Consider the following 96,100-nt stretch of genomic DNA (forward strand, 5'->3'; position numbering starts at 1 on the left):
CTCTACTGTAATGATTCTGGTTTTATTATAAGTGATCATCCGAACATGATATAACTGATTTTTAAAATTGATGATTAAAGCGATCGCCTCTCTCCAATCAAAGGGGCGATCGCTTTTGGCCATGTCCAGAATTAATCAAAACAACCTATAAGTAATCTTACTTATCTTAATTTATCCTCATTTTCAATTATTTTTCTTTAAGAAGTTAAGAAATAGAAATTTTTATTCGCAAATAGCCTGATTTAGTAACTATTTCAGATTTCTGTATCAATGAATACTTAAAATCTAGGGGGTAGTTGTGACATTATTAATAATAATTCTCAAGAAATTATAGAGACATTTGCCTGAGTCTGAGAGAAGTTAGTCATATTATGGAGTATAAGCATGGTTCACTTATCAACAATTACTAGCAAAAAAAATCGCCCCAACATACATACATGGTACAAACCTACCTTTTCTCCAGAACAGGGAGTTTTACTGATATTAGGTGGTTCTTTTCTCACAGGAGCAGCTTTAGCCCAAGAATGGACAAGTTCAACAACTTTAGCTCTCATCTGTGCTTTTTTCGCCTTACAAGCAGAACATCCCTTAGTAGTGCAAATCAAACAGCGAAGCAGTTGGAAACCTCGCTTTTTAATCTGGGGTAGTTTGTATGGAAGTATTGCAATAGCGATCGCTGGGTGGCTTTACCTCCAAACTCCATGTTTACTATGGATTTATGGAATAGCGATAATAGCTTTAGTTGCGGATACTATTGCTGTTTTAAAACGCAAACAAAAATCTATATTAAACGAAATGATTGGATTTTTAGCTATCTGTCTCTCAGCACCCCTAGCATATACAGCTACAACAGGCAATATTTCTCTAACTGCCCTAGCAATGTGGATACTTAATGTCTTATTTTTTAGTAGTGCTATATTTACACTCAAGTTACGCAAACAAAAGACTAGTTCCCCTATACCCGGAATTATTTATCATAGCACTGCAACCCTGATTATACTTTGTATTTACTGGTGCAATTACTTAAATTTAATAACAGCTTTATCTTACGGTGTGGCCTTAGTTAAGTTAGTTGCGATCGCCTTTAGATTAGATTGGTATCGCACAACAAAATTTTATTTTGTCGCAATATTTGAAACCCGTTTCGCCCTAATCTACATTGCTATTGCTGCCATAAGCGTTCTTCCCGCTCACCTACCTAATGCTTAATTTTTTTGGTAGTGGTAAAGAAGTAATGATAAGTATAGCGCTACGCACAAGCCAAGAGTAATTTATGACTGAGTTTTCGATGCCTCTATGTTTCCCTGTAGGATCCTGTGCATTCATGTCGCGTAGCGTTTCATTTCGGCGACAGCCGTTTTGCTTCGCACAAGGCACGTTAACGCTTAGCGACATATAAAGCGTTTGCAAAGCTTTCCTTCGGAATGCTCCGCGCCAGCAAAAACGCAAACAGGATTTACCAATGTCAAACATCTAAATGCCCAGTGCTATATAGGAAAAACGCCTAATTACTGAATACTTCTAATATCCTTTATCCTGACTATATTTAGGACTACCAATTTTTCCAATCAAAAAAATTAGAGTGAATTGACAATAGCAACCCTACCATATCTAGGATCAATCTCAATTCCCATCACCTCAAAAGAGCTAAAATAACTACCATCAGGGGCAAAAATTGAGTAAGTTTTTGTTGTACCTGCTGGTAAGGATAAACATTGATTAAAAATTTCTTGCCTATGCTCTAGAGGTAAAAAATTATGTTCTCCAATTCTTAATGCTGCTTGATTATAAAAAGAAAATTGACCTTGGAAGTTAAGGATACCAGCAGGAGCTGGAAATTGTTCACACCACCTCAAGGCCAAAAACCATTTAGCTTCTGAAAGTCTTTGATATTCTCGGTTTGGGTTAGGGTGTTGTAAGACTTTGTATCCCCCTTCACTGGCGAAAATTGTTCCACCTAAAAACCCAAACATTATGCCAATGGTATTACCCATGTTGAACTAGCTCCATCCATAATGTGAGAGATATTGACTTTGATCGTGCTAATTTTTATTAGCTATGTAGTTCCTCCCTGGAGAGTAACTGTTGAACCAAATTAAGAGTCAAAAGTCAAAAGTTAGATATTATAGTCCCTGTTTGAATCTAGAAAATTTAAACAGGGGCAATTTTTTTTTGATTGACCTAGTTTAATTCAGGGACTTGTGACCTAACTCTAATATGGTGATAACTTATGTATGATAAGTTTTATACCTTATCAGTATCTTATCGGCTCTTAAACAGATACTCTATTATTTTCAGCATATATTTATGATTCATTTGATGGCTTGTTTTCTAATTAACTTTTGTGTACTTACTAGAGCGCTGTTTAACTCATAACTACGTCGCTGAGGATTTTTTAGATAAGCTTGTTGTTCTTCTTCTATCATTTCTACATCTTGCTGCACTAAACCATCCAGTAGTTTTTGAGCTGAACCAAATAAACTTTTTTTGACAAATCGTCTAAACCATTCTGGTAGTTTATGTAAACGCCAAAAGGCGTGAAGTGATGTAAAGTGAATTAGATAAGCTTGGGTTTCTATTTCATTAATAGGTAATAAAAGACAGTAAATTTTAAAATCTTTCCCCAGGTTAGAAACCCAATTTGGATAGATATAACTTACATTTAATGGTTCGGGATGGAGTTGTCGCAAAACAGGAAATAATAATTGAGATATTGACCAAATTTTGTCAATTTTATAATAGCTTTGAGCCTGATAATAAGCATCTACTCTATAGTCATTTTCAGATAAGTCTATTAATTCTGCTGCTGCCCAAGCTTGCCAATTTTGATGTAAATGTCCGTGGTGCATATCCATTAAATTTTCTACCAAATAAGAATAATGAGCGCGACATTTTATCACTGAAATTGTAGCAATATAATTGAGATGTTCCCACTCAGGAATTTCTAGAGGAGAAATTAAATTTGCCAATGATTTATCTCCAGGAAATACCCAGATAAAACCGTTTATTTCTTGGACTGGAAAAGTCTGAATTTGACAAGTAGGTAATTTTTGATTACTTGCTAAATAGGGTACATGAGAACATTTACCACTTGACTCAAAACGCCATCCATGATATGAACATTCTAATTCATCCGCGATCGCACGACCATAACTAAGTTTAACAAAACGATGAGGGCAAAGGTCTTCTAGAGCATGGACTTTTCCATTGTAACCCCGGTAAAGAACGATGGATTGATGCCAAAGTGTAATGTTTAAAGGGTGAGATTTAAGCTCTATACTGCGAGCAACAGCATACCAGTGATTTTGGTTAATTCCCAAGTTACGGATATCATGGTAGAAAGTAGTTTGAGGAGAAGACATAGGACTTATATATAATCCGAGTAATTAATTATCTTATGACAAATAAAGTCAAAAGTTAAAAGTAGTTTGACCCCGCGTCGGCGTAAGACGCAAGGAAATTCGCACCAAGAGAGTCAAAAGTCAAAAGTAGGAAAAAAAGGAAGGATTTAAGCAAGGAAATTGTTTAATATCATGTCCGGGTTAAGAGCGTGATAAAAAAACTTTCTCCCTTCTAGCCTTTTCTTTCCTTTTGCCTTTTGCCTTCTGCTTACGGACAATATTTAAGAATTAATAACTAATTTAGTAGTTTTGCAGGAAAATTTAACAATGATTAATATTCCAGGTTACCAAATTATTGCAAAAATTTATGAGGGTACTAATTCCATAGTTTATAGAGCCAAGCAAGAGCCAGATAATCAGCCTGTTGTACTTAAACTTAGCAAAGGAAATTATGCAGCAGAAACTGAAAGTAATCGGTATAGAAAAGAATATGAAATTCTCAAGTCTTTAAATCTTTCTGGAGTAACTAAAGCTTACGGATTAGAAAAATACGAGAATAGTCTAGTAATAATTTTAGAAGATTTTGGTGGTGCATCTCTCAAAACATTAATTGCCTCAGAGAAATTTACTATTTTAGGTTTTTTAAGGTTAGCTATAAAAGTAGCTGAAAGTTTAGGTGAGATTCATAGTGCTAATATTATTCATAAAGATATTAATCCATCTAATATAATTTTTAACCAGACAACAGGGGAGTTAAAAATTATAGATTTTAGTATCTCTTCTGTATTAACTCGCGATCGCCATCAACTAGAAAATTCTAAGATTTTAGAAGGTACTCTGGCGTATATATCTCCCGAACAAACTGGCAGGATGAATTCTCCTATAGATTATCGTACAGATTTTTATTCTCTGGGTGTTACTTTTTATGAACTATTAACTCAGAAACTACCTTTTACTAACACCGATCCTATGGAATTAGTTCATGCCCACATTGCCAAACAACCAAAACCTCCCCATGAAATTAATCCAGAAATTCCACAGATTTTATCAAATATTATCATCAAATTATTAGCCAAAACTACAACAGAAAGATACCAAAGTGCTTGGGGTTTAATTGCTGATTTAGATGAATGTTTAAATCAACTACAAATTACAGAAACAATAGTGGATTTTCCTCTTGCTAGTCAAGATATTTCTGATAAATTTCAAATACCACCAAAACTATATGGCAGACAATCAGAAATTGAAGCACTAATGGGAGCTTTTGAGCGTGTGCGTAACGGTACAAAAGAAATGATGTTAGTAACTGGTTATTCTGGTATAGGTAAATCAGCTTTGGTACAAGCAATTGCTCAACCAATTATTCGTCAAGCTGGGTATTTTATCTGGGGAAAATTCGATCAATTTCAACATAATATTCCCTACTCAGCAATTGTCAGTGCATTTTCTGAATTAGTCAGAATTATTTTAAGTGAAAGTGAAGCTAAATTACATGAATGGAGAAATAAACTTTTAGCAGCTTTTGGTACCAATGGGCAAATTATTATTGATGTAATTCCCGAATTAGAGTTAATTGTTGGACCCCAATCAAAAATCCAAGAATTAGGAACAAATGAAACTCAAAATCGCTTTAATATCATCTTTCAAAACTTTATTGGTTTATTTTGTAAACCAGAGCATCCCCTAGTTATTTTTCTTGATGATTTACAATGGGCAGACTCTGCTACACTCAAGTTAATTAAATTAATGATGGCAGATGAAGAAATACAGCATCTGTTGATAATTGGGTCTTATCGGGATAATGAAGTTAATTCAACTCATCGTTTATTGATGACTTTAAATGCTATTCGTTCTCAATCTGGGAATATAAATCATGGTCAGATAAATCAAATAGACTTGACTCCTTTAAACTTTGAAAATATTACTCAATTAATTGCCGAAACATTACACAATGACAGATATTCTGTCAAAGAATTAGCAGAGTTAGTAGAAACAAAAACAGGTGGAAATCCTTTCTTTGTGAATGAATTTATGAAAACTCTCTATCAGGAAAATTTGCTAAAATTTGATTCGGAAAAGATTCGGTGGGAGTGGGATATGGAAAAAATTACAGCACTTGATATTACTGATAATGTAGTGGAGTTAATGATTGGAAAATTAGAGAAATTACCAACATTAACTCAGAAAGTTTTAAGTTTAGTTGCTTGTGTAGGCAATCAATTTGATTTGAATACTCTAGCATTAATTTATGAAAAAGAATCTTATGCAACTTTTCAAGATTTATTACCCGCTATTCAGGAAGGATTAATTCTACCCGTTTCAGAAACAGAAGCCAAAAATGTAGAATTGAACTTATATCCATTTTTAATTCTGAATTATAAGTTTTTGCATGACCGAGTACAACAAGCAGCTTATACTTTAATAGATGAATCTCAAAAACAGGCTGTACATCTGAGAATTGGACGTTTATTGTTAGAAAATACTCCTCCAGAATATCGTGGAGAACGAGTTTTTGATTTAGTAGATCATCTGAATATAGGTAGAAATTTAATTACAGATAAAGTAGAAAAAATTGAACTAGCAAAACTCAATTTAGAAGCTGCTAAAAAAGCGAAAGATGCCACAGCTTATGTAGCTGCTAAAGAATATATCACATCAGGCATATCTCTGTTGGATTGGGATTCTTGGAATCAAGATTATGATCTAACTTTTGCATTATATAAAGAAGGAGCAATAGTAGAGTCTTTAAACAGTAACTTCTCAGAAAGTGAAGCATTAATTAACATAATATTAGAGCATTCAAAATCAATTTTTGAGAACATAGAAGTTTATAATTTATTGGTGATTCAATATACTTTACGCGGTCAATATGAACAAGCAATTACCGCAGGAAAAAAATCTCTAGCATTACTAGGAATAGATATTCCAGAAACAGATTTACAGATAACAATTAATCAGGAATTTGCCAAAGTCAAAGAAAATTTAGGCGAACAAGAAATTGCCAAACTAATTAATGAAAAAGATCGGCAGACATCAAAGTATAAAATAGCTTTAGAGCTATTAACAAATTTGATGGCATCTGCTTATTTAACAAATCCAGAATTATGGACAGTAATGGTACTCAAAGGTGTCAATATTTCCCTAGAATATGGTTCCGTTGCTGAATCATGTCTCTGTTATACTAACTATGGAATGATTCTTAATAGTTATTTCGGAGATTATCACTCTGCATATCAGTTTGGTCTGTTAGCATTAAAACTAACTGATAAATGGGAAATTTCGCGATTAAAATGTAAAGCTTGTGCTGGATTTGCTAATTCATTAAGTTTTTGGTTTAAGCACATTAAAGAATCTAATGTAATTAACCATGAAGGATATGGAGCTGCTTTAGAATCAGGGGATTTAGAATACGCAGGTTATCTTCTACATAACACATCTCTTAATTCATTATTTCAAGGTCAACCTATCCCAGAAATATTAACAGAAATTAATCGCTACTTACAATTTACTCAAAAAACTAAAAATCAACTTTCGACAGATACTTTAATCGGAATTAAAAATATTCTAGAAAACTTGGTAGCAAAACCTGAAAACCAGGATAGTAACTCTCTGATCAAAGAACAAATTGATTTAGATTTTAACACAGATAAAGAAGCAGAATATTTAGATAGTTGTCAACAACATCAAAACTTTTACTCCTTGTGTATATATCTTATTTACAAATCGTATCTTTTCTATTTGTATGGAAACTTAGATGTAGCACTGGATAGCATTTTGTCAGCTAAAAAATATCTCGGATTTATTACAGGTGCTCTACCTATTACAGAATTCAATTTTTACTATTCACTAATTTTAACTACCCTTTACCCAAATGTTTCTGAAGTTAAGCAAAAAGAATATTGGCAGCAACTAGAAAAAAATCAACAGCAGATGAAAGTTTGGGCAGATAACTGTCAAGAAAACTTTGAACATAAGTATTTATTAGTAGCAGCAGAAATTGCAAGTATTTCCGGACAAAATACAGCAGCAATAGACTTATATAATCAAGCTATAGAATCTGCTAGTAAAAATGAATTTATTCAATATGAAGCATTAGGTAATGAATTAGCAGTAAAATGTTGGTTAAATCAAGATAAACCTAAGTATGCAAAAGTTCATTTACATGATGCTTACTATGGTTATCACAATTGGGGGGTAAATAGAAAAATCAAAGATTTAGAAAATCAACATCCAGAATTAAAAAATCTATTAACAGTTAAAAACCATATGATTGATCCTCAAACCACAGCAATTTCTAGTGAAACAGGTAGTAATAGTCAGTCCTTAGATCTAGCCACAGTTATTAAAGCATCTCAAGCAATTTCTAGTGAGATTGTATTAGATAAATTACTATCTAAATTAATGAAAATTCTCATGGAAAATGCTGGTGCAGAAAAAGGTGTACTCCTGTTACCCACAGAAGGCCAACTAATGAATAAAGCCGAAGCCACCTTAGATTCTGAAGAAGTGGTAGTTCAAGAAACACAAATTAATGAATCTGAAGATTTACCACTAACAATAATTAATTATGTAGAACGAACACACCAAGATGTTGTTTTAAGTAATGCTTTTGCTGAAGATCGTTTCACAACTGACCCTTATGTTGCCAAAATTCAACTTAAATCTGTTTTATGTACTCCTATTATTAATGGAGGCAAACTTATCGGAGTTTTGTATTTGGAAAATAATCTAACTACAGGTGCATTTACTCCAGAACGTTTGGAAATATTAAGACTTTTATCATCTCAAGCAGCAGTTTCCTTAGAAAATGCAATGTTGTACACTTCAGTAGAACAAAAAATTCAAGAAAGAACCCAGGAATTAAACGAAAAAAATCTCCGACTAGAGCAAACATTGCACGAGCTACAACGCACTCAATCTCAACTGATTCAAAGTGAAAAAATGTCAAGTTTAGGGCAGTTAGTTGCTGGAGTAGCTCACGAAATAAATAACCCTGTCGGCTTTATTTATGGTAATCTTTCCCCTGCCAATGAATATATTTCTGACTTACTGAATTTAATTGATTTATATCAAGAACATTATCCTGAACCTGTAGAGGAAATTCAAGATGAAATTGAGGATCTGGACTTAGAATTTCTCATACAAGACTTACAAAAACTTTTGAATTCTATCAAAGTTGGAGCCGAACGTATCCGAGATATTGTCATTTCCCTCCGCAACTTCTCCCGGTTAGATGAAGCTGAAATGAAACCTGTAAATATCCACGAAGGTATCGATAGTACCCTACTAATTTTACATACTCGTATTAAAGAAAAGTCAGATAATCATGAAATTGAAATAGTCAGAAACTATGGTAATTTGCCACAGGTTATCTGTTACGTTTCCCAAATCAATCAGGTATTTATGAATTTATTGGCTAATGGAATTGATGCTTTAGAAAATCGACGAGATAAACAACAAGAATTTGATCGTAAACCGACTATTACAATTTCTACTGAAGTAACAGATTCGGCAACAGTAAAAATAAAAATTGCTGACAATGGCAGTGGTATTGATTCTCAAGCATTGTCTAAAATATTCGATCCATTTTTTACAACTAAACCAGTTGGTGTAGGTACAGGTTTAGGATTATCAATTAGCTATTCAATTGTAGTAGAAAAACACGGAGGTGATTTGAGCTGTATTTCTGAAGTGGGAAAAGGTACAGAGTTCATAATTGAAATTCCTATTAAACCAGCAACTGGTAATTATAGTTAGAAGGAAGAAGTTAGAAGGAAGAAGGAAGAAGGTAGGAAGGGAAAAGGAATAAGGAAGAAGTTAGAGAGAAAAAGGAATTAGACCACTTTGAAAAAAGAATGCTACAAAAAGGTACATCTTACTCAGATATGCTGAAAAATCACTGCTCCAGTTCATTTTAGATAGTTATTTTCCTTTTTTTTCAATATTTATCCTTTCTCTCCTAGATAATTGCTTTCTTCCTTCCCACCCTTTTTTCTCTTCTTACCTTCTTCCTTCTTCCCTCTTCCCTCTAAATCTCAAATTTTTAGAATACCTTCTGGGTTTACTGATAGTAATTTTCGTCTTTGTAAACCCTCTCTATTAATAATCTCATTTGCTGCTAATAATCCACTACTAATAGCTCTTTCCATTAAACCACAGGGAAATGGCATCTTTACCCAATCTCCAGCAAACATTAAATTAGAAATACCACTATTAGTTTCCGGACGTTGTTGATAACTACCTGGAGGATAAGCGGAAAAATTTTTCTGATTTACTAATTCTCGATGCAGCAAATTAGCATCTTTTAATTCCGGTACAATTTCGTATAATTCCTGTGCAAAAGTTGTCAGTAAATTTTCCTGAGTGGGAAATTGTTTTTCTTTATAACAATAAGCGTGTAATTCCACAACACTACCACCTGTTTTTTCATGCCATTGAATAAATTGTTCTTGAATGCGATGATAGAGAGTAATACTATCAGTTAATTCATAGCCAGATAGAGAAGTAAAATTGCTATGTTGCCAGTCAAAGTCTCGGTCAAACCAAAAACGACAGACTGCAAATGGATCGGCTATATTTAATTTTTGTATCTGGGATTTTAGATTTTGATTTACTTCTCCTTCCATCACATTAAATAAGTGTTGAACTCCCGGAACATCCGTAGCAAAAACATAATAATCTGCTTGAATTTCTGTAGAGATAATTTCTGATTTATTTTCCATTATACCAACTAATTGCACTTTACTTTCTCTAGTTTGATTAATTTTGTAGCGGGATAAATTTCGTTTTGTCGGACCTGCTAATACTTTTCCTTTTCTATCATAAACTGCACCGTGACAAGGACAGTAAAAATTTCCATCTTCTGCTAATTCAACAGTACAACCTTGATGAGTACAAGTCAAAGAAATAGCCTCATCTGAATTAGCTTTAACAGCAAAGAGGCGATCGCTCGAACCAAAATAATTAACTTCCTCTTTGTCAATTTCCAAATTACGTTCTACCCAAAAAGGAATCAAACTTTTTAACTCTCCTAACTGATAACTAATTGAATTAATCTTATTGTCTTGCCAATTAATTTTACTAACCCCAACATCAGTAAAAATTTTACCTCCCTTACTTTCAATTTCTTGAGCAATTGGTTGTACTAAACTTGTACCCATATCTTGTCTTGTACCATTAAAAGCTAAACCTTCTGGATTACCAAAAAAATAGAAGTGAAAAAACTGCATTAACTCCGCAACACTCAATTTATCTGGAGCATTAAGACTTGATTTAGCAAAAGGCAAAAAATACAAATCGTACAATCCTTGAGGAAAATCTTTTTCCACCCATTCAGTAACAGATAAATTGTCAAGTTGCTGATAAGTTTTCTCTACTTGAAAGCCACCTATGGCACGAAAAACTTCCCAATGTTTAGGTTTTACTAAATTAATTCCCCATCTAAGTCTATTGGGAGAAGAAATTGCTAAATCTACAATATTCCAAGGAAAAGCCGAACTACTAGGACGAAAAACTTCTGGGTCATATTTTCCTTCTCGAAACACCATAGAATAGAACTCTAAAGACTGAAAATTATCATTAATATTCAGTTCTTCTACCAAACTATTCAGATTGTAATATTGAGGAAAAAAACCATGAAAACCATGTTCCATCATAAACTTTTCCCCCCCTACATCAACAGACCAACTAGCAATTTTTCCTCCTAGTTGTGGGGATTTTTCTAATAAAGTAACCCTGAAACCTCGCTGACTAAGTTCATAAGCACAAGCTAATCCTGCCAATCCACCACCAACTACTATCACACTTTTAGAATTGTTTAAATATAGTGGTAAATCTAGATTATCTTGTACAAAAACTGTTGGTTTGGGTTTCGAGAATCGAGTATAACCCAGTAAACCAGTGGTAGCTCCAATAGTTAATAATTTGAGTATTGTACGTCGCGAAACTGATGGAAATGATTTGAGATTAGTTAATTGATTCATCAGCAATAATTTGATTATTGTTGGAAATTTTAATTTGGCCGATTAACGCCCTGGTATATTGTAATTTAGTGCCGAATTTTTGCCTATAAAAATATATAATGCTTAAGGTTTTCTAAAGTTTTTTGGCAATCAAGTGTTTGAGGATATAGTCTAGCTAAACAATCTTTATTGTAGGTTTATGATAACTTTTAAATGAAACAAAAATTAAGGCAACTTCCTTTAGGAATAACTCTGACAACTTTGTTGATAGGTTTAATTGCCTGTCAATCAACTTCCCCTGTGAAAAAAACTAGAGTTCGTGCTGCCCATAGTAATTGGGTTGAGGAACATTTCCAAACCGAAATTGTGAATATTGGTCTGGAAAAACTTGGTTATCAGATTGAAAAACCAAAAGAAATTGACTATCCTGCTATTTATTTGTCTGTTGCTAATGGAGACCTAGATTATAGTGTTATCAATGGTGAAAAATTACACCAAGAATTTTTTAATAATGCTGGAGGTGAAAGAAAGTTAGAGCAAGTTGGAGTTTTAACTCATAATTTAGTACAAGGCTATCAAATTGATAAAAAAACTGCTGATCGATATAAAATTACTAACCTCGGACAACTTAAAGATCCAAAAATTGCTCAACTATTTGATTCCGATGGTAACGGTAAAGCTAATTTAGTCGGTTGTAATCCTGGTTGGTTTTGTGAACGAATAATCGATCATCAAATTAAAGCTTATGGACTAGAAGATACAGTCGAACACAATAGAGGACAATATCTTATTTTACTTGCAGATGTTATTACTCGCTACGAGCAAGGGAAAAGTGTTCTCTACTATGCTTTTAATCCTCACTGGATATCTACAGTCTTAAAACCAGATAAAGACATAATTTGGTTGGAAGTTCCCTTTACTTCCCTTCCAGAATCTCAGAAAAATCTAACAGAAAAAGACACTATTATAGAAGGTAAAAATCTGGGATTTGCTGTAGATCGGCAGCGAATTTTTGCCAATAAAAAATTTTTAGCAGTTAACCCAATTGCCAAACGTTGGTTTGAACTGGTTCAAATTCCGGCTGAGGATATGAATGTTGAAAGTCTATATATTAAAGATGGTGAAAATTCTCCAGAGGATATCCGTCGCCATGCCAAAGAGTGGGTTGAAAAGAATCAAGAGTTGTTTGATAGTTGGTTAGAAGAAGCAAAAAAAGGGGCAGATATTTGACAATGAAACAAAAATTGAGGCAACTAGCTTTAGGAATGACTTTGACAACTTTGTTGATAGGTTTAATTGCCTGTCAATCAACTTCGTCCATTAAAAAAACTAAAGTTCGTGCTGCCCATAGTAATTGGGTTGAGGAACATTTCGCAACCGAAATTGTAAATATTGGTCTGGAAAAACTTGGTTATCAGATTGAAAAACCGAAAGAAATTGACTACCCTGCTATTTATTTGTCTGTTGCTAATGGTGACTTAGATTATAGTACGATCGGTGGCGAAAAAGCACATCAAGCATATTTTAATAATGCTGGGGGTAAAAAAAAGTTAGAGCGAGTTGGAGTTATAGTTCCTAATATAGTACAAGGCTATCAAATTGATAAAAAAACTGCTGATAAATATAAAATTACTAACCTAGGACAACTTAAAGACCCAAAAATTGCTCAACTATTTGATTCCGATGGTAACGGTAAAGCTAATTTAGTCGGTTGTAATCCTGGTTGGTTTTGTGAACGAATAATCGATCATCAAATTAAAGCTTATGGACTAGAAGATACAGTCGAACACAATAGAGGACAATATCTTATTTTACTTGCAGATGTTATTACTCGCTACGAGCAAGGGAAAAGTGTTCTCTACTATGCTTTTAATCCTCACTGGATATCTACAGTCTTAAAACCAGATAAAGACATAATTTGGTTGGAAGTTCCCTTTACTTCCCTTCCAGAATCTCAGAAAAATCTAACAGAAAAAGACACTATTATAGAAGGTAAAAATCTGGGATTTGCTGTAGATCGGCAGCGAATTTTTGCTAACAAAGAGTTTTTAGCAACTAACCCAGTTGCCAAACGTTGGTTTGAATTAGTTCAAATTTCTACTGAGGATATAAATGTTGAAAGTCTATATATTAAAAATGGTGAAGATTCTCCAGAAGATATCCGTCGCCATGCTAAGGAGTGGGTTGAAAATAATCAGGAATTGTTTGATAGTTGGTTAGAAGAAGCAAAAAAAGTGGCAGATATTTGACTTAGAATCTAGTAGTTACTTTCTATAGTTTTTTTATATCTTGATGATAATTAATTTATAAATATTTGATAATTATAGCAACTGTTTTATCTAAAAAACTTTAGAGAGTAAATATATCACTAAATCTAAAAAAAGGTATGGGAGTTAGGAGTTGGCACTTGGTGGCCAGAAAACACTTTGGAGTACTTTACAAACTGTCTCAAAATTGCTGGATTAATTCTTTTAAAAAACGATTGACCAGCTTTTTCTAAATCGGAGTCAAGAGCAAATGTCAAACTACGCAATCTTACTTCACTATCACCAACTAATTGATTGATAGGATTGGTTAATTTATGAGGATAAATCAAAATAGCTTCGTGACATTTTTTGTAAGTTGCATAAGCCACCACTTGATGAATATCATCTGGCAATAGTCTGCTATTTAACTTATATTTAGTATCAAGAATATAAACAACCTGACGAATTTTTACTTCATAAATAACTAAATCAATTTGAAACTTGGTATAATCTCAATAATTTTATCTGCTGGAACATTACCAAGCTCTCTAGGTTCTAACTTATGTAAACCACCCCCATAAACTCGGCCTTCACTTATCAATATATCTAACGAAATTTGATTCAAAATCTGCCAAACTTTTCTGAGTATATCCGGCTTTTTCTTAAAAATACTCTCTAGCTCAAATTTCGGATACAAAATCAAATAAACATTTGTTGCTGTTGCCTGAGAATGATTCAAAATAAATCTAAATGGTGTTATTTTTAAGGCATCTTGACGCCCCATATAAGTACAAACTAACGCCGAAGATTTGCGAGATTCCTGTTGATACCATAGTCGCCTATGTTTACACAAATAACGATTACTAATTCCTTTTTTGATTCCCATCTGAAGATACTGCCAAAGTGAAGGATATTGAAATTGAATTTCATTCTTTGATAGATCGCATGAAAGCAGGAATAACTGACGTTCTAAAATAGGATTACCTAAAGCATCAGCTTCAATTTCATTAACTGAAAAATATCGCGGACTAGGTAAAATAGGAGTTAAAAATTCTGGAGGAAGTTGATATTTGGATATTTGTTCTGGCGTTAAAATAAAAAAATCGTTTGCTCCAGTTGCTAAACCACGTTTGATTGTAAATAATTCTGATAATTTTATTCCCTGACTATCAATGTTTATATTGCTATCTAATTTAGAAATATTTTTCCATTTATTAACATTTTTTAGTGCTTTAACAGATATCAATTGAGATTTTTTGGGCTTAGTTAAGCTCCCACTATATGTAAACTCAACTTGATGATTATCTGATGGGATTTTATTTCTAAACCAAACTACTGAAGAAGAGACAAGAGCATTTTTAAACTGCACATCTTTTGGCTCAAAGGAATGAACTCGCAATAATGTTACTTGAGTTAATAAATAATCTCTAATTTGCTGTCCATAATTCACATCCATAAACCCACTAGGAATTAACCATGCAGCCAAACAATTTTTAGCCATCCAGCCATGAGATATAAGTAGAAAATGACAATAAATTCCTGCTAATTTACTGAGCTTTATTCCAGTTATCTTTTCTGTTGAATTTTGCAATCTTAGTTTTTCATCTTTAGTTAAATGATGATGTCTAATATAGGGAGGATTACAGATTATTAAATTAGCTTTAGCTGTATCAAATTCTGGTGGAATACAAGTTGTAAAATCAGCAATATTTAATTTTAATCTTGTTTTACTCCAAAGCTGACTCGCTTCTTGACCACAATGAAGATCTATTTCATATCCAATAGCTTCATCAATCTCTGATATAGGAAATAAGTTTAATAACGCAGAATAAAAAGCACCTGTTCCAAAAGCAGGATCGAGAAAGCGAATTTTGTTTTTAGGTAAAATATTTATACAATATTTAAGGATATCTTTTGCTAATTCTGTTGGTGTAGCAAACTGACCAAGTTTATTTTTTTCAGCTTGAGTTTTACTAGCATCAAGTTTGTTTTGTAACTTGATTCTGGCTAATTCTTGAGTTTTATTTACTATCATCATTTACACCCCAAATAATTCTAAATCATCTATGCGATGTTCCCATATCCAGTCTATACCTTCGGCAGCTTCATAACCTAAATATCCACTATCAAAGTAGCCACATAAAAATAAAATAAAATTGACACTTTGGCCGTAAGTATTTCTTAGTTGATTAATTTTAATAGCTTCCTCTTTACGCCTTTTATTTGTATTTGTATAATCGCCTGCTGACTTCGCTTCAATTAACAGTGGCAAGTCACCAACTTGAGAATTAAACGGCATAATAATAGTATCAATAGGAATATTAATCTGTTTGTTACCTTTGGGTTGTTTTACTGATATATTCATCCGAAATGAAAAACTACCTGGATTGAGTTGATCAAACTGTAAACCACTGCCAGTTTCAATATAAGAATAACCTCTGTTTTCTAACCAATTTCTTATAGTAGAAAGTTGCCTTTGTTCTTGAGCATTACGAATAATAGGGTCAGCTACATTACCACATAAACGGTCAGCAACAATTGTCGCACCTCTACTAACTTCTATATCGGTTGGTTGTCTATCATTTTTGAGCCAAGGAGAAATATCTTTATCTAGTAATCTAATAATAATTAGGCAAATTTTATCAAGTTCAGAATTAATTTATTCTGGATTCATTCGTGGCGGTATTCGTAGTTTTTCTTCCATATTCTTAACAAGGTTAGGTCGTACATCAGCAAGTCCAATAAGTCGATCGCGAGCAATAGGTGGCGCTGTTGCCATCCGTAATATAGGCAAGATAAATGGGTGCTGATACAGTACCTCTCGTGAGATATTTGTGAAATTAGCTGTCAAAATTAATGTGGACTCAACCTGTTGAGTGGTACTAAGGCGAGTTTCTTTGTATGTTATCGGGGCAAACTCAAGAAACCAATTATTGTAGAAATCTACTGACTGAGTAATATCTTTTTTCCACAGATGGGGTTTATCTGCATTTACTGGCATTACTAAAATTTTTAAGCTCCTCAAATAATAACTTTAACTACAAGCGGAATGTAGGTTGAAACAACTTATCAACAGGCAACAACTAACAAAGTAGGGACGTTGCATAACAAAAATGCGTTTCATGTCACGCAGTGAAACGTCCCTACAGGGTTATCATTTTTAGGACTTATGCAAAGTCTAATAATTTGATTGTTTCATTCATATTTTCACTTTCAATAATTATAGCTGTAAATTCATTCAATCCCATTCAATTTCTTTTCCATACTTGAGGAAGTAGTAAAGTTCTAGTCTTTCCTGCCTATCACAACTAAGATCGCTCGTACCATTAGTTATATCTGGAAAGTATAGTATAAACTCATTTTCTTTTTTAAATAATTTAACTGTGTCATCATTAACTTTTCCCTGCTTGAGTAAATTAGCATCATCACAAGGTTGAGAAGGTTTGGTAACAAATTGCAATGCCATTTTATATGGTTTGGGAAATGGATACTTATTTCTCAATTCTTGGGATGACCAACTATAGTAATTATCAAATGATAAGGGTATATAATTATCAGCAGCATATCTAAATTCTGAGGAAGTTGAACGAGGATCGGAAGCTATTTTTACATACATTCCCATATTAACTAGACTTTCAACAACTGGTTTAAAATCTCGATCGCCAGCAATTAAAACTGCATTGGTCATGTTATTACGAATCGTGTGATTCATCATATCTACTGTTAATAAAACATCCACTTCTTTTTGACGTTTATTGTTTGGAGTACCTACTAAACTTCCTAACTTAACGTGATATCCTTCCAGAGAACGGATTTGATTAAAATCATCCTTTTGTTTAGATTTACGAGCTTCAAAATCTTCATCTTTCTCATTTTTATTCTGAATTTCATCAAGGCAGTCATAATAGAAAACTTTTTTAGCTTTAAAATGGCTTTTGATTGCAGCAAAGTTAATATTTCTCACATCTACAATGTCATTGTTAAACCATTTAGAAGTAGCTTTTTCGTACTTGTCTCTCAAATAACCTCCATCAATAAATAGATAGGTTATTTCTGGAGGTTGATTAATGAAAGAATAGTCTACTGATTGATAACCCCGCATTTGTAATAAATCTAATTTCTTACTTCAATTTGTAATTTTTATACTACAATAAATAAAAGCCACCTGCAAATGTTGACCAAATTTTTTTGTTGATAGATCGACTCTTTTAACAAAATTCAGATAAACAGGCAGTTATGCAGATAAGATTAAACACAACTAACACCATAGACAATGGATGATACAAAGAAATAAGTCTAAAATTTCTCAATATACTAACAGAAAAATCTAAAATCTAAATGGTTGAAGCAAAATCCTATAAAGACACCGTAAACCTGCCCCAAACTAACTTTAATATGAGGGCAAACTCAGTCACCCGTGAACCAGAGCTACAAAAGTTTTGGGCAGAATCACAAATCTATGAACGTCTCTCAGAGACCAACCCAGGGGAAATCTTTACCCTACATGATGGCCCGCCTTATGCTAATGGCAACCTACATATTGGCCATGCCATGAATAAAATTCTTAAAGATATTATTAATCGCTATCAAATTCTTCAAGGGCGAAAAGTGCGTTATGTTCCTGGTTGGGATTGCCATGGTTTACCTATTGAATTAAAAGTTATTCAAAATCTTAAATCAGCAGAAAGGGCAAAACTCACACCTATAGAATTACGTCAAAAAGCTAGAGATTTTGCTCTGGAAACTGTTGATAAACAACGGGAGTCATTCAAACGTTATGGAGTTTGGGGAGACTGGGAAGATCCCTACATGACTCTGACTCCAGAATATGAAGCTGCTCAAATTGGAGTATTTGGCAAAATGGTTTTGAAAGGCTACATTTATCGTGGTCTTAAACCTGTACATTGGAGTCCGAGTTCTAAGACTGCTCTTGCGGAAGCAGAACTGGAATATCCTGAAGGTCACACATCTCAGAGTATTTATGCTGCTTTTAAAATCATGAAACTAGCAGCAGCAGTTGAAAAGTCTCTCAAACCTTATCTGGAAAAACTCTGGGTTGCCATCTGGACGACAACACCTTGGACGATACCTGGAAATTTGGCAGTCAGTGTTAACCCAGAACTTGATTATGCTATTGTCAAACCCGATGCTGACTATGCAATGGGAAAAGACAAATTATTCATAGTTGCAGCAGAAGCAGTCGAACGTTTGTCGGCAACTCTTGGCACAACTTTAACACCTGTAGCGACAGTTAAAGGTGAAGACTTAGAAAATTGCACTTACCAACACCCACTATTTGAGCGGGAAAGTAAAATTCTCATTGGTGGCGACTACGTTACTACCGACTCAGGTACAGGTTTAGTTCACACTGCTCCCGGTCATGGTCAGGAAGACTACATCGTAGGGCAGCGTTATAGTTTACCAATTTTGTCACCTGTGGATGGCAATGGAAAATTTACTGCTGAAGCAGGAGAGTTTTCCGGGTTAAATGTATTAAAAGAGGGAAATGTTGCCATCATTGAGGCACTGCAAAATGTTAACTCTCTCTTGAAAGAGGAACCCTACGAACACAAATATCCCTACGACTGGCGCACCAAAAAACCAACTATTTTCCGAGCAACCGAACAATGGTTTGCTTCTGTTGAGGGTTTCCGGGATGAAGCAGTCAAGGCGATCGCTGATGTTAACTGGATACCCGCTCAAGGAGAAAACCGCATTACCCCAATGGTGAGCGATCGCTCTGACTGGTGTATTTCTCGACAAAGAAGTTGGGGCGTTCCTATTCCGGTATTTTATGATGAAAAGACTGGGGAACCTTTGCTGACTGAGGAGACGATCGCTCATGTGCAAGGAATTATTGCTGAAAAAGGTTCTGACGCTTGGTGGGAAATGTCCGTAGAGGAGCTTTTACCGGAAAAATACCGTAAAGATGCTGATAAGTATCAGAAAGGTACAGATACAATGGATGTTTGGTTTGACTCCGGTTCATCTTGGGCAGCAGTCGCTCAACAACGGGAAGGGTTAAAATATCCAGTTGATATATATTTGGAAGGTTCCGACCAACATCGCGGTTGGTTTCAGTCAAGTTTGCTAACCAGTATTGCTACTAACGGTGTTGCACCATATAAAACTGTTTTGACTCACGGTTTTGTGCTAGATGAAAACGGGCGCAAAATGAGTAAGTCTCTGGGAAATGTGGTCGATCCGGCAATGGTTATCGAAGGTGGTAAAAATAAAAAACAAGAACCTCCTTATGGTGCAGATATTTTGCGTTTGTGGGTTTCGTCCGTAGACTATTCTTCTGATGTACCCCTTGGTAAAAATATTCTCAAGCAAACAGCAGATATTTATCGCAAAATTAGAAACACGGCGCGGTTTTTGTTGGGCAATATCCATGATTTCGATCCGGCAAAAGATTCTGTTGCTTACGAGGAAATGCCAGAGTTAGACCGTTATATGTTACACCGGATGACAGAGGTGTTTGCCGAAGTCAAGGATGGTTTTGATAAATTTCAGTATTTCCGCTTTTTCCAAACAGTTCAAAATTTCTGTGTTGTTGACTTATCTAACTTTTATTTAGATATTGCTAAAGACCGACTTTATATTAGTGCGACGCATGCTTTCAGACGGCGCAGTTGTCAGACAGTCATAGCTGTAGCTGTAGAAAATTTAGCAAAAGCGATCGCTCCAGTTTTACCCCACATGGCAGAAGATATTTGGCAAAACCTTCCTTATCCGACTCCCTACAAATCTGTATTTGAGTCTGGGTGGGTGAAATTAGAGTCAAAATGGCATAACCCAGAATTAGTCAAATCATGGGAAGAGTTACGAAAAACTCGCACTGAAGTTAACAAAGTGTTGGAAAAAGCAAGGGGAGAAAAAGCAATTGGTGCGCCCCTAGAAGCAAAGGTATTGTTGTATGTAAAAGATGCAGAATTAAGGGAGAAAATGCAAGGGTTTAACCCTGCTGCTCAACCAGAAAAAACTCAGTCAGAATTTCTCGAAGCTAAAATAGAAACTGAGCAAGAAACAATAGAAAATACAACTCCTAATAATCCGCCAAAATCTACTGCTAATTTTGCTCAAACCCAGAATTTTTTATCAGATTTACCTGATATTTTGAGCAAACTATTTAGTGCATATCAAAAAGCATTAGGAGGAATATTTTTCCTGATTATATTTCTGTTATTAATCAGAGTAACAGTAACAGTAGTAGCAACAATAAACCAAATCCCTGTAGTAAATTCCATATTAGAATTAGTGGGAATTATCTACACAATTCGCTTTGTTACTCACAATTTGTTGTTGACTAAAACTCGGCAAAGTTTGTCCGAAAAAATTAAATTGACTGCGGAGGATATATTAGGTAAAGGAGCCTTGTCACCCAAACCTAAAAAATCAACAGACAATACAGTTAAACAATCAGCAACTTTAGTATCTCCAGAAGGAGTTATTGTACCTCCTAAAAAAGTGGATTTACCCCCTGTTCCACAAGTAGTAGAAACAGAAACTTTACCTCAGCAACCCAAAAATATTAAAGCCATGATGACTGGTAATGGAGTTGATGAATTACGTTATCTGTTTATTACTTCCCAAGTAGAATTATTAGAATCTCCAGAAGCTCTAGAAAATCTTGAATATAAATCTATATCAGATTCTTTAGGCGTAGGAGTAGTCAAAGCAGATGGGCATAAATGCGATCGCTGTTGGAATTATTCTACTCATGTCGGTGTTTCCTCAGAAGACCCCACTATTTGCGAACGTTGTGTTGCTGCCTTAGCAGGAGAATTTTAACTATAGCTTGTAGTCCAGTAGGGTGCGTTAATGAAATGTAACGCACCGCCTACCCCGTGATGTTTCGATGCATTATACCAAATTAAAAAAAGAGATATTGTTGGGTTTCGGGTTCCTCAACCCAACCTACGCCTGATAAATGTTTCTGAAAAAACTTATTACTGATAAATGTTTCGGTGCGTTACGCTTCGCTAACACACCCTACAAAATCTACAATTTTTAACTTCTTACTTCTTACTTCTTACTTCTTACTTCTTACTTCTTACTTCTTACTTCTTTCTTCTTCCTTCTTCCTTCTTCCTTCAATTGCCAATTAAAACCAAAGGCGACCAATAAAACGGACTCACATACTCCCTAACATAACTTAACTTTGCCTGACGTAATGCCTCCACCTTCGTCATTCCTTGTTGCAAATTCTCATAAAATTTCACCATAATATCCTTCGTTGTCTCATCCTCCGCATTCCATAAACTCGCAATCACAGCATCGGCACCCGCACGCTCAAATAAATAGGCAACTCCCGCTATTTCTTCACCGTTGGAGTCTGCTTTCATGGCAGTTTGGCAAGCACTCAAAACGATTAGATCCGTATTTTCTAATCCTAAAAGTGCAGCATCTCTAATATGAAAAGTTTCTCCGTTGGCAAACAAAATAGTATTTGCTTCTAAACCCACACCAGGGCAACCATCCTTTTGAAAGCAACCGTGGGTAGCGAGATGCACTAAGGGAAAACTGAGGGATTCATTTTTGAAACGAGCGAGGGTTGCCTCTTCTCGAATGTAATATTTGCTTGATAACTTTTCCGCAATAATTTTGGCTTCTGCTTCTGCACCAGGGAGGTCTACTTTTGTGGGAGTGGGATTGCCAAATGCTAATACTTTCATGGGTTTAGTGTTTTTTTGCTGCTGTTTTCTGCTGCCAGAAATGCGGGTGAGGTAGTGGATGGGATATTTTTCAAGTAAATATTGGTCTGTTTGATTATCAAATAGGGTTTCAAAAGGAATATAACGCAATTTCCCTGTGGGAATGATAGCTACTTGTTTGGGGGAATAAGCTGCTATTTCTGCTTCCATCGGGCGAATGAGATAGTCATAGAGTTTTTCTTGGTTAACGTCGTAGTCGTCGGAGTTGGGGTTTTCTAGTTGGTCGCGATATTCCGTGAGGATGTCATCAAATTCTTTGCGATCTATGGGAATTTTTTTAACTACAGTGGGTTTGTCTCTGGTGACAAGGAATATGGCGATGCTATTGGGAACATTTTTAATACCAGTTAAAAGAGCAGGTTGAATAACAACGGTATCCGGTGCAATATTAGCTTTGAGTTTGTCGATGTCTTCGGGTTTGAATTCAAAAAGCTCCGCAACTTCTGGGTATTTCTCGGTAATGTCGGCAGCGAGTTGGTTAGTTTCTGCTTGTAACTGGTTAATTTGTCGGGAAAGTTGGGGACTCCATTCATCTTCTATTTTGCCATAGAGAATTTGTAATTGTTGATTATTTTGTTGCCATTGGTTAATCAGTTTTTGAGTTTCTGGGTTTTTGACTTTAGCATCAATAAGGCGAGTGTAGTCAGCGAGGTCGAAAGTAGTAGCTAGGTTATACCATTTTAAGGCTTCATTGGGTTGGTTTTGGTCAATGAGGAGATCGATCAGGGCGATCGGTGTGTAGTCATTACCTTCTAAAAAAGTCTTGCGATTTTCTTTTTTTAACCCCGCACGCATTTCTAGGATGATTATTGCTGATTCTTCCCAGTGGTTTATAGCTTTTTCTGGTTGGCTGCTATTTCGGTAAACTAAACCAATATTGCTGAGAGTAGAAGCTTTTTCAAAGCGAGATCCCACTTCTTGCATGATGGGTAAAGCTTGCTCCAAGTATTCTAATGCCTTTTGGGGTTTATCTATACTGTAGTAAACTGCACCAATATTATTGAGAGAAGTGGCTTCTCCAAAGCGATCCCCCACTTCCCGACTGATGGGTAAAGCTTGCTGGTAATATTCTAATGCTTTTTGGAGTTTACCTATACTGCTGTAAACTCTACCAATATCATTGAGAGAAGTGGCTTCTCCAGAGCGATCTCCCACTTCCCGTCTGATGGGTAAAGCTTGCTGGTAGTATTCTAATGCTTTTTGGGGTTGACTTATACTGTCGTAAACTCCACCAATACTATTGAGAGTAGTAGCTTCTCCAGAGCGATCCCCCACTTCCCGCCTGATGGGTAAAGCTTGCTGGTAGTATTCTAATGCTTTTTGGGGTTGACTTATACTGTCGTAAACTCCACCAATACTATTGAGAGTAGTAGCTTCTCCAGAGCGATCCCCCACTTCCCGCCTGATGGGTAAAGCTTGCTGGTAGTATTCTAATGCTTTTTGGGGTTGGCCTATACTGATGTAAACTAGACCAATATTATTGAGAGTAGTAGCAACACCAGAGCGATTGCCCACTTCCCGCATGATGAGTAAAGCTTGCTGGTAGTATTCTAATGCTTTTTGGGGTGGACCTGTCTTGCGGTAAACTTCACCAATATTATTGAGAGTAGTAGCAACACCAGAGCGATCGCCCACTTCCCGCATGATGGGTAAAGCTTGCTCGAAGTTTTCTAATGCTTTTTGGGGTGGACCTGTCTTGCGGTAAACTTCACCAATATTATTTAGAGTAATAGCAACACCAGAGCGATCGCCCACTTCCCGCATGATGGGTAAAGCTTGCTGGTAGTATTCTAATACTTTTTGGGGTTGATCTATACTATGGTAAACTACACCAATATTATTGAGAGTAGTAGCAACACCAGAGCGATCGCCCACTTCCCGCCTGATGGGTAAAGCTTGCTGGTAGTATTCTAATGCTTTTTGAGGTTGACCTATATTGTTGTAAACTAGACCAATATTATTGAGAGTAGTGGCAACACCAGAGCGATCGCCCACTTCCCGCATGATGGATAAAGCTTGCTCGAAGTTTTCTAATGCCTTTTGGGGTTGACCTATATTGTTGTAAACTAGACCAATATTATTGAGAGTAGTAGCAACACCAGAGCGATTGCCCACTTCCCGAAAAATCATCAAAGCTTCCTTGTAAAAGTTTAATGCTTCTTGTGGCTTGCCTATACTACTATAGTTTGAGCCAATACCAAGGTTTGCTACTGCCTCTATTGCTGGGGATTTGATTTTTCTAGCAATAGCTAATACTTGTTGAAGCGTTTCTATAGACTCCTGATATTGGTATTGCCCTCTTTGTTGCAATGCTGTTTTTATTAGCTGATCTAATTTTATTAGCTGCTCTAACTGTTGCTCTAACTTTTCTGCCTGAGAATCAGAAGTTTGGGTGTAACTCTCTTGTAGAAATAGTGGCAATATCAGGAGAGTTGTAGTCAGGGTTGTTATTCCTATTAGAGAGGTAATAATAATTCGTTTCATAGTCTTATTTTCCTCAAATAAATAATTAAATATGTATATCTTACGTCAAACAAAACGGCGTGTCATTGCGAGTGACAGCGTTTGCGGAGCATTCCGTCAGGAAAGCAATCTCGTTATTTAACTTCTGGGCAGAAGATTGCCACGGGGGGCGTAACTATTAAACACAAAACTTAACTCTTAACCCTCCCCCTCGCAATGACACCCGCCGACTTTCTAATGTCATTGCGAGGCGGTTGGTAAACTCCTCATGTTGTTCACAAAAGCGTTAAGTTAGCCGAAGCAATCTCGTTATTTAACTTTTGGGCAGAAGATTGCCACGGGGGGCGTAACTATTAAACACAAAACTTAACTGTTAATCCTCCCCCTCGCAATGACAAAACGGCGTGTCATTATTCCTCTAGCAACTGTTTATAGTTTAGACTTTCTTTTAACATGGAATTGTCGCCATATTGCTAACCATGACATCCAGAGAAAACTATCTGAAATTAGCACTAACTTTGGCTATCAATTACCAATACTTTGTACACTCTATCAATTAGCACAAAAAAACAATGATGTTACCTGATTAAATTTTAGAAGAAATTTACAAAATTCGAGAAGAAAACGCCAAACCTTTTAACTAAGATCCGGAATTAATATTAGCTGACTGGTTAGAAAGACAAAAACAATTTGAGAAAAAATGCAAAGGAAAAATCAAAATTATTAAAACTTTTTATTATTATCCTAAAGATTATGAACATTAAAATTGTAGAAAGCATGGTAGGCAAATTTTGTTGGGTTACTCCTGGGGAGAAGCAAGCTACGTTCCTCAACCAAACCTACAAAATACTATTCCTTTTTTGACTGTAATGTAGCAGTAATAATCCAAATTTGTTGCTCGGGTTCAAACTCCATCTCACTCACAACATAACGACTCTTCCCAACGTTCCACATACTTCTCCGAATATCCTCTCGATCATCTACCCGAATCACACTTTCTGGTTTAATCTCAATAGCATTCTCCTCTACATTTTCCCATACTAACCCATCCACTAGAACTTCAAAACGTCGGATATCTCCTATTTTGTCTACTTGACCCCCACGAATAATTATTATCCCATCAGAAGTTGGCCACCAAAAACCTTCTCTCTCATCAAACTCAATCCGGGTCACATTAGCAGTATCTTCTTTCCCACTACCCTGACCTCTTTTTATCGTTATATCTTGAGAATTAATACCTACTACTGAACCAGTTTGGCGATCGCCATCTTTTAGTTTTACTATGGCAATAATAGGTAATGAAACTGGAATAGGTTTTGCTTTTTCAATTTTAGTTTCAGTTGTCACAAGTAGGTTAGGGTTGGCGATCGTCTGTTTGATGTTTCCTACCACTACTGTCAGGCAAGCTACCAGAAAAATAATTGTAATTTGAGTTATCTTCACAGTTAGTACCAAATAGAAATATTAATTACCACTAATATCTTTAAACCACTATGTTAGTGAAATTTTCCGAAGATAGCCGATAACCAAAATTTGTAGGGTGCGTTAGACGGCTAAAATTTAGACTTTGAAACGCATTTAACAATCCGTCGTAACGCACCATTGCATAAAGTCAAAAGTCAAAAGTTGTTAGTATAAAATTATCAAAAATCAGAATATATAGAAAATGTTTGGTAGAATTGCCAGTTTATTAACTGTATTAGGAGTCGGCTTATATTTCACAGGTTGGATTTATCGTTGGGCTTATTATAGTTATTTTCAACTAGAAGTAACGACTCTAGATTTACCTGTAGAATCATTTTTAATTGCACCAATACAGGTATTTTTTGGCAATTTATCTGGTGGAGATTTTTCAACTTTTTTCCGTACTATAAGAATAGCGATCGCTTCTTTTATTATTTTTCCAAATATTTTCAATCTCATCAAACTTTTTACTCAAAAATTAGATAAAATTCTTAATCAATGGCGTTTAAAATTATTGAGATGGAGCTTAAAAAATAAACACCCTAAAATAACTCGTTATCTTCAATCATTTCTTTATTTTAAACAGTTTAACTATCAAAAATATGACAAAGCTTTAATTGATGAAATAGTCGTAACCTTCTGGTTATTAACAATCCTATTTTTTCTCGGAAAAACTCAAGGAAATCTTGATGCGGTACGAGACTCTCGTAGCGACACATCATTATTGCCAACAGTGACTTTAATAATCCCAGAAAACCAACTACCATTAGGCAGAAAAATTGATAAATATAAATTGACAGACGATCCCAATATTAACAATTTTCGTATTATTGGAGATATAGAATTATATGAACAGTTACTACTACGAGATTACAACAACAAAACTGATCCCAATTTTCCCCAAGTTATCTGGCGACTGCTGTTTGATACAGAAGGTCAATATTATATATTCCCCTCTCCACTAAAAAAAGATGTGCCATCAAATTTTCGCCCTCCCGTTGTAGTCATTCAGCAGAGCGATCGCGGAGAATATATCGTTATTCTCAGCCCGGAAGCACCACCTAAACCTTAGATTGATTTTGGGATGGGGAGATAGGGAGATTCGTATCAGTAAATTGCCTCGCTTCTATTTTGCGACACAAACATTAGGCACCGATCACAAACTACCGTTAAGCTATCAAACATTACATTGCGCCATAACGCACTGTTCAGTAATTTGTAGTGAAGCAACACATATTCAATAGTGGACTGTTTCATTTTAAATGTTGCAATAAATTTAGGTTGGGTTGAGTAACGTAGCTTGCTTCCCGTAAGGGTAACCCAACAAAAATCTTTCTTCCCTACTCCCCTACTCCCCTACTCCCTACTCCCTATTCCCTACTCCCTAATTATTCAGTAATGATTCAAAAGATTGCCGTAAAGATTTAATATCTCCCACTCTTGCTACTAAAAGGTTATTTTCTCCAGCATCTTTTAAGCGAGAATTCCAATACTGAACGCTATCAGCGTTATTCATCCAAAAATTAATCACCGTTTCTACAACTTTATCTACTCTCCAACTACGATAAGCAGAAATAGTTTCTACAGATTTGAGAAACACATCTAGGGAACACTTATGATGTCCTAAATATTCTACATTTAAGTTATTTTCTACTTGTAATTTTTGTTGCTGATTAAAAAAATGTAGGACTGGAGAAATACCTAAAAGTTCAAAACTATATCCCATTTACCCTTTTCCTCCTCAGAATTTGTGATATTATATATAGCAATCTCTTTTAGTTGTGAGATATTGCATCCTTTAAATAAATAGGAAGAAGTCAAATTCTCATAACTGATTTACGATTACTATAGTGGTATTAAAATTAGCACTCACCTTAAAAGACTGCTAATTTATCCAACTCTATAAACTAGATGCAAAACTTTTATTTATTGTTTGATAAATCGTCAAAGTTTAATGGCTTATCTTTAGCAATCTTCGATGATGAGTGCTAATAGTTTATCCGATAAAATTTTGCGGTTTAAGAGCTTGTATTATGATTTAGATAATACTAATTTAGTTAACCAGTTTTTGTCAAATTATTTACATTCAAGACAGTATATTTTTTACATAACTTTACAAATGATGATTTTGACTCTTTTTGATATGTATTAAATACTCCTAATTTCGGTCGTGTAAAAAATTTTGGGGAATTAACAAGCAAGAACACAGTGATAATATAGTTTTAAGCATTTCCCTACTGGAATCCTCTGTAAACAACTAGCCTCCTAGGTTGTAACTGCGTTTTTTTTAGGTCATGCTCCGCAAACATATCGGGAACGCATTTGACTACCGAATATCAAAAACAGAGTTGTGCGGTAGCTAAACAGCTCTAGTAGCGCTATGCGGAAGTTAAAAGCGAGTGCGTAATTCTGAGGTCTCCTACGGGGCGCCTACTGTGTGGAAGTAATTCCGCATACAGCCCCTCCAGAATGTAAGACGCACTCAAGACAGTCAAAAGTATTGGTTAGTAAAGTTTTTGGGATTTTATAACTGGTTACCTATTTCGCCATCCTGCACTAGTCAAAACTTTGTAGGTAAAAGATTTCAATTTTATTAATTTTGTAGTGCTATAGTTTGTAGGCATTTCCATACCGGAATGCTCCGCAAACAGCTATTAGCTGTCAGCTTGCCTCCTGCGGAGGAACTGCGTTAACAGCAATAAAACCCCGCTTTTGTAGTAACATTTAACTCTGTCTCAATTAATCAAACTTTTATCGCCATAGCTGACTGGTAAGTGCTGGATTTCCTGTTGCTTTTTCCTCAAAAATATTGTCAAAACTTAAATAGAAATGCTATATTAATAGATTGTGATTTATAAATATTTAGGGTTTGCGCTCAAAAGTCTTATAGTTGAGGGTAGGAGTCAGGAGACAACCCACCCCTAACCCCTCCCTGGAGGGGAAGACAGGAGACAGGAGGAGTCAGGAATTTAGAGAAGGCAGGAAGAAGAATTATCCCTCAATTTCTCCGTCCAAATCTTGCTGTTAATACTGACTTTTTGAGGCTTTTCAACTCAAATCAGCGCACTTTTTCAAGACTTAAAAATGCCCAAAGCAATATCAGTAAACACTTTCATATTTATTCAGCAAACCCTATTTATAATTTTTCTATCACAACAAGATTTCTGACTAAACTGGGCCTTATAGATGATTTTGATTAAATCCGGTGACATGATTACGACAAAAGAAGTTAGGAGAAAGAAAGCATCTTCTAAAGTTACCTTGACCTTTATCTACTTCCAATAAGTAAATGAAGAGAGATGTACCTCAAAGATGTAGGATAAAGATTAGAAAACTTAATCTTTCTCCACTATAAGTAGTCAATATATAGAGAGGAATCACCTTGACTAAGCATCCAAATGGTATACCAGCACACGGTGGCCATCTGATTAATCGGATTGCCACACCAGCAGAACGACAAGAATTCATGGAAAAAGCTGAAAGCTTGCCAAAGGTACAATTAGACAAGCGGGCTCTTTCAGACTTAGAAATGATAGCTATAGGAGGCTTTAGCCCTCTCAATGGCTTTATGGAAGCAGATGACTATGAAAGCGTAGTCACTGATATGCGTCTTAAAAATGGACTACCTTGGAGTATACCTGTAACATTATCAGTATCAGAAGAAGTAGCAGATTCAATCAAAGAAGGAAGTTGGGTGCGTCTAGATTCTCCAGAAGGAGAATTTGCAGGAGTTTTAGAATTAACTCAAAAGTTCCGCTACAATAAAGCCCATGAAGTAACCAATGTTTATCGCACAGATGAAGAAAAACATCCAGGAGTGAAAGTTGTTTATGATGCTGGCCCAGTCAACTTAGCAGGTCCAGTCTGGTTATTAGAGCGTCATCCTCACCCATTATTTCCCAAATATCAAATAGATCCAGCAGAGTCCAGAAAACTCTTTCTCGAAAAAGGTTGGAATACAGTAGTTGGTTTCCAAACCCGTAACCCCATCCACCGTGCCCACGAATATATTCAAAAATGTGCTTTAGAAACGGTAGATGGTTTATTTCTACATCCTTTGGTGGGTGCTACCAAATCAGATGACATTCCTGCTGATGTGAGGATGCGTTGCTACGAGATTATGTTAGAAAAATACTTTCCTCAAGACCGGGTAATGATGGCCATTAATCCCTCGGCTATGCGTTATGCTGGCCCACGGGAAGCAATTTTTCATGCTTTGGTGCGGAAAAATTATGGTTGTACCCACTTCATTGTTGGTCGAGATCATGCTGGGGTAGGGGATTATTATGGAACTTATGATGCTCAATATATCTTCGATGAGTTTGAACCAGGAGAGTTAGGTATCGTTCCGATGAAGTTTGAACACGCTTTCTACTGTACTCGTACCAAAGGTATGGCCACGAGCAAAACAAGTCCAAGTATCAAAGAAGAACGAATTCATTTATCAGGGACAAAAGTACGAGAAATGTTACGTCGGGGTGAGTTACCACCACCAGAATTTTCACGACCAGAAGTAGCAGCAGAGTTGGCTAAAGCAATGCAAGCATCTAATGGAAATTAACTAACAGAAATTTTTCTGGTATAGTCCTCAAGTGTGAGGCATAATTATATATAGTGGAGGCGGGTTATAAAAGCTATACATTACTCCAAGGTAAGCTTTCAACCCGCCTCTAACAGTTAGGTGAAGAAACTCTGATTTTGGTACAAAGTCAGTTAAAAAGGGTGATTAATTTATATGAATAAATTAACTATTGAATATTACTCTAATTGTTCTATACAATTGGCTCAGTTAATATATTGTAACTGTTTAGATGGACGGTGACTCGGATGAGAGACCTAAGCAGGCATTTTGCCACAAGCATTAAGTTATCTCTAAGAGTTGCTGGAAATGGATAGCTGGTTAAGAGCTAACCAGAAAGACGCAGAAAACTAAACTCGTGAATGTTTAAAATTTGCCACGATCGCTCTTATTGATTAACGGCAGAATGTGTCAATTATATAGAAAATTAATAATAACGTTGTTACATAAAGTTCTTACTTGAAGGTAGGACATTAAGGAAGAAGAATGGGATTAAAGCGGCGGGAATTTCTGCAAAGGGCTAGCTTGGCCCTAGGAGCATTGGGAATAAATGAAGCAGGGTGGTGGCGTCTCCAAAGTCATTACTCAGAAGCCTTAGCTCAAACTACAGGACGTAAATTAGCATTTTTAGTAGGTATTAATGAATATCCAGATGCACCTCTGTCTGGCTGTGTTACAGATCTAGAGATGCAACGGGAATTGCTAGTTCATCGATTTGGTTTTTTACCTGCTGATATTCTTACTCTCACAAATAAACAAGCTACTAGGGAAAATATAGAAACAGCTTTTATTAGTCATTTAACTAACCAAGCTAAACCAGATGACTTAGTTTTATTTCACTTTAGTGGTTATGGTAGTCGTGTGAGTAAGATGATTGATGAGGATGAAAAGAATGAGTTAAATGCCTCAAATTTAACATTTCAAAATACTCTAGTACCAATAGATGGGATACCTCCAAATGATGATGGTAGAGCAATAAATGATGTTCTAGAAGAGACTCTATGGTTATTATTGCGATCGCTTGCCACCACAAAAGTAGTAACTGTATTAGATACTAGCTATGTATATCCTGGTAAAAATTTGCAAGGTGCTCTAAGAATTCGCTCTCGGCCTAGTTCGACTACAGAGCAAATTAATATTAAAGAGAAAGCAATGCAAACGCAACTCCGCAATCAACAAAATCTTCTAGGAGAACAGCAAATTTATGAAAGCCAACTGCCAGGAGTAATTCTTAATGCTAGTCAAGAGAGCCAATTTGCTACTGAAACTGACTGGAATGGTTTTAGCTCTGGTCTATTTACTTATGCTCTTACCCAAACTTTATGGTCTATAACCCCTGCAACCAGACTACAAATTGCTTTTTCACGAGCTGCTAGCTCGGTAGAACAAGTAACTGGAGCTAATCAGCAGCCAGAGTTTAAAGAAGCAAAACAACAGAACATTGCTGAATCCACAAAAGTAGCTACTATAACTCCAGTAGCTATGGGTTATCAAAGTTTCTTGAGTCCTTTATTACCACCTGCCAGTGGTGTAGTCACTTCAGTAGAAGATAACGGCAAAACAGGAAATCTATGGTTAGGAGGATTGCCAATTAGTATTCTTGATGCGGTTACATCTAATTCCCTCTTCACAACCCTACCTGATTCAGATTTAGACTTAAACTTTCAATTACAAATTCGGACTCGAACTGGCTTAAAGGCTAAAGCTTCTGTCATCATTGAAACTAATAGCCCACAACAATCATTAGAAAAGCAGCAACAACAGTTTCAGAGCGAGGAAAATGCGAACAACCCAACAAAAAAATCTCCTCCTAATCCTCAAATTTTGCCAGGATCGCTGGTGCGAGAAAAGATTAGAGTTTTGCCTCGATCTATAGATTTGATGATAGCTTTAGACCCTGAAATGTCAAGAATTGAGCGGGTGGATGCTACCAGTGGGTTTTCAGCAATACCTCAAGTTACTGTAGTGGCAAATACACAGGCAGCAGATTATGTATTTAGTCGAGTTCGGGAAACAAATATTGCTCAAAGTCCTTCTGCTCCTCTACCGTCAATGTATCAGGGTCGTTATGCTCTATTTTCTCTAGGTCAAGTGCGAATACCCAATAGTTTAGGAGAAGGGGGAGAAGCAGTCAAGATAGCAGTACAAAGATTAAATTCCCAATTGAAAACTTTGCTAGCAGCTAAGATATTACGCTTAACTATCAATGAAGGCTCTACTAAAATTAAAATCAGAGCCAACTTAGCTACTGTTACTCCAGAAGCAAAGAGCATTGTGCGCCGAGAAACTTTCGGGATTAGCGATGGGGCAAAATTTAAAACTAATATAGAAGAAGATGTAGGCAGTTTTGGAGTTTCTGATGGATTAGCAACTTTACCCATTGGTAGTCGAATTCAATGTCGGTTATATAATGATGGCGATCGCCCAGTCTATTTTATGTTATTGACTTTAGACAGTAGTGGGCGCATTCTTGTTCTAGATCCAACTATATCTAATCAACTTGGGAATAATAGTAAACTTTCACAAACAGGTCTCGTTATTTCTCCTGGAGATAGTGTAAATATGCCTCCGGTAATTAGCAAGTCTCCTAGAGATACAGAATCTTTTGGATGGAGGGTAATAGGTCCGGAAGGATTAGCAGAAAGTCTGATTCTCTTTAGCCATCAACCATTCAAGGAAGCAATTGCAACTCTTGATGGGGAAGTGCGTCAGGTTAGAGACGATCGGCTAATTAAAGAAGTATTGAATCCTTTAGCAGTAGCACAAGCAATGTTACGAGATTTACATAGTGCAAGTCAATCAACTATTCAATCTAGTGGGTTATCAACTGATGATTATGCTCTAAATATTAATAGTTGGGCAACTTTAAGTTTTGTCTATCAAGTTGTTTAAAAAAAATCTTTTACTAGAAAATAGTAATACTAGGGGCTAATGAAGCCCTTTTTTATTCTCTGTCGAAATCACAAGCAGAACAATTACAGCAGATTCTGTACTAATGAGGTACAACTAATTTTATGCTTCCATGCGTGTTTCCTCCATACCTGTTCCCTGTTTCCTAAAACCCTAAATATATGTACTTCATAACAATAGAACATCTGAGTAATTTGGTGATTACTGTATAACCAGATTTTATATCATTACTTATTTACCACTACCGTATTTGATACTCTGTGGTTTGTTTAGTTGAAAATCGCTATAAATTTATTAAAGCTATACAAAAAACAGAAACTCCTTTAACCTACATTCCGCTTCGCGATCGCGTAACTAGATTACCCATCTTAATCAACACAGTTTTATAACATTATTTGATAAAATTGACATAACACATATTGGTATGAATGTCAAAGTAAATTTTGTCGTATTAACACTCTTGATCGAGTTCTGCCAAATTAGTTACGATAAGAAAAGATTATTATATTAAGGAAATAACTGAATGGTTGCAACACCAGTCCAAATTAAACACGAAGTTAAAGATGAGTCCTTGGCCTCTCTAGGAAAGCAAAGAATTGAGTGGGCAGGTAGAGAAATGCCTGTTCTACGCCAAATTCAAGAACGTTTTGCCAAAGAAAAGCCATTAAGCGGAATTAAATTAGCAGCTTGCTGTCACGTTACAACCGAAACTGCTCATTTAGCGATCGCTCTGAAAAATGCTGGAGCTGATGCTGTATTAATTGCTAGTAATCCTCTATCTACTCAAGACGATGTAGCTGCGAGTCTAGTGGTCGATTATGGTATTTCTGTATTTGCCATTAAAGGAGAGGACGATGAAACTTATCTGCGCCACGTTGAAATTGCTTTAGACCACAGACCTAATATTATTATTGATGATGGTAGTGATGTTGTTGCAACTCTAGTAAAAAATAGACAAGATCAACTTCCTGAACTGATTGGTACCACTGAAGAAACTACTACAGGTATTGTTCGTCTGCGAGCAATGTTTAACGATGGGGTATTGACTTTCCCCGCAATGAATGTTAATGATGCGGACACTAAACACTTCTTCGATAACCGCTATGGTACAGGTCAATCTACTTTAGATGGTATTATCCGCGCTACTAATGTTTTATTAGCAGGTAAAACTGTAGTTGTTGTAGGTTACGGATGGTGTGGTAAAGGTGCTGCTCTCCGCGCTAGAGGTTTAGGTGCAAATGTAGTTGTAACTGAAATCGATCCAGTTCGCGCTATTGAAGCTATCATGGATGGTTTCCGGGTGATGCCAATGTCAGAAGCAGCTCCTATAGGCGATCTATTCATTACTGTTACTGGTAATAAGCACGTTATTCGTGGCGAACATTTCGATGTGATGAAGGATGGAGCGATCGTTTGTAACTCCGGTCACTTTGATATTGAAATTGACCTGAAGACTTTGGGTGAAAAAGCTGATGAAGTGAAGACAGTTCGACCTTTCACTGAACAGTATAAACTCAAGAATGGTAAGTCTGTAATTGTATTGGGTGAAGGACGGTTAGTTAACTTAGCTGCAGCAGAAGGTCATCCTAGTGCAGTTATGGATATGAGTTTTGCGAACCAAGCATTAGCTTGTGAATATTTAGTTACAAATAAAGGTAAATTAGAGCCTGGTTTACATTCAATTCCTGTGGAAGTTGATAAGGAAATTGCTCGTTTGAAATTACAGGCAATGGGTATTGGTATTGATACTTTGACTGCTGAACAAGTTGAGTACATGAATTCCTGGACTGTTGGAACCTAATAATAAGTAGCACTCAGCTATCAGCTATCAGCATTTTAGTTGAGTTTTAACCAGTAATTTCTTCCGTAGGGGTTTGGAGACCAAACCCCTATATTAATTTATTCAAAATTTATTATTAAATAAAATCATATAAATTCAGTGGCTAAATTATCTGTAGAATTACAACGATATTTTTTTGATGAAGAAGCTCCTAATACAGTTACTTTGGGAGATATTATTGATTTGGCAGGAGAGAGAATTTTTGGTTTTTTATTCGTGATTTTATCTCTCCCTTCTGCTTTGCCTGTTCCTGCTCCTGGTTACTCTATTCCTTTTGGTATTTTATTACTTTTATTGGCAGTTCAACTAATAATTGGTTCTAAAACTCCTTGGTTGCCTAAAAGTTGGTTAAATAATTCAATTTCTATTGAGAAAGTACAAGGTGTTTTGAAAAAAGGCATTCCTTGGTTACAGAAAATTGAGTTGATATCTCGTCCTCGGTTAAGTTATATTTGCACGAGTTTTGTAGGTAGAATTATTATTGGTTGCGCGATCGCTCTGATGGCTATTTCGATGATGATTCCCATTCCGGGTACTAATACTTTACCAGCGATCGGGATTTTTGTTACTGGTTTTGGTTTGTTGGATGATGATGGTGCTATTAGTTTGGGTGGGTTGGTGCTTTGTGTAATGGGGGCGACTTTAAGTGGTCTAATTGTGGTTTTTGGTTATGAAGTTGTCAAAGGTGGAATTGAGTTAATTAAAAATTCTCTGACTGGAGGTTAGAAAAATTTAAGAGTCAAAAGTTAAATTTATCTACAGCAGATTCGGTAGTATATGAGGTACAAATAACGTTTAAACCTTTATACTGCAAGCATTTTGCCCGCTAGTAGTGTACCTGACTAAGATTAAATTCGCTATATCTTCAAAATAGTTGATTTAAAATTTATTTGTGCTATTCATATAGTGGGGAATACTGGCTCTTATGTATTGGATGTCCAATCTCATAATTTTCACTTCACTAGATAAAATCTCCCTAATTATAGCTTGCTAATTAACTTTCAAAGCATTGACAGATAAAGGTTTTAGTCTTTGTTTGGTTGAAAAAAGTTCAAAAATTTAGCATTTTGGGCAGACAACGGCAGAAAAATAAAGAGACAATTCTTCCTACTACCTCCTCTATAATTCCCATTTCTCCTGACTCCTACCCTTACCAAAAGACTCTTTCCGCAAACCCTAACTATAGGTGCTTCAATAATTAAATTAACAAAACTCTTCCCTTAATTGTATTTTAATAATTCAACCCTTCCGTAAAGTGCTCAGACAAAGTTGGATAATATCCTAGGAGTTTATATTTCAACATCCTGAAAAAATATTTATAGCGACTATATTTAGGAGAAAATCGTGAGTGTGAGACGGGATATAAGAATTGCAGCAATAGGAGGAGTAGTAGGTCTGACAATTCCTATAATTTCATTATTAATGGATGTGGGCAGTTTAGGTATTGAGATTGTTCAAAGTTGGTCGCCTTTGTTAGTGAAAAAAACTGACCGCTTTTACTGCGAACTAAGAGAAGATACTAATATAAATGGACAAGTTTGGACGGTCATGTATGACAATGGTAAAAATAGACAACCCTGGTTAGGTATGCTGAGAGCTATGGATGGAAACTGGAAACCACTTGAACGATGTGAAAGAGTAGCAGGACGGTTAAATAGTTTTCGGGAAGATGGTTTAGTTGCTCTGGAATATCGTGATGATCCTAAAACTCCAAACCAAGAGGTTATTTGTGCAAAAACTAAGTTAAGTGGTGATGGTTGTCCGTTATTGTTGACTTTGGATGTAGGGGTGGATGGTTATCACGCGTTGCGAGATATAATTGAAGCGTTACAAAATGGTACGACTGTTTATCAGAATAGTGAAGGAATATTGGCAAAGTCTAATTTTTCTGGAGAGTAACCTGTGTTTTGTTTGGAGCCTTTTTTAGCGAAAAAAGATCGGTTGATGGGAAGGTAGAAGGTAAGCTGTTATCATATATCATACTTAGAATATACATTTTTTTCTTCTCAAGCATTTTTTTGAGAATATAGTTTTGTATAGTATTGGATTGACTGCCTCAAAGACTAATGAATTGACAGTAAGTCAAAATGCTCAGTAATTCAAGCCAAAAACAACAAACAAATGGACAAGAGGTTGGCCAAACTGATAGCGGTTATGTTTCAGCACCTCAAGTTTCCCTTCCCAAAGGCGGAGGGGCAATTAAAGGGATGGGTGAGAAATTTGCAACTAACCCAGTGACAGGTACAGGTTCGATGTCCGTGCTGATCGCAACTAGCCCTGGACGTTCAGGATTTGGGCCACAACTCTCTTTGTCCTACGACTCCGGTGCAGGAAATAGCATTTTTGGCTTTGGTTGGAATTTGTCTATTCCCTCCATCACTCGTAAAACAGATAAAGGATTACCTCGCTATTTTGATGCTGAAGAATCTGATGTCTTCATTCTTTCAGGGGCGGAAGACCTTGTACCTGTATTGGTGCAAGATGGTGAAGATAAATGGGTGCGAGAAACCCTACCCGCAAGAAATATTAACGGCACAAATTACCGCATCCAACGCTATCGGCCTCGAATTGAAGGATTATTTGCCCGGATTGAACGCTGGACAAATTTAGAGTCGGGTGAGACACATTGGCTATCGCTCTCTAAAGACAATATCACAACACTTTATGGTAAAACTGCTGAAAGTAGAATTCTCGCTCCAAATGATTCTACTCGTATCTTTAGCTGGCTAATTTGCGAAAGTTACGACGATAAAGGGAATGCAATTCGTTACGAATATAAGCCAGAGAATTCAGATGGAATTGATACTGCCCAAGTCCACGAACGGAACCGCAACGATAACATCCGCTCCACAAATCGTTATCTCAAACGCATAAAATACGGCAACTTAACAGCCAGACAACCTGATGAAGATTTAAGTTTACGAACGGATTGGATGTTTGAGACGGTTTTTGACTATGGAGAACATGACTCAGAAAATCCCATGCCCAATGATGTAGGAATCTGGTCAGTTCGTAACGATCCTTTTTCTTCCTATCGAGCAGGTTTTGAAGTTCGTACTTATCGCCTCTGTCAGCGAGTGTTAATGTTTCATCATTTCCCAGAAGAGGAAGGAATTGGACAGAATTGCCTGGTGCGTTCAACAAACTTTACATATTCCTATGAGGAAAATCTAACAGATTCTCGAAATCCGATTTATTCTAAACTCATTTCGGTTACTCAAACAGGATACAAACGCAATTCAGAAGGGGGCTACATTCAGAAATCTTTACCCCCACTAGAGTTTACTTACAGTGAACCGGAGATTGATGAAACGGTGCGGGATGTTGACCCTGAAAGTTTAGAAAATTTGCCTCAAGGCTTGGATGGTACAAACTATCAGTGGGTGGATTTAGATGGGGAAGGTTTATCCGGAATTCTCACTGAACAGGGAGGTAGCTGGTTCTACAAACGTAATATCAGCCCTATTTATACGGCTCAGGAAGACGGTCAAAACACAATTACTGCCAAATTTGCTCCGATTGAATTAATAGCCAGTCAGCCTGCAACAGCTTTAGCTAACGGTGCCCAATTTCTGGATTTAGCCGGAGATGGACAATTGGATCTGGTTACGCTTCGCAGTTTAACACCCGGATTTTATGAACGGACTTCAACAGAAGGATGGGAATCTTTTATCCCGTTTAAATCTCTACCTGTATTAGATTGGAATAATCCGAATTTAAAGTTTATTGACTTAAATGGAGATGGCCATAGCGATATTCTAATTACCGAAGATGAATGTTTTGTTTGGCATCCTTCCCTAGCTGAAGATGGGTTTGGTACAGCAGAGCGATGGCCTCAACCTTGGGATGAAGAACAAGGGCCACGTGTGGTATTTGCTGATAGTACCCAGTCCATTTATCTGGCTGATTTTTCAGGTGATGGATTAACAGATATTGTGCGAATTCGCAATGGGGAAGTTTGTTATTGGCCGAATTTGGGTTATGGACAGTTTGGGTCAAAGGTGACAATGGATAATTCGCCCTGGTTTGATACGCCAGATATTTTTAATCAACGTCGGATTGTTTTGGCAGATATTGATGGTTCTGGGACTACGGACATTCTCTACTTAAGCAGTAAAGGGGTTCAGGTTTATTTTAATCAGTCGGGGAACAGTTGGTCAGCAAAGCAGGTAATACGGAGTTTTCCGGCGATGGATAGCGTGGCATCGGTCACTGCTATCGACTTGTTGGGTAATGGCACTGCCTGTCTAGTATGGTCTTCACCTCTACCGAGTAATGCTTCGGGGACAATACGATATATCGATTTGATGGGTGGGCAAAAGCCCCATCTATTAACCAAAACGGTGAACAATTTAGGTGCAGAGACTATTGTTCATTATGTGCCTTCTACAAAGTTTTATTTACAAGATAAGTTTGCAGGTCAACCCTGGATTACAAAGCTACCATTTCTAGTGCATGTGGTGGAGCGAGTAGAAACCTACGATCGCATCAGCCAAAACCGATTTGTCACACGCTACGCCTACCATCATGGCTACTTTGATGGGGTAGAGCGGGAATTCCGTGGTTTTGGCATGGTGGAGCAATGGGATACAGAGGAATTTGTGGTTCTGAGTGATAGTAGTGAATTTCCCGTCGGTGAAAATATTGATATTACTTCCCATATACCTCCTGTACACACAAAGACTTGGTTTCACACGGGAGTTTATGTGGGACGTAATGGCATTTCTAACTATTTTGCAGGTTTGCTCAATGAGCAAGATACAGGGGAATATTATCGAGACCCAGGTCTCACAGATGACCAAGCAAGACAGTTGCTCTTAGATGACACGGTGTTGCCTGATGGCTTAACTGTAGAGGAAGAGCGAGAAGCTTGCCGCGCTCTCAAAGGCTCGATGTTACGCCAGGAAGTTTATGCTTTAGATGGAACGGAACAGGCGGAGCATCCTTATACTGTTACGGAGCAGAATTTTACAATTCGGATACTGCAACATCGCGGTGATAACTCCCATGGGGTGTTTTTCACCCATGCTCGTGAAGCCATTAACTATTACTATGAGCGCAATCCTGAAGATCCACGCATTGCCCATCAAATGACCCTAGAGGTAGATGAGTTTGGCAATGTCACCAAATCTATGGCGATCGCCTATCCCCGGAGAACTGAATTTGTCCCCAATCATCCCCAAATTCAAGCGGCTCAAAGCCAAACTTTGATTACCTTTACCGAAGTCGATGTTATTAACCGTCCCGAAGAGTTGACCTATTATCGGCTGGGAGTTCCAGTTGAAACGCGGGTTTATGAACTGACGGGATTAACGGCTGCTGAGGAAACTTTGTTTTCAATGGCTGAACTTCTGGAAGCAAGTCAAAGTGCAACGGAAATTGCCTATGAAGAAATACCAACTCAAGGAGTGTTACAAAAACGGTTAATCGAACGCGATCGCATCCTCTATGCAAGTAATAGTCTGATTGATGGTCGAACTCAAGCTTTACCTTTGGGAGAACTGGAGTCCCTTGCACTGCCCCACGAGAGTTATCGGATGGCATTTACCGCAGGATTGCTGGAATCAGTTTATGGCGATCGCATTAACGATCAACTTCTGCTCGAAGAAGGTCGCTATGTCCTACAAGATGGGGTATGGTGGATTCCATCGGGACAGCAAGTGTTTGATGCCCAACAGTTTTATCTCCCCGTGGAAGTTATCGATCCTTTTGGTCATAGTTATCGCACCACCTATGATGACTATGGGTTACTAGCAGAACAAACACTAGACCCCCTCAATAATACAGTCAATGTGGTGAATGACTACCGCCTCTTGCAACCTTGGCAAATTACTGACCCCAATGGCAATCGGACTCAGGTTGCTTTTGATGTGTTGGGAATGGTGGTGGGAACTGCTGTTATGGGAAAAATCTCGGAAAGTGTGGGGGATTCATTATCTGAATTTGAAGCTGATTTGGATGAAGCCACCTTAACTGCCCATATCAATAGTCCTCTAGATAATCCCCAGGAGATTTTAGGCACAGCCACAACTCGATTGTTATATGACCTCTGGCGTTATTTTCGAGAAGGGCAACCGCCTGTTGTCTATACTTTGGCGCGAGAAACCCACGAGTCCGAGCTTGCAGCGGGGCAAGTTACCCAAATTCAGCATAGTTTCCTCTACTCCGATGGTTTGGGTAGGGAGTTGATGACCAAGATTCAAGCAGAGCCAGGACTGGCACCCAGTCGCGATTCAGAAACTGGTGAACTGGTATTAGTTGATGGTGCAGTGCAGTTAAGCGATAGTAATCCCCGTTGGGTGGGGACAGGACGCACTATTTATGACAACAAGGGCAATCCAGTTAAGCAGTATGAACCCTTTTTTAGTCAAACTCATACCTACGAATCTGAACTGGAAGTAGTGGAATGGGGTGTAACACCAATTCTGCATTACGACCCGTTAGGGCGCAATATTCGTACTGACTTGCCTAATGGGACTTTGACTCGTGTAGCTTTCAATCCCTGGAAACAGCAAAGTTGGGACCAGAACGATACCGTATTAGAAAGTGAGTGGTACGAAGAGCGACAGGAATTAACATCGAGTAATCCCGAACAGCGTGCTGGTAATTTGGCAGTTGCTCATGCAGATACTCCTGGAATCGTACATCTGGATGTTTTAGGACGGACTTTTCTGGGGATTGAGGATAACGGCAATGCGGGACAATATGAAACCCATACCCAGTTGGATATTGAAGGTAATCCTCTGGTAATAACAGACGCTCGGAATAACCCAGTCATGAGTAGTCGCTTTGACCTATCCGGTAATGAAATTTACTCCCATAGTATGGATGCAGGAGAACGCTGGGGACTGAATAATGTTGCGGGAAACCCGATTCGGGGATGGAATAGCAGAGAGTATCAATTACGATATGTGTACGATGCTTTACAAAGACCCATTTGTGTGCTAAAGGAACAGGGAGAGCAAACGGAAATTTTGACAGAGTTGATGGTATATGGAGAAAATCATCCCAATGCCACAGCCTTGAATTTACGGGGAAAAGTTTTCCAAGCCTATGACAGTTCTGGGGTAGTCACCAGTGAAGGTTATGACTTTAAGGGTAATACCCTGAGTACTCAAAGGCAAATAACCAGAGAATACCGCCAAACTATGGACTGGTCTGCTCTTGCTAATGAAACTGGAGTTTTAGAAATTGCAGCCAGTGCCCAACCGTTTTTGGAACCAGAGGTGTTCACAGCAAGTACCACCTATGATGCTCTTAATCGTCCCATTAGCTCAATTGGACCAGATAATAGCGAAGCTCGACCTACCTATAACGAAGCAAATTTATTGGAGCGGTTAGAAGTGCGATTACGGGGAGAGGCACAGTGGACAACCTTTGTCGAGAATATTGACTACAACGAAAAGGGACAACGTACCAGAATTGACTATGGCAATGGGGTACTGACAGAGTACAGTTATAATCCCTTGACCTTTCGCCTGAGCCAAATGCGTACCACTCGCGGGGAAGATAATGCCCGTTTACAAGATTTGCGGTACACCTATGACCCAGTGGGGAATATTACAGCAATTCGGGATGAGGCGCAACAGACGATTTTCTTTGATAATGCAGTGATTTCTCCTAGTAGCCGTTATGAATATGATGCTCTTTATCGGTTGATTCGTGCTGAAGGACGAGAACATATTGGTCAAACTACCAACAATTTGCCAGAACATCGCAGCGACCTCAAACCCCACTTCGACTTTAATGATATAACCCGTCGTAATTTAGCCCATCCCCACAACGGACAAGCGATGCGGAATTATGTCGAGGAGTATGAGTATGATGCAGTGGGGAATATTATGGTAATGCAGCATCAAGCTAATGGGGGTAATTGGACAAGAAAGTATGACTATGAGACGGACAGCAACCGTTTGCGAAGTACCAGTTTACCCAGCGATCTAGAAGATGCAGCATTACCGGAGCGTTATTTATACGATGCTCACGGTAATATGACCCAGATGCCCCACTTACCTTTGATGCAGTGGGATTTTAAAGACCAACTGCAAGCTTCATCTAAGCAGGTGGTTAATAATGGGGGGACACCAGAGATTACTTACTATGTCTATGATTCAGGAGGTCAACGAGTGCGGAAAGTAACCGAACGTCAAGCAGCAGAAGGCGTAACACCTACCCGAATGAAGGAGCGACTTTATTTAGGTGGTTTTGAAATTTATCGGGAGTATGCAGGGGATGGGACTACAGTAACCCTGGAGCGGGAAACACTACATGTGATGGATGACCAGCAGCGGATTTCTTTGGTGGAAACTAAGACAGTGGATGTTGAAGATGGGAGTGGTTTGTTAACTCCGGTTATTCGTTATCAATTGGGTAATCATTTAGGTTCTGCCAGTTTGGAGTTGGATGGGGATGGGGCGGTGATTTCTTATGAGGAATATCATCCCTATGGGACAACGGCGTATCAGGCAGGGCGTAGTGTAGCTGAGGCGAGTTTGAAGCGGTATCGGTATACAGGGATGGAGAAGGATGAGGAGACGGGACTGGGGTATCACGGGGCGAGGTATTATGCAACATGGTTAGGCCGTTGGATGGCTGTGGATCCTGCTGGTTTTGTAGATGGAATAAATTTATATATCTATGTTGAAAATAACCCCATAATGTTTTTTGACTCTTCTGGTAATGGGAGAGAAGAGCAACGTTTAGGTAAACGAAATGAGAAGTTATGGAAAAAGCACCAAAAAAAAGCAAATAAGCGACGGCGTCAAAAAGGACTTAAGAAAATAAAATCAAAACGTCAAAAACCTGTTGGCAAGAGAGGAGAAGGGCAACTAATACCTGATGATGTTAAGAATAAAAGAACTACGGTTGAACTTAAGGCTAGAAATGCCAAGTCTGAGCGTAATCAACTCGAGACAAGTAGACGTAGAGATATAAGAGACAGCTTAGAGCAAAATAAAAAACAGCTACAAGCTTTGGAATCTGAAGGTAAAATTGGTCCCGATGCTAAAGGTAAAACTGTATTTACCATTTATAATGGCGATGAAGAATTCAAGGGTAAATTCAAAGCAGAGGCTAGAGAAGTTCGTGCTGAATGGATTGCTGAAGCTGCTGATGATCCTATAGAACAAGGTTTTCGTAAACGTATCAACCCAGTAGTAACAACAGCTGATAGACTTACAAAGTCTACTAAAGCATTGAAAAAGAGTATAGCCGAAGGTGCAGGCAAACTTTTACCAGGTGTTGGTACTGGTGTAGGACTTGGTCTTGCACTGAAAGCGTTTGAAGAAGGGCGTTATTTAGAGGGCGCGCTCGATGCTGTGGGTGTAATTCCAGTCATAGGCGATATAGTAGATATTGGAGTGACTTCATACGAAGTTACTCAAGCACTTGACAACTATTTTGGCATAACAGATAGTGTAGGATTTACTGAAGAAGTAGAGGCACTGCCTGAAGCCTACAGAAAAAAAGTAGAAAGAGGTTCGCCTGGCTTCTTAAAGCCAAAGTCAAAGCCAAAGTCCAAGACTAAGTACATCAACTTTGAAGAGGATACTTTAGTCAATCCTTATGAAGATTTTGAAGTTCCCTATGAGGGCTTTGAAGGTCCTCCTTTGCCCGAACATTTGGATAAAAGAAATGCAAGAATTTCCTAGTGTAATCGCAGATATAACAATTACGAGCACTTGATTTCGTTGGTTGAGTTAAGGCAACAAAACCCAACATTATCTAACTATTAGGAGAACAACCCATGATAACCACAAAAACCAGAAACAAAAACAACTTTCCTGGAATGACGAACATAGGCAGCAAATTAACATAGGTTTGTCTGCAAAATGCAAACTCACCTGAGTATCGATCAAATTACAACTAACCAAAAAGGAGAACCCTAATGGAAACTAACCAAAGAAACCGCAACCAAATCCCCTGGGAACAAGAAATCTGGGATCGCATTGATACTGCCGTCCATGACGAATGCAAACGTACTAAAATCGCTGCCAAATTTCTTCCCATCCACGTTACTTCCTCCAACGAACTCACTATTCCTTCTGATACCGTAATAGTTAGCAATGGACGAGGCGACCAAAAATTATCCGTTGACGAAGTTGCTATCAATCCCCTACTCGAACTTGTCGTTGAATTCAAACTCACTGTTCAACAGGTGGAGCGAGAAGCAGAACTAGGAACCGCCGTTACCCTTGCCACTAGGGCAGCCAACCTAATTTCTCAAGCTGAAGATATTGCCATATTTCAAGGTGATGCAGCAGTGAGGACTGGCAACCCACAGCATCCCTTATTCCGAGAAAACAAAGTAACTGTCAAATCCGGATCTGCTGGTATCGGGCTGCTCAATGCTCCAGAAGCTGATGGTTCTAACCCAATAATCCAGATAGTGACCGTCCCAAATTCCGACCCCACCGCAACACCTCCCAGGTGGGGAGAAAACAGCTTTGGTGGCGTTTCTACTTCCTATTCTCGCCTTCAGAGCGGTGAGGGACTTGCCCAGGCGCACTACGGTCCCTATGTCTGTGTCTTTAATTTTGAACCCTACGCCGATAGCTATGCCCCTTTACCCACTACCTTGATCATCCCAGCCGACCGAATCAAGCCCTTGGTGACAGAAATGCCTTCTAACAAAGAGATGCAGATGCAGAGCGAAGATATGTATGTTCATGGGTACTATCCCCGATACTACGGCACAGGTACATTACCCAAGTCTCGCGGCTTATTCCTCTCTCTAGGGGGCAACACTATGGATTTAGTCGTTGGTGTCGATGCCAAAACAGAATATACCAATCAAGATAAGGATGGGAACTATTGCTTCCGGGTATACGAACGTTTTGCCCTGCGTTTAAAGGATAAAACCTCAGTCATCCGATTGGAATTTCAAGAGCCAACCCCACCTGCTGGTTGACAAACAAGATAACCAAGAATATCAAATGGATATATCAGGACTTACGCATGAAGTAGGAAAAACTAGGGTTTGAGATTGCTTCCCTATCGGTCGCAATGACGAAAATACGTTGTACTGCGTAAGTCCTGTAAACTTTGGTTGTGATTATTCAATTGGGTTAATCTCCAGTGTCCCTCTTTATAGCTGAGTAAAACCAAGGATAAGATATATCCTGCCATTCGGCACTGTAAGTAAGTTTTATGGAGCAGACAAACTATGCGTATCGAGTATGAAGGCATTTCCTTGTGGTATGGAAGTCCGGATGCCCCTGCACCCCAGGATAATATTTCAGCAGGGAAGCAAATTTCAGTAACTGTGGGTGTTTCCCCCGCAGATGCCAGTAACAAGATAGAAATTCGTTACCAAGTCAATCAGGGTGAAACTCAGGTTATTACGGCTCAATATGTCCCCCATAAGGGCGATCGCCGAGTTCAATACTTTCGAGTTTCTCTTCCTGCTTTCAATCCTGGTGATGTAGTGGAGTATACACCAGTTTGTCGCTGTGCTGGTCGGCAGGTTCCTCCTAGAGATGGGCTTGAGGGGTTTACATCCTCCTTTGTTATGGAAGCGGGAATCGAAAGAGAAAACGATGAACCCGGCTTAAAGAAGGATAAACCGACACCATCCAAAGACCAAATTACTGAGAACATTACTAATTCTCAGAGCGAAGACATCCAAGAACCTGTCCCCTCCGACCAAAGCAGCCCATCCCGGCTTTCATCTCGCAAGAAAATGCGCCTTAAAAACTTGACTTTAGGCATGGCTGAGGGAAAGCACAAGGCAAAATTAGAACAAATGTTCGCAGAGACGGAAGGAGAATTTAAGCAACTAAAAACTCGTCTGGAAGAAAGTGAAGAATTCGACCAAGAAAGCATCCAACGGCTGACATTTAACGATGACTTAGCCGAAGTCATGGAGGATCGAGAAGATTTAGTCGCAGCATTCGTTCATAACGATCAAACTAATAGCTTGCGCGAAATTGCCCTGAATATTAAAAAAGAAGACCTCAAAGTATTAATCAAAAGTACCAGCAACGAAGAAGAAAAAGAAACAATAGCAACCAGATTACAGGATAGGTTGTTCCGCAAAGCACCAACTGCCGTTATTCACCGCATGGTTCGCGATCGCGAATTGGAAGAAGAAGAAAATGTTTGCCAAGGTTTATTGAAGTTCTTTGAAACCAACCCCGATCTGGATTTCCAAAAGACTTCTGTACTTAATGTCCTCAAACAACCAGAAGTACTCAAGGAAGTAGCACCAGAAGACAGAGTAAAAGTCGTTAATCGCCTCAAAAGTATGCAGCGACTTTCCGCCATAAGTCCTAAAGCTGAAGCTTTACCCAAGTTAATGAAAGTGGGATTAGATTCCGCTTATGCGATTAACGAAGTTCCCTTAGAACGTTTTGTAAATCTATATAGCGAGCAATTAGGTGGAGTAGATGTCGCCAAAAGCATTCATGCCAAAGCTCAAGATATATCAGTAAGAAACGAACATAGTTATGTTGCTTTGCGCCAAGCAGTGACAGGTGTATCAGTCAATATGATAGATGGGGGACAATCTGTAAATCTCCGTCAATCTCTTGCTTTGCAAATAGCTAGTGAGAAAAATATTCCCATCAATTTTGAAACACTTTTTGGTAGCGTTGACTTATGCGAATGTCAACATTGTAATTCAGTTTACAGTCCAGCAGCTTATCTAGTTGAATTATTTCAATATCTACGCAACAATAACCTCGATCCTGAAAATAATAAAACTGGAAAAGACAGAATTAAGAATACGCCACTAAAAAAATTCTTCCGCCGTCGTCCCGATTTAGGTAAACTACAACTTACTTGTGAGAATACTAATACACTCATTCCCTACATTGATTTAGTGAATGAAGTCATGGAAAGTTTTGTGGTGAACTTAGAAGATTATGAAGATGATAACCACAAACCCAAACAAGCAAAAATTGCAGTTCATAATGTTATTGACGAAAGCAGTGGGGAATTATTAGCCGAACCCCAACACACAAATTATAGAGCATACAGAATTCTCAAGAATGCGGTTTATCCAGTTTGTAAACTCCCTTATCATCAACCCATTGACGCTACCCGCCAATACCTAAACTTCTTGGGGACAAGTCGTGTTGAGCTTTTTGAAACATTTAGAGCGGATATTGATTACAAGCCGGAAGAAAATGCCAGTGATACGGAAATCGAACGTTTAACTAGGATGAAAGAGTTAAAAATTCAGTCCGTAGATCGAGGAATTGCTGCGGAATTTCTCCATCTTGTAGAGGAAGAATATATCATCCTTACTAAAGAAGGTTTTCACACTAAGGAATGGTATGAACTTGACGAAGAAACAAGTTTAAGCCAATCACAATACGAGCAAAAAATTGGTTTAAAAAATACCTGGGACTACTATGGCATCGATAATGAAAATCAGATGCTAGGAGAACTAAAGTGGGTTAAGCCTGCTCAAGATAGCGGTATGCTTGGTTTTCTGCGTCGGGTTAATATGCAGTATGTCGATCTAATTGAACTATTAAAAACTCGTTACATTAATCCTAATTATTTGTCAGGTAAAGCACTGGCATATATGAATAGTATTAGATATAGTTACCGTTATTTGCAAACTCTAGTTGATAACAAACAAACTGATTTAAAGGCAAAATACCAAAAGTTAGTTAAACTTTTACAAGCAGATTTAGTATCTGATTCCACTAATCGATTTGATAAAGCTTATGTAGAATGTTGGGTGTATAAATATTTTGCCAAAATTGGGAAGCTAATTGTATTAGAAGATGCTTCTTCATGTAATTGTATTGAGGGAACTATACGTTTATTAGTAATATATAAGGGTGATGATGCTGGTTCTTACAGAGACTTAACTATTAATAAAAAATGTCAAATATATATAGCTAAATCTAATCCTAAAAAGTTCGTTGGACATTTAGATACCAACTCAGGAAAATTAATATTAGATGAAGCTTTTACAGATGAATTTTCAGCCATAGCAGATAGAGGAGAATTCTCAGGCAAAAATGGAGAAACTGGACAAATTAAAGATTTAACCTTATTTTTTAGACGCGAACCCTTTATTTGTAGTAACTATCAAGAAAGCTGTGATATTTCTCAAACTCAACTCAAGCATCTGGATGGGACAGATTTAGTAACATCTGAATACGATAGAATGCACCGTTTTATTCGGCTATGGTGCAAACTAGACTGGACAATAGCGGAAGTAGATCAAGCAATAACTGGAGTTGGTGAAACAGTTAAGAATCCACCTAAAGGAATATCTAATTTTACAGCCAGCAATAATTTTGTTAGTTTCTCACCGAAATCGCTTCCAGAAGATCAAGAAGATGAAAGAGAAAAAAACATAAGATTTATTACATCTAATAAAAAGCAATTAAAACCCCTCAGAACTGATGAAGATATTACTCGTTCCCCAAATACTCTTATAAAGGATTTTGCACCTAACCCCCCAGGAATCGATGATGATAATCGCTTATTTCCTCGTACTACTGTAGATGACTTCAAAGCTAAGATACCAGATGTTAATCCTGAAGATTGCAAACCAGAACCCATTTCTCAAGTATTACAAGACATCACACCTTACTTGATTGAACAATTAGTTGCAGTCAAAAAATTACAAGAAATTACAGGACTCGAACTTGCTAAACTCTTAACTTATTGGACATCTATTGGAACAGAGGGAGAAAATTCTCTTTACGAACAATTATTCCTCAAATACAACTTAATAGCAGTAGATCCTGTCTTTCAGGAAGAAGAATTCGGTACTTATTTGACCCAAGGAGAAACTTTCAGCGATCATCTACCTGTACTGATGTCTGCATTGAAAGCAAGTAGTGCCATGCTAGAAAAAATCGTGGCTTATGCTGGAATCGCAGATGAATTGACTCTAGAAAACGTTTCTCACCTATATAGGCATATATTGCTTGCCAAATCATTAGGTATACGAGTAGAGCAGTTACCATCAGTATTAGAGCTAATTAAGAATCAAGCTCATCCCTTTGGTAAACCGACTAACACTCTAGATTTTTACCAGTTGTTTTTCCGTATAGAAAATTCGAGTTTTAATGTCAGAGAACTCAATTACATCATTAGAAATGAAGACGATTTAAATAGACCCCTTCGTCCTGATATTGGTGAGCTATTCCAATTGGCAATAAATTTGCGCCACACCCTCTTGCAAATTGAAATAGATCATCCTGATATTAATGATGATGAGGAAGCAACTGAAGAATTGTTAAGAAATAAGTTAAGTTTACTATTTGATGATAATTTTGTTGAGCAAACTGTTGGTCTTGTTCAAGGAACAACTGTATATGAAGATAATACCCGGAGAAAATATAGTACCAAGTTAAGTGAAAGCGATCGCAATAAAATTACTGATTTTTTACAAGCAGAAAGGAAAAAAGAAGAAGAAGAAGCAGGTGGAGAATTTCAAACCTTTTTAGCAAGGGTACAATTTAGCAATACTAAAGGACTGCAAGTTACGGGAATCCTCAGTGAAAGTGATAGGGAACGACTTATTTCTTTAGCAGATAATATTGAAAACGATGATGACCGAGAAAAATTCATCATCGTAATAAATAAAATTCTGGCACAGCCAATACTGTTTTTTAAAGATACTTTTTCATCTATTTTTGTTGAAGATGCAGAAAATGCCCAAGCAGTTCTGTTAGCAGAAGATACTATTGCTAGCGAAGGTCAAGAAGATAGCTCAATAGAAAAGCGTGCTTTTCTGATGCGTGCTTTTTTACCTTATTTACGAGAACAACTGCGCCAGCGTCAGGTAACTCAAATATTGACTTCCGCTTTAGGACTAGATCAAGACATAACTGAAAAATTGGTGATGGAAGTCATCAAAACGGACAATGATGAGGTCTTATACCAAGAAATCATTCGTCTCAAAGAGCAAAAAGATTCTTTAGAAGAAGAAGAAACATTAGTTTGGCAAGGATATTTTGTCCCAGAAAAAGAAGGAAAATATACGTTTTTATTAGAAGCAGAAGGAGAAGCAACACTAACCTTCAGAAATCAACCTCTTTGGTCTGAACCTGAGCGAACTGATGACGAACAAATCAATTATTACCGCAGCCAAGAAATATTTCTCAAAGCAGGTATTGCCTATCCTTTTGTTTTGCAAGGCTATGACGAAGATGAAACAGGAAAGATTATTGGTTTATTGATGAAATTCAATGACCAACCACAAACCAACATCTCAGATAAGGTTCTTTTCCCAGCATTAAGAACAGAAGCCTTCAACAAAGCATATATAAAACTGCACAAAGTTGCCATACTCCTAACTAGTTTTGACATGACTTTGGAAGAACTAGAATTCTTGTTGGAATTTAGTGATAATTTTGCACAATTAGATTTTAATACTTTCAGTTTTCCGCAGTGGTTACGATTAGAAGCTTTCTATCGCCTGCACAAAAGCTTAAATACCAAAGAATTAAGTTTGCTCGAATTTATTCGCTGGACACATCAAAAAGAGGAATCAGAAACAGAACCATCAATCGCTTCCCAAATTAGTACTTTAACAGGCTGGGAACTAACTGATGTTGAAAAGTTAATCCAACCAGAGCATTTCAACTTATCCCATCCTCAGCATTTTCGAGACGAAACAAATCTACTGAAACTGCAAGCTACTTTAGACATTTATCATAAAATTGGTGTCGATCTTTGTCTTTTATTTCAATGGGGTAAACCTACTTCTAACTTTAACTCAAACCGTAAAATTTCAGGTAGCATTCGAGAAGCCATTCGCGCACGATACACCCAAACAGAATGGGAAGAAGCTATTAAGCCCGTACACGATCAATTGCGCGAAAATCAAAAACAAGCTCTTATAGCGTACTTATTAGCCCAACCTGTGCTTTTGGATTGGGGTGTAAGAGATGCAGACAGTTTATTTGAATTCTTTTTGATTGATGTGCAAATGGATGCCTGTATGGAAACCTCACGGATAAAACAGGCGATCTCATCGGTACAGCTTTATGTACAGCGATGCTTCTTGGGATTAGAAGCAAAACATGGGGTGGGTTCAAAAATTCTCGATCGCCAACGTTGGGAGTGGATGTCCCGCTATCGAGTTTGGGAAGCCAACCGTAAGGTATTTCTTTATCCTGAAAACTGGATACGACCAGAATTACGGGATGTTAAAAGTCCATTCTTTGAGGAATTGGAATCTGAATTACTGCAAAATGATGTGAGTCAGGATACCGTTAAAAGTGCTTTGACTAAATATATCGTTCAAGTTGATGAAGTTGCTAATTTAGAAGTAGTCGGACAATTCATAGAAGGGGAGGGTAATGCACGAAAACTCCATGTTATAGGCAGAACTCGTAATGCACCTTATTTCTTTTATTATCGCTATTATGAATTTTATGATAAGTATTGGTATCCTTGGGAAAAAATAGAAGTTGATATTCCTAGTATTGACATTGAAGACGACAAGGGAAGTTTAAAAGATAATGGAACTTTTGTAATGCCAGTAGTATGGAAGGATCGTTTATTTATTTTCTTTCCAGAATTTATGAAAAAAAACTGGAATAGTCCATTAAAAGAAAAACAAAAAATTGCTGATGGAGCAGAAAGAAATAAGCTTAGTGATACTTTACCTTTATTTTATTGGGAGATAAAAATTGCTTGGAGTGAACGTAAAGAAGGTAAGTGGACTCCAAAACAGTTATCTAAAAGAGCTATTAATACTATAGTATTTAGAGATGACGTGGGCGACAGATATAAATTTGATTTGTTATTAGAGCAAGATAAATTTATATTCGCTCCATTTGTAAAAAGTAATAGCATTAACATCCAGCCATATTATTTGGGGAGAACCTCGAAAGTATGTGAAGAAGTATTTAATCCTGACAGTTATCAATACTTCAAAAGATATATTGACTACCCAACAGAAAGAAGAAGTTTAAATAGGTCTTTTAGGTTTGATGGAACACAAATAAGAATCGGAGAAAGGACTTCAAATACAATACCCGACCTTTGGGGGAATATTTATCGGTTTCACGCCTTGATTCAGGATAACTCTCCATTTTTATTTCCAATTCAAGCCACTAATAATGAGAGCAACCCAGGCAATGAGCTTGAACCATTTTTCTGGGAAAAAGACGGTGACTCACAAATACTAGCTTCTGGCATCTTAAATTATAGGTTTCATCATCCAAAGACTAAAAGACTATTAGGTCACTTAAGAAAAGATTGGTTAAATAAGATATTTGACAGCTTTATTCCACTGAATCACAATAACTACGGCTCTAATGATGGCATCCAATACCATGAACTAAAACGTCCCTATGCTATTTACAATTGGGAAATTCTGTTTCATTCCGTTGCTTTATTAGCTGATAATTTATCCAAATCTCAACGCTTTGAAGAAGCGATGAACTGGTGGCATTATATTTTCGCTCCCATTAATGTAAAAGGAAATATTAGAAAAGTCTGGAAATTCCGACCGTTTAGAGCTACAGATAGCAAAAATGTGTTGCAGAAAATATTCGATCGCCTCGATCCCAATACTCCAGATGATGAAATTACGGAATGGCGTGAAAAACCATTCCAACCCCATGTTATTGCCAGATCGCGCCCAACTGCCTACATGAAGTGGGTAGTAATGAAATATATTGACAACCTTATCGCTTGGGGTGATTCCTTATTCCGTCAAGATACGATTGAGTCTATTAACCAAGCTACTCAACTGTATATTTTAGCAGGTCATATCCTAGGTCCTCGCCCTGAGATAATTCCTAAACGTGGTAACATCCAGCCAAAATCATATTTAGATTTAGTAGATGAATGGGATGCCTTTTCTAACGCGATGGTTGATTTGGAATTAATCTTTCCCTTTAGTAATCAAATTGAAGCACCAACTATTCCTGATGGTGAACCACACTATATAAATATCTATGGATTTGCTACCACATTGTATTTTTGTATTCCAGATAATCCCAAATTATTGGAATATTGGGACACCGTTGCCGATCGCCTTTTCAAAATTCGTCACTGTCTCAATATTGAAGGCATTTTCAGAAAACTTAACTTATTTGAGCCACCCATCGATCCAGCTTTATTAGTACAAGCTGCGGCACAAGGACTAAGTATTGGTAGTGTACTTAATGACCTCAGTACACCAATGCCCAATTACCGTTTTAATTATTTGCTAGCCAGAGCTTTAGAAGTAACTTCCGAAGTCAAATCCTTGGGAAGTGCCCTGCTATCTGCATTAGAAAAGAAAGATGGGGAAAGTCTTTCCTTGTTGCGATCGCGCCATGATACCAATATTCAAACATTGATGATGGAAGTGAGAAACAAGCAACTGGAGGAAGCCGAAAAAAGCCTTGATAGTCTGGAGCAAAACCGCAAAGCCCCTGAGTATAGACTTCAACATTATCAGCAACTCATTGACGAAGAAGTAAGTGTACCGGCAGTAGATGCAGAATTTACTGAAGTGGAAAATCAGATAGAGGTGAAAGACGAAGGTGGATTAAAGTTGCTCCCACCGGAAGCAGAAGAAATGAAAAAAGCTAAACTCTCAGCAGACTTACAAACTGCTGTAGGGGCTGTAGAGGCTTTAGCTGGTATTTTAAGTCTTATACCAAATAATCAGTTTAATTTTCAGCCATTTGGGGTTGGAGCCAGTATCATATGGGGAGGACAAGATTTAAATAACGCAACACGAGCTATTGCTAGGGGTCTGCAAATTGGAGTAAATCGTACCTCTTTTCAATCTTCCGCTGCTTCTCGAAAAGCAGGTTATACACGTCAACACCAAGACCGCATCTTCCAAGCTAACCTTGCTGGTCATGAACTAATGCAAATTGATAAACAAATTACCGCTCAGAAAATCAGGAAGGAAATCGCACAACTAGAAATTGATAATCACCAAGTACAAATCGATCAAACAAAAGAAGTCGAAGAATTCATCCGCACAAAATTTTCCAACGAACAACTTTATCAATGGATGAGCGACCAAATTCGAGACTTGTATTATCAAGCTTACTCCTTTGCTTATGACTTAGCTAAGAAAGCAGAAAAAGTTTATCGCTTTGAGATGGGACTTTCAACTTCAGATTTTGTTAAATTTGGCTATTGGAATAGTGCTAAAGAAGGATTCTTGGCTGGTGAGCAGCTCTATTTAGCTTTGAAACAGCTAGAAAATGCTTACATCGAAGCCAAGCCACATGATTATGAAATCACTAAACACATTTCCCTTCAACAACTCAATCCCTTGGCTTTGATTCAATTGAAAGAAGAGGGTGTATGTGAGTTTAATCTACCAGAAGAAATTTTTGATTTGGACTACTCAGGACATTATAAGCGACGAATTAAAACTGTTTCTGTTTCAATTCCTTGCGTTGTTGGTCCATATACAAGTCTCAATAGTACTTTACGCTTACTTAAGCACGAATACCGTAATAGTAAGATCGCAACCAATTATCCGAAAAAATTAGATGAGGCAGATGAACGTTTTATTACCAACCCAATTCCCATCACGGCGATCGCCGTTAGTCAGGGACAAAATGATAGCGGTACTTTTGAACTAAATTTTCGGGACGAACGCTATTTACCTTTTGAAGGTGCAGGAGCTATTAGCAGTTGGCGTTTAGAGCTACCGCAAGAATTTCATCAGTTTGATTATCAAACTATCACAGATGTGGTGATTCATTTACGTTACACTGCCTGTGAAGGAGGGACTACACTCAAAACTGCTGCCATAGAAAATTTGAATGAGTATGTTAAAAATGCCTCCGAATTAAGCAAACGAGAGGGACTATTTCGTATGTTTAGCTTGAAGCATGAATTTCCCAGTGAATGGTATCGTTTTCTAAATCCCCAACCTGAAACCGAAAGCCAAATTCTTATTCTTGGTAATCTTAGAGAGCGTCTTCCTTTCTTTGCCAATAGCCAAAAAGTGAGTAATGTTACTATCCAGAGTATTATGCTCTTCGTTCCACCCATTGATAATGAACTAACTGTATCCCTACTTCGGTTTGATCGAGCAGAAAATGTTGATGTTGAGAATACAGATCCAACTATTACTTTAGGAACTGGGGCAAATATTGGTCAACTCAAACAATATACAGCAACCGATCTAGAAGAGAATATCAATGGATTCTGGGTACTTTCAGTCAATGAATCGGAGTCTATTACGGCAGATGTTCTCAGCGATGCTTGGCTGGTTATTAAATATCAGCTCAAGGGGTGACAAGCAAGCCTCACAGGGTGACCTCAACAGCAACAAGGGCAACAAAAAGGCTGGCGTGTTCTCAAGGTTGATGATTAATACTTCTGACACTCGCCCGTTAAATCGGAGATATTGCAACGATACAAGGATTGTATAGTTACCATAAATTCAATGGCCGTGTCACTATAGGTATTTGATGCTCCCCTACATCCAGTTCTTTCTTGGTTTACCCACTGCTCTATTACTTCATCATAAGCGCCAAAATGTGAGGCTCCCTCTCTGTCTTAGGGAGGCATTGTATTCAGACCAGTTGCTGAGGAGGTACTTAGATTTGGACTTACTCATGTCTATGTTGGTTTAGATTTGTTGTACCATGCACTGTTATTTCTATCCTATTTGCTTTTGCTCTATTTATGCAACAAAGCCTAACTTTATTGTAAATAATACAACTTTATTATTAATTATGTAACTTTATTATTTAACCACACTGACTCCTAAAATCAAGCAATACTCCCCCGCTTCCGAGTTTCCTTATAAGAAGTTCCCACATTTTTCAAACCTGCTTTAATCATTTCCTGCTCCAACAAAGCAAAGAAACTCGCTCGATCGCCTCCCCTAACCACTGCCTGATTATGAGCTTCCGCTAATACCACCGGATAACCATAACCTTTTTGCACTTGAGCTAACATCATTCCTAACACTAACTCCAACATTTCTTCATCCTCAGCCACCCATTCGGGCATATCAATTCTGGCAACTTCTGTACCAACATTCACATAACAAAAATAGATAATATTATCCCCATATAAATCCAAAATTCTAGCCGAAGATTGCCATAAAGGACTTCTTTGCCCTGGTTGTAATATAGAACCCCAAAATACCACATCTCGCAAAGGTTCAAATGACTGACAAGGAGCTTTTTCTGTAAAACCAAACCCCCCCAACCCCACATTAGGGCAATAACTAACACAGTCAGGCTCATCATAAATACAAGCCTTTAAACGTAAAAAAGATAAACTTTCACTACTTCGAGAAGCACTCAAATAACCTATCAAAGGAATGCCAGCTAATTTTAATTTATTCCAAGCATCTAAAATAGGATTTAAAATTCTATCTCTTGCTTCCGAAGGCAAAGATTCTAAGAACCAATAAATTAACGAACCATCAACCATCGCTAATATTGGGGAACCTAAATTATCAGAATTATTTTTCCTCCATTCACAACCTAATTCTGACAAAATCAAAGCCTCAGAAATAGTTCGTCGATAACCCATCCATTCTTCAGTTTTAATTCCCCATTGTCGAGAAATATAAAGGTCATCCGCTTCATAAAAAATTTCTGGGATACTATCTAAAAGCGGATAAATACTTTCCCCATAATGCAACATTACTCGCCCAATATTTAACAAATAACAATAAGCAATTTCATGGTGACTTGGAGCTATTTGAGAACCGTCCGTAGCAAATACCGTATGAACTTTCGGAGGCAGATTAATTAGAGGATAAGTATCTAAAGATTCTATCGGAAGAGCAGGATTAAAAAGTATGCGATCGCTCCAAGTTTCCTCTAATTCTAGTAATTTTTCCTGTTCATTTTTTGCTTCTTCCAATAATTCTTGAGCTATATCTAATCTATTTTGAGCAGCTAGAGCTTCTTTTGTCAGATGTTGACTCATCCCTTGCATTTGTTGCCCTAGTTTTGTCAGATCTAGCATAGTTTCAATTTCCTAATTTTTAGATAATTAAGTAGTTATTATTTGATGAAAGTAGGGAGGTTCCATCGAACCTCCCTACAAAGATTGTAGTTATTAATTTTGTATTCTATCTTTATGAAAATTGTTCTAATGTTAGTAGAATAATACCATTGCCAAATTTTAAGTTTTTTCTTAATTCTTAAGCTACCTTCCTAATTCTAAATTCTTGAAAACCTTGCCTTTTAAGGCGAAATATTTTTCGGTTGTTGCTCAAAATTATCCCTAGAAAAACCGCTTCTGAATTCTAAATTATTGAAAAATTCCTCTTTTAAAGTGAAATATTCTTTAGAGTGTTGCTCAAACCCGCTACAAAAACAACTTCTGACTTCTGATTTCTGATTTCTGACTTCATTTATTTCCATCCAGAAAAATCCTGACAAAACTGAGTAGAAGATAATAAATGAATAGGTGGATGTTCAGCTACAGAATCTCGTTCTTTCTGAGTATTGTAACCCCAGTCTGCCAAAAATAATTCTACTTCTTTTAAATCTGGTTGTTTTTGCACCGATAGTAAAGTTTTCAATCTATCTTCAACAAACCAAATAATTGCACCTTCACCTAACTCTGCCAATAAAATTCTTAGAGTTTCATATTTCGGACGTTTACATTCTTTACCAATAATATCTGCTTCTGTTAGATTAACACCTTGTTTTTGCAACAGAGAACGAACAAACCTGCCCTCCTTAGTTGTTACAATAAACAGTTTAACCTCCAATACCATTAACTCTTTTACCTTTTCCACAACCCCTGGATAAAATTCATGTAAAGACAACCACCCTTCTAAATCTTTTGCTATCCATTCATCCCTAGTACTATCTAAACAACTACCTATTTCTGCTCTATCTAAATTTTCTTCAATAACAATCTTTTCAGCGATCGCTTGCCATTCCTGAAAAATACTTTCTTCCTCAATACCTAATATTAAAGCTCTAATCAAAACAGGCATTTCCCAACCAATTTCAATAACAGGACGTAACCGATAAAATTTTTCTGCTAAATCATTATTAGGTATTTCATCCGATGGTTGCCAAATTTTGCAGTAGGTACGCCAAGCAGTTTGAAAATATTCAATCAACCCGTTACATAAAACACCATCAAAGTCAAGAGCTAAAAGAGTAGGAATTTTTGTTGGCATAGTCATTTCAGTTATCAATTATCAGTTATCAGTACTTCCTATAATAGGGAGAAAATCCTAAATTTCCTTTTTTATCCCCTTTATTTGGGAGGCTATTGACCTTATTTCTTGGTCAGCAAATTTAATAAGTAAATGGGATTATTATTTAGACTAACAGAGTCAAAGTCTATAAGGTTGCTAATAATGTTAAATCAAGGAAACTGAATATTAGCAGTTACTAGCTACTCTTCTCAATCCTGAAACATCATAAACTTTGCTATATTTTGATTTTCTATTTCTAAATATTATTTAATTATCAGAGAGTTCATTAAAAAAAATATACAATTACCATGCATTTAGGGAGGAGGAAGTAGGGAAATAAGGCAGTAAAACTTTCCAAGTCTAGTTCAAAAATTGGATAATTTATTTTTTGCTATTCCATAATGAATGCTAGGTATTGAGTAGTTATAGTTCTCGATGAACATTATATTTTCCATCTTCGTAGATAGAGGAAACACTTTTGAAGATTAGTATTGCAGCTAGACATTAGCTAATAGCCATGGAATATTGCCCAATTTCTATTATAATGACAAATCTAAGAAGAATTTGCCTAGATATCCTATATCTTTTTGATCGATAGCCTCTTATAGATGTTGCATTTCTTAACAAAACATAGTTTTTCTGCTGTAAGTATGGTTAGAATAACTACAGGTTTATTAAAATTTAAGAATTCTAAATTATCAGAAGGCCAAAAAGTCAAATGTAGTGGTTCTGATTATGTATAGATAAACCAAATTTAATGATGGAGATGTAAAATTATGAGCACTAATGGAACTATGACAGAAACTAATAAGACTACTGATACTAGCAGTAAACCTAACACTCAAAGTAGTCAGCCAACAAAATTGGAGCAAGGATCTCAACAACGCACCACTTTACAAGTAGAGACTAAACCAGTACAAGAGAAACAAGCACAAGATACTCAAGACTCTGGAAAATTAGCCTTACCTGGAAATCGTCCTATTGGTACAACTCATCTTAAGTATACTCGCACAATTTCCAATCGTCCGATAATTTCAACTGGTCTTCAAATTGACCATACAATGTCTGCTTCTGGAATTCGTCCAGTAGTAGTTAGTGGATTAGAAGTTCATGGTACGATTACAGCCTCTGGAGTTCGTCCAATTGGTACTAATCATCTCAAAGTTGAGCAGACTTTGATGAATCGTCCTGTTGCTTCTAATCAGATTGATAATGAAGGGTTGATGGGTTTTTTAGATTAGAATTTAACCATTAATATAATTTAGAAGGCGTGTCTAAAGATTATTAATTTGCTGTGTTTGTCAAGATTTCAAATATTTTGGCAAACTATAATTAAGTAATAAGTAATCAAAGAAAATTAATTGTATATTTTCTGTTTTTTATTCCCAGTATAGTATATTATGCTCTATCCTAACAAATGTTAGATTAATTTTGCACAGGTACTAATTTTATTTCAATTAAATTTATACCAGTATTAAATGATTTGTAAAAAATTGAGAACATAGATAAAAAAAAGTTAAAGTTTTATCTACTTTTGCCAAAATTATAAGATGCTTTCTACCGGATTCAAATCAAACCACTCCATATTAGCATCAGTAATTTGTTTGACATAAACTAATAGGCATTTAAAATGCGTATTAGCAAGTTAGAAGTCAGAAGTAATAAAAATTTTCCTTTGAATGAGGCACAGAATAATAAGTCGTTTAAATGCACAACAGCTTAAAATTGAGAATTATGAGTAATTATTCTACTAAATTTCATCCATATAGCTTCAAACTTTTCTACCTCATAGCAATATTCAGTATGATGATTGTAATTAGTGGTTGTAATTCTTCATCTCAATCAACAAATAATCCAGAAAACCCAGAATTAGAAAAACAAGTTTTACAGATTATTCGCAATAATCCAGAAGTGATAATTGAATCAGTACAAGCTTATCAACAGCAACAACAGCAACAACAGCAGGCTAGTAGACAGGAAATATTACAAGAGTTTAAAAATAATCCTCAAGAAGAAATTGGTAACTCTCCTACTTTTGGTTCTACTGCTCAAAAAATTGTATTATTTGAGTTTTCTGATTTTCAATGTCCTTTTTGTGCCAAAGCACAGGAAAATCTCAAAGAGTTTATGGATAAGCATCAAGATAGAGTAACTTTAGTATTTAAGCATTTACCTTTAACCAGAATTCATCCCCAAGCAATACCAGCAGCAAAAGCATCTTGGGCAGCTCAACAACAAGGAAAATTTTGGGAATATCACGATGCTTTATTTGAACAACAAGACAAATTAGGAGAAGAATTATATTTAGAGATTGCTAATAATTTGGGTTTAGATTTAGATAAATTTAATAGCGATCGTAAATCTGAAGCAGCAACTACTTCAATTGAAACTGATATTAAATTAGCTCAAAAAATTGGTGTTTCTGGTACACCATTTTTTGTGATGAATGGAGAAACTTTTTCTGGTGCAGTCAAACTGTCTCAGATGGAGGAGACTTTAGCTAAAGTTAGTCAATAAATTTAAGTCTAGAAAAAATTAAAAATGGATGGCTTGAATAAAAAGAAAGAAGGGAAAATTGAATTGGGATAGCCAACGGAAAGACGCTCCACTTCTTATCATCCCAAGCAATTGTAGATACCGTATAGACTATTTGTTATTAAACCCATAATTGAAAAGATAATCCATCTATAAAATACCTCTTCAATCTTGCCTATAAACTCAGTTTTATAACATTATTTTGTCAAGGTATTGTACAAGCAATTTATTATCTTTGCGAATATTAAACTTTTTGGCGTTGGTAAATGGGTCATGTTTATCTTTCAAATGTCTATGAAAAAAATATCGTTATAAGATTCATAAATACTGAAGAGCATTACCTAATTACCAATCCCAATTTTTTAGTAGGAGAACTAAGAACTGAGTCAGAAGGTAGACATAAGCAATAGGGAAAAAGGTTCAATACTCCCCTATTTTCTATCTCAACCCTATTTTTTTATATATCCTAATGTGTTATATGATTAGTGCTTGTACTTCACTAACTTAATCAACTGAGTATGGAAATAAACCCAGAATTAGAACAACAAGTTTTACAGATTATTCGTAACAACCCAGAAGTAATAGTTGAATTAATACAAACTTATCAACAACAACAACAGCAACAACAGCAAGCTAGGCAACAGGAAATATTACAACAATTTAAAAATAATCCTCAAGCAAAAATTGGTGACTCTCCAACTACTGGTTCCACTGCTCAAAAAATCGTCCTATTTAAGTTTTCTGATTTTCAATGCCCTTTTTCTGCCAAAGTACAGGACAATCTCGAAGAGTTTATGGATAAGCATCAAGATAGAGTAACTTTAGTATTTAAGCATTTACCTTTAGCAAACATTCATCCTCAAGCAATACCAGCAGCAAAAGCAGCTTGGGCAGCTCAAAAACAAGGAAAATTTTGGGAATATCACGATGGTTTATTTGCACAACAAAACAAACTAGGAGAAGAATTATATCTAGATATTGCTTATAGTTTGAATTTAGATATAGAACAGTTTAATCGCGATTATAATTCTCAAGCAGCAATTAATTCAATTCAAGAAGATATTCAACTGGCTGAAAAAATTGGTGCTTATGAGACACCTTTCTTTGTGATGAATGGAGAAACTTTTTCTGGCACAGTAGAATTGTCTGATATGGAGAAGACTTTATATTAGCTAAAGTTAGTAAGTAGATATTTTGCCTGGTTTTGCAAGATGCAAAAGGCGTGAAAAAAGATTTAATTTTTACTTTTGCTAAAGGTTTAATCTTAAATCTGGTAGTATTGGTATAAATAAAGTATAGAAATCAGGTTTATATTAAATCCCCTACCATACTGATATCTTTCTCCCACAAACCCGGTTTCCTATAACACTCCAAAGCAAGTAGGTTTGATATAAATCAATCTCAAGCTCAAAAAAATTAAAAATGGATTGTATAACCCATTTTTAATTTTAATAATTTTTTATTAAACTATATTTCTTGTTATTAAACAGTAGCTAACTCAGGTTCAGGAACAGGACGCTTACTGTTACGAATACCATCAATTGCATCTGCATAATCATCAGCTTTAAATACAGCAGAACCTGCAACAATAGCATTAGCACCAGCTTCTAACACCTGCCAAGTATTATTAGTCTTAAGGCCACCATCAACTTCAATCCAAGGATTGAGTCCCCGCTCATCGCACATTTGACGGAGCTGACGAATTTTGGGTAATACTCCAGGAATAAAACTCTGGCCTCCAAAACCAGGGTTAACACTCATAATCAAAACCAAGTCACACAAATCTAGAACATATTCAATTAATTCTAGAGGTGTAGAAGGATTAAGAACGACACCCGCTTGCTTACCTAACTCCTTAATTTGGCCTAGAGTTCGGTGTAAATGAGGTGAAGCATTATGTTCTGCGTGAACAGATATAATATCTGCACCTGCCTTAGCAAAATCTTCAACATACTTCTCTGGTTCCACAATCATTAAGTGGACATCAAGAGGTTTTTGAGTCACAGGGCGTAGTGCTTTGACAATTAATGGACCAATAGTAATGTTAGGCACAAAACGGCCATCCATTACATCAACATGAATCCAATCAGCACCAGCTTTATCTACAGCTCGGACTTCATCTCCAAGACGGCTAAAATCTGCTGATAATATAGATGGGGCAATAACAATAGATTTCTTATTTCCGTTTGTCATAAGAGTAAACGCTTTCCTACTTATTATGAGTTACTGTAAATTTTAACACTAATTTAATTATTTATTATCAGAATCTGTAGATGGAGAAGTCCTAGTTTAGTTTTTAGGTTTGATTCAGGAGAAATTTTATCCAACCATTGTTAGGATCCAAAAGACTATGCTGGTAATTTAAAGTTTGACTAAAATTCTCAACAACTATTTAGGATGTATGTATTTTTTATATAAAAATGAAAATCTAATGACTTGGAGAAAAATTATTTTATTACTAATAGAAAGATAGATAATATAGCAGTAATATTTGAGTTGATTATCCATTAATTAAAATTTCCAAGATAAATGTATATTAGCTTAAGCATAATCTTACAAATTTTAATTATGTAAATACTGCCAAAAAATTCACTTTGACCGATAACCCAAATAGCTAAAGATGAAAAATACTGAGCAACTTGAAAACTCTCACATCAACCGTCAAGAACTATTTTTGTTAGTAACTCCAATATTAGGATTGTTTCCTGCAATGTGGATTTTGTTTCGTCAAAAGGCTAGTCCACAACATATAGCAGTAAGCCGATTAATTGTGACTTTAACTTTGATTTGGTTATTAGGAAATATTTTGTTGCAATTAGGAGCCGAAATAGGGGAATCTGGGACTATCACCTTGTTATTAATAAATAGCCTACTAACTACTAGCTACTTCATAGTTACTTTCGGACTAATGGTTCGGATTTGGAAAAGACAACCTTTATGGCTACCAGGAATTAGCCAGATAGCAGAAAAAGTAGTAGGTAAACATTTATGATTGTTTAAGATCCTATTAAACTGTTGAAAATTGAAATTTTCAGCAAAATTTCTCTGACAAAAAACTCTATTTTAATACTTATTGTGTGAGGAAACCAGTGCCCGCTAATAAATTTTTAAATTCAACTGCTAGTAAAAATTCAACAACAGAAAAACACCAGAAACAACCTTCCCAATTTACTCCCAAACGTTGGTTTGGCTTAGGTTTAGGTTTAGCTGGAGTGGCAATGATATCTGCTACGGCAGGCGCTCTATTAGCAGTATCTCTTTCTAGCACCCCACTAATGCAGCAAAGACTATCTCCAGAAGAAGCAGCAGTATTTTCTCAACAAGATTTGGCCAAAAGCAGTATGAGATTGCCACAGTTAACTCGGCCTGTCAATATATTGTTACTGGGAATTAAGGTATTAACATCAGACTTAGAAGAATATCCCCATGATGAAGACCTAGGATATCATGCTTTGGTTAATTCTTTTAAAGGATTATCTGATACGATGCTTCTAGTAAGGTTTGACCCTAAAAATCAGAAGTTAACCTTACTTTCTATTCCCAGAGATACTCGAACTTATGTAGAAGATCGAGGCTTAACTAAGATTAATGCTGCTAACTATTATGGTGGACCAGCCAAAAGTGCAAAAGCTGTTAGTGAGCTTTTGGGTGGAGTAGGTATTGACCGCTACATTCGGGTCAATGTACAAGGTGTAGAAAAATTGATCGACGCTCTTGGGGGTGTCAAAATTCATATACCTAAAGACATGAAATATCAGGATGATAGTCAACACCTGTATATTAATCTTAAAGCGGGTGAACAACATCTCAGTGGCGACCAAGCTCTACAATTTCTGAGATTTCGCTATGATAATTTAGGGGACATTGGGCGAGTCCAACGTCAGCAACTTCTAATGCGAGCTTTTATGGAACAGTCGGTTAATGTCAAAACTCTATCCAGACTGCCAAAAATTCTTTCAGTAATTCAGTCTCATATTGATACAAATTTGAGTGTAGAGGAATTAGTAGCCTTAATGAATTTTGCTGCTAAGATTAACAGACCTAATGTACAGATGTTGATGGTGCCTGGTGAGTTTAGCGATCCTGAAAAATATAAGGCTAGTTACTGGTTGCCCGATCTGACAACTCTAGATAATATGATTGCTAAACACTTTGACTTTGGTTATGATCGTTGGGAAGTAGAAAATTTAAACTCTAACTATATTAGAGTAGCAATTCAAGATAGCACTGATAATTGGGAAACTGTCGATGAATTAGTTAGGTCTCTCAATGATTCTGGTTATTGGAATGTTAAAGTTGCTAAACCCTGGAGTAAACCTTTAGAGGTAACTCGAATTATTGCTCAGAAAGGAGATATTCAAGCAGCACAGGCAGTTCAAAAGTCTTTAGGTTTTGGAGAAGTTTTTGTGGAAAGTACGGGATATTTAAGGTCAGATGTAACTATTCAGTTAGGACAAGATTGGTTGCTAATTAAAGATGAATCTCGAAATTTACAAAATCAAAATTGGTAACAATTACTATTGTTTACTATTGTTATTTGACTGTTGCAAATTTTGCAGTTAGGGCATTAAAGTTTGAATATACTCAAATTTATTAGGACATTCCACTGGAATGTCTCTAACCTCAGAAAAAGCTGTATCAAAATATTTTGAATATTAGCAGAAAATTGAGTTTTTTATTGAAAAAGATTTTAGTTATTTGGTAAGTAAGTTTTACTGAGAGAAAGTAAAAGTAGTAAACAACCAACCTGAAATAACCAAGGAATCACATTAAAAAACCAAATTAATCCAATGATTCCGATACAGGGTGCTAGTAGTTTAGGAATGCCATCAAAGGTTTTGACATCCGTATTGAAACTGACAAAAATAGCCAGACAAGAAATACTTAAGGGAATTATATAGTTTAGGTACATGGTATTTCTGAATTTTTGACATAGATAAATAGTACAATTGTACAACTAATGAATATCTGGACAAACTAAGTGTTAGCTTAGGAATTTATAAGTTTGAGATTAATTTTCGGCGACTTTAATGACACAAATAAGTTTTTTTTTCTGAAAAGGAAATCGAAGTATTGATTAGAAAAGGGATAAAAAATCTTTACTCAGATTTATAATAATTCTCAACTAGAAAAAGTCGGTCGGGACTGACGCAAGCAAAGTAAGAAACTAGGTTTGTTTAGATATGTCTATTGTTATAAGGTGTTCTAAGGAACCATTTTTTCTAGAAATCAGACTTCTTTGTCTAAGTTCTATTAACATTATTAATTCTCAATCTGGGAAATAATTTTTGTTTCCAAATATGATATTTGAGTAGATTTTATGCCAAGATTTAGGATGGTGGAAATGCTCAGATCTGATTGATAATTAGACAGTTTAGAGTAAGCAACAAAAATAAACAAAGAATTAATTTATGGCTCTTAATTTCTGCCTTTCCTGTATTCTCCACACTCCTTTGATATCAAAGCTAAAAAACCTACCTTTGTAAGCTCCCCCCCTCTTCCCCCTCTCCCGATCATAGATCCCAAATTGGTTCTATAGGTTTGCCCACGCATCCCCGTGACAAAAACAACTTCTGACTTTTGACTTCTGATTTCTGACTTCGTTAACACGCCTGGTATTACCTGTCCCCTAAAACCTAGCAGTTTGTATCTGACTCAGAACCGAAAATTGCTATATCAAATTTATTCATCAGTAAACCAATTAATTCCAGAAATAATTCTGGTATCTTAAAGTATTCAAAGAAACCAAAATACTTAATCTAAGTTATTTAAAGTACATTACTTAAACTTGTTAATCATGTTAGGTAAATTTTTCCGCAAACCAGAACCAGAACAAAGCGATCGCGTTCCTCCTGGTCAACACTTGGCTAAAGGTTTCCCCGTACTAACCTATGGTGAGACTCCTAATATTAGTACTGATCAATGGGAATTAAAAGTATGGGGTTTAGTTAAACCAATTACCTTTAATTGGTCAGACTTAATGGCCATGCCACAAAATCACTTCACAGCAGATTTTCATTGTGTTACTCGTTGGTCAAAACTTGATGTTCAGTGGACAGGGGTCAAAGTCACAGATTTTATGAGTCATCTAGAAGTCGATCCGAAAGCTGTCCATATTATGGAACATTGTTATGGGGGTTACACCACTAATATTTCTGTAGCTGACTTCCTTAGAGAAGAAAATTTCTTTGCTCACACTCTATCTGGTGAACCATTACCTGCCGATCATGGTGGTCCCATGCGATTAGTAGTTCCTCATCTCTATGCTTGGAAAAGTGCAAAATGGATTAATGGGCTAGAATTTCTAGACAATGAAGAATTAGGTTTCTGGGAACTTAATGGTTATCACAAACGTGGTGAACCTTGGGCAGAAGAACGTTATGGATCTATTTAAGGAGATGGAGAGATGGTTAGAGAGGATTTTGAAAAAAAACATCTATTAATAACTGAATTTGGTATCATTCCATTAATTAGTAACATCACCTTAGTAATTACTTGGATAAGTTAAAGGTGATTAACTGTGAACCTATCCCACTAATAATATTTTGCTGAAAAGCCCAAATATTCTTAAAGATAAAAACAAAAAATCCAGCTTTTCAGGAAAATTTTACTTAAATAAATAAGTATTTTTAGAATAGTGCGATAGGTTGCTGGAAAAAATATTGGGAGAAAAAATACAAGATAGTTGCATCCACTTACGATTCTCCCTGATACCTTACTAATGCTTTCTTAGAAATTTATAAACCGTAATTTAGATTGGATAGACAATTCATTAAAAATGTTTTGGATGTATCCGGACAAAAAATATAATCAAGCTGCATTCACCTGTTACGATGCTAGCGAGCAAAGCCATTTTTGTAAACCCGGTGAAAATTGGGGAGCTTTTACAGCAGATGAATGTGACTGGATTATTTCACTTTCACAAAATTTAGCAACAGGTCAAAACTATATAGTTAAAGCTACTAACCCCAGCTATCGTCAAGTTAGTGCTTGGAAAATATCTCAAAATCAAGAAACAAATTGGGTTTGGCAACGATTAATTAATAATGTTATATATGCAAATAACTCTTGGTGGAATTATGATATTGTAGGAATTTTAGAATCTATACAACTAATTTGTTATGACAGCACAAATAGTTCTCATAAGATTCAAGATAATTGCGATTTACATATAGATAATGAATATCCTTTCTCTTTTCGGAAAATTTCTTTTTCTGTGGAATTATCTGAGCCTAATAGTTATGAGGGTGCAGAACTAAGTTTATATGTACAAGAAAATCCCAAAATATTACCTAGAAGTAGAGGAACAATGATTATGTATCCTTCATTTATTTTGCATGAAGTTACACCAATTATTAAAGGAAAAAGATGGGCACTTATTGGTTGGGTAACAGGTCCTCAGTTCAGATAATTTTCCAAATTTAAGTAGGAAATAGAGAAAAGGTGTATAAGAATTGACATCCTCCCCGGCTGCGCCAGCGTAGGATTACTACTGAGCCGAAGTTCTTTGGTAGGTGACGCTTTGTGTAAATTTTATAGAGCATTAAAATTAAGATAATATGGTTTGGATTTCTCCTCAACAAAAATATCGTCAAATTAAATACGCTTGCTACGACGCTAGTCAAAAAGAGCATTTTTGTAAACCCGATGAAAATTGGGGAGCTTTTACAGCAAAAGAATGTGAAAAGGTGATTTCTTTATCAAAACAAATAAAGCCATCAAAGCCAACTGTAGATGGAAAAATAAAGCCTGAATTTCGTCAAGTAAGTGCGTGGGGTGTGAGTTATTCAGAGTCAACAAGATGGCTTTGGGAAAAGTTAGTAAATAGTGTTAAATATGCTAATAGTAAGTGGTGGAATTATGATATTTACGGTATTGTAGATCGTCTAAACCTTTTATGTTATGAAGCTAGTAACAATCAGACAAGTATTCAGGATCACTACAATAAACATATAGACAATGGAGAAATTCATTATTATCGTAAAATTTCTATTTCCGTTCAACTTTCTGATCCCCAAGATTATGAAGGTTCAGAACTGAAGTTGTACACTCAAAGAGAAGCTGAAAAATTACCAAAAGCTAGAGGAACAATGGTTTTATTTCCTTCTTTTATTCTCCATGAAGTTACACCAATTATTAAAGGCAAAAGATGGGCACTTATTTGTTGGGTTTGTGGTCCTCAATTTCGATAATTTGAGAAACTATAAATGTAAATTGTAAAATAAGTCTAAAAAAATCTTGGTACATAATATTTGAAGCACAATAAACTCCATTAATAACTTTTATATCGATATAGTTATTACTTGAGTTTGTTTTCACAAACAAGAACCTATCGACCCTCAAGAGCTTGAGAAAGTCTGTTAAAATACTGTATGACAGTAAAAATATTCCTTCTCCCAACTTCTTCTTAGCTTTATACCAGTAATGACTGAAAATAATAAACCTCAAAACTATCCAGCATCTCTAGAAATTATCCCTGGGTTTTCACCTTGGTTAACTCCCTTGACTTACTTTCTTGTATGTAAGGTTCTGTTACCTTTTTATTTCAACATAAAAGTCAGGGGTAAAGAAAAACTGCCTACTAACAAAGAAGCAATTATCCTTGCACCAACTCATCGTTCTCGGTGGGATCCTCTAATTATGGCTTATATGGTAGATTTAGTTAGTAACCGTTACCTGCGATATATGGTTTCCCAAGAACAAACAGAAGGTTTTCAAGGTTGGTTTATTCGTCGCTTGGGTGGTTTTCCCGTCGATCGCGATAATCCAGGAATATCTAGTATTCGTCATAGTGTTAAACTTCTGAAAGAGGGGGAAATTTTGGTACTATTTCCCGAAGGAAAAATATATCCTGAAGATAATGAAATTCATTTTATTCAACCAGGAGTTTCGCGTATAGCACTACAGGTAATATCTAGTGGTGCTGAACCGAATCTTAAAATTCTTCCTATTAGTATTTTATACGATCATCCTGCACCCCCACCCTGGCGGTGTGATGTACAGGTTAATATCGGCGATCCTTTAGAAGTTAAAGATTATCTTGGTAATTCTACAAAGCAAGCTGCTCAGGAACTTACCACAAATATGGAACTTTCTCTGAAGCAATTACATAAAAAGTAGAGAAAGAAGGAGTCAGGATACAGGAGTCAGGAGTCAGAATGAAGAGAGAATCTAAGAAGGAGAGGACTTAGGGATAACTGTCATATTTAGTAGGGGCGATTTCCTAACGGAATGCTCCGCAAACGCGAATCGCCCCTACAGGGTTTTGGTTATGAAGATGTGGTTCATCAATCTGAAAAGCGCTGTAAATAACTTCGCCTATTCTGACTTCTGACTCCTGATTCATTTAGAAGAAGTCAGTAATTGACTTAATTCTTATGCTGCTGCAATTGAACAACGCAGACAATATCCTGAATTCTGAACTCCTATTCTAGCATTGCTGAACCAAGGGATGAATCTTTCACTCCCCACACTCCCCACACTCCCCACACTAATTCATCCCACAAATATGCAACACCCCTATTATCTTCTCTCCTGACTCCTGACTCCTTCTTCATCTTTTAATCTGACAATGCAAATATTTTGTGCTTGAATAGCTGTAATTGCCACAGTATTAATAATATCCTCAACTTTGCAACCGCGACTGAGATCGTTTACTGGCTTCTTTAAACCTTGCAATATAGGTCCGATGGCGATCGCTCCTGTCTCTCTTTGTACTGCCTTGTAAGTATTATTCCCCGTATTCAGATCGGGAAAAACAAACACTGTTGCTTGTCCGGCAACTTTAGAATCAGGCATTTTCTGAGCTGCCACGGCAGGATCAACTGCTGCATCGTATTGTATCGGACCTTCTAATTGTAAATCTGGTTGACGTTGTTGGGCGATCGCTGTTGCTTGGCGAACTTTTTCCACTTCTTCCCCTTTACCAGAAGAACCTGAAGAATAAGATAACAGAGCAACTTTTGGTTCAATGCCAAATATAGAAGCAGTTTCTGCCGAAGCTAGAGCTATTTCAGCTAATTGTTCAGGGTTAGGATCGGGATTAACCGCACAGTCTCCATAAACTAAAATGTGACTTTCCAGACACATAAAAAAGACGGAGGAAACCAGAGAAAAACCGGGTTTAGTTTTAATTATTTGTAATGCTGGTCTAATCGTATGTTGAGTTGTATGCACTGCACCAGAAACCATGCCATCTGCATCCCCACATTCAACCATCATTGTGCCAAAGTAAGATACATCTATCATGTAATCTTTTGCTGCATCTAAGGTCATTCCTTTATGTTTTCTGAGTTCATAGAAAGTTTCCACATATTCAGAAAATTTCGGGTGTTGTTTCGGTGTAATGATGTTGAGGGTGTTAACATCTAAGTTAATTCCATGTTTTCTGATAGAACCTTCAATATCTTTGGGAGTACCTAAGAGAGTTAAATCAACCATTCCTTGACTGAGGAGAAAAGACACTGCTTGTAGGATACGAGGTTCTCCTCCTTCTGGTAAAACAATGTGCTTTTTGAGAGATTTTGCTTGTTGATGCAAATTATAAATAAACATTTTGGGAGTAATGCCATGAGACTTAATCTCACCCAACCTTTTTTCTAGCTTACTTCCATCAACATACTCGGCAAACAATTCTAGACTCAAACGAATTTTTTCGATATCTCCTGCAACAATGGAACCCTTTATCTCTTTTGCTTGAGTAGCAGTAGTATAAGTATCAGTTTCTACTGAGAGAATAGGTAGGGGATGAGCTAAACCATCAATGAGTTTCATAATTGATGGTTCAGGAGGAAAACCACCCGATAGTAAAATTCCTGCTAGAGATGGATAATTAGCTGAATGCTCTGCTTGTAACATCGCCAATATTATGTCGCCACGATCGCCAGGAGTAATAATTAATTGACCGTCCTCCAACCAATTTAAGGCGTTAGAAACTTGCATTGCTGTTATTAAATAGTCAGAGACGAGATTATCTAGTTTCTTTTTTCCATCAATAACGGATGCTTGAAGTTGTGCTGCTACTTCCCTAACTCTTGGATTTTCCAGTTTCGGGGTGTAAGGAATTACAGACAATAAATAGTTAAATTTGTCATATTCAGATTCTAATACTTGCTTAAGTTCATTAACTTGTTCAGAGACAACTTTATTAACTACAATTCCCATAATTTGACAATTTTTCTCTTGATAAGCATCTAGAGCAATTTGAATTGTACTGGTTATTTCTTCGATGTTTTTTTGGTAACCATTAGTCAACAGAATAATAGGACAACCTAAATTATGTACAATTTCCAGGTTTAGATCGAATTCCAGAGCCAAACTTTGCCCTAAATAATCAGAACATTCGCACAGAATAAAATCACAATTTGCTTCTAAGGCTTTGTATTTAGTAATTATTTTTTCTAAAACCTTCTCATGTTTATGTTGATTAATCAGTTGAATTACTTCGCTTTCTAATAAACCATAAGAATCCTCATAGTTTTGTTTCAGATGAAATTGAGAAATAATCAGGTCAATATCTTTGTCTTTTTTATCTGTATTTCTTCCTCTAATTAAAGGTCTAAAGAAGCCAACTTTAGTAGTTTTCAACAAGGCTTGTTCTATAATTCCTAATGCGAGTAAAGCTTTACCACTATCTGCTTCAAGTGTGCTGATATACAGAGATATTGTCATAACATTAATTTCTCCTATTGATGTGTTGAAGGCTTATATCAATCTGATAAATGTTTGCTAAAAATAGCTAGGATAATTTTTATGAGTCAGGAGTCATGAGTAGCATATGAATTGCTGTAATACGTTTTTTAAGGGGTAAATCATCTTTTTTGTCAAAAGGATATCTCCTGTAAAATATTTTTATCGTCCTTACTATTCGTAACATTCTTTTTTCAAAATGGCATTAATTACAAATGGATAATTGATAATTAATTTATCCGCTTTCAAGCAACTCCAGTTAAGGAGAAAAAAGTTCTAGGATATTTCCTTATATTCAATTCCATTACAGTTTGAACCAAAGATCATTATCAATTAATGAACTTTAAATATTTATTAATCTATTTTTTTAGGAGAATGGTGCATCTATAAATCCCCATTACTAAATTTTTTTTCTTGGATACATTCGATGTTGATACCTAGAATTTCCTCACACATTAGACATTTTAGTTTAAAAATATAACCATAATATGGTTTGTTTAACGATAAGTTATGACTCCTTGATTGATATGATGAGCAAACGAGATTTTCTTTAAAATATCAGCCTTAATCTTTGGCATCCCTTTTCTAATATATAAAATAATGACTCAATATTAAAGGGGCTGAAGTTGGAAGAGAAAAATAGGAATCACAAGGAAGAAAACAAGAGGAAAAATAATAGATACTCTTGTGAATTTTAGGATTGTAGGAGCGATTTATGAATTTTTCCCTAATTGAATACTATAAATTTCTATTTTCATTTTTCTAGCATTATTTTTGATAATTGGTATAATGAAAAATTGTCAAATTAGGAATCTAGTTGGTATACATCATTTTTGATCAAAAAATAATACATAGTAGGTGCAAAACTTAAGCAAAATTTAACTATTTTCTATAGCAATTTTATAGTAGAAGTGAGGTATAGTTAGTCGTGTTAAATACGATACTAATTTTGTCCTGCGATCTTTGACTACTAAGTACAAACAAATGTCAAAAATATCTGTATTCAATTTAAAAATAGGCATTTGCTAACTTCTTAGGTTAAAGAGGCAGAATTTTGTATAAGGAATTTGAACATAATGGTCTCAACTCCAGAAAAAACAGCTTTAATTAGTGCCTTTGGTCCAGCACGTTCGACAGTTCAAGGCGCACCTCTAAGTGCTGATGAACTCTACAAGATGCAGGCTTTTTGGCGTGCATCTTGTTATTTAATGGTAGGGATGATTTATCTCAAAAAGAATCCTTTGCTACGGGAACCTCTACAACCAGACCAAATTAAAAGTCGAATTTTAGGGCACTGGGGTTCTAGTTCAGGTCAAGCCTTTATCTGGATACACCTTAACCGAATTATCAAAAAATATGACCTGAACATGATTTATATGTCCGGTCCTGGACATGGTGCGCCAGGAGTATTAGCTCCAACTTATTTGGAGGATACTTATTCAGAGGTCTATCCTGACAAGGGTCAAAATATACAAGGTCTAGAAAAATTCTTCAAAGAGTTCTCTTTCCCTGGCGGTATTGGTAGTCACTGTACACCTGAAACTCCTGGTTCTATCCATGAGGGAGGCGAACTTGGTTATGTAATTTCTCACGCCACAGGTTCAATTCTAGATAATCCAGATTTAATTTGTGTGCCAGTTGTTGGAGATGGTGAGTCAGAAACAGGACCTCTGGCTACATCTTGGCATTCTAATAAATTTATCAATCCAATTACAGATGGTACGATCCTACCAATTCTGCACCTGAATGGTTATAAGATTAACAACCCAACAATTTTATCTAGAATCAGCCATGAGGATCTGAAAAACCTATTTTTGGGTTATGGTTATCAACCCTATTTTGTGGAAGGGTCTGATCCAGATACTATGCACCAAGCAATGGCTGCAACATTAGACCATTGTGTTCAAGAAATTAAAGCCATCCAACAAGAAGCAAGGAGTTCTGGTAATGCAGAATTACCAAGGTGGCCGATGATTGTATTCCGTACTCCGAAAGGATGGTCATGTCCCCCAGAAATTGATGGACACAAAATAGAAGGTTTCTGGCGGGCGCACCAAGTACCCATGACTGATGTTGCCAAAAATCCAGAACACATGAAAATTCTGGAACAGTGGATGCGTAGCTATAAACCAGAAGAACTTTTTGATGAAAATGGTAAATTCAAACCAGAGTTGCGAGAAATAGCTCCTTATGGTGCCCGTCGGATGAGTGCTAACCCTCATGCTAATGGTGGTCTTCTCTGTAAACAATTGAATATGCCTAACTTCCAGGATTATGCAATACCAGTAGATAAACCTGGAACAATAGAGAAAGAAAATACTCGTCCTTTGGGTGTATTTCTCCGGGATGTCATGGCGAAGAACATGACTAATTTCCGTGTATTCGGACCTGATGAAAATACTTCTAATAAACTGAATGCTATTTATGAAGTCAGTAAGAAGACTTGGATGGCAGAGTTTCTACCAGAAGACATGGATGGTGGGGAGCTTGCACGAGATGGTCGTGTAATGGAAATTTTGAGTGAACATACGATTGAAGGTTGGATAGAAGGATATCTTTTGACTGGAAGACACGCCTTTTTCTCTACTTATGAGTCATTTGTTCACGTTATTGATTCAATGGTTGGCCAACACGCGAAGTGGATTGAAAAGTGTAATGAGTTGAGTTGGCGTGAAAAGATTCCTTCTTTGAATTTATTGATTACTTCTACTGTTTGGCGACAAGATCACAACGGTTTTACTCACCAAGACCCTGGTTTCCTTGATGTGATTTCTAACAAGACTCCAGATGTTACTCGCATTTATCTACCACCTGATGTTAACTGTTTATTATCAGTTGCTGACCACTGTTTACGGAGCAAAAACTATATTAATGTGATTGTCTCTGACAAACAGATGCACTTACAGTACATGGATATGGATTCTGCGATTAAGCATTGTACCAAGGGTATTGGTATTTGGGATTGGGCAAGTAACGATCAAGGAATGGAACCTGACGTTGTATTGGCAACTGCTGGAGATATTCCGACTAAAGAAGCTTTAGCTGCTAGTGTGATGTTACGGGAAGCTTTTCCTGACTTGAAGATTCGCTTTATTAATGTGGTCGATCTGTTTAAATTACAACCAGAAACAGAACATCCTCATGGATTGAGCGATCGCGACTTTGATACTTTATTTACTCTTGATAAACCAATTATCTTTAACTTCCACGGTTATCCTTGGTTGATTCACCGTTATACTTACCGTCGGACAAATCACAAAAATCTCCATGTCCGGGGTTATAAGGAAAAGGGTAATATCAATACACCTTTGGAATTAGCTATTCGGAACAATATCGATCGCTTTAGTATTGCAATGGATGTAATTGATCGAGTTGAACAGCTAAAAGTTGCTGGCGCTCACGCGAAGGAACATTTCCGCAATGAGCAAATTTCTTGTCAAAATTATGCTTATGAGCATGGTATTGACCGACCTGATGTCGCTAGTTGGAAATGGCCTTACTAGGTGAAGTCAGAAGTCAGAAGTGACAAGTTAGGAGTTAGGAATTAAATTTTTGCTGTGACTGAAGGTGAGGGTTTTATAATTTCCTAACTGCTATACAACTGTCAAACCTAGAATGTTGCAGTAGTAGGTTGGGTTAAGCGTCAGCGCAACCCAACAACTATTTAACTTAAGCTGATAGCTAAGTGTTGATAGTTATATTTATTGGCTTTCGGTTCCTCAACCCAACCTAGGTCTAAATAGTTTTGACTTAAAAAGTATTTTGCTCTCGTAGGTTAGCGATACTCTCATATATAATCTGGCGAACAATCGTGATTGCGACGATAGGAAGCAATCTGAGGGCTGGTGCGAGATTGCTTCCTTCCACTCCGTTTCAGTCGCAATGACTTACAATAATTCACGATCCAGATTTGAAAATTATTACTTTAAAAAGGATATTTTAAATGAAAGTTGCTGTTTTTAGTACCGAAAAATACGATCGCGAATTTCTAGAGGCAGCTAATACTGCTACCAATGCTAACCATGAGTTTATTTTCCATGAAGCTCGACTAGAGGCAAAAACTGCTACTTTGGCAGCAGAATGTTCAGCAGTTTGTGTATTTGTCAATGATGATTTAGGTGCTGAAACTCTGAAAATTTTAGCCGAGCAAGGTACTCGTTTGGTAGCTTTGCGCTCTACAGGATTTAATAATGTTGACCTAGAAACTGCTGCTGAAATTGGCATTAAAGTTGTGCGAGTTAGCGTTTATTCTCCCTATTCAGTAGCAGAATTTGCTATTGGGATGATGATGATGCTCAACCGTAAATTATATAAAGCTTATAATCGAGTGCGTGATGATAATTTCTCTTTAAATGGTTTATTAGGATTTGATTTACACAGTCGAACAGTTGGAATTGTCGGAACGGGTAAAATAGGTGTTATTGTTGGTCAAATATTACATGGTTTTGGTTGTCATTTAGTTGGATACGATCCTTATCCTAATCCTAAGTTTGCAGAAATTGGTGATGCTCGTTATGTAGATTTACCTGAATTATTAGCAAGCTCTGATATTATTTCTTTGCATTGTCCTCTAACACCAGAAAATCATCATTTAATTAATGCTAAAACCATCGCTCAAATGAAACCTGGAGTGATGTTAATTAATACCAGTCGCGGTCAATTAATTGATACAAAATCTGCCATTGAAGGAATAAAATCTGGAATTATTGGTTATTTTGGTATTGATGTTTATGAACAAGAAGAGAACATTTTCTTTAAGGATTTATCTGACACAGTTATTCAAGATGATACTTTTCAATTATTACAATCTTTCCCTAATGTTGTGATTACTTCCCACCAAGCTTTTTTTACTAGGGAAGCAATGAATGATATTGCTACTACAACTATTTCTAATATTACTGATTTTGAGGCAGGAAATTCTCTGAAAAATGAGGTAAAACTTCCTGAGAAAGTTACAGTTAATGCTTGAAATTAAGATAGAATAGCTGGTTAATTTAATAATTAAGCTATGTAGTTGGGCTTTAGCCCTAAAAGAATTATGTTCGGGCTAAAGCCCAACTACAAACAATATTTCTACTTAATGGTGATCGCTCTCCTGAATATTTCCCAGAAAAAAAGTTGAGCACTTTGCTCAACTTAAAATAATTTTGTGGTATTATTATTCATAATGGAAAAAGTGCACACAGATATACTCACGGTTTAATTCTGCAATTATCGCCTCATTGATAACTTTGATATTTGAGAAACATGAATTTTACTAGAGGAAAGTTAATCTGAGAAAACTGATAACTGAACTATTAAAAGCTGATAACTGAGATCAAATGCGGATAATTAGTAGACCCAAGTCCGCAGCGACTGGAACGGAGTGGAAGAAAGCAATCTCGTTGCACCCCTGAGATTGCTTCCTATCGTTGCTGCGGACGAATGTTCAAATTGATAATCTGATGGTGCATTACGCTGAAAGTTAATTAAATTTGGATAGTCGATAAAATATATCGAACGCTCGATATATTTTATTCAGCAGAGGTAGGGTTGGGAAATATTGGTTGATTGACTTTTGAGGAAAGTTTGAATGTGGCGATCGCCAAGCTTTGAAAAATGCTTTATCGGAAATATTAGGGGAATGATGGGAGTATAAATTTTTTGCTGTTCAATTTGGATAGTCGATAATTTATATCGAACGCTCGATATATTTCATTCAACAGAGGTAGGGTTGGGAAATATTGGTTGATTGACTTTTGCTTTTGAGGAAGGTTTTAATGTGGCGATCGCCTACCAAAAAAAATGTCTGAAAAAAATAATATTGGAGAAGGATAAATAAATTATCAGAAGTTGATAACTAAGGGTAGTCTCAATTATGGAAATTTTATGACCAAGAAAAACCGTAAAATTAGCCTCCTCAAACTTTTTTTATTGATGGCTAAGACACTTAGATGTTAAAGTTTACAAGTTTTTACAATAGAAGAATTTGGTATAAAAATATAATACACTCCTATGCCAGTTCTCCCCCCCCTCTCATCCCCAGGAGTTAAAGAGGGGAAGTAACCACGAGCATATGGTCCTCTATTGTGAAAACCTTGTTCCCACCAATTCAACCATTTTCCACCTTTACGCCATCCCACTTGATCGGCGAAAGCTATCCATAATTGTTGGTTTGCTTCCTTAGTATCAGCGAGACTCTGATAAATTTGCTTCTGAACAGAAAAGCCAAACTTACCACTACTATACTCTACCCAAAGTTTGTCAATCGTACCTAAATCCTGACAAGAAAAATTATCTACATCCTCAGCTCTCAGCCATCCTTCCGACTCCCTACCTGCTACTTTTACCATGACTTCATATGTTTCAAAGTCTGCTTCTGTCCATTTTTTCTCTGCCAATAAGTTGCGAAGTTTTGTATAGTGAACTCCTTTAGCTGAAACAAGAGGAATTTCATTCATATTAATAGGCACACCCCAAGAAAATATCAAACGTTGAACGCCAGTCTCCACCCTTTTCTCAGCTTGCTGAAAAGTCTGCCGTTGTTCTTCAGAAAAACTTCCCTGTAGAGAAGCAAAGCTTTTCACAACTTCCCTATCACTCATTCCATGAACTGCCACAACCTCACCTTTCACATCCACAACAGGTGCTCCACTCATTCCACCGACAGTCAAAGCTTGATAAGCAACTCCATAACCCCGCGCCAACTTATCCAAACCGGAAACATCACCAGAAACAAATTGAGATACCAACTTCCCACCCCGAATAGGAAAACCAGAAATGTAGATAGAACTACCTTTTTTCAGACTTTCCGAATTACCTATTTTCAAGGCCGGATAATTACAACTTCCTCTCTCTGCCTGAAAAGTAACTAAAGCTAAATCTATATCACTGGGAAATATTTGCACCCTAGCTACTTGCCAGATTTTTTCATCCCTAGTCTGTAATAATCTTTCCCCTTCTCTTTTCACAACATGAGCTGCCGTTAGTACGCTACACACTCCCTTTTCTCCAGACACGAAAAAACCGGTTCCATGTCCGGGTTGATTTTTATAAAATAGTTTGACAATACTAGGTTCTAGTCGAGAAGCTATTTTTTCTGGCGATAATTTCCCAGAACAATTTATCAGAGTTAATGCCAGGACAGTTAAACCAAGGACACGAGGTAGAGATTTCATCTGTTTCGGAAGTTCAGAAGTTTGAAAGTCTGATTTTTCTTCATTTTACCTACAACTTCAATTATAGGCTTTTCCTCTTCATAGACAAAATTGGAAAAGTAATTGCCCTAAAAAAAGAGCCACTATTTTCCCATAATACTTATCTAATCTGAAAATCAGACAACTTTTTCTAACTGTCAAGGAGCGATCGCTAAATTTTCTGCGTTGAGTCTCAAGGGTAATGGGTTTGGAGACCAAACCCCTACAGTTATTTGGGCTGTCAAAAAGCGATGGCTCCAAATTCTCAATTTTCAATTCTCAATTCTCCCCATCATCCGTACATCCGTGGCAAAATCCGTGTCTAGCTACCGAAAAATTATTCTTCTAATCAAACCAACTTTATTTTTATAAGGAGCATATCTAATGTTTAAATCGAGCCATAACCCCTTATTCAACACACTTTTATAGTGAGAAAAAGTATCAAAACTAGCCTTGCCATGATAACTACCAATCCCACTATTTCCGACACCTCCAAAAGGTAAAGATGGAACTCCAAATTGCATAGCCGTATCATTAATACAAACATTCCCAGAAGAAGTTTCCCTTAAAACCTGTTTTTGCTTCTGTTTATTTCGAGAAAAAAAGTAAAGAGATAAAGGTTTAGGACGAGAATTAACCACAGCGATCACCTCCTCTAAATTTTCATATTCTAAAACTGGCAAAATAGGTCCGAAAATTTCCTCCTGCATAATTCCTGAATCCCAATTAACTCCCTCAATAATTGTAGGAGAAATATAACGTTCTTCTGAATTAGTTTCACCACCAATAACAATTTTTCCATCTTTCAGCAAATCATTTAATCTATTAAATTGTTTTTCATTAATAATCCGACCATAATCAGGACTTTCAAAAGGATAGTCACCATAAAATTCATTAATAGACTGTTTGATTTTCTCCAACAAATCCGATTTAACCGACTTATTTACCAACAAATAATCAGGAGCAACACAAGTTTGACCAGCATTAATAAACTTTCCCCAAGTAATACGTTTTGCCGTATATTCTAACTGAATATCATCATCAACAATACAAGGACTTTTTCCACCTAACTCCAAAGTTACAGGAGTGAGATTTTTAGCAGCAGCTTCCATCACTATTTTACCTACCCTTGTACCTCCAGTAAATAAAATATGATCGAATTTTTCAGCTAATAACTGTTGACTTACTTCCACTCCACCCGTCACAGCAGCAATATAATTAGAATCAAAAGTATTAGCAATTAAATCGGCAACAACCTCAGATGTATTAACAGCTATTTCTGAAGGTTTAATAATCGCACAATTTCCTGCTGCAATAGCACCTAATAAAGGAGATATTACTAATTGAAAAGGATAATTCCAAGCACCAATAATTAAAACTACTCCTAAAGGTTCTGGATAAATTTTAGCTCCAGCAGGAAATTGTTCAATAGGAGTAGAAACTCTTCTAGGTTTTGTCCAATATTTTAGCTTTTTAATCGCATCATTTATTTCCGTAAAAAAACTCAGTTCAAAATAAGCTTCAAACTTCGGCCTATTCAAATCTGCTTTAACAGCAGCAGCTATTTTTTCTTGATAATCCGAAACTGCCTGCTTTAATTTTTTCAGTTGTTCTATTCTAAATGGAATATCTTTAGTTTTTCCCGTAGCAAAAAATTGACGTTGTTTATTTAAAATGTTGGCGATCGATGATTCTTCTAAAAGCATAGTTTTTATTAATGGAAGGAAGAGGGAAGAAGGAAGAAGGAAGAAGTAAAAAGTTAAGAAGGAGGAACTAATACCATTTTCAAAAAAGGCAGTTACATCATACGCATACGGTTCAGATAAGACTCAAAATCATAAGGTATGAAACAATCATATCAGCTCTTCTAATTACAGAACTGCTAAAAAAAACTCCTTAACTGAACTGTATTACTATATAGATTAATCTACTTTCCTATTGAAATTTATATTAATCCATTTTCGTTCTTTTTTAATTCCTTCATACCTCTTCCCTCTTCTCTTCTTCCCTCTTCCTTCTTCCTTCTATCTTATTGCTTCTTCCTTCTTACTCAACTTGACTGATACGACGTAGATTTAAAATATCACTCATATTTTTAATCTGAGTACAACTACGCTCAAATTGTTGGCGATCGCTCACTTCAATACATAGATTAATAATTGCGGGATGACCAGGAGTTGTTTTAACCTGAGCATTTTGAACATTAACATTATTATCCATCAAACGAGATAAAATATCCTTCAGTACACCCACTCGATCTAGAACTTCAATAGAGATACTAACTGGATAAGTTTTAGGTCGTCCCTGATTTTCATTACCACTATTCCAACTAACAGGAACTAACCTTTCTCCAGGTACACTTTCCACATTAGAACAACCTTGACGATGAATAGAAATACCATTCATACGAGTTACAGCTCCAATAATAGGCTCACCTGGAATTGGATTACAACAACCTGCTAAATGATACATTAATCCCTCAACTCCAGCAATTGGATGAGAATTATTAGAAGGCAAAGTTTGAGTAGGTTTGTGTAAATATTTTTCTGAGAAAATATCTGAATTCTGCTCAACTTGTGTTACTTCTCTAGATGCATCTCGCAATCTATTAACTACTAAATTTAAAGTTATTTCACCGTAACCCAAACCTGCCAATAAATCATCTACATTATGATAATTAAATCTTTCAGAAACAAGTCGCATTTGCTCAGATTTGAGTAAAGATTCAAAACCTTTTTTACCCAATTCTTTTTCCAATAATTCTCGACCTCTAGCTAAATTTTCTTCTCTATGAGAGCGTTTAAACCACTGACGAATTCTATTTCTTGCACCACCAGTAACAACAAAATTTAGCCAATCTAAACTAGGATGACCATTTTTCTGAGTCAAAATTTCGACAATATCACCATTTTTTAAAGGAGTATCTAAAGGTACTATTCGTTCATTTACTTTAGCACCTGTACAATGATTTCCTACTTCTGTATGAATGCGATAAGCAAAATCTATTGGTGTCGAGCCATGTTTGAGAGAAATTACATCACCTTTTGGTGTAAATACATAAACATCTTCGGAGAATAAATCACCTTTAATAGTCTCCAAATATTCTTTATCATCTTTGAGGTCACTTTGCCATTCTAATAACTGTCTCAGCCAAGTAAATTTTTCATCTTCAGCAGTAATTTTCGTATTAGTATTAGTATTACTATAACCTGTTTCTTTATACTTCCAATGAGCAGCTATTCCATACTCAGCAATATGGTGCATTTCCACAGTTCTAATTTGCACCTCTACTGGACGACCTGTAGTACCTATTACTCCTGTATGTAATGATTGATAACGATTAGGTTTTGGCAGACCAATATAATCTTTAAATCTTCCAGGAATAGGGCGATAAGAGTCATGAACAATAGCTAAAGTTCGATAACAATCCTCATTTTTTTCTACAATTATTCTCAGTCCAGAAATGTCATATACTTGGTGAAATTCTTTTTGTTTGAAGTACATCTTCCGATAGATGCCATAAAGATGTTTAGGGCGACCACTAATGTCGTAACATTCTATTCCTACCTGGTCTAATTTTCGTCGTAAATTTTCTGTCATTTCTAACAATCTAGCTTCCCTGTCTACCCTTTTATCTGCTACCAATTCCTGTATTTCTCGATAAGCATTTGGTTCAATATATTTAAAAGATAAATCTTCTAATTCCCATTTAATTCGACCAATTCCTAAACGGTTTGCTAGTGGTGCAAATATTTCCCGTGTTTCTAATGCTTTGCTTAACTGTTTATGAGGAGGTAAATGCTGTAGAGTTCTCATATTATGTAATCTGTCTGCCAGCTTTACAACAATCACTCTAATATCCTTTGCCATTGCCAAAAACATTCGGCGAAAATTTTCAGCTTGTAGCTCTGTTTTACTAGAAAAATTAAACTTAGAAAGCTTAGTTACACCTTCTACTAATAAAGCTACTTCTGCACCAAATTTTTGTTCTATTTCTTCAATAGTTATATCAGTATCTTCAACAATATCATGTAGAAAACCTGCAGCAATCATCGCACTATCACCGCCTAGATATTTTAATAATCCTGCCACAGCTACAGGATGACAAATATAAGGTTCTCCTGATTTCCGATACTGCCCTTCATGTAACTTGTATGCAAATTCAAATGCTCGACAAATTAATGCTATATCCACTGAACAGCTGGTTATATTATCACTCTTATTTCTGTTATCTAGACATTCTTGCAGCCAATCAGGAATTACACATGAAATTTGAGGTTTAGGTGTTAGGATTTTGGTATTCATAGGAATTAGTTTAGAGTTAAGGAGTATTAGCTTTTAATATAATTTCAGCCAAAGATAGAATACTTATATGGTAGTCCTGTGTAGTAATGGTAGTATCGGGACTAAAATTATTACTATACCATTACTGAAACAATTTCAATCTACTACTACCCGTGATATTTTTGTCTTTTCTTCGCAGTAATTATAAATTTCTATTCTATTAGAAAATAATATAGCTATCAACTAGCTTTTTAGTTTATAATTCCAGTTTTTCTGCAGATTATCTGTGATTTTTTATACTTTAATTTTCATAGTAATATTCTGGAAAACTAGAACCATCAAACTATATATTTATATATTATTATTACAATCAAGTTATATTATCTAATAGGGGTTAATTAATAGAAATATCTAAAATATAACTTAAGAATTGAATACTTCATTACTTTTTAGTATAGGGAGATAATAACTATGAAAAAAATAACAACAATCTATAAAATTAGTCTCCCCAGGGTGATGTAAATTATAGGCAGATTAATTAAGGAACCGTGATTGTACTTAAGCTAATAAATTCTGAACCTAAAATCTGAGATTGTTATACCAATTAACTTAAATAATGTCACAAATAATTTCACGCTAATTATTTGACATCTTCTTAGAGCCTAAAAAAGTCTTCAGCTAATACATATGACTTTTTGCTTTTGACTTTTGACTTCCGCGAAATGGTATTACTTCGTATGTTAATAATATAGACAAATTTCTATTTATTTACATTATGTTGCCAAAGGAGCATAATCAGCAATATCAAAAATTCAGTCAACTTCTGAATGGGTGGCAACAGAATATAGCCGAAATAGAACTATCAAAAATATTGGCCATAAATCAAGAAGTCCAACAATTGTTCGAGACTCAAATTATTAATTTAGATAATTCGGAACTAGACCAATCTATAGCATCTCATGTACAGTCTTATTTGACGGAGATTCATAAGCAACTCAGGCTCTTGAATGTAGATGTTAGCTTTTTACAAGCATCTCGAAATCCTCAAACAACACAAACAAGGTTGGCCAAGATTAGCGATCGCCTAGAAACCCTCAAAGGTTATTGTTTGAGTATACTTGGTCAAGCCAAATCAAAACAGAATCAGGAAGAAACAGGATGAAAAGCCCCAAATACGATGTAGAGTTAGAAGATGCCGTTTTAAATGATATTATCCCGGTAAAATACTGTCCTAAATCTGAAGGTTTCTGGATTTCAGCAAAAGAGTATGAAGCCTGGTTAGCTAGTTTACCTTCATGGTATGCTCCTGAAGAAATCTTGCCCTACTACAATCAATTTGAAGATTTTGTACCCTCTCCCTTTGATGGTAAAGCAGGATTATGTCCAGAGTGCGGTACTTATTTGTCACGAACCAGAATAAATATTAAACAACCTTTTTATATAGAACGTTGTATGAGTTGTGGAGGTATCTGGTTTGATAGTGCCGAAGAATGGAAAATTTTAGAAGAGCTTGGTCTTCATACTAAAATTAACGATATTTTTTCTAGTCAATGGCAAGCAAAAGTGCGTCAGCATCAACAAGAAATGATTAATCGTGAAACTGTCATTGATAAATTAGGGGAAGAAATAGCTGAGTATGTTTTTCAATTAACAGAAATATTGGAAAATAATCCCCAAGCAGACTGTGCTGCTACTTATATGTTACGAAGATTTGAACAAAAAAGAAAGGAACTTAATGGGAAATTTAGCATAGGCAGTCAAGGTTAATTTTAGGGAGTAGGGAACAGGAAGAATTAATTGATTTTATTTTTGATTTTTTGAGATGTCTAGTAGATATCTCAGAAACAGATATGGACTTTTGAAACATAGTAGTACTAGGCAAGAGGAAAAAGGAAACATATTTTTACACTAAAAAAAGGTAGGAAAAATGATTTTGTAAGCGACTTTTATTTATATTGCTTATCTTAAATAAAGAGTACGTCTATTCTCTGGAGATATCTAAGTAGAGCGTGGTAAATTTTGTGGTTTATGTATCAAATAGTAAATTTCCTCGGAAGTATTTCATATCAATGATTTGAGGCTTTTTATAACTAAATATACAATATCTTTTTTTTACCTTGTTCTACTTATGTTATCAATACCCTATAAATACTAAAGTTGATTTTTTTATCCCCTGAAAAGAGTTCAATAATTAATAATTATCTCTTCTTATAAAGAAGAGAATTGGGCTAAAAGGAATTTTTTTCTTCTCTTGGTTGATTGGATATGGCAAGGAGACCTCCCCATCCCATCCTTCGGAATGCTCCGCAAACAACCGCTCTTTTCTCCATGAATGGAGAGGCTTTATACCTTAAATTTTCGGTAAGAAATTTGATTTTTGCTCAGAGATTACTTTTAACTTTTGACTTTTGACTTTTGACTTTTAAATAATGAATCCCTTACTTAATATAGAAAATCTACGAGTAGCTTATCCTGAAAAACGTGGAAAATCTCATTGGGCAGTAAATAATGTATCCCTAAAACTTCAACCTGGTGAAAAATTAGGATTAGTCGGAGAATCTGGATGTGGTAAATCTACCCTCGGACGTGCTGCTATGAGATTATTACCCAAGTCAGTACAAGTTGAGGGATCTGTTACCTTTGGGGAAAAATCTGTGTTTGGGATGAATTCCTCTCAACTCAGAAAATTTCGTGGTGAAGCAGTAGCATTAGTTTTCCAAGATCCCATGACTCGCCTCGATCCATTAATGACTATTGGGGATCATTGTATAGAAACAATTAAAGCACATCAACCCAATCTATCTAAATCTCAGGCAGAAAAAAAATCTATAGAAACTCTAGAAACTGTCAATATTCCTGCCAGTCGTTGGTCTCAATATCCCCATGAATTTAGTGGGGGAATGCGACAAAGGGTGGCGATCGCTCTAGCACTTTTACTTGACCCCAAATTAATAGTAGCTGACGAACCTACTACGAGCTTGGATGTAACTATAGCATCTCAAATTTTACAGGAATTAACTAGACTTTGCCAAGAACGTCAGACTTCCCTATTATTAATTTCCCATGATTTGGCAATGGTGGGAGAATATTGTGACCGTATTGCTGTGATGTATGGAGGTGAAATAGTAGAAATAGGTGGAATTAAACAAATTCTCCATCATCCCCAACATGAATATACCAAATCTCTGTTTGAAGCTGCTTTACATATTCAAATAGTTGAATCTACTCCTCCTCAAATTCAAATAGAAAAATCTGAAGAAATAAAAGTTGCCAAAACAGTTAAACCTATTTTGCAAATCAAAGATTTAGTTAAACATTACACCTTAGAAAGTAATTTTATAGAGCAGTTATTATTTTCAGGCAGAGGCAAACTTATTAAAGCAGTTGATGGAGTCAACTTAAATCTTTATTCAGGAGAAATATTAGGATTAGTCGGAGAATCTGGTTGTGGTAAAAGTACCTTATCTCGGACTATTTTACAATTAATCAAATCTACTTCTGGCTCAGTAGAATTTCAAGACACAGACTTAACTACTCTTTCCCACTCTGCCTTACAACCTTACCGTCGAGAAATGCAAATGATATTTCAAGACCCCCTCGCTTGTCTTAACCCCATGATGACTGTTAACCAGATAGTAGCTGACCCCCTATTTATCCATAACTTGGCTAGTGTGGAACAAGCAAAAATTCAAGTTGAGGAAATGCTAGAAAAAGTAGGTTTGACTCCAGTAGCAGAATATGGTAGTAGATATCCTTCTGAATTATCTGGAGGACAACAACAAAGAGTTGCTATTGCCAGAGCATTAATTACTAATCCAAAACTTGTCATTTGTGATGAACCTGTAAGTATGTTAGATGCCACTATTCAAACTCAAGTTTTGGAATTGATGTTGCAGTTGAAAAAAGAATTAAATTTAACCTATTTATTTATTACCCATGACTTGTGGGTAGCTAGATTTATTTGTGACAGAATTGCTGTTATGAATAGTGGCAAAATTGTCGAGCAAGGTGAAACTGAAGAAATATTTAATCATCCACAACATTCTTATACTCAGACATTATTAAATGCTGCACCTTTATTGCATAAGTAATAAGTAATAAGTAATAAGTAAGAAAGAAGGGAAAAATAATTGGTTTATGCAATCCGATCGACTATTTTTAGTTTTATATGGAATCCGGTTGAACAGTCGTCCGCAACGACGATAGGAAGCAATCTCCTAAACACCTGAGATTGCTTCCTTCCACTCCGTTCCAGTTGCAATGACTTGACAGTAACTAATTATATCATGTTCGCTTAAATAGTTATTATCATTAAAGCTCGTAGTAGAGCTGAAGCCTTACTACAAACGAAAACTTTATTATAAGTGATTATCCGAACATGATATTACCTGGATTCTATATTATAGGTTGTGTAAATTTTAAAACTGTCATATTCATTTATAAAAATATTCAAAGCGTAACTTATCTTTAGTAATTAAGTAGAGTTTCCTAACAACATAATCATTATGAATACTGAAGAAAAATCTTTATCCTTTAAAGTCAAAATAACCTATATTAATGGAGAAATTCAAACCTTTGAAGTATTAGGACAAGGGTGGGAAAATGTTGATATTGCCAGTCGTCTTTTTCAAATACAAAAATCTGATAAATTAATTTTGCAATTAACAGATAATAGTGTTCAGGTTATTCCCTACAGCAGTATTTTATATTTAACAGTTGATCCTGCACCTCCTAAATTGCCAAAAGATATAATTACTGGAGTGACTTTATCATAAACTCAAAATAATTTTTGGTAACACAGTTTTCCCGGCTGTAACAATCAGGATGCTTGTGTTACGCATCGACATTATGTATGAGGCTCTATCAAACTAATTTACGACTTAGTTTTTCGAGAAAATTTAATAACATCGAGATATTTTGCTCTAAACTTTCGCTACTTTTAATCTAGCTTGATGACGATTATTATATGCCTTAACTTTTGAATAAAATTGTTAAATAGACTAAGCGATCGTCTTGAAGCTAAAGATTGTCAAACAGCTCATAATATCTCCTTTTATCTCCTTTGTTTAAAACTATTAGATTCTGAAAAATCAAGCTAATGTAGCATCTATAATAAATCCTATCCAAAATTGCCTGAGGCAAAATGGAAGAACATATAAACACATTAATGTAAAGAAGAGAAGTACCTACATACAATAATTTCTCCAACCATTATTTAAAAAGCTTTTCGATTCTCCATTCCCTTTTTTCTATTACCTGGGCGAACTGATAACTGAAATGACCAGCTATTTTGGCAGCAAAAAATTAAGTAGATTATTTGATCCTAACTTCAGGTAAAATTTAAAAAAACCGTTGCCTAACAGAGAGAACCCGAATCGGGAGACTTAGTTTTTCAATAACAATGAAAAACTAAGTTTATGAATCTTAAACTTATCAAGAGGAGTTTTACTCAATGGATGCTTTAGAGGCAATTTATCAACGTCGCGCTGTTAAAGGTTTCGATCCTAACCATAAAATAACACCTGAAGAAGAACAAAAACTTTTAGAAGCAGCAATTCAGGCTCCCACCAGTTTCAATATTCAACATTGGCGTTTTGTTATTCTTCGAGATCCAGAATTACGACAAAAAGTCCGAACAGAACTTGGTTTCGATCAAGCTCAAATGACAGAAGCTTCTTTGCTCATTCTCTTTACAGCAGATATGAATGCTTGGCAAAAAGAAGTTAGTCGTTATTGGGCAAATGCTCCAGAGCAAGTCTCTAATCAAATGGTAGGTATGACAGGGGCTTTCTATGAAGGGCGTGAATGGCTCCAGCGAGATGAAGCTCAACGTTCAATTGGTATGGCAATGCAGACCTTAATGTTAACAGCAAAAGGGATGGGTTATGATTCTTGCCCGATGATTGGTTTTGATATTGAGAAACTAGCAGAATTAATTAATTTACCCGAAGATCATGTAATGGGTCCTATGGTAGCCATTGGTAAAAAAGTTAAAGAACCTTGGCCAAAACCAGGACAATTACCATTGAGTGAGTTAGTGATTGAAAATAAATTCTAAAAGTCAATTAACTATAGCTCCGCTACTATAAACTAAATCTCTCAGCCCCACACTGAAAACCTAAGTTCCGGTGTGGGGCATATACTTTTAATGTAGCCTGAAAAAATATAGAGCATGATTAACACTAACTTTCTTGCCGATACTGACCCCTTAGTAGCAGAACTAATTCAAAAAGAATACGGACGGCAACAAGACCACCTAGAACTAATTGCCAGTGAAAACTTTACCTCACCTGCAGTAATGGCTGCCCAAGGTTCCGTACTTACCAACAAATATGCCGAAGGTCTCCCAAGTAAACGTTACTACGGTGGCTGTGAATTTATAGACGAAATCGAACAAATAGCCATAGACCGTGCCAAAGAACTATTTGGAGCTGCCCATGCCAATGTACAACCTCATTCTGGGGCGCAAGCTAACTTTGCCGTATTCCTCACCTTGTTACAACCAGGGGACACAATTATGGGAATGGACTTATCCCACGGTGGACATTTGACCCATGGTTCCCCAGTTAACGTTTCTGGTAAATGGTTCAAAGTTCATCATTATGGTGTAAGTCAGGAAACAGAAGCTATAGATTATGACCAAGTTCTCGAACTGGCAAAGCAACATAAACCCAAACTACTGATTTGTGGTTACTCCGCCTATTCTCAGATAATTGATTTTGAAAAATTCCGGGCGATCGCTGATGAAGTAGGAGCTTATTTATTAGCGGATATTGCTCATATTGCAGGTTTAGTAGCAACAGGTCATCATCCTAACCCAGTCCCTCACTGTGACGTAGTAACAACTACCACCCACAAAACTTTAAGGGGGCCACGAGGCGGTTTAATCCTGACCCGTGACCCAGAATTAGGGAAAAAACTTGATAAAGCAGTATTTCCCGGAACTCAAGGTGGTCCTTTAGAACACGTTATTGCAGCCAAAGCAGTCGCATTTGGAGAAGCTTTAAAACCAGAATTCAAAACTTATTCCGGCCAAGTGATAGAAAATGCTGCTGCTTTAGCAAGCCAACTGCAAAAACGCGGATTAAAAATAGTTTCTGGTGGTACGGAAAATCACGTTATGCTAGTGGATTTAAGGTCAGTAAGTATGACTGGTAAAAAGGCAGATAAGTTGATGAGTGGGGTTAATATTACTGCTAATAAAAATACTGTACCTTTTGACCCAGAGTCTCCTTTTGTTACTAGTGGCCTCCGACTGGGTTCTCCAGCAATGACAAGTCGAGGGATGAAAGCTCCTGAATTTACAGAAATAGGCGATATTATTGCGGAAAGATTACTAAATCCAGAAGATGAAGGGGTAGCTCAAAAGTGTCGAGACAGGGTAGCATCATTATGCAATGGTTTTCCTCTTTACCCTCATCTGATGCCTAAAGTTCCTAGTCTAGTTTAAAAAAGTTTGGATTTTTGGTAAATCCTAAATTGGGGATTAATTCTAGATCAAAAACTGGATAATACATATTAGCTAATTAAAAGGCTAAATTTCACCCCAAGGTTGTATATTTAATTGGGAATTAGTAGAGACGTTCTATATAATGTCTCTACTAAATTGAGCTAACCCATTGATAAAACTCAAATATTAAATATAGGGTAGCACTATATTTTTAAATAATTACATTTTAGTGTAAGCGCCCAACTCTTACAAAAAAACATTTTAATTTTCTATAATCATAACTTATTTATAGTGGCAAAATACCCTGATGATGCTAGACCAACTTAATAATTTATTATTAACTCTTAACCCTCCATTATTTCAGATACCTAATTATCTGTACCATTTAATTACCTTAGTTATTTCGACTTTACTTGTACTGTTAATTACACCAATAATCAAAAAAATTGCTCTCAGAATAGGACTTGTAGACCATCCTGGCGGTCGTAAAATCCATAAACAACCAATGGTACGTTTGGGAGGAGTTTCTATTTTTATTGGTAGTCTAATTGCTCTTTTAATTGTTTGGTGGTTAGGTGGATTTATAGATACTAATGGCAATATTTTACCCCCAGAAAAAGAGTTTGAAATATGGGGAGTAACAGTCGGCGGTTTAGCTTTTTTTATGATTGGTTTAGCAGATGACTTGTTTGGTTTATCACCACTATTCAGGTTATTTATGCAAATAATTGCTGCTAGTATGGCCTGGATAGTTGGAGTCCATATAGAGTTTCTGACTATTCCTTTTTATGGATTAGTACATATTAATATATTAAGCTGGCCTATAACTGTGATTTGGTTAGTAGGTATGGCAAATGCTATTAATTGGATTGATGGTGTAGATGGTTTGGCTGCTGGTGTTTCTGGTATTGCAGCCTTTGTAATGTTAATTGTCAGTATATTTATGGATCAACCAGCCGCAGCTTTAATCGCAGCAGCTTTAGCTGGTGGAACATTAGGTTTCCTGCGTTATAACTTTAATCCAGCTCAAATATTTATGGGAGATGGAGGAGCTTATTATGTAGGATTTACTCTCGCAGGAGTAGGAGTAATAGGTTTGGTAAAAACTACAGTAGTTACTTCTGTTGTTTTGCCATATCTAATTTTAGCTGTACCAATTCTAGATATGTCTGCAGTAATTCTAGGCCGTTTACGAAATGGTAAATCTCCTTTTATTGCAGATAAACGCCATCTACATCATCGTTTATTAGATGCTGGTTTATCCCAAAGATTGACAGTTTTTTTTATTTACTCACTCACACTTTGGGTAGGAAGTTTAGCCATGGCTTTTTCAGGTATTCCTAGTGGTACAATTTATGCTTTTAGTGCTACAGGATTACTTGTTTATACAAGTTGGAAAGTTTGGAAACAAAAACAGGCTTAAGAGATGAGGATGCCAATAAAGATAGTTAATTGCTTTTTATTTAATAAAATTTTTTTTTGAGCTGACATTTACTTTTAATTGTTGTATTCCGCAGTAAATGAAATTAGTCATTAATTAACCTTAGTAAGTATTACATTCAAAAGCTGTTTCCTTACCATTCCGCAGGAAATGCGAGCTAGTACCGCTACGCGGAAGTCAGAATTCAACCCACCCCCGCCCCTCCCAGGAGGGGAGCCAGGAGGGTAATTCAGAAGTTTTAATTGGTAAGGCTTTGAGTATTTTGTCACTGGTCACTTATTTCCGTCATCCTGCACTAGTTGAATGCTAACTAACTTATTGTCGTTAGACTTGAAAAAGTATAAACACATTGTCTTGTTCTCCATTAAGATCATGTCCGGTAGCATAGTTAGTGTGAAACTAGGGCAATTGCCTCTGTCACGCTTCGCCTTTCATGTCGGTGATGCCGAAACCCAACTTTTCAAACTTTTGTCAAATTTATCAGTAGGCCACCAGTGAAAACAAGTCATACCTTAAATCAGTAACGGCTGTTTGAGTAAGTTCTGACATCGGTTAAAAACTCTACATCTAAATCTTCTGGTACTTTCAATTTTCACTACTATGCCAACCCACTGTCTCTAAACACCAAAAGAATGTGGCAATTTTTTCCTCGGCCAAAATATTGAGCGAAGTCCGCCAACACTTGGTTGAAAATCTTGATATTGACTTTGGGCAAAATCCACTTCTTTTGGTTTCTACTGATTCAGAATGTACAAATCTGTAGAGCCAGAACGACTTAATTGTAGAAGATTAATTCTATCTCCTGGTAGATAAGTGAGAAATATAACCATAAGTAATACCTTTTAATTTGATTTTTTGGTAATCTACCAAAAATTTTTTTGATCTACCCCTTGACAACCTCACTTTTATCACTTAAGTTATATTTATGGCTGAGGCGATAAAACTTTTTTACTACAAGTGAGATATCGATCCTAGTTTGTTGGCGATCGCACAGACAAAGCAAGAAAACCAAAATATCAAATAAGGACAAATTAATCATGGAAGAAAGCGGAAATTTTCAGCCTTTTGGTCAAGGAAACGGCTTTGGTTTTGGAAGACCAAGAGGATACTTTTCTCGAAGACAACAATTTTTCGATAACTTCAACCAAATAGAAGGTACTGAAGGAGATGATGACCTAATAGGTACTGCAGAAAACGATGGGATCTTTGGTGATGCAGGGAACGATATACTAACCGGAGAAGCAGGAAATGATATCATCAATGGTGGTGATGGCAACGATATCTTAACAGGTGGTCCAGGAATGGATCGGCTTCGTGGTGGCGAAGGGGAAGATACTTTTGTCTTTAACTCAAACAGCGATGTTGATTGGATTGGAAACTTCATTGTTGGAGAAGATATCATACAGCTATCTGCAGATTTGGGCTTGACTGCAGAACAAGCTGTTAGCCAAGCTACTACGATTGAACTACCTTTTATGGATAATCGTTTTTTATCGATCCTCAACCAGGGTGACGATACACTCATTATCAAACATGAAGGTGAATTGACATCTGATAGTTTCCAAATCCTTTAACCTCAAAAGTTGCGTTTCATTGCTCGGGAAGCAGAAGTAAGTATAGCAAAAGAGAGGAATGAGGAGGAGAAGATATGAGCAGTATAGCGCTACGCGCAAGGCAAAAGTCAAAAGGCAAAAATCAAAAATAATCTATGATTAAGTTTGATAATTTATAAATGTCCTAACCTTTGCTTCGATTACTATATTTTTCAACCTTTTTCCCCTATTCCTTCCCTATATTTCTTAACTTCTGAGTTTGTCTTCTTGACTCAGAAGCGAAAAAAAAACGCACATCTTGCCAAAGATATCAAATAAGTTTTATAGAACCCATTTGAGATCTATATAATTATGCAAGTTAAGTCTATTCGTGCATC

53 protein-coding genes and 1 pseudogene are annotated in these 96,100 nt (G+C 36.4%); 34 read left to right on the forward strand and 20 right to left on the reverse strand.

The window, feature by feature from the left end:
• Positions 1-384 precede the first annotated feature (384 nt).
• A complete protein-coding gene (locus tag ACP6PL_RS22670) occupies positions 385-1,209 on the forward strand; it encodes a YwiC-like family protein (protein WP_426547550.1) in 825 nt (274 codons plus the stop codon).
• A gap of 368 nt (positions 1,210-1,577) precedes the next feature.
• On the opposite strand, the gene ACP6PL_RS22675 is transcribed toward ACP6PL_RS22670, so the two are convergent.
• Positions 1,578-1,994: a hypothetical protein gene (locus ACP6PL_RS22675; protein WP_426547551.1), complete on the reverse strand. Its 417-nt coding sequence runs from the start codon at positions 1,992-1,994 to the stop codon at positions 1,578-1,580.
• 318 nt (positions 1,995-2,312) lie between these two features.
• Positions 2,313-3,362, reverse strand: coding sequence for an aromatic ring-hydroxylating dioxygenase subunit alpha (locus tag ACP6PL_RS22680; RefSeq protein ID WP_426547552.1), 1,050 nt, complete (start codon positions 3,360-3,362; stop codon positions 2,313-2,315).
• 306 nt (positions 3,363-3,668) lie between these two features.
• Here ACP6PL_RS22680 and ACP6PL_RS22685 point away from each other — a divergent pair, with 306 nt between their 5' ends.
• Complete coding sequence (locus ACP6PL_RS22685) at positions 3,669-9,098, forward strand: trifunctional serine/threonine-protein kinase/ATP-binding protein/sensor histidine kinase (protein WP_426547554.1); 5,430 nt, start codon at positions 3,669-3,671, stop codon at positions 9,096-9,098.
• A 278-nt stretch (positions 9,099-9,376) separates the two neighbouring features.
• On the opposite strand, the gene ACP6PL_RS22690 is transcribed toward ACP6PL_RS22685, so the two are convergent.
• Positions 9,377-11,323, reverse strand: coding sequence for an FAD-dependent oxidoreductase (locus tag ACP6PL_RS22690; RefSeq protein ID WP_426547555.1), 1,947 nt, complete (start codon positions 11,321-11,323; stop codon positions 9,377-9,379).
• 192 nt (positions 11,324-11,515) lie between these two features.
• Here ACP6PL_RS22690 and proX (ACP6PL_RS22695) point away from each other — a divergent pair, with 192 nt between their 5' ends.
• Both proX (ACP6PL_RS22695) and proX (ACP6PL_RS22700) read left to right on the forward strand, forming a co-directional pair.
• Positions 11,516-12,532, forward strand: a complete 1,017-nt coding sequence (gene proX, locus ACP6PL_RS22695; RefSeq protein ID WP_426547556.1) for a glycine betaine/L-proline ABC transporter substrate-binding protein ProX — start codon at positions 11,516-11,518, stop codon at positions 12,530-12,532.
• Between the two features lie 2 nt (positions 12,533-12,534).
• Positions 12,535-13,551: a glycine betaine/L-proline ABC transporter substrate-binding protein ProX gene (gene proX / locus ACP6PL_RS22700; RefSeq protein ID WP_426547557.1), complete on the forward strand. Its 1,017-nt coding sequence runs from the start codon at positions 12,535-12,537 to the stop codon at positions 13,549-13,551.
• A gap of 125 nt (positions 13,552-13,676) precedes the next feature.
• Here the strand turns inward: proX (ACP6PL_RS22700) and ACP6PL_RS22705 are convergent, their stop codons facing one another.
• From ACP6PL_RS22705 to ACP6PL_RS22720, 4 genes and pseudogenes are all read right to left on the reverse strand, one after another.
• Positions 13,677-13,961, reverse strand: a complete 285-nt coding sequence (locus tag ACP6PL_RS22705) for a hypothetical protein (protein WP_426547558.1) — start codon at positions 13,959-13,961, stop codon at positions 13,677-13,679.
• A gap of 71 nt (positions 13,962-14,032) precedes the next feature.
• Positions 14,033-15,586 carry an Eco57I restriction-modification methylase domain-containing protein gene (locus ACP6PL_RS22710; protein WP_426547559.1) on the reverse strand — a complete coding sequence of 518 codons (1,554 nt, stop codon included), beginning with the start codon at positions 15,584-15,586 and terminating at the stop codon, positions 14,033-14,035.
• Positions 15,587-16,549: pseudogene (locus ACP6PL_RS22715) on the reverse strand (XamI family restriction endonuclease).
• A gap of 237 nt (positions 16,550-16,786) precedes the next feature.
• On the reverse strand, positions 16,787-17,650 hold the full coding sequence (locus ACP6PL_RS22720) for an NYN domain-containing protein (RefSeq protein ID WP_426547560.1): 864 nt from the start codon (positions 17,648-17,650) through the stop codon (positions 16,787-16,789).
• Positions 17,651-17,886: 236 nt separating this feature from the next.
• Between ACP6PL_RS22720 and ileS the strand changes: the two genes are divergently transcribed.
• Positions 17,887-21,342 (forward strand): isoleucine--tRNA ligase, encoded by a 3,456-nt coding sequence (gene ileS, locus ACP6PL_RS22725; protein WP_426547561.1) that lies wholly within the window; start codon positions 17,887-17,889, stop codon positions 21,340-21,342.
• 302 nt (positions 21,343-21,644) lie between these two features.
• On the opposite strand, the gene ACP6PL_RS22730 is transcribed toward ileS, so the two are convergent.
• A complete protein-coding gene (locus tag ACP6PL_RS22730) occupies positions 21,645-24,749 on the reverse strand; it encodes a CHAT domain-containing protein (protein ID WP_426547562.1) in 3,105 nt (1,034 codons plus the stop codon).
• 370 nt (positions 24,750-25,119) lie between these two features.
• Here ACP6PL_RS22730 and ACP6PL_RS22735 point away from each other — a divergent pair, with 370 nt between their 5' ends.
• Positions 25,120-25,314: a PIN domain-containing protein gene (locus ACP6PL_RS22735; protein WP_426547563.1), complete on the forward strand. Its 195-nt coding sequence runs from the start codon at positions 25,120-25,122 to the stop codon at positions 25,312-25,314.
• A gap of 263 nt (positions 25,315-25,577) precedes the next feature.
• Here the strand turns inward: ACP6PL_RS22735 and ACP6PL_RS22740 are convergent, their stop codons facing one another.
• Complete coding sequence (locus ACP6PL_RS22740) at positions 25,578-26,171, reverse strand: hypothetical protein (RefSeq protein ID WP_426547564.1); 594 nt, start codon at positions 26,169-26,171, stop codon at positions 25,578-25,580.
• A 223-nt stretch (positions 26,172-26,394) separates the two neighbouring features.
• Between ACP6PL_RS22740 and ACP6PL_RS22745 the strand changes: the two genes are divergently transcribed.
• Positions 26,395-27,264 carry a hypothetical protein gene (locus ACP6PL_RS22745; RefSeq protein WP_426547565.1) on the forward strand — a complete coding sequence of 290 codons (870 nt, stop codon included), beginning with the start codon at positions 26,395-26,397 and terminating at the stop codon, positions 27,262-27,264.
• 312 nt (positions 27,265-27,576) lie between these two features.
• On the opposite strand, the gene ACP6PL_RS22750 is transcribed toward ACP6PL_RS22745, so the two are convergent.
• Positions 27,577-27,918 (reverse strand): hypothetical protein, encoded by a 342-nt coding sequence (locus ACP6PL_RS22750; protein ID WP_426547566.1) that lies wholly within the window; start codon positions 27,916-27,918, stop codon positions 27,577-27,579.
• A gap of 1,656 nt (positions 27,919-29,574) precedes the next feature.
• Here ACP6PL_RS22750 and sat point away from each other — a divergent pair.
• From sat to ACP6PL_RS22790, 8 genes are all read left to right on the forward strand, one after another.
• The gene (sat, locus tag ACP6PL_RS22755) at positions 29,575-30,753 is read left to right on the forward strand and encodes a sulfate adenylyltransferase (protein WP_426547567.1); all 1,179 of its coding nucleotides are present in this window, start codon (positions 29,575-29,577) and stop codon (positions 30,751-30,753) included.
• A gap of 504 nt (positions 30,754-31,257) precedes the next feature.
• A complete protein-coding gene (locus tag ACP6PL_RS22760; RefSeq protein WP_426547568.1) occupies positions 31,258-33,663 on the forward strand; it encodes a caspase family protein in 2,406 nt (801 codons plus the stop codon).
• 541 nt (positions 33,664-34,204) lie between these two features.
• The gene (ahcY, locus tag ACP6PL_RS22765) at positions 34,205-35,482 is read left to right on the forward strand and encodes an adenosylhomocysteinase (RefSeq protein WP_426547569.1); all 1,278 of its coding nucleotides are present in this window, start codon (positions 34,205-34,207) and stop codon (positions 35,480-35,482) included.
• Positions 35,483-35,620: 138 nt separating this feature from the next.
• On the forward strand, positions 35,621-36,247 hold the full coding sequence (locus ACP6PL_RS22770) for an exopolysaccharide biosynthesis protein (protein WP_426547571.1): 627 nt from the start codon (positions 35,621-35,623) through the stop codon (positions 36,245-36,247).
• Between the two features lie 618 nt (positions 36,248-36,865).
• The gene (locus ACP6PL_RS22775) at positions 36,866-37,420 is read left to right on the forward strand and encodes a COP23 domain-containing protein (protein WP_426547572.1); all 555 of its coding nucleotides are present in this window, start codon (positions 36,866-36,868) and stop codon (positions 37,418-37,420) included.
• 188 nt (positions 37,421-37,608) lie between these two features.
• Positions 37,609-45,171, forward strand: coding sequence for a SpvB/TcaC N-terminal domain-containing protein (locus ACP6PL_RS22780; protein WP_426547573.1), 7,563 nt, complete (start codon positions 37,609-37,611; stop codon positions 45,169-45,171).
• Positions 45,172-45,407: 236 nt separating this feature from the next.
• Positions 45,408-46,430 carry an encapsulin gene (locus tag ACP6PL_RS22785; protein WP_426547574.1) on the forward strand — a complete coding sequence of 341 codons (1,023 nt, stop codon included), beginning with the start codon at positions 45,408-45,410 and terminating at the stop codon, positions 46,428-46,430.
• 255 nt (positions 46,431-46,685) lie between these two features.
• A complete protein-coding gene (locus tag ACP6PL_RS22790) occupies positions 46,686-56,708 on the forward strand; it encodes a Tc toxin subunit A-related protein (protein ID WP_426547575.1) in 10,023 nt (3,340 codons plus the stop codon).
• A gap of 74 nt (positions 56,709-56,782) precedes the next feature.
• Here the strand turns inward: ACP6PL_RS22790 and ACP6PL_RS22795 are convergent, their stop codons facing one another.
• The 4 genes from ACP6PL_RS22795 to ACP6PL_RS22810 form a co-directional block, all read right to left on the reverse strand.
• Positions 56,783-56,929: a hypothetical protein gene (locus tag ACP6PL_RS22795; protein ID WP_426547602.1), complete on the reverse strand. Its 147-nt coding sequence runs from the start codon at positions 56,927-56,929 to the stop codon at positions 56,783-56,785.
• A gap of 258 nt (positions 56,930-57,187) precedes the next feature.
• Complete coding sequence (locus ACP6PL_RS22800; RefSeq protein WP_426547576.1) at positions 57,188-58,402, reverse strand: DNA double-strand break repair nuclease NurA; 1,215 nt, start codon at positions 58,400-58,402, stop codon at positions 57,188-57,190.
• A gap of 221 nt (positions 58,403-58,623) precedes the next feature.
• Entirely contained in the window at positions 58,624-58,803 is a 180-nt protein-coding gene (locus ACP6PL_RS22805) for a hypothetical protein (RefSeq protein WP_426547605.1), read from the reverse strand.
• Positions 58,794-59,576, reverse strand: a complete 783-nt coding sequence (locus ACP6PL_RS22810; RefSeq protein ID WP_426547603.1) for an HAD family hydrolase — start codon at positions 59,574-59,576, stop codon at positions 58,794-58,796. The genes ACP6PL_RS22805 and ACP6PL_RS22810 overlap by 10 nt, the downstream gene beginning before the upstream one ends.
• Before the next feature lie 797 nt (positions 59,577-60,373).
• On the opposite strand from ACP6PL_RS22810, the gene ACP6PL_RS22815 reads away from it, so the two are divergent.
• From ACP6PL_RS22815 to ACP6PL_RS22825, 3 genes are all read left to right on the forward strand, one after another.
• Entirely contained in the window at positions 60,374-60,838 is a 465-nt protein-coding gene (locus ACP6PL_RS22815; RefSeq protein ID WP_426547577.1) for a hypothetical protein, read from the forward strand.
• Between the two features lie 562 nt (positions 60,839-61,400).
• Positions 61,401-62,114 (forward strand): DsbA family protein, encoded by a 714-nt coding sequence (locus tag ACP6PL_RS22820; RefSeq protein ID WP_426547578.1) that lies wholly within the window; start codon positions 61,401-61,403, stop codon positions 62,112-62,114.
• Between the two features lie 536 nt (positions 62,115-62,650).
• Positions 62,651-63,304 (forward strand): DsbA family protein, encoded by a 654-nt coding sequence (locus ACP6PL_RS22825; RefSeq protein WP_426547579.1) that lies wholly within the window; start codon positions 62,651-62,653, stop codon positions 63,302-63,304.
• Positions 63,305-63,614: 310 nt separating this feature from the next.
• Here the strand turns inward: ACP6PL_RS22825 and rpe are convergent, their stop codons facing one another.
• On the reverse strand, positions 63,615-64,325 hold the full coding sequence (rpe, locus tag ACP6PL_RS22830; RefSeq protein WP_426547580.1) for a ribulose-phosphate 3-epimerase: 711 nt from the start codon (positions 64,323-64,325) through the stop codon (positions 63,615-63,617).
• A 427-nt stretch (positions 64,326-64,752) separates the two neighbouring features.
• Here rpe and ACP6PL_RS22835 point away from each other — a divergent pair, with 427 nt between their 5' ends.
• Both ACP6PL_RS22835 and ACP6PL_RS22840 read left to right on the forward strand, forming a co-directional pair.
• Positions 64,753-65,124, forward strand: a complete 372-nt coding sequence (locus ACP6PL_RS22835; protein ID WP_426547581.1) for a hypothetical protein — start codon at positions 64,753-64,755, stop codon at positions 65,122-65,124.
• 97 nt (positions 65,125-65,221) lie between these two features.
• Positions 65,222-66,643: an LCP family protein gene (locus ACP6PL_RS22840; protein WP_426547582.1), complete on the forward strand. Its 1,422-nt coding sequence runs from the start codon at positions 65,222-65,224 to the stop codon at positions 66,641-66,643.
• Positions 66,644-66,822: 179 nt separating this feature from the next.
• Here the strand turns inward: ACP6PL_RS22840 and ACP6PL_RS22845 are convergent, their stop codons facing one another.
• Entirely contained in the window at positions 66,823-67,044 is a 222-nt protein-coding gene (locus ACP6PL_RS22845; protein ID WP_426547583.1) for a hypothetical protein, read from the reverse strand.
• Between the two features lie 885 nt (positions 67,045-67,929).
• Here ACP6PL_RS22845 and ACP6PL_RS22850 point away from each other — a divergent pair.
• The 4 genes from ACP6PL_RS22850 to ACP6PL_RS22865 all read left to right on the forward strand — a co-directional run bounded on the left by ACP6PL_RS22850 (position 67,930) and on the right by ACP6PL_RS22865 (position 71,252).
• Entirely contained in the window at positions 67,930-68,526 is a 597-nt protein-coding gene (locus ACP6PL_RS22850) for a sulfite oxidase-like oxidoreductase (protein ID WP_426547584.1), read from the forward strand.
• Positions 68,527-68,910: 384 nt separating this feature from the next.
• Complete coding sequence (locus ACP6PL_RS22855; RefSeq protein ID WP_426547585.1) at positions 68,911-69,543, forward strand: 2OG-Fe(II) oxygenase; 633 nt, start codon at positions 68,911-68,913, stop codon at positions 69,541-69,543.
• 148 nt (positions 69,544-69,691) lie between these two features.
• The gene (locus ACP6PL_RS22860) at positions 69,692-70,324 is read left to right on the forward strand and encodes a 2OG-Fe(II) oxygenase (RefSeq protein WP_426547586.1); all 633 of its coding nucleotides are present in this window, start codon (positions 69,692-69,694) and stop codon (positions 70,322-70,324) included.
• 232 nt (positions 70,325-70,556) lie between these two features.
• Positions 70,557-71,252, forward strand: a complete 696-nt coding sequence (locus ACP6PL_RS22865; RefSeq protein WP_426547587.1) for a lysophospholipid acyltransferase family protein — start codon at positions 70,557-70,559, stop codon at positions 71,250-71,252.
• A gap of 402 nt (positions 71,253-71,654) precedes the next feature.
• On the opposite strand, the gene pta is transcribed toward ACP6PL_RS22865, so the two are convergent.
• Positions 71,655-73,802 carry a phosphate acetyltransferase gene (gene pta, locus ACP6PL_RS22870; protein WP_426547588.1) on the reverse strand — a complete coding sequence of 716 codons (2,148 nt, stop codon included), beginning with the start codon at positions 73,800-73,802 and terminating at the stop codon, positions 71,655-71,657.
• Positions 73,803-74,896: 1,094 nt separating this feature from the next.
• Here pta and ACP6PL_RS22875 point away from each other — a divergent pair.
• Together ACP6PL_RS22875 and ACP6PL_RS22880 are read left to right on the forward strand one after the other, a co-directional pair.
• Positions 74,897-77,323 (forward strand): phosphoketolase family protein, encoded by a 2,427-nt coding sequence (locus ACP6PL_RS22875; RefSeq protein ID WP_426547589.1) that lies wholly within the window; start codon positions 74,897-74,899, stop codon positions 77,321-77,323.
• 440 nt (positions 77,324-77,763) lie between these two features.
• Positions 77,764-78,789: a 2-hydroxyacid dehydrogenase gene (locus ACP6PL_RS22880; RefSeq protein ID WP_426547590.1), complete on the forward strand. Its 1,026-nt coding sequence runs from the start codon at positions 77,764-77,766 to the stop codon at positions 78,787-78,789.
• A 967-nt stretch (positions 78,790-79,756) separates the two neighbouring features.
• On the opposite strand, the gene ACP6PL_RS22885 is transcribed toward ACP6PL_RS22880, so the two are convergent.
• The 3 genes from ACP6PL_RS22885 to ACP6PL_RS22895 all read right to left on the reverse strand — a co-directional run bounded on the left by ACP6PL_RS22885 (position 79,757) and on the right by ACP6PL_RS22895 (position 85,300).
• Positions 79,757-80,977 carry a GUN4 domain-containing protein gene (locus tag ACP6PL_RS22885; protein ID WP_426547591.1) on the reverse strand — a complete coding sequence of 407 codons (1,221 nt, stop codon included), beginning with the start codon at positions 80,975-80,977 and terminating at the stop codon, positions 79,757-79,759.
• A gap of 344 nt (positions 80,978-81,321) precedes the next feature.
• The gene (locus ACP6PL_RS22890) at positions 81,322-82,701 is read right to left on the reverse strand and encodes an aldehyde dehydrogenase (protein WP_426547592.1); all 1,380 of its coding nucleotides are present in this window, start codon (positions 82,699-82,701) and stop codon (positions 81,322-81,324) included.
• Positions 82,702-83,041: 340 nt separating this feature from the next.
• The gene (locus ACP6PL_RS22895; RefSeq protein WP_426547593.1) at positions 83,042-85,300 is read right to left on the reverse strand and encodes a RelA/SpoT family protein; all 2,259 of its coding nucleotides are present in this window, start codon (positions 85,298-85,300) and stop codon (positions 83,042-83,044) included.
• A 754-nt stretch (positions 85,301-86,054) separates the two neighbouring features.
• Here ACP6PL_RS22895 and patD point away from each other — a divergent pair.
• The 8 genes from patD (at position 86,055) to ACP6PL_RS22935 (ending at position 95,744) form a co-directional block, all read left to right on the forward strand.
• A complete protein-coding gene (gene patD, locus ACP6PL_RS22900; RefSeq protein ID WP_426547594.1) occupies positions 86,055-86,441 on the forward strand; it encodes a heterocyst frequency control protein PatD in 387 nt (128 codons plus the stop codon).
• The gene (locus ACP6PL_RS22905) at positions 86,438-87,046 is read left to right on the forward strand and encodes a TFIIB-type zinc ribbon-containing protein (protein WP_426547595.1); all 609 of its coding nucleotides are present in this window, start codon (positions 86,438-86,440) and stop codon (positions 87,044-87,046) included. The genes patD and ACP6PL_RS22905 overlap by 4 nt, the downstream gene beginning before the upstream one ends.
• A gap of 662 nt (positions 87,047-87,708) precedes the next feature.
• Complete coding sequence (locus ACP6PL_RS22910; protein ID WP_426547596.1) at positions 87,709-89,370, forward strand: dipeptide ABC transporter ATP-binding protein; 1,662 nt, start codon at positions 87,709-87,711, stop codon at positions 89,368-89,370.
• A gap of 414 nt (positions 89,371-89,784) precedes the next feature.
• Entirely contained in the window at positions 89,785-90,054 is a 270-nt protein-coding gene (locus tag ACP6PL_RS22915; RefSeq protein WP_426547598.1) for a hypothetical protein, read from the forward strand.
• Positions 90,055-90,731: 677 nt separating this feature from the next.
• On the forward strand, positions 90,732-91,337 hold the full coding sequence (locus tag ACP6PL_RS22920; protein ID WP_426547599.1) for a nitroreductase family protein: 606 nt from the start codon (positions 90,732-90,734) through the stop codon (positions 91,335-91,337).
• Between the two features lie 114 nt (positions 91,338-91,451).
• The gene (gene glyA / locus ACP6PL_RS22925; protein ID WP_426547600.1) at positions 91,452-92,729 is read left to right on the forward strand and encodes a serine hydroxymethyltransferase; all 1,278 of its coding nucleotides are present in this window, start codon (positions 91,452-91,454) and stop codon (positions 92,727-92,729) included.
• Between the two features lie 364 nt (positions 92,730-93,093).
• The gene (locus tag ACP6PL_RS22930) at positions 93,094-94,152 is read left to right on the forward strand and encodes a glycosyltransferase family 4 protein (protein WP_426547604.1); all 1,059 of its coding nucleotides are present in this window, start codon (positions 93,094-93,096) and stop codon (positions 94,150-94,152) included.
• Between the two features lie 1,055 nt (positions 94,153-95,207).
• Positions 95,208-95,744 (forward strand): calcium-binding protein, encoded by a 537-nt coding sequence (locus ACP6PL_RS22935; protein ID WP_426547601.1) that lies wholly within the window; start codon positions 95,208-95,210, stop codon positions 95,742-95,744.
• The last annotated feature ends 356 nt before the right edge of the window (positions 95,745-96,100 follow it).

The organism is Dapis purpurea BLCC-M126, assembly GCF_050015975.1.
Taxonomy (GTDB): domain Bacteria; phylum Cyanobacteriota; class Cyanobacteriia; order Cyanobacteriales; family Microcoleaceae; genus Trichodesmium.

Coding starts and splice junctions, on each gene's coding strand:
- ACP6PL_RS22670 (WP_426547550.1), top strand. CDS start 385: ATGGTTCACTTATCAACAATTACTAGCAAAAAAAATCGCCCCAACATA.
- ACP6PL_RS22675 (WP_426547551.1), bottom strand. CDS start 1,994: ATGGGTAATACCATTGGCATAATGTTTGGGTTTTTAGGTGGAACAATT.
- ACP6PL_RS22680 (WP_426547552.1), bottom strand. CDS start 3,362: ATGTCTTCTCCTCAAACTACTTTCTACCATGATATCCGTAACTTGGGA.
- ACP6PL_RS22685 (WP_426547554.1), top strand. CDS start 3,669: ATGATTAATATTCCAGGTTACCAAATTATTGCAAAAATTTATGAGGGT.
- ACP6PL_RS22690 (WP_426547555.1), bottom strand. CDS start 11,323: ATGAATCAATTAACTAATCTCAAATCATTTCCATCAGTTTCGCGACGT.
- proX (WP_426547556.1), top strand. CDS start 11,516: ATGAAACAAAAATTAAGGCAACTTCCTTTAGGAATAACTCTGACAACT.
- proX (WP_426547557.1), top strand. CDS start 12,535: ATGAAACAAAAATTGAGGCAACTAGCTTTAGGAATGACTTTGACAACT.
- ACP6PL_RS22710 (WP_426547559.1), bottom strand. CDS start 15,586: ATGATGATAGTAAATAAAACTCAAGAATTAGCCAGAATCAAGTTACAA.
- ACP6PL_RS22720 (WP_426547560.1), bottom strand. CDS start 17,650: ATGCGGGGTTATCAATCAGTAGACTATTCTTTCATTAATCAACCTCCA.
- ileS (WP_426547561.1), top strand. CDS start 17,887: ATGGTTGAAGCAAAATCCTATAAAGACACCGTAAACCTGCCCCAAACT.
- ACP6PL_RS22730 (WP_426547562.1), bottom strand. CDS start 24,749: ATGAAACGAATTATTATTACCTCTCTAATAGGAATAACAACCCTGACT.
- ACP6PL_RS22735 (WP_426547563.1), top strand. CDS start 25,120: ATGACAAAACGGCGTGTCATTATTCCTCTAGCAACTGTTTATAGTTTA.
- ACP6PL_RS22745 (WP_426547565.1), top strand. CDS start 26,395: ATGTTTGGTAGAATTGCCAGTTTATTAACTGTATTAGGAGTCGGCTTA.
- ACP6PL_RS22750 (WP_426547566.1), bottom strand. CDS start 27,918: ATGGGATATAGTTTTGAACTTTTAGGTATTTCTCCAGTCCTACATTTT.
- ACP6PL_RS22760 (WP_426547568.1), top strand. CDS start 31,258: ATGGGATTAAAGCGGCGGGAATTTCTGCAAAGGGCTAGCTTGGCCCTA.
- ahcY (WP_426547569.1), top strand. CDS start 34,205: ATGGTTGCAACACCAGTCCAAATTAAACACGAAGTTAAAGATGAGTCC.
- ACP6PL_RS22780 (WP_426547573.1), top strand. CDS start 37,609: ATGCTCAGTAATTCAAGCCAAAAACAACAAACAAATGGACAAGAGGTT.
- ACP6PL_RS22785 (WP_426547574.1), top strand. CDS start 45,408: ATGGAAACTAACCAAAGAAACCGCAACCAAATCCCCTGGGAACAAGAA.
- ACP6PL_RS22790 (WP_426547575.1), top strand. CDS start 46,686: ATGCGTATCGAGTATGAAGGCATTTCCTTGTGGTATGGAAGTCCGGAT.
- ACP6PL_RS22800 (WP_426547576.1), bottom strand. CDS start 58,402: ATGCTAGATCTGACAAAACTAGGGCAACAAATGCAAGGGATGAGTCAA.
- ACP6PL_RS22805 (WP_426547605.1), bottom strand. CDS start 58,803: ATGGAAATAAATGAAGTCAGAAATCAGAAATCAGAAGTCAGAAGTTGT.
- ACP6PL_RS22810 (WP_426547603.1), bottom strand. CDS start 59,576: ATGCCAACAAAAATTCCTACTCTTTTAGCTCTTGACTTTGATGGTGTT.
- ACP6PL_RS22815 (WP_426547577.1), top strand. CDS start 60,374: ATGAGCACTAATGGAACTATGACAGAAACTAATAAGACTACTGATACT.
- ACP6PL_RS22820 (WP_426547578.1), top strand. CDS start 61,401: ATGATGATTGTAATTAGTGGTTGTAATTCTTCATCTCAATCAACAAAT.
- ACP6PL_RS22825 (WP_426547579.1), top strand. CDS start 62,651: ATGGAAATAAACCCAGAATTAGAACAACAAGTTTTACAGATTATTCGT.
- rpe (WP_426547580.1), bottom strand. CDS start 64,325: ATGACAAACGGAAATAAGAAATCTATTGTTATTGCCCCATCTATATTA.
- ACP6PL_RS22835 (WP_426547581.1), top strand. CDS start 64,753: ATGAAAAATACTGAGCAACTTGAAAACTCTCACATCAACCGTCAAGAA.
- ACP6PL_RS22845 (WP_426547583.1), bottom strand. CDS start 67,044: ATGTACCTAAACTATATAATTCCCTTAAGTATTTCTTGTCTGGCTATT.
- ACP6PL_RS22850 (WP_426547584.1), top strand. CDS start 67,930: ATGTTAGGTAAATTTTTCCGCAAACCAGAACCAGAACAAAGCGATCGC.
- ACP6PL_RS22855 (WP_426547585.1), top strand. CDS start 68,911: ATGTTTTGGATGTATCCGGACAAAAAATATAATCAAGCTGCATTCACC.
- ACP6PL_RS22860 (WP_426547586.1), top strand. CDS start 69,692: ATGGTTTGGATTTCTCCTCAACAAAAATATCGTCAAATTAAATACGCT.
- ACP6PL_RS22865 (WP_426547587.1), top strand. CDS start 70,557: ATGACTGAAAATAATAAACCTCAAAACTATCCAGCATCTCTAGAAATT.
- pta (WP_426547588.1), bottom strand. CDS start 73,802: ATGACAATATCTCTGTATATCAGCACACTTGAAGCAGATAGTGGTAAA.
- ACP6PL_RS22875 (WP_426547589.1), top strand. CDS start 74,897: ATGGTCTCAACTCCAGAAAAAACAGCTTTAATTAGTGCCTTTGGTCCA.
- ACP6PL_RS22880 (WP_426547590.1), top strand. CDS start 77,764: ATGAAAGTTGCTGTTTTTAGTACCGAAAAATACGATCGCGAATTTCTA.
- ACP6PL_RS22885 (WP_426547591.1), bottom strand. CDS start 80,977: ATGAAATCTCTACCTCGTGTCCTTGGTTTAACTGTCCTGGCATTAACT.
- ACP6PL_RS22890 (WP_426547592.1), bottom strand. CDS start 82,701: ATGCTTTTAGAAGAATCATCGATCGCCAACATTTTAAATAAACAACGT.
- ACP6PL_RS22895 (WP_426547593.1), bottom strand. CDS start 85,300: ATGAATACCAAAATCCTAACACCTAAACCTCAAATTTCATGTGTAATT.
- patD (WP_426547594.1), top strand. CDS start 86,055: ATGTTGCCAAAGGAGCATAATCAGCAATATCAAAAATTCAGTCAACTT.
- ACP6PL_RS22905 (WP_426547595.1), top strand. CDS start 86,438: ATGAAAAGCCCCAAATACGATGTAGAGTTAGAAGATGCCGTTTTAAAT.
- ACP6PL_RS22910 (WP_426547596.1), top strand. CDS start 87,709: ATGAATCCCTTACTTAATATAGAAAATCTACGAGTAGCTTATCCTGAA.
- ACP6PL_RS22915 (WP_426547598.1), top strand. CDS start 89,785: ATGAATACTGAAGAAAAATCTTTATCCTTTAAAGTCAAAATAACCTAT.
- ACP6PL_RS22920 (WP_426547599.1), top strand. CDS start 90,732: ATGGATGCTTTAGAGGCAATTTATCAACGTCGCGCTGTTAAAGGTTTC.
- glyA (WP_426547600.1), top strand. CDS start 91,452: ATGATTAACACTAACTTTCTTGCCGATACTGACCCCTTAGTAGCAGAA.
- ACP6PL_RS22935 (WP_426547601.1), top strand. CDS start 95,208: ATGGAAGAAAGCGGAAATTTTCAGCCTTTTGGTCAAGGAAACGGCTTT.